The organism is Paenibacillus sp. FSL R10-2796 (assembly GCF_037965315.1).
Taxonomy (GTDB): Bacteria; Bacillota; Bacilli; order Paenibacillales; family Paenibacillaceae; genus Paenibacillus_AQ; species Paenibacillus_AQ odorifer.
Genome location: NZ_CP150178.1, coordinates 1,553,462 through 1,668,804, shown reverse-complemented (window position 1 = coordinate 1,668,804; position 115,343 = coordinate 1,553,462). Strand labels below are relative to the sequence as shown.

At 45.1% G+C, this 115,343-nt stretch carries 105 protein-coding genes, 1 tRNA gene, 2 pseudogenes and 1 other annotated feature (2 of these 109 running past the window's edge); of the genes and pseudogenes, 36 read left to right on the top strand and 72 right to left on the bottom strand.

The genetic code is table 11. The annotated features are described in order from the left end of the window. Positions 1-848, top strand: the 3' portion of a protein-coding gene (locus NST58_RS07720) for an endospore germination permease (protein WP_076125414.1). It extends 256 nt beyond the left edge of the window; 848 of the gene's 1,104 nt are visible here — the last part of the coding sequence; its start codon lies beyond the left edge, outside the window; the stop codon is at positions 846-848. A 292-nt stretch (positions 849-1,140) separates the two neighbouring features. On the opposite strand, the gene NST58_RS07715 is transcribed toward NST58_RS07720, so the two are convergent. Then, positions 1,141-1,554, bottom strand: a complete 414-nt coding sequence (locus NST58_RS07715; protein ID WP_076125416.1) for a zinc ribbon domain-containing protein — start codon at positions 1,552-1,554, stop codon at positions 1,141-1,143. Positions 1,555-1,840: 286 nt separating this feature from the next. On the opposite strand from NST58_RS07715, the gene NST58_RS07710 reads away from it, so the two are divergent. Next, positions 1,841-2,059 carry a PspC domain-containing protein gene (locus tag NST58_RS07710; RefSeq protein ID WP_038569266.1) on the top strand — a complete coding sequence of 73 codons (219 nt, stop codon included), beginning with the start codon at positions 1,841-1,843 and terminating at the stop codon, positions 2,057-2,059. Between the two features lie 59 nt (positions 2,060-2,118). Continuing rightward, positions 2,119-2,811, top strand: a complete 693-nt coding sequence (locus tag NST58_RS07705; protein ID WP_339247145.1) for a PspA/IM30 family protein — start codon at positions 2,119-2,121, stop codon at positions 2,809-2,811. Between the two features lie 27 nt (positions 2,812-2,838). Here NST58_RS07705 and NST58_RS07700 read toward each other — a convergent pair whose 3' ends face one another. From NST58_RS07700 to NST58_RS07685, 4 genes and pseudogenes are all read right to left on the bottom strand, one after another. Beyond that, the gene (locus tag NST58_RS07700) at positions 2,839-3,549 is read right to left on the bottom strand and encodes a DNA alkylation repair protein (protein ID WP_076185389.1); all 711 of its coding nucleotides are present in this window, start codon (positions 3,547-3,549) and stop codon (positions 2,839-2,841) included. A gap of 22 nt (positions 3,550-3,571) precedes the next feature. Then, the gene (locus tag NST58_RS07695; RefSeq protein WP_076302163.1) at positions 3,572-4,189 is read right to left on the bottom strand and encodes a DNA-3-methyladenine glycosylase; all 618 of its coding nucleotides are present in this window, start codon (positions 4,187-4,189) and stop codon (positions 3,572-3,574) included. 183 nt (positions 4,190-4,372) lie between these two features. Next, entirely contained in the window at positions 4,373-5,044 is a 672-nt protein-coding gene (locus NST58_RS07690) for a VWA domain-containing protein (RefSeq protein ID WP_256716638.1), read from the bottom strand. Between the two features lie 111 nt (positions 5,045-5,155). Then, positions 5,156-5,671 (bottom strand): annotated as a pseudogene (locus tag NST58_RS07685) (TerD family protein); the annotation flags it as partial. Positions 5,672-5,782: 111 nt separating this feature from the next. On the opposite strand from NST58_RS07685, the gene NST58_RS07680 reads away from it, so the two are divergent. Further along, complete coding sequence (locus NST58_RS07680; RefSeq protein WP_036680002.1) at positions 5,783-6,439, top strand: 3'-5' exonuclease; 657 nt, start codon at positions 5,783-5,785, stop codon at positions 6,437-6,439. 70 nt (positions 6,440-6,509) lie between these two features. Here the strand turns inward: NST58_RS07680 and NST58_RS07675 are convergent, their stop codons facing one another. Together NST58_RS07675 and NST58_RS07670 are read right to left on the bottom strand one after the other, a co-directional pair. After that, positions 6,510-7,466, bottom strand: coding sequence for an HD domain-containing protein (locus NST58_RS07675; RefSeq protein WP_036680004.1), 957 nt, complete (start codon positions 7,464-7,466; stop codon positions 6,510-6,512). A 197-nt stretch (positions 7,467-7,663) separates the two neighbouring features. Next, positions 7,664-9,961 carry an FMN-binding protein gene (locus NST58_RS07670; protein WP_339247142.1) on the bottom strand — a complete coding sequence of 766 codons (2,298 nt, stop codon included), beginning with the start codon at positions 9,959-9,961 and terminating at the stop codon, positions 7,664-7,666. 450 nt (positions 9,962-10,411) lie between these two features. On the opposite strand from NST58_RS07670, the gene hemH reads away from it, so the two are divergent. Beyond that, positions 10,412-11,425 carry a ferrochelatase gene (gene hemH, locus NST58_RS07665; RefSeq protein ID WP_339247139.1) on the top strand — a complete coding sequence of 338 codons (1,014 nt, stop codon included), beginning with the start codon at positions 10,412-10,414 and terminating at the stop codon, positions 11,423-11,425. Between the two features lie 93 nt (positions 11,426-11,518). On the opposite strand, the gene NST58_RS07660 is transcribed toward hemH, so the two are convergent. The 22 genes from NST58_RS07660 to NST58_RS07555 all read right to left on the bottom strand — a co-directional run bounded on the left by NST58_RS07660 (position 11,519) and on the right by NST58_RS07555 (position 38,370). After that, the gene (locus NST58_RS07660; RefSeq protein ID WP_076125508.1) at positions 11,519-11,971 is read right to left on the bottom strand and encodes an IDEAL domain-containing protein; all 453 of its coding nucleotides are present in this window, start codon (positions 11,969-11,971) and stop codon (positions 11,519-11,521) included. A 358-nt stretch (positions 11,972-12,329) separates the two neighbouring features. Continuing rightward, positions 12,330-14,147, bottom strand: a complete 1,818-nt coding sequence (locus tag NST58_RS07655) for an adenine deaminase C-terminal domain-containing protein (RefSeq protein ID WP_339248753.1) — start codon at positions 14,145-14,147, stop codon at positions 12,330-12,332. A gap of 234 nt (positions 14,148-14,381) precedes the next feature. Beyond that, the gene (locus tag NST58_RS07650; RefSeq protein ID WP_339247138.1) at positions 14,382-15,614 is read right to left on the bottom strand and encodes an alanine--glyoxylate aminotransferase family protein; all 1,233 of its coding nucleotides are present in this window, start codon (positions 15,612-15,614) and stop codon (positions 14,382-14,384) included. Positions 15,615-15,648: 34 nt separating this feature from the next. Further along, a complete protein-coding gene (locus NST58_RS07645) occupies positions 15,649-16,905 on the bottom strand; it encodes a Zn-dependent hydrolase (protein ID WP_339247135.1) in 1,257 nt (418 codons plus the stop codon). Further along, positions 16,902-18,296: an allantoinase gene (locus NST58_RS07640; RefSeq protein ID WP_076125434.1), complete on the bottom strand. Its 1,395-nt coding sequence runs from the start codon at positions 18,294-18,296 to the stop codon at positions 16,902-16,904. Before NST58_RS07640 ends, NST58_RS07645 begins: the two co-directional genes overlap by 4 nt. A gap of 33 nt (positions 18,297-18,329) precedes the next feature. Further along, the gene (gene uraH / locus NST58_RS07635; protein WP_076125436.1) at positions 18,330-18,704 is read right to left on the bottom strand and encodes a hydroxyisourate hydrolase; all 375 of its coding nucleotides are present in this window, start codon (positions 18,702-18,704) and stop codon (positions 18,330-18,332) included. Continuing rightward, positions 18,704-19,654 (bottom strand): factor-independent urate hydroxylase, encoded by a 951-nt coding sequence (gene pucL / locus NST58_RS07630; RefSeq protein WP_339172160.1) that lies wholly within the window; start codon positions 19,652-19,654, stop codon positions 18,704-18,706. The genes uraH and pucL overlap by 1 nt, the downstream gene beginning before the upstream one ends. Positions 19,655-19,693: 39 nt before the next feature. Further along, positions 19,694-20,206 carry a 2-oxo-4-hydroxy-4-carboxy-5-ureidoimidazoline decarboxylase gene (gene uraD, locus NST58_RS07625; RefSeq protein ID WP_076286310.1) on the bottom strand — a complete coding sequence of 171 codons (513 nt, stop codon included), beginning with the start codon at positions 20,204-20,206 and terminating at the stop codon, positions 19,694-19,696. Positions 20,207-20,210: 4 nt separating this feature from the next. Next, positions 20,211-20,747 carry a (2Fe-2S)-binding protein gene (locus NST58_RS07620; protein WP_339247131.1) on the bottom strand — a complete coding sequence of 179 codons (537 nt, stop codon included), beginning with the start codon at positions 20,745-20,747 and terminating at the stop codon, positions 20,211-20,213. Then, entirely contained in the window at positions 20,734-23,028 is a 2,295-nt protein-coding gene (gene pucD, locus NST58_RS07615) for a xanthine dehydrogenase subunit D (RefSeq protein ID WP_339247128.1), read from the bottom strand. Before pucD ends, NST58_RS07620 begins: the two co-directional genes overlap by 14 nt. A 34-nt stretch (positions 23,029-23,062) precedes the next feature. After that, positions 23,063-23,962: an FAD binding domain-containing protein gene (locus NST58_RS07610; RefSeq protein ID WP_339247125.1), complete on the bottom strand. Its 900-nt coding sequence runs from the start codon at positions 23,960-23,962 to the stop codon at positions 23,063-23,065. A gap of 58 nt (positions 23,963-24,020) precedes the next feature. Beyond that, positions 24,021-24,950 (bottom strand): ABC transporter permease, encoded by a 930-nt coding sequence (locus NST58_RS07605; RefSeq protein ID WP_339247122.1) that lies wholly within the window; start codon positions 24,948-24,950, stop codon positions 24,021-24,023. Positions 24,951-24,953: 3 nt separating this feature from the next. Beyond that, the gene (locus tag NST58_RS07600) at positions 24,954-26,096 is read right to left on the bottom strand and encodes an ABC transporter permease (RefSeq protein ID WP_339247119.1); all 1,143 of its coding nucleotides are present in this window, start codon (positions 26,094-26,096) and stop codon (positions 24,954-24,956) included. Further along, the gene (locus NST58_RS07595; protein ID WP_339247116.1) at positions 26,093-27,625 is read right to left on the bottom strand and encodes an ABC transporter ATP-binding protein; all 1,533 of its coding nucleotides are present in this window, start codon (positions 27,623-27,625) and stop codon (positions 26,093-26,095) included. The genes NST58_RS07600 and NST58_RS07595 overlap by 4 nt, the downstream gene beginning before the upstream one ends. A gap of 109 nt (positions 27,626-27,734) precedes the next feature. Then, the gene (locus NST58_RS07590) at positions 27,735-28,895 is read right to left on the bottom strand and encodes a BMP family ABC transporter substrate-binding protein (RefSeq protein WP_339247114.1); all 1,161 of its coding nucleotides are present in this window, start codon (positions 28,893-28,895) and stop codon (positions 27,735-27,737) included. Between the two features lie 242 nt (positions 28,896-29,137). Beyond that, positions 29,138-29,710, bottom strand: coding sequence for an NTP transferase domain-containing protein (locus NST58_RS07585; RefSeq protein WP_175617362.1), 573 nt, complete (start codon positions 29,708-29,710; stop codon positions 29,138-29,140). Further along, positions 29,652-30,776 (bottom strand): XdhC family protein, encoded by a 1,125-nt coding sequence (locus tag NST58_RS07580; RefSeq protein ID WP_339247111.1) that lies wholly within the window; start codon positions 30,774-30,776, stop codon positions 29,652-29,654. Before NST58_RS07580 ends, NST58_RS07585 begins: the two co-directional genes overlap by 59 nt. A 116-nt stretch (positions 30,777-30,892) precedes the next feature. Further along, the gene (locus NST58_RS07575; RefSeq protein WP_339247108.1) at positions 30,893-32,467 is read right to left on the bottom strand and encodes a PucR family transcriptional regulator; all 1,575 of its coding nucleotides are present in this window, start codon (positions 32,465-32,467) and stop codon (positions 30,893-30,895) included. A gap of 753 nt (positions 32,468-33,220) precedes the next feature. After that, on the bottom strand, positions 33,221-33,487 hold the full coding sequence (locus tag NST58_RS07570) for a hypothetical protein (RefSeq protein ID WP_339247106.1): 267 nt from the start codon (positions 33,485-33,487) through the stop codon (positions 33,221-33,223). A gap of 566 nt (positions 33,488-34,053) precedes the next feature. Further along, the gene (locus NST58_RS07565; RefSeq protein WP_339247103.1) at positions 34,054-35,490 is read right to left on the bottom strand and encodes an amidase family protein; all 1,437 of its coding nucleotides are present in this window, start codon (positions 35,488-35,490) and stop codon (positions 34,054-34,056) included. Between the two features lie 286 nt (positions 35,491-35,776). Next, a complete protein-coding gene (gene ggt / locus NST58_RS07560) occupies positions 35,777-37,354 on the bottom strand; it encodes a gamma-glutamyltransferase (protein WP_339247100.1) in 1,578 nt (525 codons plus the stop codon). 638 nt (positions 37,355-37,992) lie between these two features. Beyond that, entirely contained in the window at positions 37,993-38,370 is a 378-nt protein-coding gene (locus NST58_RS07555) for a PH domain-containing protein (protein ID WP_036680049.1), read from the bottom strand. A 178-nt stretch (positions 38,371-38,548) separates the two neighbouring features. Between NST58_RS07555 and NST58_RS07550 the strand changes: the two genes are divergently transcribed. The 3 genes from NST58_RS07550 (at position 38,549) to NST58_RS07540 (ending at position 41,290) form a co-directional block, all read left to right on the top strand. Beyond that, a complete protein-coding gene (locus tag NST58_RS07550) occupies positions 38,549-38,716 on the top strand; it encodes a hypothetical protein (RefSeq protein WP_162636617.1) in 168 nt (55 codons plus the stop codon). Positions 38,717-38,836: 120 nt separating this feature from the next. Beyond that, a complete protein-coding gene (locus NST58_RS07545) occupies positions 38,837-40,798 on the top strand; it encodes an ABC-F family ATP-binding cassette domain-containing protein (RefSeq protein WP_339247098.1) in 1,962 nt (653 codons plus the stop codon). A 24-nt stretch (positions 40,799-40,822) separates the two neighbouring features. Then, entirely contained in the window at positions 40,823-41,290 is a 468-nt protein-coding gene (locus tag NST58_RS07540; RefSeq protein WP_076125460.1) for an ASCH domain-containing protein, read from the top strand. Between the two features lie 101 nt (positions 41,291-41,391). Here NST58_RS07540 and NST58_RS07535 read toward each other — a convergent pair whose 3' ends face one another. The 4 genes from NST58_RS07535 to NST58_RS07520 form a co-directional block, all read right to left on the bottom strand. Then, positions 41,392-41,544: a hypothetical protein gene (locus NST58_RS07535; RefSeq protein WP_155288093.1), complete on the bottom strand. Its 153-nt coding sequence runs from the start codon at positions 41,542-41,544 to the stop codon at positions 41,392-41,394. Between the two features lie 202 nt (positions 41,545-41,746). Then, positions 41,747-42,364 carry an NUDIX hydrolase gene (locus NST58_RS07530; protein WP_076125462.1) on the bottom strand — a complete coding sequence of 206 codons (618 nt, stop codon included), beginning with the start codon at positions 42,362-42,364 and terminating at the stop codon, positions 41,747-41,749. A gap of 33 nt (positions 42,365-42,397) precedes the next feature. Continuing rightward, positions 42,398-43,351 carry an RNA methyltransferase gene (locus NST58_RS07525; protein WP_076125464.1) on the bottom strand — a complete coding sequence of 318 codons (954 nt, stop codon included), beginning with the start codon at positions 43,349-43,351 and terminating at the stop codon, positions 42,398-42,400. Between the two features lie 42 nt (positions 43,352-43,393). Further along, the gene (locus NST58_RS07520; protein WP_244886429.1) at positions 43,394-43,789 is read right to left on the bottom strand and encodes a helix-turn-helix domain-containing protein; all 396 of its coding nucleotides are present in this window, start codon (positions 43,787-43,789) and stop codon (positions 43,394-43,396) included. Between the two features lie 115 nt (positions 43,790-43,904). Here NST58_RS07520 and NST58_RS07515 point away from each other — a divergent pair, with 115 nt between their 5' ends. Beyond that, positions 43,905-44,588 (top strand): SDR family NAD(P)-dependent oxidoreductase, encoded by a 684-nt coding sequence (locus NST58_RS07515; protein ID WP_076125466.1) that lies wholly within the window; start codon positions 43,905-43,907, stop codon positions 44,586-44,588. 158 nt (positions 44,589-44,746) lie between these two features. Next, positions 44,747-46,102 carry a dipeptidase gene (locus tag NST58_RS07510; RefSeq protein ID WP_339247094.1) on the top strand — a complete coding sequence of 452 codons (1,356 nt, stop codon included), beginning with the start codon at positions 44,747-44,749 and terminating at the stop codon, positions 46,100-46,102. A 316-nt stretch (positions 46,103-46,418) separates the two neighbouring features. Here NST58_RS07510 and NST58_RS07505 read toward each other — a convergent pair. The 4 genes and pseudogenes from NST58_RS07505 to NST58_RS07490 form a co-directional block, all read right to left on the bottom strand. After that, a pseudogene (locus NST58_RS07505) lies at positions 46,419-46,682 on the bottom strand (cation diffusion facilitator family transporter); the annotation flags it as partial. A 147-nt stretch (positions 46,683-46,829) separates the two neighbouring features. Beyond that, positions 46,830-46,903: transfer RNA gene (locus tag NST58_RS07500), tRNA-Gly, on the bottom strand. A 64-nt stretch (positions 46,904-46,967) separates the two neighbouring features. Continuing rightward, positions 46,968-49,094, bottom strand: a complete 2,127-nt coding sequence (locus NST58_RS07495) for an EAL domain-containing protein (RefSeq protein ID WP_076192986.1) — start codon at positions 49,092-49,094, stop codon at positions 46,968-46,970. Positions 49,095-49,338: 244 nt separating this feature from the next. Next, positions 49,339-50,298, bottom strand: coding sequence for an aldolase catalytic domain-containing protein (locus tag NST58_RS07490; RefSeq protein WP_170914180.1), 960 nt, complete (start codon positions 50,296-50,298; stop codon positions 49,339-49,341). Between the two features lie 238 nt (positions 50,299-50,536). Here NST58_RS07490 and NST58_RS07485 point away from each other — a divergent pair, with 238 nt between their 5' ends. From NST58_RS07485 to NST58_RS07470, 4 genes are all read left to right on the top strand, one after another. Then, positions 50,537-50,779 carry a FeoA family protein gene (locus NST58_RS07485; RefSeq protein ID WP_036680093.1) on the top strand — a complete coding sequence of 81 codons (243 nt, stop codon included), beginning with the start codon at positions 50,537-50,539 and terminating at the stop codon, positions 50,777-50,779. Continuing rightward, a complete protein-coding gene (gene feoB / locus NST58_RS07480) occupies positions 50,776-52,788 on the top strand; it encodes a ferrous iron transport protein B (protein ID WP_076302178.1) in 2,013 nt (670 codons plus the stop codon). The genes NST58_RS07485 and feoB overlap by 4 nt, the downstream gene beginning before the upstream one ends. A 44-nt stretch (positions 52,789-52,832) precedes the next feature. Then, positions 52,833-53,012 carry a FeoB-associated Cys-rich membrane protein gene (locus NST58_RS07475; RefSeq protein WP_038569228.1) on the top strand — a complete coding sequence of 60 codons (180 nt, stop codon included), beginning with the start codon at positions 52,833-52,835 and terminating at the stop codon, positions 53,010-53,012. 103 nt (positions 53,013-53,115) lie between these two features. After that, positions 53,116-53,262, top strand: a complete 147-nt coding sequence (locus tag NST58_RS07470; protein WP_172628785.1) for a hypothetical protein — start codon at positions 53,116-53,118, stop codon at positions 53,260-53,262. A 98-nt stretch (positions 53,263-53,360) separates the two neighbouring features. Here the strand turns inward: NST58_RS07470 and NST58_RS07465 are convergent, their stop codons facing one another. The 5 genes from NST58_RS07465 to leuB all read right to left on the bottom strand — a co-directional run bounded on the left by NST58_RS07465 (position 53,361) and on the right by leuB (position 58,905). Next, a complete protein-coding gene (locus tag NST58_RS07465) occupies positions 53,361-54,866 on the bottom strand; it encodes a leucyl aminopeptidase (protein WP_339247089.1) in 1,506 nt (501 codons plus the stop codon). Between the two features lie 107 nt (positions 54,867-54,973). Continuing rightward, positions 54,974-56,077, bottom strand: a complete 1,104-nt coding sequence (locus NST58_RS07460; RefSeq protein WP_036680098.1) for an ATP-binding protein — start codon at positions 56,075-56,077, stop codon at positions 54,974-54,976. Positions 56,078-56,468: 391 nt separating this feature from the next. Continuing rightward, positions 56,469-56,876 (bottom strand): hypothetical protein, encoded by a 408-nt coding sequence (locus NST58_RS07455; RefSeq protein WP_036680100.1) that lies wholly within the window; start codon positions 56,874-56,876, stop codon positions 56,469-56,471. A gap of 225 nt (positions 56,877-57,101) precedes the next feature. After that, positions 57,102-57,641, bottom strand: a complete 540-nt coding sequence (locus tag NST58_RS07450; RefSeq protein WP_036680102.1) for a peroxiredoxin — start codon at positions 57,639-57,641, stop codon at positions 57,102-57,104. A gap of 181 nt (positions 57,642-57,822) precedes the next feature. Further along, positions 57,823-58,905 (bottom strand): 3-isopropylmalate dehydrogenase, encoded by a 1,083-nt coding sequence (gene leuB / locus NST58_RS07445; protein WP_036680106.1) that lies wholly within the window; start codon positions 58,903-58,905, stop codon positions 57,823-57,825. Between the two features lie 226 nt (positions 58,906-59,131). On the opposite strand from leuB, the gene NST58_RS07440 reads away from it, so the two are divergent. Continuing rightward, a complete protein-coding gene (locus NST58_RS07440) occupies positions 59,132-60,112 on the top strand; it encodes an aldo/keto reductase (protein WP_339247086.1) in 981 nt (326 codons plus the stop codon). Positions 60,113-60,188: 76 nt separating this feature from the next. Here the strand turns inward: NST58_RS07440 and NST58_RS07435 are convergent, their stop codons facing one another. From NST58_RS07435 to NST58_RS07420, 4 genes are all read right to left on the bottom strand, one after another. Continuing rightward, the gene (locus NST58_RS07435) at positions 60,189-61,280 is read right to left on the bottom strand and encodes a DUF5668 domain-containing protein (protein ID WP_248547821.1); all 1,092 of its coding nucleotides are present in this window, start codon (positions 61,278-61,280) and stop codon (positions 60,189-60,191) included. 17 nt (positions 61,281-61,297) lie between these two features. Further along, positions 61,298-61,795: a hypothetical protein gene (locus NST58_RS07430; protein ID WP_076125480.1), complete on the bottom strand. Its 498-nt coding sequence runs from the start codon at positions 61,793-61,795 to the stop codon at positions 61,298-61,300. Positions 61,796-61,870: 75 nt separating this feature from the next. After that, positions 61,871-62,323 (bottom strand): zf-HC2 domain-containing protein, encoded by a 453-nt coding sequence (locus NST58_RS07425; RefSeq protein WP_038569222.1) that lies wholly within the window; start codon positions 62,321-62,323, stop codon positions 61,871-61,873. After that, positions 62,320-62,901 (bottom strand): RNA polymerase sigma factor, encoded by a 582-nt coding sequence (locus tag NST58_RS07420; RefSeq protein ID WP_076125482.1) that lies wholly within the window; start codon positions 62,899-62,901, stop codon positions 62,320-62,322. Before NST58_RS07420 ends, NST58_RS07425 begins: the two co-directional genes overlap by 4 nt. Before the next feature lie 103 nt (positions 62,902-63,004). On the opposite strand from NST58_RS07420, the gene NST58_RS07415 reads away from it, so the two are divergent. Next, positions 63,005-66,103 carry an ATP-binding protein gene (locus tag NST58_RS07415; protein WP_339247082.1) on the top strand — a complete coding sequence of 1,033 codons (3,099 nt, stop codon included), beginning with the start codon at positions 63,005-63,007 and terminating at the stop codon, positions 66,101-66,103. An 83-nt stretch (positions 66,104-66,186) separates the two neighbouring features. After that, positions 66,187-67,332 carry a response regulator gene (locus NST58_RS07410; RefSeq protein WP_076302180.1) on the top strand — a complete coding sequence of 382 codons (1,146 nt, stop codon included), beginning with the start codon at positions 66,187-66,189 and terminating at the stop codon, positions 67,330-67,332. A 67-nt stretch (positions 67,333-67,399) separates the two neighbouring features. Here the strand turns inward: NST58_RS07410 and NST58_RS07405 are convergent, their stop codons facing one another. The 5 genes from NST58_RS07405 to ilvB form a co-directional block, all read right to left on the bottom strand. Then, positions 67,400-71,206, bottom strand: coding sequence for a collagen binding domain-containing protein (locus NST58_RS07405; RefSeq protein WP_339247078.1), 3,807 nt, complete (start codon positions 71,204-71,206; stop codon positions 67,400-67,402). Between the two features lie 287 nt (positions 71,207-71,493). After that, positions 71,494-73,035 carry a 2-isopropylmalate synthase gene (locus tag NST58_RS07400; protein ID WP_038569217.1) on the bottom strand — a complete coding sequence of 514 codons (1,542 nt, stop codon included), beginning with the start codon at positions 73,033-73,035 and terminating at the stop codon, positions 71,494-71,496. A 102-nt stretch (positions 73,036-73,137) separates the two neighbouring features. Continuing rightward, entirely contained in the window at positions 73,138-74,130 is a 993-nt protein-coding gene (ilvC, locus tag NST58_RS07395) for a ketol-acid reductoisomerase (RefSeq protein ID WP_036679485.1), read from the bottom strand. A gap of 177 nt (positions 74,131-74,307) precedes the next feature. After that, positions 74,308-74,796, bottom strand: coding sequence for an acetolactate synthase small subunit (ilvN, locus tag NST58_RS07390; RefSeq protein ID WP_170914191.1), 489 nt, complete (start codon positions 74,794-74,796; stop codon positions 74,308-74,310). Then, positions 74,793-76,535, bottom strand: a complete 1,743-nt coding sequence (gene ilvB / locus NST58_RS07385) for a biosynthetic-type acetolactate synthase large subunit (RefSeq protein ID WP_036679490.1) — start codon at positions 76,533-76,535, stop codon at positions 74,793-74,795. Before ilvB ends, ilvN begins: the two co-directional genes overlap by 4 nt. Positions 76,536-77,126: 591 nt before the next feature. On the opposite strand from ilvB, the gene NST58_RS07380 reads away from it, so the two are divergent. Next, the gene (locus tag NST58_RS07380) at positions 77,127-77,573 is read left to right on the top strand and encodes a GNAT family N-acetyltransferase (RefSeq protein ID WP_036679492.1); all 447 of its coding nucleotides are present in this window, start codon (positions 77,127-77,129) and stop codon (positions 77,571-77,573) included. A gap of 22 nt (positions 77,574-77,595) precedes the next feature. On the opposite strand, the gene NST58_RS07375 is transcribed toward NST58_RS07380, so the two are convergent. The 5 genes from NST58_RS07375 to NST58_RS07355 form a co-directional block, all read right to left on the bottom strand. Beyond that, on the bottom strand, positions 77,596-77,925 hold the full coding sequence (locus tag NST58_RS07375; RefSeq protein WP_076128060.1) for a hypothetical protein: 330 nt from the start codon (positions 77,923-77,925) through the stop codon (positions 77,596-77,598). 184 nt (positions 77,926-78,109) lie between these two features. Then, positions 78,110-79,066: an ABC transporter permease gene (locus NST58_RS07370; protein ID WP_036679496.1), complete on the bottom strand. Its 957-nt coding sequence runs from the start codon at positions 79,064-79,066 to the stop codon at positions 78,110-78,112. After that, complete coding sequence (locus tag NST58_RS07365) at positions 79,067-80,140, bottom strand: ABC transporter permease (protein ID WP_076107269.1); 1,074 nt, start codon at positions 80,138-80,140, stop codon at positions 79,067-79,069. Further along, a complete protein-coding gene (locus tag NST58_RS07360) occupies positions 80,133-81,671 on the bottom strand; it encodes an ABC transporter ATP-binding protein (protein ID WP_036679500.1) in 1,539 nt (512 codons plus the stop codon). The genes NST58_RS07365 and NST58_RS07360 overlap by 8 nt, the downstream gene beginning before the upstream one ends. A gap of 179 nt (positions 81,672-81,850) precedes the next feature. Then, a complete protein-coding gene (locus tag NST58_RS07355; RefSeq protein WP_076107271.1) occupies positions 81,851-82,900 on the bottom strand; it encodes a BMP family ABC transporter substrate-binding protein in 1,050 nt (349 codons plus the stop codon). A 309-nt stretch (positions 82,901-83,209) separates the two neighbouring features. On the opposite strand from NST58_RS07355, the gene NST58_RS07350 reads away from it, so the two are divergent. Next, the gene (locus NST58_RS07350) at positions 83,210-83,752 is read left to right on the top strand and encodes an acyl-CoA thioesterase (RefSeq protein ID WP_051491073.1); all 543 of its coding nucleotides are present in this window, start codon (positions 83,210-83,212) and stop codon (positions 83,750-83,752) included. Between the two features lie 129 nt (positions 83,753-83,881). Here the strand turns inward: NST58_RS07350 and rplT are convergent, their stop codons facing one another. From rplT to NST58_RS07330, 4 genes are all read right to left on the bottom strand, one after another. Beyond that, the gene (gene rplT / locus NST58_RS07345) at positions 83,882-84,241 is read right to left on the bottom strand and encodes a 50S ribosomal protein L20 (protein WP_036679505.1); all 360 of its coding nucleotides are present in this window, start codon (positions 84,239-84,241) and stop codon (positions 83,882-83,884) included. Positions 84,242-84,272: 31 nt separating this feature from the next. Continuing rightward, a complete protein-coding gene (gene rpmI / locus NST58_RS07340) occupies positions 84,273-84,473 on the bottom strand; it encodes a 50S ribosomal protein L35 (protein ID WP_036679507.1) in 201 nt (66 codons plus the stop codon). 60 nt (positions 84,474-84,533) lie between these two features. Continuing rightward, entirely contained in the window at positions 84,534-85,031 is a 498-nt protein-coding gene (gene infC / locus NST58_RS07335; protein WP_036679510.1) for a translation initiation factor IF-3, read from the bottom strand. Between the two features lie 57 nt (positions 85,032-85,088). Next, positions 85,089-85,233 (bottom strand) — a sequence feature (ribosomal protein L20 leader region). Positions 85,234-85,311: 78 nt separating this feature from the next. After that, positions 85,312-86,550, bottom strand: coding sequence for a glycosyltransferase family 2 protein (locus NST58_RS07330; RefSeq protein WP_036679513.1), 1,239 nt, complete (start codon positions 86,548-86,550; stop codon positions 85,312-85,314). 404 nt (positions 86,551-86,954) lie between these two features. Here NST58_RS07330 and NST58_RS07325 point away from each other — a divergent pair, with 404 nt between their 5' ends. Both NST58_RS07325 and NST58_RS07320 read left to right on the top strand, forming a co-directional pair. After that, the gene (locus NST58_RS07325; protein ID WP_076128062.1) at positions 86,955-87,482 is read left to right on the top strand and encodes a phosphatase PAP2 family protein; all 528 of its coding nucleotides are present in this window, start codon (positions 86,955-86,957) and stop codon (positions 87,480-87,482) included. Between the two features lie 51 nt (positions 87,483-87,533). Beyond that, a complete protein-coding gene (locus tag NST58_RS07320; RefSeq protein WP_076128064.1) occupies positions 87,534-88,649 on the top strand; it encodes a glycosyltransferase in 1,116 nt (371 codons plus the stop codon). A gap of 91 nt (positions 88,650-88,740) precedes the next feature. Here the strand turns inward: NST58_RS07320 and trmB are convergent, their stop codons facing one another. Together trmB and NST58_RS07310 are read right to left on the bottom strand one after the other, a co-directional pair. Beyond that, positions 88,741-89,457 (bottom strand): tRNA (guanosine(46)-N7)-methyltransferase TrmB, encoded by a 717-nt coding sequence (gene trmB / locus NST58_RS07315; protein WP_036679523.1) that lies wholly within the window; start codon positions 89,455-89,457, stop codon positions 88,741-88,743. 196 nt (positions 89,458-89,653) lie between these two features. Beyond that, the gene (locus NST58_RS07310) at positions 89,654-89,833 is read right to left on the bottom strand and encodes a hypothetical protein (RefSeq protein ID WP_036679526.1); all 180 of its coding nucleotides are present in this window, start codon (positions 89,831-89,833) and stop codon (positions 89,654-89,656) included. A 324-nt stretch (positions 89,834-90,157) separates the two neighbouring features. Here NST58_RS07310 and NST58_RS07305 point away from each other — a divergent pair, with 324 nt between their 5' ends. From NST58_RS07305 to NST58_RS07290, 4 genes are read left to right on the top strand one after another with little or no spacing between them, the layout of a single operon-like run. Then, complete coding sequence (locus tag NST58_RS07305; RefSeq protein ID WP_076107276.1) at positions 90,158-91,114, top strand: TIGR01212 family radical SAM protein; 957 nt, start codon at positions 90,158-90,160, stop codon at positions 91,112-91,114. Further along, a complete protein-coding gene (locus NST58_RS07300) occupies positions 91,114-91,716 on the top strand; it encodes a class I SAM-dependent methyltransferase (protein ID WP_076185418.1) in 603 nt (200 codons plus the stop codon). Before NST58_RS07305 ends, NST58_RS07300 begins: the two co-directional genes overlap by 1 nt. A gap of 48 nt (positions 91,717-91,764) precedes the next feature. Beyond that, positions 91,765-92,733, top strand: a complete 969-nt coding sequence (locus tag NST58_RS07295; protein ID WP_076128070.1) for a type I phosphomannose isomerase catalytic subunit — start codon at positions 91,765-91,767, stop codon at positions 92,731-92,733. Between the two features lie 27 nt (positions 92,734-92,760). Beyond that, the gene (locus tag NST58_RS07290; RefSeq protein ID WP_339247072.1) at positions 92,761-93,711 is read left to right on the top strand and encodes an alpha/beta hydrolase; all 951 of its coding nucleotides are present in this window, start codon (positions 92,761-92,763) and stop codon (positions 93,709-93,711) included. A 1,144-nt stretch (positions 93,712-94,855) separates the two neighbouring features. Here NST58_RS07290 and NST58_RS07285 read toward each other — a convergent pair. The 3 genes from NST58_RS07285 to recQ are packed head-to-tail and all read right to left on the bottom strand — an operon-like array spanning position 94,856 to position 98,776. Next, the gene (locus NST58_RS07285; RefSeq protein WP_256716048.1) at positions 94,856-94,987 is read right to left on the bottom strand and encodes a hypothetical protein; all 132 of its coding nucleotides are present in this window, start codon (positions 94,985-94,987) and stop codon (positions 94,856-94,858) included. Between the two features lie 30 nt (positions 94,988-95,017). Beyond that, positions 95,018-96,925 carry a B12-binding domain-containing radical SAM protein gene (locus NST58_RS07280; RefSeq protein ID WP_339247069.1) on the bottom strand — a complete coding sequence of 636 codons (1,908 nt, stop codon included), beginning with the start codon at positions 96,923-96,925 and terminating at the stop codon, positions 95,018-95,020. Positions 96,926-96,940: 15 nt separating this feature from the next. Continuing rightward, positions 96,941-98,776, bottom strand: coding sequence for a DNA helicase RecQ (recQ, locus tag NST58_RS07275; RefSeq protein WP_076128076.1), 1,836 nt, complete (start codon positions 98,774-98,776; stop codon positions 96,941-96,943). Positions 98,777-98,946: 170 nt separating this feature from the next. Here recQ and NST58_RS07270 point away from each other — a divergent pair, with 170 nt between their 5' ends. The 9 genes from NST58_RS07270 (at position 98,947) to NST58_RS07230 (ending at position 107,613) form a co-directional block, all read left to right on the top strand. Further along, complete coding sequence (locus tag NST58_RS07270) at positions 98,947-100,560, top strand: spore germination protein (protein WP_139329939.1); 1,614 nt, start codon at positions 98,947-98,949, stop codon at positions 100,558-100,560. Further along, positions 100,553-101,656 (top strand): endospore germination permease, encoded by a 1,104-nt coding sequence (locus NST58_RS07265; RefSeq protein WP_076185704.1) that lies wholly within the window; start codon positions 100,553-100,555, stop codon positions 101,654-101,656. Before NST58_RS07270 ends, NST58_RS07265 begins: the two co-directional genes overlap by 8 nt. Then, positions 101,649-102,872 carry a Ger(x)C family spore germination protein gene (locus tag NST58_RS07260; RefSeq protein WP_076193012.1) on the top strand — a complete coding sequence of 408 codons (1,224 nt, stop codon included), beginning with the start codon at positions 101,649-101,651 and terminating at the stop codon, positions 102,870-102,872. The genes NST58_RS07265 and NST58_RS07260 overlap by 8 nt, the downstream gene beginning before the upstream one ends. A 24-nt stretch (positions 102,873-102,896) precedes the next feature. Next, positions 102,897-103,085 (top strand): CLC_0170 family protein, encoded by a 189-nt coding sequence (locus tag NST58_RS07255; protein ID WP_076219379.1) that lies wholly within the window; start codon positions 102,897-102,899, stop codon positions 103,083-103,085. Positions 103,086-103,186: 101 nt separating this feature from the next. Beyond that, positions 103,187-104,167, top strand: a complete 981-nt coding sequence (locus tag NST58_RS07250; RefSeq protein ID WP_076128083.1) for an RluA family pseudouridine synthase — start codon at positions 103,187-103,189, stop codon at positions 104,165-104,167. 153 nt (positions 104,168-104,320) lie between these two features. Continuing rightward, entirely contained in the window at positions 104,321-104,842 is a 522-nt protein-coding gene (locus NST58_RS07245) for a hypothetical protein (RefSeq protein ID WP_076185708.1), read from the top strand. Positions 104,843-104,889: 47 nt separating this feature from the next. After that, positions 104,890-105,285, top strand: coding sequence for a hypothetical protein (locus NST58_RS07240; RefSeq protein WP_076185711.1), 396 nt, complete (start codon positions 104,890-104,892; stop codon positions 105,283-105,285). A 20-nt stretch (positions 105,286-105,305) separates the two neighbouring features. After that, positions 105,306-105,875, top strand: a complete 570-nt coding sequence (locus NST58_RS07235; RefSeq protein ID WP_036681438.1) for a TetR/AcrR family transcriptional regulator — start codon at positions 105,306-105,308, stop codon at positions 105,873-105,875. A gap of 157 nt (positions 105,876-106,032) precedes the next feature. Beyond that, a complete protein-coding gene (locus tag NST58_RS07230; protein WP_076128088.1) occupies positions 106,033-107,613 on the top strand; it encodes an oleate hydratase in 1,581 nt (526 codons plus the stop codon). 139 nt (positions 107,614-107,752) lie between these two features. Here NST58_RS07230 and NST58_RS07225 read toward each other — a convergent pair whose 3' ends face one another. Beyond that, positions 107,753-108,475, bottom strand: a complete 723-nt coding sequence (locus NST58_RS07225; protein WP_076142179.1) for a DsbA family oxidoreductase — start codon at positions 108,473-108,475, stop codon at positions 107,753-107,755. 236 nt (positions 108,476-108,711) lie between these two features. Here NST58_RS07225 and NST58_RS07220 point away from each other — a divergent pair, with 236 nt between their 5' ends. Together NST58_RS07220 and NST58_RS07215 are read left to right on the top strand one after the other, a co-directional pair. Then, positions 108,712-109,644 carry a glycosyltransferase family 2 protein gene (locus NST58_RS07220; protein WP_036681860.1) on the top strand — a complete coding sequence of 311 codons (933 nt, stop codon included), beginning with the start codon at positions 108,712-108,714 and terminating at the stop codon, positions 109,642-109,644. Positions 109,645-109,817: 173 nt separating this feature from the next. Further along, the gene (locus tag NST58_RS07215) at positions 109,818-110,924 is read left to right on the top strand and encodes an FAD:protein FMN transferase (protein WP_076128094.1); all 1,107 of its coding nucleotides are present in this window, start codon (positions 109,818-109,820) and stop codon (positions 110,922-110,924) included. A gap of 147 nt (positions 110,925-111,071) precedes the next feature. Here NST58_RS07215 and NST58_RS07210 read toward each other — a convergent pair whose 3' ends face one another. From NST58_RS07210 to NST58_RS07185, 6 genes are all read right to left on the bottom strand, one after another. Then, the gene (locus NST58_RS07210) at positions 111,072-111,794 is read right to left on the bottom strand and encodes an HAD family hydrolase (RefSeq protein ID WP_036681855.1); all 723 of its coding nucleotides are present in this window, start codon (positions 111,792-111,794) and stop codon (positions 111,072-111,074) included. Positions 111,795-111,827: 33 nt separating this feature from the next. Then, entirely contained in the window at positions 111,828-112,289 is a 462-nt protein-coding gene (locus NST58_RS07205; RefSeq protein WP_036681853.1) for a GNAT family N-acetyltransferase, read from the bottom strand. 102 nt (positions 112,290-112,391) lie between these two features. Then, a complete protein-coding gene (locus tag NST58_RS07200) occupies positions 112,392-112,898 on the bottom strand; it encodes a metallophosphoesterase (RefSeq protein ID WP_036681852.1) in 507 nt (168 codons plus the stop codon). 202 nt (positions 112,899-113,100) lie between these two features. Then, entirely contained in the window at positions 113,101-114,294 is a 1,194-nt protein-coding gene (locus NST58_RS07195; protein ID WP_339247060.1) for an anti-sigma factor, read from the bottom strand. After that, entirely contained in the window at positions 114,287-114,790 is a 504-nt protein-coding gene (locus tag NST58_RS07190; protein WP_036681849.1) for a sigma-70 family RNA polymerase sigma factor, read from the bottom strand. Before NST58_RS07190 ends, NST58_RS07195 begins: the two co-directional genes overlap by 8 nt. Before the next feature lie 167 nt (positions 114,791-114,957). Next, positions 114,958-115,343, bottom strand: the 3' end of a protein-coding gene (locus tag NST58_RS07185) for a siderophore ABC transporter substrate-binding protein (protein ID WP_282579687.1). 619 nt of this gene lie beyond the right edge of the window; the window shows 386 of its 1,005 coding nt (coding positions 620-1,005); its start codon lies beyond the right edge, outside the window; the stop codon is at positions 114,958-114,960.

Genomic DNA, 115,343 nt, shown 5'->3' with positions numbered 1-115,343 from the left:
CTGTAGCCTTGTTCTATTTAGTGTTCTTCCTGATTGCCGCCGCCACTTACATAAGAGAAATTGAAGATTTCATGTGTACACAGATTTACGAGAAAACACCCGGTGGGGTTATTCGTTTCATGGCCATTTTCCTGCTGGTATATGGGGTACGACTTGGCCTAGAAACCTTGGGCCGGGCAGCTCAGCTTTTTTTCCCTTTATTTGCAGTTTTTTTAATCGGTCTGCTGCTCCTGCTGACCCCCGATGTCAAAATGGAACGTTTATACCCCATCTTGAACACACCAGTACCGGACATGCTTCATACTTTGATGTATGGTGTTTTTTATCCTTTTGGCGAATTGTGCGTGTTTCTAATGATATATCCTTATGCTCAGAAAAATGGCAAAACAAGCCGGGATATTTTCATAGCCTTGATCATCGGAGCTCTGGGCCTTAACCTCATCTTATTGTTTTCCCTTACCGTTCTAGGTGTTTACGCTTCTGAACATCAATTTTATGCCGCTTATATTCTTGCTCAAAAAATTAATATTGCTAATTCTCTGCAACGTATTGAAGCGCTTATGGCTACAGCATGGATTATCAGCACATACTTCAAAACTGCAGTTTATTACTATGCTTTAACCTTAGGTACAGCCCAATTATTTAAACTCAAAAGCCACCGTCCTCTGATCATCCCCACTGGATTTTTGTTATTCGGCATGTCACAGCTGATTGCCAAAGACATCATTTTCTATGTGAAGGAGATCCCCGCCTACTGGGTAGATTGGGATTTCACCTGTGCATTTGTTCTGCCGCTTATATTGCTAGTTGTGTATAAATTTAAGAAACGCCACGCTTCTAAGGTTTAAACGACACTAGATTGTGAATAAGTGAAATTAAGATTGTAGATACGAATCCCGCTTAATGATCTAATTACGCTCCACTAAAATAATTGGGGAATTTCTCCCTGAAATTCACAAAGTGAATATTCCGCCGCCCAACCTAATGGCATAGAATACTTTGTGTGCGTAGCCCATAGTCTATTGGCTAAAGCAAGAATCCGCTTATAGACTATTTACTAAAAAAGAAGCTGCCTCATAAGTAGTATTCACTACTTTTGAGACAGCCTCTTTGTTCATAAGTTTCTTGTATGAAGTAACTCTATTCCTTCTTATCCAAAGAAAACGACGATGGAGTTACATCACTGACAGGTTCTTTTGCCACTTCAAAAGTGGATCCGCAGGCCGGACAAAAGCGTGCCTCGATCGCCACATTCCCACCGCATGCTTTGCAATGCTTTACATCGGACAACTCAGCTATTTGCTGAAGGTTCGTCTCAATCTCCGCCTTCAATTCGAGAATACGATTGATATTAGTCTCGATTTGCTCACTTGGCAGTGGTCCTGCACCTTGAGTTACGGCTTCAAATAACAGTTTGCCCATGACCTGATACTGCTGGTCAATATCATTTTGCTTACCGTTATTTTGCAGCTTCAACCGGTTAATCTCCACCACTGTTTTTGCTTTATTCCCAGCCTCGCTTACCCCTGCTTTTACTTTGTTAAAAAAACTCATATTCAGCCCCCAATTCCGTAGTAGTCATATATAAGCATATTTCGACACCGCCAGAAGTATTCCTTTCTTTATTGTACCTAACTTCGTCCATGGTTTGTAGCCTATAACCGATTTACTAACCCTTTCCCCGCCTTCCTGCGGGAACGAACCTCGACTCAGGTCTGGTATACAAAACCGCCTTCAGGCCGTTTTTTCGCATGCAAAAAGACATTAGAATGAGTACATAAGCAAACGGGTTGCAGGATTCAATAACAATCACACCCATACGAGAGGAAGAAAACAATAAATGAAAAAATTATATCGTTCCCAAAGTGATCAGAAGATAAGTGGTTTGTGCGGAGGTCTTGCTCGTTGGTCTGGTATTGATGCTACAGTAATCCGTCTTGTTGCTGTTGCCGCAGCATTGTTCAGCTTCGGAACAGTACTTATCTTCTACGTCATCGCTAGTATCATCGTTCCTAAAGAACCTTTTAACAGCTTTTCAGATGGACATGATTTCTATTAATTAATCGTCGTTTAATACAAGCCAGCCCTAATATAGCCATAAAAAAGGAGAGATAGAACATGAGTCTATTAAAAAGAATTTCCACAATTACTAAAGCAGCCCTACACGAAGGTCTAAATAAATTAGAAAACCCGGTATTGCTGACAGGTCAGTATTTACGTGATCTTGAAAATGATATTGCTAAGGCGGAACGCAATGAGCGTGATTTACAAGTAACAGCCAGTGTGTTGGAACGCCGCAAGCAAGAATATACTCAGTTAGTAGAGCAAAGTGAAGCCGAAGCCGTTCAAGCAGTTGAGCAAGGAAATGAAGAAAGAGCTGGCCTGGCACTCATAGCCAAGTTACGGTACGTGGAACAGCTGGAAGAGTCCATAAATAGCCAAGTACAAACTAAGCAATCCCTGGCAGAGCTTGAGATCAATATCGCTAGAGCTAAAGAAGAGCGTGAACATCTCAAAGCGAAAAGAACTGAGCTTATCGCTCGCGCTCAACAAGCCACAGAAACACTCCACTCAGCTCCACGTAGTTCTACGAAAGGTCTAAATGTAGGATCAGCTTCACAAGGCTTCGAACGTATGGAAGAGAAGATTTTCGAGTGGGAAGCATTGGCGGAAAACTCCAAAAATAAATTCAATACAGGCACAGGAATAAGTCCTTCCATCGATCCTAACCTGCGTAGCGCTGTTGACATCGAAATTGAGCGAATCCGCAACCGTAAAACTAACACTGAAGTAAACACTGAGAAAAAATAAATAGACAACAAACCCCTTATTACTCAGCTATTGTGCTGAATAAGGGGTTTGTTTTTTACTTCTTTTCATCCCACGAATCCATTTTTTCGTTTCCGGATCCACGCGATAAGACTCCGTGATTTTCTGCAAAGCCTTGTTGTAAGTGAAATCATCTAAGCTGTTGTTTCTCAAATAACTCATCGTAGGCTCTGGCAATTTCACATAACAAATCGAAAGCGCCCAAGAAACCGCCATTTTTACATAATAGCCTTCATGACTGACCTTATCGAGCAATGGTAAAATCCGGCTGATATACGTTTCTTCAATAAAGAAATTAAGCAGCATTACCACAGCAAATCGGATCTCATATTCTTTATCTGATGATAAGTACGGCATTATAAACTCCCATACCCGTTCTTTATTCTTTACGGTAAACTTCAGGCCTGTGCAAAAGCTATCGCATACCGACCAGTTATCGATTCTGGGAATAAAGTCAGCGATATAACGTAGGATTTCTTCAAGATCTGTCTTCACGTAGCCAAGCACCATACCTTGCAGCATCACTTCTTCAAAATAATCTGTCTCGGCATGCTCCAAATAGGCTCTCCAATCACCCTTTGCAATGATTTTGGCAAGCTTGCGCAGTTCCGGTAGCCTGACGCCTATAACATTATCTATCGTCGGAATTAAGGCCGCAGAAAACTTTTGGTAGTCCACATCTGCCAAATTCAATAGCTGTTCTCTTATTGTTTTTTCCATAGTAGTACTCCTTACCCGTCCATTATTCAAATGAAATTTCCCATAAATATATAGAAGCCACAGAACCCAAAGGAGAATAGTTTAGCCGGTATTGTTCAAATTGATCTTTGGTAAGCTTATCAAGTCCATATAGCTTCATCATCCCCCGACGAATCGCAATATCTCCCCAGCTGACCACATCCCGTCGTTCCATAGAATGGATTAACATCATTTCTGCCGTCCACTTGCCAATGCCCTTTAACGTCATAAGTTTTTGTATAACCTCTTGATCTGATAACCCAGGCAATTCCTCCAGCTTAAAATCACCCTGAGCGACCAAATTGGAAATCTCATGGATACATAGTGCCTTTTTCATCGTCATCCCACAGCTTTGAATCTCATCCGCCGTATGTAAGGCTAACTGCTGCGGAGTGATGTCTCCGAACTGAGCCAACATTCTGTTCCAAATGGTCCGAACCGCTTTTACTGAAATAAGCTGTCCTACTATAGCATAGATAAGCGCAGCAAAAAGATCCGGTATAATTACACGTTCCACTCTGCCCATCCGTGCCATAGCTGCGCCAAGTACTGGATCCACACTTCGGAGATAATCTATGTCTTCTTGCCCATAATCAAAAAACTTAGTAACTACGCTGCTCAAAGTGTTTCCTCCCGTATCTGATAGTGATGACCCTAATCCTAATATACAATACCTATTTGGCAGTGTAAGGATTGTTGAATAGAATAGCAAGATAGCGAAACTAAAAAAGCCATAATACCTCCTAAGATAGGTGGTTATGGCCTATAGTAACGCACAGGCTTATTCATTTTCAGTAATGTATTTTTATGTTCGCAGGATTCTTTTTTCTTTCGCTGCGCTTAGCCACAAGGGGAATTCATTCAGCAGCTGATCATACAGATCTTCATCAGTCACCTTTTCAATGTGGTCCAGATGAATAAAATTGGCGTTATCCACCAAACGGCCCTTCATCGTATCAAGTTGCTTCAATACTTCAAAATCCGAGTTACCGATTCCGACAAACTGCCAGAAAATCGGTTGGACCGAAGCAGCCATAATCACATTTTTAGTGGATTTCACTACACCACCATCGTTAATAAATATGATAAATACCGGTGTAGAATCGGGTTCTTCCTCCGTATATTTTTTAATGATATCCTCCATTACTGGCGGTTCATTATTGCGGCCAAACTTATGAATGGTACGATTATTTAAAATATGTGTAAACACATATCTTCCTAATTCCTGCTCTGTCACAGGTGGCAGCCGGCTAAACTCCGTATCGTACACCCAAACATCTAACGATTGGTTATCATCAAATTTGCAGGCAACGGCTAATATACGCTCAACTACTTCTTGAACGGTTCCATTATTATAAAGATTTCTCATAGATCCTGTAATATCCAGGACAACGCCTACCCTTGCAATGACTCCTGTCAGATTCTTTTTTTCTAAGGTAATCTGAACAATTTTTTTACGTAAATCAATAGAGGACAGTACATTCTTCTCTTCATAACGGATCGTCTCTAAAGGTAGGGTTAACTCAGCTGTGGCCGCTACCTCAGGGTTCCCTTCCTCTTCTTCAATAACGAGCCCATAGTTTGTACATAACGCAGCCAATCCTCCCTCAAAGCCACTACCAATAGCACTGAATTTCCACTCTGGGCCATAGCGATATAGCTCTCCAACCACAATAGCTGTCTCCGTCGACAGGTCAGAGCCATACTCGAAAACGAATAATTCCTCACCGCTAGCAGCATCCACTAAGCGTAGATAAGGAGAGGTTACTTGCTTCATAGAGTGTCCTAATTTTTCTCCTTCATAGATCGTTAAAGTTAAAGCTATTCTAGTAATATCCTTAGGAAGTTGAGAAAATGTAATGGCGATAGCTTCTTTATCCCCTTGTTGTAAGACAGAATGAGTTACAGCTTCGTCTATAGACAACGGATTACCATAAAAGATAAAGTTCTCATCGCGTTCGCAACGGTTCTGTTCTGACAGTAAAAAAGCAGCAGAGTCTATGCCAATTCTAGTATCAGCAGTCATCCACCCAAATTTCAGCAAAAGCTTGTTCACGTTTCTCCCTTTCGTAATATCCACCTTTTGCCCCTTTATAAGCCGCACTCTATCATCTCCTTATTTTTACTGAACAGCTCATTGTGATTCACTAGATTGTATTTATCATTTTACTACTTTAATATGAAACGTATATATGATAGATAAGGAGCTTTACGAATGGACTTTATAGCAATTGACTTTGAGACCGCGAACTCCAGTCGATCCAGCGCATGTGCCTTGGGACTTGTGGAAGTTAAAGCTGGAAATATAACCGCAGAGCATTCTTGGCTAATTGACCCGCAGCAGCGGTTTGATGGCATGAACATTTCGATACACGGCATCACGCCATCAATGGTAATCGGGCAACCTACTTTTCAAGAACTGTGGCCCACCGTTGAACCGTTACTACACGGACAAATCGTCGTGGCGCATAATGCTGCTTTTGATATGAGTGTCCTGCGTTATTGTCTCGATGGAATGTCCCTGAGCTACCCAAGCTTTCAATACTTATGTACCTATTTATTAGGCAAAAAAATGCTGCCCGACCTGCCCTCCCATAAACTTAATGTAGTCTCCGATTTTTTCGGCATTACGCTAAAGCACCATGATGCCTTGGATGACGCACGCGCAGCCGCTGCAATTCTAGTAAAACTTATGGAGCAGGAGGAGCACTATGATCCTCTATTGCTCTCTGCCAGTCAAGGATATACTAGCGGAACGATGTTTGCCGGCGGGTATACCCCATTTTCCACTCGCGCGAAAAAGCCTGCTAAGAAACAAGGCACTAAACATAAACCCTCCATTTATAGCAGCCGCGCCACTTTGTCCAAATAACCAAAGAACATCAAAAACCCCCAACCAGCTCTTATCTGCTGATTGGGGGTTTGGTTTTACAGGGTATCTCTTAAATCTTCAAACGATACACAGCCTTATTCTCTAGACCTCTGATGAACGGTGTCCATTCCTCGGTCTCCGGTGTGGTATCCAAAGCATCCTCCACCATTTGCAGCTTCGCATCCATCGCATCGATATGATGCAGAGCGACTGCCTCAGCTGTCTGTGGCTGAACAGGACTACCCCATTCGCCCAAATTATGATGTGACAATACGAGATGCTGTAACGCCATAACCTTTTCCGAATTCAAATCAATATCTAAACGGATAGCCGCTTCCGTGATCCAGTTAGACGCCATCGAGATATGGCCAATCAACTTGCCCTGAACGCTGTATTCCGAGACAATCCCAAGCTGGGAGACCATCTCCTCCGGCTTCGCGATATCATGCAGAATGATTCCTGCCTTCATTAGATCTGGATTCAAGAACGGACGCTGCTTGCACAGAAAATCACCAATCTCCAGCATACGCACCATATGATAAGCAAGTCCGGCAAAATAAGCATGATGATGTGTTTTGGCTGCCGGATAATGCATCAATTTCTCTTCCACTTTACCCACACAAAAAGAGACAATCGAAGCAATTTCCGGATCTGAAATACTTGCCATAACCCCTTTAATCGTATGAATAAGGTCTACTGGACGAATTGGGGCAGAACGGATGAAATCCGTAAGTGCAACACCATCCTCATCGTTAACCAACCTGATTTTAGTAATTTTTATTTGTAATTTCTCACGATAAGTATGAGCAATCCCGCGTACCTTCACAAGCGCCATAGGAAAAAAAGTTTCTTTATCGGTTGTGCTGGCATCCCAATATTTCGCAGATAATTGTCCAGTGGAATCCCCCAGAACGATGTCAAAATAATCTTTTGGAGGAGTGCCGTTCGTTTGTTTAATTGCCAGCTCTCTTAAAAGATAAAAGCCAACAAATTCATCTTGTGGAGCGAGCTGTTTAATTTGTGTCATGTTGGAGCCTCCTATTAATAACAGGCTTTTGGCCTGCTCTCTATATTAAACTTTAGACACTCACCTCCAAAATCCCTTTAAATCACTATACGATCTATTTTCATATTTATGTACAAGCCAAGAATATTTGAAAAAGGAGGCTACTCCCCGGCCATATTCTGGCACTGGAATATCCTCCTTTTATTATAAAACGATAATTATTTACCAGCCGATTCAAGCGCTGATTTAATAGCTTCTACCGCTTTAGCGGATATTTCTTTCTCTGCATCATTTTTTCCGAAGGCTGCTGGACGGTAACCATATTTGTGCAGGCTGTATCCGGTCGATGTCGACTCGATTTCACCTTTCACTGCCAGCTCCGCGTCCGTTAACTGATTGATTGTTCTTACACTTCCGTTTTTATCCAAATAATAAACAAGCATTTTGACAGGAACACCGTACTCTACATTCACCATAACATTTACAAGCTTATCGGCACTTACACCAATGAAGATTCCATCGAAATAAGCCGCTTTATTAGCTTCTACAACCTCAGCTTTTCCGTATGCTCTATCCACCGCAGTCTTCAAAGCCACGCTGCTGCTGGTTGCACCAGACACAGCATCTACTTCCTGCACACCTTCTCTAGTCCCTGCTGCGAGGAAGCTAGCCGTCAACTGAGGAATTGCTTTTACCACCTCAGGATAAGCAGCGTTCCCTCTATCTACAAGGTTCATTCCTACACGGTACAAGGCTACATTTACGATTTTGCCGTTACGCAGGGTAACGTCCGCTCTGTTCGTTCCTTTATCATAAGCATCACCAAATGCAGTAAAGGTTCCGTCTTTATAGGTTCCTTGGACTTTGGATGCATTGTTCAAAGCATCTGTCAGTGCTGCTTTAGCTGCTGCCGACAATGCTTCTTGGCCTGTAATATCGGCCATTTGCACACCTTTTTCTAACAGCCCGGATGTGAGTGTAGCTACCCATCCTTTTTGTTCTGCACTCAGTTTATCGTCAGCAATCAGCTTGCCGTCAGCTCCAAACAGACTTACTTTAATGCCTGTTACCGCATCTGCATCAACATCAACTAGCAGCAGTACTTTAGATTGGTTATCTACTCCGGCAAATTTGCCGTCAAAATATTGACCTTCAGCAGGAACCTTCAGCGCTTTCTCAAATGCTCTTTCTACAGCTTGGTTCCAGCTGTGACTGCTTTCCGTAGCTCCGGAAATTCCGTCAACCTTTTCATCATAGTTAGCGATATATGAACCATTCGCTAGCAGCTTAGCTGTCATAGGAGCATTTGCTTTTACTACTTCCGCATAAGCTGTTGCCCCTCTGTCAATCAGGTTGTTGCCAAGTCTAAACAGCTTCACATCAACCAACTTACCGTTGCGAATCACGATGTCGGCTCTTTCAACGCCAACACTTCTTGCCGTACCATAAGAGGAATAGAATCCGTCTATATAAGCAGATGTATTGTTGATTATTGCATTCTGCTCAGCATCCCAGAAAGCGTTAATCGCTGCTATAAAGTCGGCTTCAAGACCTGCAACAGGCTGTGCCTCTGTTCCTTTGGCCAGCAAGGCTGGAGCTATAGCTGCAACCGCTGCCGCTTGCTCAGCTGTGTAAGCTTTCTCCTCAATGAAATCACCAGCGCTGTTCATAGGATACACTTTAACATCTGTAAGCTTGTTGGATTCGTAGGTCGCGAATACAGAATATTTACCTGTAGGATCTACGCCCATATGAACTCCATCAAAGTAAACGGCATTTGTATCTTTCACTGTCAGAGCTCTTTCAAACGCTCTATCTACAGACAATTTCCAGCCATTACTGGAGCGGGTAGCTCCCGAAACAGCATCAACTACCGCTGCTCCATCTCTTGTTTTGCCAAGCAATCTATCCTTCATCAATCCATAAGCTTGCCATAAAGCACTATAATTGTTACGAGCATCTCTATCAATCAGCTTAGGACTGGTTCTCAAAAGCTCAATGCTAGTAATTTTACCATCTTTAATTTCGATCTTGGCACCTTCCGTGCCTTTGGAGTATGCATCGCCATAAGCTACGTAAACTCCATCTTGGTATACGTTTTCATTAACTGTAACAGGCTTTGCTGTAGCCACAGGCTTAACAGTTTCCGCCGGTACTACTGTCGCTGCTGGTGCAGCGGTTGCTTTTGGGGTTGCTACTGGTGCTGCTGTAGCTTTTGGGGTTGCTGCTGGTTTGGCTGTTGCCTTTGGTGTTGCTGTTGGTTTTGCCGTTGGCTTTGGCGTTGCTGTTGGTTTTGCCGTTGGCTTTGGTGTTGCTACTGGTTTTGCCGTTGCTTTTGGTGTTGCTGCTGGTTTTGCCGTGGGTTTTGCTGTTGGTTTTGCTGCCGGTGCATCCGCTTCTTCGGAGGCTGCCGATACTGCATCCACCTTCAAGTTTACAGCAGGCACATTAAGTGTGTAAGCAAACGGCGCTAACAATATAGCCGCGCTAACCGTTAAAGAAATTAGTTTTTTCAATGAAAATTCTCCTTTACCAAACCCCAGTGATATGTAGCTTTTTGTTAACCAAACCTTTTTCCTACGATGCCCCTTCTCTTCTTATGAAGCATAACTTCTCTCTTCATAAGAACTCATCCCCCCTCTCATGCCTTTACACGCTCGATTTTCAATAAAAAATAGCTTGAATCTATTTCATTTCTTCCTTTTAACACAAAGCTGTATAAAAGGTGAAATAATTCACATAAGTTACTATAAAAACACTTACACCCGTTTTCCATCAATTTCTGGTTTGATACTACCAGACCTTTCTGCGGTTCTTCTGTATCGAAAATCACACACCCTATAAGAAACATCACTATTTGCGATTAAATTTAATTTATACGCGCAAAGTGATCTCAATAACTGTGCATTCAAGGCTAGCTATGCTATTTTAGAACGATCTCTTATATGGGAAAGGAGTTCTGTGCTTTGAGCAAACAGCCACCTATTGGAGTTATACTCGCCCAAATCGGCACCCCTACTGCACCAACTGCAAAAGCTGTACGGCCTTATCTGAAACGTTTTTTATCAGATCGCCGAATCATAGATTATTCTCCTCTGCTGTGGCAGCCTTTGCTGCGAGGTGTCATTCTGCGTTCACGTCCACGCCGGTCCGCTGAGCTGTACAGTCAAATATGGACAACCGAAGGATCACCATTGCTCTTTCACTCTTTAGCTCAGCAATCTGGATTACAAGAACTGCTGGGTCCACGGTATCAGGTAGAGCTTGGATTGGCTTATAGCGAACCCAGCATGGAGCAAGCGATGGCGAAATTCGACACCGCCGGAGTTACCCGAATTATCATTGTGCCGCTGTTTCCGCAATATTCGTCCACGACTACCGCGTCCGTATTCGATCAGGCCAGCTTTGCAGCCTTAGGTCGCCAAAGCTCCACTGGACCTGTAACTAAACGTCTGATTCCGGCTCTAAGATTTATTGATGCCTACTATAATGAGCCCGGTTATATTTCAGCCTTGAAGTCACACCTACTGCGTCAAATGGAGATTCTGAGCAAAGAACCTGATTATTTTGTACTGACCTTCCATGGGATTCCCAAACGGTATGCGGATACCGGCGATCCCTACCCGCAGCAATGTATGGAAACCGCGCATCTTGTTGCTTCTGCTATGAATTGGGAGCCCGAACGCTGGCAGCTTAGTTTTCAATCACGTTTCGGACGAGAAGAATGGGTAGGACCCTCTACTGCGGATGTTCTGGGAGAGCTTGCCGGACGAGGAATACGTAAGCCTCTGATTTTTTCACCGGGTCTTGTGACCGATTGTCTGGAAACGCTGCATGAGCTAGCCATAGAAGGACGAGAACAATTCGAGGCTGGTGGAGGACAAGCAGAGGAATTTATGGCAATCCCCTGTTTGAATGACCATGAGGATTGGCTTGATTTTTTGGCTGAACATGTAGAAAAAAACGCCCAAGGATGGTAAATCAAAAAAAACCGTCTTGTCCACAGATCATTTCTGCTGAAAACAAGACGGTTATCTATATCAATTGTTAAGCATGAAGAATCGAAAGGATACTTATGCTGTAAGCTGCTTATATTTCGTAGTCAGTTCATGGAACCACTGCTTGTCCTGCAAGGTCAACGCAAAATCAATCAGCTCGGCAATCTCACTCGGCTGTAAATCTGCTGAGTCATTAAAGGATACTTCAGCCGTAGCTGTAGCTGCGCCATTCCCATCCTCTGCGTAATCATAAGAAAAACATAACTTAATGTCACTTTCCAGAAATTCATTACGAAGGAAATATAATACCTCACACATTAACACAGGTCTAACATGATCATCAAAGACACATTCCATAACCTTTGCCCAATATTGCTGGTTGTTGAGGTGTAACTTATCATTAGTTAAGAGATATTTCTCACCCTGAAAATCGGTGACAAATCTCAGTTCAAGCGGCTTCATCTTAAAAATAGTAGCAATTTGCTTCATGCTAATATTCAAAATATCTTGCGTTTCTAGTCTGATCATCTCTCCATGCACCTCGTCCCTCTTAGTTGGGTTATTCGAAACCTGCCATTATCTATAATTCTTTATATGCCATTAATGTAAAATTAACTCCATTAATTCACTTTAATTTTATCTAATTTAACATTATTATCGTCACCTGACTATGCTTTATTTATATTTTTTTAGAATTTCGCTCAGAAAAATGTTTCATTCTCTAAAAATCTGTTTAATATTATTGTTCATTACAAAAGGATGTATAAAGATTACGCATCATGTGAAGCTTTTGCTTTCTTATATTTAAACAAAAAAAACTGTTCTGAAGGGTCATTATGACCTCAGAACAGTTTTTTGCATTAGGATTATACTTCAGTTAATTTACTTAAACAAACAATGGCACTAACTGTATTCCCTCGGGTGAAATCCGCACGAGTCCTTTATCTGTGATACGTAACGTTGGGATAACCGCCAAAGCAAGCAGCGATAAAGTCATAAACGCGTAATTCAAAGTACAGCCGGCATCATACAACGCTTTGCTGATCGCAGCTGATTTCTCAGCAGCAATTTCAAATGGCTCTGTAGACATTAGGCCTGCAATGGCCAACGGGAATAACGTTTCTCCACTAGATGTAATTACGGCGACCCCACCCTGAGCGTCCGCCACCGCGTTCGCAGCTTTGGCCATTAGCTCATTATCATTGCCGATGACGAGTACATTATGACTATCATGAGCAACAGTCATTGCGATAGCAGCCGGTTCTTTAAAACCGATGCCTTCCACAACAGCCACTGATTTATTTCCTGTTCCTTTATGCCGTTCGAGTACAGCGATTTTACACAGACCCTCTACAGCATTTACATCCAGCTGCCCTGCTACTACAGGTACCGAAACCATACGTTCAATGGTCTCCACATGATTTTCTCTTACTTTAATAACTCTTGTAGTAAGTTCACCTGTTTCAATTGGAGCCGCGATAATAAAATCTTCGGCGGTAGGACGCTGTGGCAAATGAACCGAAGCCAAAACTTCCTCTGGATATGAGAATTTAGCAAGCTCTGCCGTCATCACACCGTTTTCGGCAACGACTACACCAGCAGCAATCGTAAGTACCACGTGAACATCGGCCAAATTCCCGTCCAGCAGAATAATATCCGCAAAAGAACCTGGAGTAATAGATCCGATATCCTGAGACAACCCAAAACGCTCTGCCGTATTAATAGTTGCCATTTGGAAGGCTGTTACTGGCTTCACGCCTTGAGCAATCGCATGGCGAACAACGAAATCCATATGACCTTCGTCCCGTAACGATTCCGAGCTGCGGTCGTCAGTTACCAGCATCATGCGACGCGGGTCAAGTCCACGCTCTGTATGAGCGGTGATGGTCTTGGCAACATCATGCCAAGCCGAGCCCCGGCGCATTTTGGCATACATCCCCAGTCGAACGCGCTCAATCACATCGTCTGCTGTAACACACTCATGATCACCAGTCACCCCTGCCGCAGCATACACTGGCAGTCTCCAGTCGCTGGAAGGCCATGTGAAATGACCGTCAACAAATCTGCCTGCCCGCAGCGTAGCTTGAATCTCTCCAAGCATTTTCTCATCGCCGTAAACAACGCCAGGGAAATTCATCACTTCGCCCAGAGCAATCACATCTTTGCCCCACGTAAAAGCTTCGGCAACTTCTTCAGGACCAATTGAGGCACCCGTTGTCTCGAATTCCGCACCTGCCGCAGGCACACAAGAAGCCACCTGCATGTAAGCAGCTAACGGCGTCCCCCGCATCTCATCCAGCATCAATTGAATACCCTTCAGCCCGAATACATTAGCAATCTCATGTGCATCAAAGAAACCACCTGTTGTGCCAAGCGGCAGAACAGCGCGGGAAAATTCAGTAACGGTTAGCTGGGTGCTCTCAATATGGCAGTGGCCATCGAGCAATCCCGGAGCTATATACTTGCCGTTCGCATCAATAACTTGCGTTCCTTCGCCAATCATATGTGTCACATCTTTACCAACATAAGCAATTCGTCCACCTTGAACACCAACAGACATTCCTTCTAGAATTTCACCAGAGCATACGTTGACCAGCTTTCCACCTGTAATTACCAGTGTTGCCGGTTTATCGCCTCTTGCCGTAGCCACAAGCTCAGGTACACAATCCGCTAAAGGCTTTCTTGTAAAAGTTGTCATCTTCATCTCTCCCCCGTTAGTATCCAAGTGTTGTCTTGATGTAGTGAATAGATCCGTAATCATAGAGGATTGCCTAACTATTAAGCCTAGGATAATATAGTTGCGCAGGTCTGTACTTGTAAGAAAAAACGGCTCAATCATCCCTGTAGATGATAGCCGTTTACTTATTCCCAAAGATTGTCCGAACCATCCGGACATGCCCCTGTTTTTACTCTCCCGCCATCCGCTCTATTCCAACGATTATCTTACTTTTGCCTCATATACGTCAAGTGCTGCCTGAACCCCAAACCCGCAAGGCCCCTTAAATCCATGACGCTGTAATGCGGCTTCCAGCGCTCCAAGCAGCCGCAACACGTTATTCTCACGACAGCTAAAACCCATCGTACCGATGCGCCAGATCCTTCCCTTTAACGGTCCAAAAGAACTGGCAATTTCAATTCCGAACCGCCCCAGCAGCAGCGAACGGACAGCTTCCCCATCTATCCCCTCAGGGATCAGCACACAGGTAACAACAGTAAGCTTGCAGGAAGGATCCCCGTATAGTTCTAAACCCATAGCTGCTAATCCAGCTACAAGTGCTTTTTCATGGAGGATATGTCTGGCGAATCGGGCATCCAGCCCTTCTTCAAGGGTAAGCCGCAAGCCCTCCCGCAGTGCATAAAGCATTGAGGTCATCTCTGTATGATGATTGAGACGTTGTGGACTCCAGTAATCCTGAAGCATGCTGAGATCAAAATAATTGCTGCGGACAAAAGATAAGTCACCTGGCTGGACATCACTTGTTCTAATCCCGCGTTCTACTCGTTTTCGGGTCATGAGCTTAGCTTCAGCACGATCATTATACGTTATCGGTGCCATTCCGGAAGGGACGGACAGGCATTTCTGTGTACCGCCAACGACGGCATCCAACATCCAAGCATCTGTCTCGACAGGAATGCCCCCAATGGTTGCAACTGCATCGACTATGAATAAAGTATCCATCCGGCGGCAAGCTCTACCAATTTCCGCGAGTGGCTGCACACGTCCTGTAGAGGTCTCCCCGTGAACCATTGCCACCACATGTGGCTTAAAAGTCTCCATAGCTGCTATCACTTCATCCGGCTCAAACACACTCCCCCATGGCTTTTCCAACACGAACACCTCAGCGCCACATCTTTCAGCAATCTCATGCAATAGATGTCCGAAGCGGCCAAAGATCGGAATCAGCACACGCTCACCCGGCAGGATCAAACTAACCATCACGGCTTCAATTCCAGCACGGGAGGTACCATCAATTGGGTAAGCCCATGAATTAGAAGTAGCAAACAGCTCCCGCAGCATTTCCATCGTTTCATTCATAATAGAGGTGAACTCTGGATCAAACTGACCCAGCACCGGAAAAGACATCGCCCGCAGTACACGCGGATCTACCTCGACCGGACCCGGAGTCATAATACAGCGTTGGGACGGCGACAAATCTTCGTAACGCTTCATGATGATCCTCCCTTAAAAGTTCGGCGAACTCTTTTTAATAAGCTAACTCATATAACATCGCAGTCAGAACCTCAAGCCCAGCAACGAGCTGCTCAGGGGAAGTATACTCTTCCGGAGAATGGCTGATGCCAGCTCGGCTTGGCACAAATATCATCGCAGTAGGGCAACGCGGCGCAAACAGCTGGGCGTCATGTCCCGCTCCACTTACCATCATGCGGTACGTCTTCCCCTCTTGGCGGCAGATATTTTCCAGCATTGCAGATAGCTTCGTATCCATAGGTGCAGGGACTGTGTGGAGCACGGATGTAACCTCAAGAATCACCCCACGTTTAACAGCAATTTCATTACATTCCGCAAGAAGCTTCTCACAGAAACGTTCCAGTTCGTCCTCTTCACTATGGCGGATATCTAGTGTAAAAAGAACCTCACCCGGGATCACATTTGGCGTATTCGGATACACCTCAAGCTTACCCGAGGTTGCTACAAGAGGTTCACCAGCCGTTTTAGCAGAGCTTTCAAGCACGTACAGCATTTCAACCGCACTAGCCAGTGCATCCTGCCGCATAAACATCGGTGTCGTGCCCGCATGATTAGCAATACCACTGACCTTGACCACATATCGTCTCTGGCCAACAATCCCCTGAACTACGCCTATCTGAGTGTCCGTCTTCTCCAGAATAATCCCCTGCTCGATGTGCAGTTCTACAAAAGCACCAATATCATTTCTGACTCCAGTCCGCTTAGAAGCTTTCTCCTCCGTTATGTCCTGTAAGAAGCTGGATTGTGCCATTGCTGCTTTTAACGTCACTCCCTCTGCATCCATACAGGTCTCGGCCTCGCTTCCGTCATACCTTTCCGTGACATGGCCCGAACCCCAATAAGCAAGCGGAAATCGGCTCCCCTCTTCTTCACAAAAAGATACGACCTCAAGCGTCCGCTGCGGCTGGCCAAAGTTCCTCTGCAAATCTTGAAGCGCAATCATAGCCGCAACGATCCCATACGCACCATCATATTTCCCGCCATTGACTACAGTATCAATATGCGATCCGGTTAAAATAATCTTTTGCTGCGGATTGCATCCACTCAATCGTCCATATACATTGCCAACCTTGTCTACGGAAACTTCTAAGCCGAGCCCAGCCATTTTTTCCTGCAAAAAAATCTGCGCCCGGCTCCATTCCTCCGTATATAGCAGTCTAGTAACTCCTGGCCCAGGTGTGCTGAATGCCGCCAGCTCCTCCAGCAGCTCCAGCAGTTTCTGAGTCGACGCTTGAACTCTGGAATCATTCATAGGCTGTACTGCTCCTTCCTAATTCGCAGCCACTGTCCACCTCCCTCACTGATCACTCCTTCTTCAGAGGTATAGATCACATTCCCGCGACAGATCGTAGCAACTACTTTGCAGGACAAAGTTCTTCCGATGTAGGGGCTGTGCTTGTGGCGATACAATAAATCCTCCGCAGTCAGCGTATAGGTTGTATTTGGATTCAGCAGAACTAGATCGGCATCTAGACCTAGGGCTATAGCGCCTTTACGATGCTCTATTCCAAAACGTTTTGCGGGTTGCCCTGCGAGCAGACTGGAAATTAATGTAACATCCAAACCCCGCACATTCACGCCTTCATGGAACATAAGCTCCAGACTGCTCTGCGCACCCGAGATCCCACCCCAAGCTGCAAAAAAAGATAAGTCCGGCTTCACCTTCAATTCCGTTGGACAGGGGGAATGATCCGAAGCAATCAGATCGATTTTGCCTTGGGCCAGCATCTCCCATAACTTCTCCTGCTCCACCGCACTTCGCAGCGGAGGCGCACACTTCGCCACAGGGCCTAAAGCCTTCATATCATTTTCAGTGAGGACCAGATAATGGGGACAGGTTTCGGCCGAAACGTCCAGACCTCGAAGCTTAGCTTCATAGATTTTCTCAATGGCGGCGGCCGTGCTGATATGAACAAAATGCAACCGGCAGCCCGTACGTTCACCGTACAGCAGCGCCCTGGACACTGCCTCCAGCTCTGCTTCAGCAGGGCGGCAAGCCGCAAAATCACTTGCGCTGGTTCTGCCATTTCGCACTGCATCTGCGGTCAACACCGCCGTGATAGCCTCACTTTCTGCATGCAGCGCCAGAATCCCGCCCAGAGAAGCGATTCGCTGCATCCCTTGATAGAGTGTATCCTCATCCACTTCACGGAATCTGCCTTCGCCCTCCCCTCCAGGATTGGAGAGAAAGGCTTTAAACCCAGTGACGCCAGCGGCTGCCAAAACTTCTAGATCATCCAGATTGCCGGGAACGAGCCCACCCCACAGCACATAATCAACGGCAGAGTTTCCAGCCGCAGCATCTACCTTTTGACGAAGCCCAGCCTCGTTCACAGTAGGTGGATTGCCGTTAAGCGGCATATCTGCATAGGTTGTGCAGCCGCCAGCTGCCAACGCCGCAGAACCGCTGCGAAAGCCTTCCCAATGTCCAAACGTTGGTTCATTAAAGTGGACATGCATATCAATCATACCGGGGAGCACATAGAACCCCTCTGCGTCGATGACTTTGGTTAGCGGCGCAAGCGAAAGTTCCTCTCCAAGTGCGACAATCTTACCCTCTGATACTGCAATATCCAGCTTGAGTACCTGATCGGGCAGCACTACATTCCCGTTCTTAATCACAAGTTCATAGGATTCCTTCATGAGCTGCCACCTCCTCCGGTCGTCAACTTTCTCTTAACTTCCCCGATACGTACTATATCCACCAGGTGCTACTAGCAAAGGTACATGGTAGTGTTGCATGGAGCTCTCTATATGAAAGCGAATAGGTATCTGTTCTAGAAAAAAAGGCATCTCACGTTGAGTGTCTGCTGACGCTTTGGCATCCGCTCTACGGTAGTAATCGCCAACCATAAACAGCAGCTCGTAACATCCAGACTCCATTTCGTTTCCCTCCAGCAGCGGAGCATCCAGCCTCCCGTCACTGTTCGTGACTTCTTCACACAGAAGCTTGCTCATCCCATCCGTAAGCTTCCAGAGCTGAAGCGTCAGACCTGTAGCAGGAATCCCCCGCGACAGATCCAACACATGGGTGGTAAGACGCCCGCTCATTACGCTGTCTCTCCGGCCAGATCTGCACGGCTGACAGAAAAGCCCTGAAAACCATAGGGTGGACGAGGTTCGGTGAAGACTCCACCTTTAGTTTCTTCAGGCTCAACAATGGTTTCCCAAGTCCGGTTATTGGACTCAAATGAAACGGTAGCCAGCTGTGGAAAACGGGACAATACGCGCAGCCCAATTTGATAAATCAACGATTGGATTGATGGACTGTTCAGCTCATGAAAAGCGTTATAGGCGATATCGCGAACCTGCTCCGATGCCACATATTGGCCTAGATCTCCATCCAGAGCATGCTGAACATCACTGTAGGTCCAGTTAATATTCAGAAAAATATAAAGCGGACGGTCAAAGCTCTCCGGCAATGTTGTGTACTCATCACGGACGAATCCATAAAACGAGCTTCCACTCACTTTTATCAGCTGTAAATCCTTCAATCGGCATTCATGAGCGATAACCTCAGTCCCATTCTCTCCACGTTTTATAGTTAACGAAGCCGAATAAGATTCATTATTGGAGTGACGCAGTACTAAATGACTCTGTTTAAGCCCCTCAACCCCGGGCACCATCACCTGTTCAAAAGGTAACCGGTCTGCGGAAACTGAAACTGCGGTGACATGATCGTATTTATCGAGAAAACGGCTGCTTAGAAGCTGCAGTAGCCCCTCCGTTGTGCTTCCAGTGTAGTCCGCGGTATTGCGCAGGATGAAATTTTTCATAGAATCGGTAGCAACAACCATGGAATTATCCCCCTCTGAGAAAGAAGGAAGAAACGCCTCACCCGTGACCGCGAATGTAATATTATGTGCGAATATAATGTTGTCGCAGCCCGTGAAGGAAGATTCGGGAACGGGGGTAACGGCCAGCGGTTTAGCATAGGTACGATAAGTTAGCACATCACTTTTTCCATAAAATATTGTACGTCCGTTAATTGGTTCCAGCATGGCTGACACCCTCCCCGTTTATGATGAATGAATGAATAATTAAATAATTAAATCACTTAGGCGAAATCTCGTAATTGTACCGACTTCAGAAAAGGCTTGAACCCATTCCTCCTGAGGGGAACGCTCAACTCGCACGCCAATGGCGCTGATAATGTCATCTTTGTTTTTGCCACGAACAGCTAGAATAAAAGGGAAATGAAATTTGTCCGTATACTTTCGATTCAGATCATTTAATAGATTGAACTCTTCCGTTGTTAACCGATCCAGTCCAGCTCCCTGCTGCTCAGAAGCAGATAAAGCCGTAACTTGAAGCCTAGTCGCCAAATCCGGGTGAGCTTTTAATAGTCCCTCCATTCGGCTCCGGTCAGCACTCAGTACGGTCTGCATCATTGTGCTATGCAAATGTTCTAAAGAATGGAACGGAATCTGCTTATAAGCCTCCTCTGCTACCCACGGTGAATGTTCAAAAATGCCGCCTAGATGCTTCACAAAATCCGTTATACTCATGGCATTTATCTCTTCCAACGCAAACCTGCCTTCAGAAACGACCATCCACTCAACCTCCAATAGCTTTGTTAACAGCTCGTAAAATGCCACCGTACCCCGTACAGCGACAAATGTTACCCGATAAAGCTTCTTCCACTTCAGCCTGAGTAGGATGCGGATTCTCTTCCAGCAGAGCAACCACCGAGATAACCATCCCTGGTGTACAATAACCGCATTGGAACCCCCCCTCTTCTAAAAAAGCCCGCTGAACGGGATGCAGGCCTACTTCACTAATTCCCTCAATCGTTGTAATTTCCGCACCTGAGCATTGATAGGCCATGACTAGACATGAATTCACTGGACGTCCATCCACCAGCACCATACATGCCCCGCAGCGGCCAATCTCACAAGAACGTTTTGTGCCGGTCAGCTCCAAATCTTCACGTATGACCTTTAAAAGCCGGCGGGAGGGTGGAATCTCCGTGGATATCGCTTTGCCATTAAGATTACAATTAAAGGTGAACCTCTCTTCTGCAAAGGCTTCCTCAGACGATAAGGGGTCAAGGTTATCTTCATCTAGATTCGCATCTGAATTATGGCTCGGCATGGATGTTCACCACCTTTTGTGGAATAAACGGTGTAGACTGCAGCCATTCGGGATCAATGGGCAGCTTGGTTACCCGTTTCCCTACAGCCTGAAATATGGCTGACGCGACTGCCGGAGCTAAATTGACGGAACCCACCTCTCCAATGCCGCGAGGACCGTACGTGTCATGATCCGGCAAATCCTCTATCGGCTGCACCTGAATGCTGCCATTCATATCGGCAATGGTCGGCACCAAATAGGTGTCTAAATTTTTGGTGACATAGCTGCCGCCAGACATCACAGCATCCTCTGACAAGGTGAAACCGACCGCCATACTGCTGCCACCTTCGATCTGTCCAAGATAACCTTGCGGATTAGCCACCGGTCCCGCCGCTACCGCATGATATTGATCCAGTACACGAACACGTCCTGTAAGCAGATTAACTTCCACACGGACCGCGATTGCGGAATAGGTGTATAGGAAATGTGCCCCCACTCTTTTAAAGGGTGTGGTTGGATAAGTAAACTTTGTATTACAGACAATGGGTTCTGAAATACGCTGTGCCAAGTCCTTGTAAGTCAGAAGCAGACCGCCGTCTTTTAGCCAAATACCGCCAGGGCCGAGCTTCATTTCATAGTTATCCAGCTCTGGCTTTATCATCGCAGCTGCCTGCAGCACTCGAGCGGTGAAGTCTGGACGCAGCCGTTTTAAGGCCATCCACATCATGCTGGTTGATCGGGAAGCCGTACTAGATCCGCTATCGGGCACAACATCCGTATCGCCAATGACGATGCTTAGATCCTCTGCCGCCAAGCCAAACTGTTCAATCAGCATTTGTTCCATTGTTGCGATTAACCCCTGACCAAACTCCTCGTAACCAAACACCGCCTCAATCTTGCCCTCTAGCGTCAAAGAGAGCCTGCCACCCGCCGGATCGGGAATACCATAGCCAAGTCCTGCACCATGCATAGCTATAGCAGCACCCGTTCCAGTTACGATCCAAGGTTCCACAACACCTGAATCACTGTCTGTAGATGCGGCCTCAGTCATAAGAGGCGAACCCGCCAGCGCTTCCCACACCTGAAAGGCACCATCGGTCTGAGCAATTTCCTGACCCAGCGGCCCCAGATCTCCATATTTACGCAAATTGCGGCGGCGCATTTCCCACGGATCGATCTGCAATCGCTCAGCCAACCGATCGATTTGTCCCTCCAAAGCGAAAATCGCCTGATTGCCGCCAAAACCGCGAAATTCACCAGATACACCGTTATTGGTATATACAGCAAAACCCTTCACATCCACATGATCGATGATATAGGGGCCCATCACATGTTCTGTCGCAAAGTTGAGCACCTCCGCCCCCAGTGTTGCGTAAGCTCCCGTATCCGAAATAATTCTGACCTGATGTGCCCTGATGATTCCTTCGGGGTCGCAGCCAGTTTTCATGGTGATTTTCATGGGATGGCGTTTTAGTCCTGCACGTACCGATTCAGCTCTCGAATTATGCAGTCTTACCGGACGGAGTGTCCGCAAGGCGAGCAGCGCTCCATACGGTTGTACATTCAGCTCGTCTTTTCCTCCAAAGGACCCGCCGATAGGACTCGAGATGACGCGAATATCTTCTTGAGGAATAGCCAGAATTCTGGATAGCTGCAGGCGATCCATCAACCCATGTTGTGTAGCTGAATATACGGTAAGCCGTCCGTTATCCTCTGGGATAAACAGTCCACCTTCAGTCTCCATATAAGTGTGCATTTGGCGTGGTGTATAATAAGTCTCCTCTACCACATGACAGCAATCCGTAAATACCGCTTCCGGCTCCCCTTTCCGATATTCCGTATGATGAAGCACGTTTCCCTCGGCATGCAGCAGAATTGCGTCCTTTTTCATCGCCTCTTCCGGGTTCTCGAGTAAGGGTAGAAGCTCATAATCCACTTCGATAAGAGATAAGGCGTATTCCGCAATTTCGTCCGTCTCTGCCGCGACTGCCGCAATCGCATCGCCAGTGTAACGCACACGGTCACTGCAAAATACCGGTTGATGCGGCAAAGCTATGCCAAAGCCGTTAAGTCCGGGCACATCCTCATAAGTAATTACAGCGTGTACACCAGGGACTTCAACGGCCTTCTCAATGCGTATGGACAAAATACGAGCATGTGCCTGCTCACTGCGGAGCACGCGGCCGATCAACATTCCTTCTGCCCTCATGTCGGTCAAATACTGCAGCTTACCGGATACCTTGCCCTCTCCATCGGGTCGTGTACGCCAGCGGCTACCGCTGGATTCCTTATTCAGCAGCATTTTCCCTCTCTCCTTTCGTCGGGTTATTCACCTCTTAACTCCGTATATTCATAGCCTTCCACAGCTCAGATACAACCAAATTCCCAGCAGTCTTTTTCTTGTAAAGTTCTGTTGCAAAGGGATCACTATACGTCTCAAAGCTGTTCTCAACCTCTTCATATAAAGAAGCCAACAACTCCTCTGTATACCTCACACCTTCAAGCATAACTTCAGCTCTACTTAGTCGCTGCGGCCGCCCAGAGCCCCCACCTGCGGCGATACGCACCTCACGGAAACGGAGTTCCTCATCGATTGATGCTGAGATTGCTACCGTTACAAGTGAAGGGGTGAACACTTCCCTGCGGCCAACCTTACGAAAAATTTCTAGCCTATCCGTTAACGGACGCTCTAAGCGAGTAGGTGAGATGCGAATCTCAGCCACAAGATCTGCCGCAGGTTTTATCCCGCTCCAGTGATTGTTTAGCCACTCTATCAAAGGTAGTGCCGTCATAAATTTGCCGTCAAAGGAGATTAACTCCGCGTCATAGACCAGTAACGCAGGTAGAATATCTCCGAAGCCAGAAGCGATATTGCCCCCGAGCGTGGCAAGATTACGCACCGACGGAGCCGCTATGCAACGTGCAGCCTCTTGCAGCGCAGGAGCCACGGCCTGCAAATGCTCATTACTGCGGCACTGGGAGAGTGGAACAAGAGCGCCCAGAGATAAGTGAAATTCCGTTAAGGTAATGTCGCCGAGATTTGTGATTTGCCGAAGATCAATCAGCTGTTTGGGCATATGATCCGTTCCATTTTCCCACCCTGTTCTCAGCAATGTTCCTCCTGCGACATATCGGGAACTGTCTCCAAACGCCGTTTTTCTCTCCCAAGCTTCGTGCAGGCTGCGGGGTTGAATTACTTCAGGTAGCCTTCCATCCTCTTCCCTTATAACTCCCATACACTCCGCCCCCCTTTTTGAGTACCAGATTGCCGCTTCCCTTCTCGTATAGCCTGCCTTAAAACCTTTGTTCCCGAATATAAGGAACTCCCAGCCCCTCCGGTGTACCGGATGGTTTGTTGCGATTGCGGTACCCCAGGTACATCAGGACCAGAATGGTCACAAGGTACGGAATCATTTTGAGAAAATAGGGCGGAACTGCACTGCCCAGCAATTGAATGCGGAAGCCAAGTGAATCCAATGCCCCAAAAAAGTAAGCGCAGAACAAGGCGCGCAGCGGATTCCATCTGGCAAAAATCACTAGCCCTACCGCAATCCAGCCTCGACCGGCTGTCAGCCCTTCATTCCAGGTTGGCGCATAGGCCAATACCATATCCGCTCCGGCCAGACCGATGAGAGCAGCACCGGTGATCACATAGCTGTAGCGGATAAGCTGCACACGGATCCCCATCACATCTGCGGTAGCCGGACTGTCTCCGACTGCCCGCAAATGCAGGCCCCATGAAGTGCGGTGAATTAGCAGATGCAGAGCAAGCACTAGCAGCAGGCTGAACCAGGTTAGGTAGTCCATGTTGCCGAATATTTTTCCGATGAACGGTACATTTTCCAGCCAAGCCAGATGCAGCTTAGGGGAGGTTCCCGGCAAAGGAATGCCGCTGATCCGTTTACCAAGATAAGCGCTCAACCCACTGCCGAACAAGGTCATCGCAAGACCGGACATCGTTTGATTCGCCCGCAAGGTCACACAGAGAAAAGAATGCAGCAAACCAAGCACAGCCGTTACAGCTACGGTAGCCAGCAGAGCCAGCAACAGGTTTCCGGAGCGAATATACACGATACAAGTGGTGACCGCCCCCATCAGCATCAGACCTTCAGCCCCAAGCTGTATAATGCCGGCTCGTTCATTTAGAATGCCTCCCAGCGTAGCCAGCAGCAGCGGGGTCCCTGCGGAAATAGCGGCAATAAGTAGCTGTGTTGTAAAATCCATCGTCTATCTCCCCCCTTTCAGCTGAACCCGGCTACGACGAATGCGGAAACGATAGATCATATCGCCAGCAATCAAGAAAAACAGGATGGAGCCCTGCAGCATTTCTGATATCGATGAGGGCAGCCCGATGGTTTGAACACTATATCCGCCAACAATTAAGCCACCGAATAAAATAGAAGTAACGATTAGACCGAGTGGATTCAATTTGGCCAACCAAGCCACAATAATGGCGGTGTATCCATAACCCGGTGAAATGCCTTGCATCAGCTTGTGTGTAACACCGGAGACCTCCGCCATGCCAGCGATCCCGGCGAGCCCCCCACTGATCAGCATGACGATAATAATATGGCGCTTGATAGGAATCCCCGCGTATCTGGCTGCAACAGGATTGGCCCCAATCAGCCGGAGCTCGTAACCCCACTTGGTAAAACGAATCATTAAGTAATAAATCACAACGGCGATAAGTCCAAATAACAATCCAATATGCAATCTTGTACTTCCGAGAACAGGCAGCGACTGAGCCGCAGTAAACATAGGTGATCCCGGGAAATTAAAACCTTTAGGATCTTTCCAAGGTCCGAATACCACGTAATCGAGCGCCAATAGGGCAACATAATTCAGCATTAATGAAGTGATTAGCTCATTCACTCCAAAATGCGTCCGCGGAATAGCAGTCAATAGTCCCCAAAGCGCACCCGCGGCAATCCCGAACAGCAGCATTAAGCTCAGGGACCAGAATGAAGGTAAGTCAGGAAAATAAATCGTGACCGCTGTGGCCGCCATAGCCCCAACGGTTAACTGGCCTTCTGCTCCAATATTCCATACCGAAATGCGGTAAGCCACAGCAATCCCAAGCCCACATAGAAGTAGCGGGATCGCTTTAACCATCGTTTCCGTGAGCCCATACGCAGTGCCAAATGCGCCACGGAACATTTTTTCATAGACCAGCACCGGATTCATACCATTCGCCGCAATAAATAGGGCACACAACAATAGCGCTAAAACTATAGATACAATAGGTGTCCACCAAGGAGAACGGATGCGGCTGGCATCGTATTCGAAACGTAGAGAGAATCGTTTTCCGGAGTGGGAGGAGAGGGGTTCCAGTACTGCTGCTGCGGTATTTCTTCCATTCTCCGGGCTCATACGGCGCTCTCCTCTCTATTATGAATACCAGCCATTAGTAGTCCGATGCTCTCTCGATTCGCTTCCTCTTGTGTACTCTCACCAATAATTGAGCCGTTATAGATCACTAGAATCCGGTCGGACAACTGAAGCAATTCATCTAAATCCTCCGAAATTAACAACACGCCACTACCTGAACCACGCAGCTCCATAAGAAGGTCGTGAACACCAGCCGTGGCACCTACATCCAGCCCTTGTGTCGGATGAACGGCGACCATCAGCTTAGGCCGATGACTGATTTCACGTGCAAATAGCAGCTTCTGCTGATTACCACCTGACAACTGTTGTACTGGCGTCTCCAGCTCAGGTGTCTTGACGTTAAAGCGCTGGACCAGCTCCTGTGACCACAAACGGTTCTTCGCGGACTTCAAGAAACCAAATTTGGAGTGCTCCTCTGAGCGGTAAGACTTAAACAAAAGATTATCCACCGATCCGAGGCGTCCAGCTAAACCGCTCTTCATCCGGTTCTCCGGCACGTGGGAGATTCCTGAATCAATTGCCCCTCTAACCGAAGCCGATTTCACCGTTTTTCCATCAAACGTGATTTCACCACTTTTCCAGCCTCTAAGACCTGTTAACACTTCAGCCAGTTCCTTTTGCCCGTTACCAGCTACCCCAGCTACGCCTACAATCTCCCCTTTACATACGTTCAGTGAGAAGTGATCCAGTGCTTTTCGCCCGTGATCGGCATATACGTCCACATCTTTCACTACTAATAAAGAATCCCCTTCAGTGGCTTCCCGTTCTTGACGAGTGATGGTTACTTCCTTGCCCACCATCAGACGAGCCAGCTCCAGTTCATCTGTATCTGCCGTGGTCAGTGTGGCGATCATTTTCCCTTTGCGCATGACGGAAATCCGATCGGAGGACGCCATAACCTCTTTCATTTTATGAGTAGTCATAATGACCGTTTTTCCTGCCTGCTTCATGACCCTCAGCGTTTCAAATAGCTGTTCCACCTCTCCCGGGGTCAATACAGAGGTTGGTTCATCCAGAATAATAATGTCAGCCCCGCGATACAGCGTCTTAACGATTTCAACACGCTGCTGCTCACCCACGGACAACTGCCAGATCGGGCGATCCACCGGGAAATTCAGTCCAAACCGTTCCGCTAATGCCTCTATCTCCTCGCGTTTGTTCTTCATCCACTTACGGCCGCGCCAGAAAGACGACTTTTCGCCAAGCACGATATTTTCTGCTGCTGTGAGGCTTTGCACCAGCCTAAAGTTCTGAAACACCATACCTACACCCAGCTGCGCAGCATCTTTAGGAGAACGGATCTGAGCACCTTTCCCATGAATGAAGATTTCTCCTTCATCTGCTCTGTACACCCCTGACAGCATGCTCATCACCGTGCTCTTCCCGGCCCCATTCTCCCCAAGCAACGCATGAATCTCACCCGCATTTGCCGAAAAGTCGACTTGATCACTGGCGGTTACCGAGCCGAATTTTTTCACAATCCCCCGCATTTCAACTGAAGTTCCCCGCATGGCCTGAACCCCTCCTTCCTTCAAGTTGTAGTACGGGTGGGGAAGTTTCCGCTTAACGGAACCCGCCCCACCCATAGATTGTGCACATCTTATTCCCTATTTTTAAACATTATTGCGGGATAGTTCCTTCCACACCTTTTACGAGCCAGTTCATGCCCAGCACTTCCTCCAAGGTCAGCTTCTGACCCTCCTGAACCTTCACATTCCCTTGATTATCTGAGATCGGACCTGTGAAAACCTCAAGCTCACCACTGATAATTTTGGCTTTGGCGTCTTCGACAAGCTTTTTCACATCATCTGGGATCTTGTTCCCGAAAGGAGCCAGCTCCACCATACCGTCAGCCATATCACCCGAATATTGCTCGCTCTTCCAGGTTCCATCCATAACTGCCTGCACAGCTTTTACGTAATACGGCCCCCAATTCCATACCGGATTCGTCAAATAATTGTCCGGAGCGTATTTACTCATATCCGAGTCATTTCCCCCGGCAAAAGCCCCTCGTTCAGCAGCAGCCTGCAGGGTTGCAGGTGAATCCTGATAGGCCAAAAGCACATCCGCCCCCTTATCCAGCAAGCTGATTGCCGCTTGACGTTCAGTCGTCGGGTCATACCATGTATTCGTCCATACCACATTCACCTGTACATCAGGATTGACACTTTGTGCTCCAAGGGTAAAAGCATTCAAGTTATAGATCACTTCGCTGATCGGAAAAGCACCCACATAACCCAGCTGATTGTTTTTGGTCATTTTTCCTGCCGCTATGCCGCTCAGATAGCTGGCCTGATAGTTCTTCCCGAAGTAGGTCCCCATGTTCTCTGCGGTTTTGTAACCCGAAGCATGCAGGAACTTCACGTTGGGAAATTTGCCCGCTACATTTAATGTAAAATCCATATATCCGAAGCTCGTTGTAAACACGATGTCGTGTGATTGCGCAAGCTCTGTGATGATTCGTTCGGCGTCAGCACTTTCAGGGACATTTTCTACAAAGTCAGCTTTAATCCCAAGCTCCTTCTCCATATACAACCGTCCTTGATCATGTTGGTACGTGTAGCCGCCATCCCCTGGAGGTCCGATATAAACAAAAGCAACCGTCGGTTTCTTTGCAGCCGGTTCTGTTGTTGCAGTTGCCTCTGTTGCCGCTGTAGTTGTCGCTGGTGCCTCCGTTGCATTTGTAGAAGTATTATTATTGCTGCCACACCCCACCAAAGCCACCGTCATTAGAACCATTAATGCAAGACAAGATGTTATGAACTGACCCCTTTTTTTCATAATTCTCCTCCTCCAAATCATCTCTCATCATGGCTGCAACCATTAATGTACTTCTACTATACTTAGAGGTGGCCTTGGCGTAAATTTATATAACATACGTTTGTATAGGAATATAAGAATCAGAACTTTTTTTGTGTGTAATGCACTAATTGGTTTTCGTAAGGTGAGTTGTGTGTCATATTATATGACCAAAGGTGGAAAAGGAACACTGTTTCAGATTACTTTCCAGACTATTCTTTACTTCACTTTCCATTTCTCAGAATCCATTGCTCCTGAATCTCACCAAAATCTTCTTTTGTATCTGCGTCCATGAAATAATGGGCAGACTCAGATTCCAGAACAATCCCCTTATAATCAGGTGAACGCAATATCCCCGCCGCTCCTCGATCTCCATCTAATCCCTGTAGTGCTGGAAACAACGTCTTCGAGAACAAAGCCGGGGGCATAGCCGACCCATTGCTGACGCTAGCGACATAGTCCATCTCCGGAGATTGTTCAAACGTTTGTATTAGACGATTCACTAATGCTGTAGTAATAAATGGCTGATCCGCAAGCGCCACAACTACTGCATCGGGCTGTAAAGGTAATACCGCATTAAGACCGCAGCGCAGTGAAAAAGACAATCCCAGATGTGCGGTTAAGCAAGTTTCGGTACGTCTGGAGCCTTGCGGCTCAATCGCGGGTGGCAGCCATTCCAAGTTGTCATCCGCACGCACTACCACGATTAGCGGTTCTAGATTGCAACGATCCAATTCACTAAGCGCGACGCTCCCGAGTGAGACCTCCTGCGACAATTTCAGTGAAACCTTGGACACGCCCATCCGCCTGCTCTGCCCCGCTGCCAAATATATTCCTGCTACCTTCAATACTATCCGCTCCTTTGGGCAGCTCTCGTGAGCCCACCCTTCTAATTTGAATAATTTCTGCTATAATACTGACCGCAATCTCCTCCGGACCTTCTCCTCCAATCGGCAACCCTACAGGTGCATGCAAAGATGCAGGAGCCTCAAACCCTTCCAGTAAAAGAGATATTCGCGCCTTCGAACCGATAATCCCTATATATAGAGGAGCAAGCGGAATCACACTCTCCAGGAACTGTCTATCCCGCCCAAGTTGATGACTGCAAATCAATACATAATCCTCCCGAGCTACGCCCAATCGCTGAACAACCTCCATAGGGGAACAAATTACTTGTTCAGCCCGAGGAAACTTATTGTGCAAGCTTCCTTCGCGCCAATCCGCAACCGCAACCCGAAAGCCAACTCTGTCAGCAAGTTCCGCAATTGGAACCACATCACGTCCCCCGCCAAAAATCACAAGCCGCGGTCTTGGCACGAAAGACGTATGGAATGCTGTCAATTCTGCTGGAGCGGCCATAAAGCGACCTGTCGCCAGGTTTTCTTTTGCCGAGTGGGATAATTTCGGATGTTTCTTGCTCTGCGGCAGTTCATTGTCTGGATCCAGCTCCAGCTTATAGGCAAAATCGTTCTCCACTGCTTCGCGGAACAGAATTAGCTTTTCTCCCCTAGCCAATCTGTCACTCGCCTGCACTAAAAGCTTGTAGAGCTGACCCTGCACGGGTTCAAGCACTACTTTGATTTTGCCTCCACAGCCGACAACCTCACCCCAGGACAGATCATCCGGAGACAGCATGTTGTATTCCACAATTTCGGGCAGCCCTCGTTCCCAGATTTCAGAAGTCCGCAGCTGCAGATCGTTTTCCAGACAACCTGGACTCAGGCTCCCAATCGTACCTCCTTCAAAAAACAACATCACCGCTCCGGCTTTACGATACGAGTGTCCCTCCACCTCTATCAGCGTTGCCAGCACCGCAGGCTTCTGATGGGTTTGAATATGCATTGCGATCTCATGTGTATTCACGAGGTCCCCCTCCTCCGTGTTTGCATTTCAATCCAGACCATAGAACTTAGAACTTAGAACTTAGAACTTAGAACTTAGAACTTAGAACTTAGAACTCAAACCTTAGAACTCACACCTTAGTCCCGTCCGAGCATCCTCCGAAACATGAATACTAACTTCAACCTCATGAGATCATTTATTTTTTTAAAATCGACGTCCAGCAGCTCACTAAGCTTCTCAATCCGGTAGGTAGCCGTGTTTCGATGAATAAACAGTTTCTTAGCCGTTTCATTAACATGACCATCGTTCTCTAGATAAACTTCCAGCGTCCGCAGCATTTCCCTGACATACTCCGGTTCTCGGCTAAGCAACCCTCTAAGACTTCCATTACAATATTTCTCCATAACCTCTGCCGGAATTTGCCCGAGCAGCAGGTTAAGCTCAAGCTGCCGGTAATGCACAACACTCCCTTTTACTCCCCCGCCCTGAAGCATTCCCATACAATCCTTTACCTCGGCAAAAGCCTCCTTCAGCCCCTCCGGCTTCGCTTTACAACTGCTTATCGCAGCTCGCGGATAATATCCCTTATCAAACTTCATGTTGTCAAAACAAACCTGGATTAGATCCCGAAATTGTTCAGGACGCTGACGATCTCCCGGATATATAGACAAAAGTCCTTGATCTATGATCACATGAATTCCCTTTACTTCCCGCAGCCCGGGATGTTCAAGATATTCTTCTTTTAGCCTGAGCAGCTCCCCTTGGCGTTCTTCCCCAGTCGCAGCTGTATCGGTCAATAAGAGACAAAATGGTGATTGAAGCAGCTCAATCTCCAAGTCGAGAGCAGCCTGCGCCAAATCTGTGTAAGATAAATTACCACTCAAACAACGTCTCAGCAATCCGCTAAACTCCCTGTGTTCTGCCTGTTCAAAATAATCTTCGTATCCTGAATGAATATGATATGAAATAAGTTCAGCTCCCTGAACGAACAAACTTTCTTCCATTGGGAGCAATAAAGGGTCGATGGCACAAAACAATAGATATCCGGAACACTTCTCTCCTTGCAAAAGTTGCGTACGGTAGCTCACATGATCTCCCACACGAAAGCGCTGATTCCGTTTCTGCCATGGCCACCCCTCCAGCAGCTCTGAAGGATGGTATTCAGAGTTGTTGTAGATCACATCCCCCCGTGCGCTAACCACCACAAGTGAATGGCCAATCACTTCAGACACCGAGTCAAACAACGGACGGCTGCGGACAGATCTTAAGGCGAATTGCATCAGCTTTTTCTGCTTCTCCATAATGCTCTGTAGAACGTGAGTGCTGCGGCTAAGCTCGGCGCGAAACAGACCATTCATCTGATCCGAAAAAGTAAACTCGAACGGCAGTTGGATTAGAGGGAAGTTAAGACTCTCCGCTTCTGCGACCAGTTGCTCTGGTACTTCATCCCAAAACCGCCCCAGCTTAATGCCCAAGGCCGAAGATCCCCGGCGATTTAAAGTCTGCAGCAAGGCAGAGGCTTCCTCCATATTGTCCTTTATCAAATAGGCTGTCGTTAGCAGCATCTCGCCTTCTTTGATCCAATCCGAGATATCGGGGGCATCCATCACATTAATTGACTTCACAATTCGATGTTTCCCTTTAGACCCAGCGATAAGCTTCGCCTCGGACAAAGGATAAATGGACAACGCTTCTTCAACCGTAAGATGCATGCCACCCCTCCTTATTAGGATCAATAGAACCATTTCTGATTTATAATGTTATTTTATGTAACATTATAATTAAAATGAACCGTGTTGAATAGAGGAAAGTTAAAATTTCATGATTGTATGTAAATAAACTTAACACAAAATGAACATGGATGATGAATTATGAATTATGAATTATTGAACTTTAGCTCATATCGTTCATGTGAACTGTATAAGGGGATTGGAAAATAGTAGGTGGAGTTGAGGGAGGGCTTTCGAGTAAAAACAAGTTTTTACGGGTTCAACATGGGAGTTGATGGGAGGGTATTCTCGGGCCATTCGCATTGGCCATCGGATCGAAGTCGCAGGCACACCAGCTCTGCAAGACGGGGAATTGAGCGGTGTAGGAGATCCGTACGAGTAGAGATAATACCACCCCACTGTAGCTGTGGCGGAGGTACAAGCGCTTATAGATCTACTGCTGCTGGTAGAAGTGGAGGGCTTTTTTGCCCTTCTTTTTGGCTATTCGACCGGAATTGCCGAGGTGTGAGGCATTTTTGCCCTTCTTTTTGGCTGTTTGGCCGAAACTGCCGAGATGAAGGGCACTTCTGCCCTTCTTTCCAGCTATCCAGCCGAAATTGCTGAGGTGAAGGGCACTTTTGCCCTTTTTTTCAGCTATTCGGCCGGAATTGCCGAGGTGGAGGGCACTTTTGCCCTTTTTTTCAGCTTTCCAGCCGGAATTGCCGAGGTGAAGGGCACTTTTGCCCTTCTTTTTGCCTATTCAGCCGGAATTGCCGAGGTGGAGGGCACTTTTGCCCTTTTTTTGGCTACATAGGCGTCTTTGCCACATTCTACGGGATTTATACCGTTCTTTTCATTTACTCGAGCCAATTCCCCGACTTCTACGGGATTTATACCGTTCTTTTCATTTACTTGAGCCAATTCCCCGACTTCTGCGGGATTTATACCGTTCTTTTCAGTTACTTGAGCCAATTCCCCGACTTCTGCGGGATTTATACCGTTCTTTTTAGCTTCTTTAGCCATTTCTCCGATTTCTGCGGGATTTATACCGTTCTTTTCTCTCCAGCGACGTATTCACTTAATTCCACTGGTCTTACACCACACAATCGAGCGCTGAATTTATCTTTTTCACACTACTGCCCCACTATTGAGCTAACTCCAACTACCTTAGTATTAAAAGCAACTCCACTAGGCTCCCCGGTGTCAATAAAACTAAAAGCAGGAGGGAATAACATGTGCATTTCGTTAATTTGTGAATGAATAAGTGAGTGTGGCGTTAGAGTGTATTGCTAGAATGTAATCCAAGAGTGTATTCCTAGAGTGTATTCCAAAAGTGTATTCCAAGAGTGTACTCCAAGAGTGTATTCCTAGAGTGTATTCCAAGAGTGTACTCCAAGAGTGTACTCCAAGAGTATATTCTTAGAGTGTATTCCAAGAGTGTACTCCTAGAGTGTATTTCTAGAGTGTATTCCTAGAGGGTAATGGAGGAGTACCGGTTAACAGTAACTAGAAAAGTATCATCAAGATATGTTGTTCAGTACCTTCAGTCTGTTTAGTATCGCTTTTTCAAGGCCGCTATACCCAGCTTCTCAGGACTGCTGCCACACTTCATTTACCCAAGAGAGTAACCGGAGATCCTGACCATGTCCGGCAATAACGGATAATCCCAGTGGCAATCCACTTGTGGAGAGCATAGGTATTGTTACCTGAGGCAAACCCGCCAACCCTGCTATGCAACTCAACATCATCGCACCGCTACGATTCTCCTCCAATTGGCGCAAATCCCCTCCACGCAGCGGCGCTGGTCCCGGAACTGTCGGAATCACAAGACAATTGTCCTCACCTAGCAGCAAGCGCATCTGATTAGAAATCTCTTTTTGCTTACATTTCGCAACACTATGATCCTCTTCCGCCAAACTAGCAGCCCACGAGAATCGCGCTGCAATATCAGGTCCAAAGACTGGTTTCTCGTTCTCAATCCAAGCGCCATGAGTTTCCCAAATTTCATTCCCCTGCAATTCTCTAAAAACATCCATCCAGACCTTTAAACCCTCCAAAGCAATCTCTATCTCCATGAGATGATCTGCCCCTGATCGCAAACACCTTAATCCCTCCGATAAAATAGCTGCATTCTCCAGATTAACCAAAGCCCAGCAGTCAGTAGCAACAAATAAAGTACCCATTTTGTTTTTGTCTTCTATTATCTTTTTTACCTTGTTCTCCGGGCCAATCTCTAAAATTTTCTCCGTACTCTTCTCAGCACTCTTCTCAATACGTTTCTCCAAAATCGTTTCTAAACTTTCCTTCTGGCTCTTTTCTAAATTATTTTTATCAGTCTTCACCATGTCTCCCTCTAAGTTGTTCTCTAAATTTTCCAATACATTCTTCTCTATGCTCTTCCCTACAGTTTCCTCTATACTACTTTCTATTTTCTTCGCCGTCTTCACAGATGTACTCCCAGCCACAAGCAACACTTCCCCTACCTGCTGGAGCACATCCAAACGATCTGACATCCAGCCAATGGTATCAAAAGCCGGAGATAATGGAATAACACCTTGGAAATCCACAGCTCCATGCGTTGGTCGAAAGCCATATACTCCGCAATAGGAGGAAGGTACTCGAATTGAGCCACCGGTGTCCGTACCGAGCGCAAAATCAACACTACCAGAAGCTACCGCTACTGCCGAACCACTTGAAGATCCGCCCGGGATACGACCTACAGCACGCGGATTAATCGGCGTTCCAAAATGATGGTTCTCGCCGCCCAGACTATACATCAGCTCATCCGTATGGGCAGCACCACGAAGTGTAGCACCCGACAACAGTAAACGATGTACAGCCACCGCATGCTCCGTGGACGGATGGTGGCTATGCAGCCAATCAGGATTACCTGCAGAAGAGCTGTGTCCAGCTACAGCGAATACATCTTTTACTGCAAAGGTCAGTCCATCCAATATCCCGCTACCTAAACTCTCAACCGTAAGCTCAGGATCTATAAACGCACCATACCGATTATCCAAAACCATAATTACTCCTCCTCCCTTCACCATTACTATCACAATCCCTCTAGTAGCCTTTCAGATCCCACACAATCCCGCCTACGATTCCTCCAGCAGTCTTTCGAATTCTTTACCTTTTTTCCTACGATTGCTCCAGCAGTCCCTTCGCTCCCTGATCTTTCCACCTAGGCCCCCCTCCACTCCTTTTTACCCCTCATCTTTCTTCTACGACTCCTTCATAGCCCGTTAGCCTCTTAATCCTCCCTCTTACGATTCCTTCAGAGTCCTTCCGGTCGCTCCATCATTCCTATACTTACCACCCAATCGCCGCACCATCGCAGCGCGGGTCCGTTCCCCCACTGCGGTATCCATTGTCATCTATCGAAATCACATGAGCGTGACCCATAACCCCATCATAGTCATCTACTTTCCGGACAGTATGACCGGCTGCGGCCAATTCTGCCAGCACCTCATCAGCTACCCTACTCTCCACCTTCAGTTCTTGCGTAGGCTCTCCCCACGTTCTCCCCCACACAAAACGTGGCTCATTCACAGCTTTTTGTGGATTCATGCCATAATGCAGCATCCTTGTGAGCAGCAGAGTTTGAGTCTGTGGTTGACCTTCGCCACCTTGCGTCCCATACAAAATCACAGGTTTGCCCTCGCGGCAGGCCATCGCTGGCATCAGTGTGTGGAAGCTGCGCTTATGCGGCTCAAGCGTATTGATATGCCCGGGATCCAGCGAAAAAAACGAACCTCGATTCTGCAGCAAAATCCCCGTATCCCCAGCGATCACGCCCGAACCAAATTCAAAATACAGACTCTGAATAAAAGAGACCGCATTCCCGTCTTCATCCACAACTGCAGCATAAGCTGTATCACTGCCGATAGGCTGACTTGTCAGTTGTGTAGCTTTTTGCATCGAAATCGCAGATGCTAATTGTCCTGCATAACGTTTTTCCAGCAGCTGCTCCAAAGGTATAGCACTAAAATCCGGATCCGTAAGCACCCTATCCCGATCGTGGAAGCTTAACTTCAACGCTTCAACAAGCAGGTGATAATATTCATACGATCCATGCTCGATTGCTTCAAAATTGAAATACTCCAACATATTAAGACTCATTAGTCCTGTGAAACCTTGAGAGTTAGGCGGCACTTGGTACACCGTATGCCCGTGATAATCCGTATGAAGCGGCTCGCCCCACTCGCCCTGATGATCCGCAAAGTCATCCCGAGTCAGATACCCGCCAGATGCCAGCATAAAGTCACAGATGTCCTCCGCAATCTTCCCCTTATAAAAAGCATCCCGCCCACCCGCCGCCAATGTCCGCAGGGTGGCCGCCAGCTGTTTTTGCTGGAATCGCGATCCAGCACAAGGAATCACGCCGCCTGGCGTGTAAATCGCTGCCGCCTCCGGCGACAGCGCAGAGCCCGCAACAGCCGTGTTATTCCGCTGATCCGGCGACAGCGGAAACCCCTCCAAAGCGTAACCAACGGCAGGCTCCAGTACTTCCGCCAGCGTAAAGCGGCCATACTTACTCAGTATGGCATCCCAACTGTCCGCCATCCCCGGCACCGTAATGGCGCTGCGAATCCCCCGCCGCGGGATGAAAGCTTCCCCGGCATAGCTGCTTCTGCCGACTCTGTACCCGGAGCGCCCGCTTCCGTTATAGGCCCGAACACGCGCCTCTTGCGTGTTATAGGTCAACCAAAAGGAATCTCCGCCTAGCCCCGTCATATGCGGATATACTACAGCTAATGTCGCACTGATCGCCACCGCTGCATCAAAGGCATTCCCCCCTTTTTCCAGCATACGTGCACCAGCAGCCGAAGCTAAATAATGGGGACTAACTACCATAGTTTTTGTGCCTATTACGGGTTTTTCCGCCATATCCCATCCCCCTATGTTTTACGGGTTTCACCGCCATGCCTATCCCTCTACGTTTTACGGGTTTCTCCCCTCCACCATGCCCATCCCCCTATGTTTTACGGGTTTTTCCGCCATGTCCCAACTCCTTATTTTTTGCGGCGGGATTCTTCAACATATTCAATCTCCTATATTCTGCGGCAGGTTCCTCTGCGAGCCCCCTATAACTTCTGGTTTAATTAGTGTCATTTAACATTACACGAAAATCCTTTGTCAATCGGTTACGCTGAAACGCAAAATAAACCTCTTCTTTTTGTGAGCTATGCACAAATAAGAGGTCATCTTTGTTTAACCTTGTAGATTCACGCCTACGAATATTATAAGATCATTTTAATTACAGGGAGCCGCATACTACCATGGCGTACTACCGTGACCTTTTGCCACCAAATCGCTACCTATCTCGAATATATATAGTCACCTTTTGCCACCAAATCGCTACCTATCTCGAATATATATAGTCACCTTTTGCCGCTATATAGCTACCTATCTCGGTTATGTCTTGTGGCTGCCTATCTCAGATATATCTAGCTGCATCTAACCTTAGTAATCTTAGCCACTTTTACTTAGGGGGGGCTTGTGCTTTGGAACACCGAATAAACAATTTATTTTAAAATATATTGCGATAACACGGCCTGCACCTCGTAAATATTTACGGATTTATTGAAGGTCTTCTTCACCGGAAGCGTGCTGCTGGAAATGTAGATACATAGCTCCGCATCCAGATCAAAATGCCCTGCCGTCTCCACGGAATAATGCGAGATGCTTTTGTAAGGGATCGAATGATATTCTGTTTTTTTGCCCGTCAGACCTTGTTTATCCACCAAAATAAGCCGCTTGTCCGTAAAAATGAACATATCTCTAATCAGCTTATAGGCGCGTTCAATTTTCTCCTGAGGGGCAAGAATTTGTGCGTATTCCCGCTGGACCTCCGTAAGATTCACTTGCGATGCATTGCCCATTAATCCGTCAAAAAGTGCCATATCTCTTCCTCTTTTCATCCGTTAAATTTAGCCACTTGCCCCCCACTACAGAACCATATTATTCTATTTTTCATATTCTATGCTGTGTAAAAATACTCTCTGACATCTTTTTACTTGCTTATTTTTTGATTTTTGATTACACTGTCATTAAATTTACTAAGAGAGGGGTGTGGAAGGAATGGATCACAATTGGACCAACAGTGTTATGAGTCGGCTACCTAAAGCGATAGCTGGCATTGCTCATGTAAATGGCGATAACGGGAGAAGTCTGTCCATTTGTATGAATTTAATAACACTACACAATTGTGAAATGCCTTTCCTGCCATCACCCGGACGGATCAGTTAACCGGAGAATGATAAGGCCGTGGGGAAATTTCCCTACGGTCTTTTTTTATGGTTTTTCACAGGATTTCGGAGCCATTTAGGGTACTGGCGGTGCGAAGGGCATTCTTAAAGGAGAATATATATGATCATCCAATGCCAAAATGTTCAAAAATACCACGGGGCACAACTCGTGTTGAATAGCATTACCTTCGATATCCGCCAAGGGGAAAAAATTGGCCTGATCGGCCGCAACGGTTGTGGCAAAACGACACTATTCCACCTGCTGAACGGGGAAGAACGTCCCGATGAAGGGCAAATCTCAATACGCAAAGGTAGCGTAGTAGGCCTGCTGGCTCAAATACAAGAAGTTAGCGAAAAAGAAACCGTATATGATGTTCTACAGCGCAGCTTTGCTGAACCTTTGCAATGGCAGCACCGCCTGCGGGAGCTTGAGCTGGAAATGTCCAGCTTTAACAGCGGAACGGATGAATCCCTCTGGAATCGGCTGTTAAAAGAATATGGCAGCTTGCAGGATAAGTTCGAGGCCGCCGGAGGTTACGAGATCGAATCCTCTATTCAGCGCGTAGCCTCGGGTCTCGGGATCGGAACCGGACAATACAGCCGACTGTTCGCCTCTCTTTCAGGAGGAGAAAAAACAAAAGTCGGACTTGCGGAGCTGCTGCTGCGCCGTCCAGACATCCTTCTACTGGATGAACCAACCAATCATCTCGATATGAATGCCATCGAATGGTTGGAGCAATTTTTACAGAGTTATGATGGAACAGTGCTGGCGATCTCCCATGACCGCTACTTTCTGGACGCTGTAGTCAAGAAAGTCATTGAGATTGAAGATGGCGAGGCTTTTACCTTCCACACCAACTACAGCGGCTATCAAGTGGAGAAGGAAACACGACTTCTTCAACAATTTGCTGATTATCAAGAGCAGCAGAAAAAAATAAAACAAATGCAGGAAAGCATCAAACGTCTCATTGAATTTGGCAATCGCGGGACTCCTCCTAACCCTTCCTTTTACCGGAGAGCAGCATCCATGCAAAAAGCACTGGATCGTATGGTGAAGGTTAAACGTCCTATTCTGGAGCGCAAATCGATGGATTTGCAGCTACAGCAAAATGACCGTTCCGGTAATCAGGTTGTCATTTTGGAGGATATCGGAAAAGCATATGGTCAGCGAAGCCTTTTCACAGAGGCAAACGAAGTGCTTCGCTACGGAGAGACTACGGCACTCATCGGCGGTAACGGGGCAGGTAAAAGTACACTTTTAAGAATTATTTTAGGGCAGGAAACCCCGGACAGCGGAAGCTGTACACTCGGTTCAAGAACTGTGGTCGGCTACCTCGCACAAGAGGCTGTTCCGGAAAATAACAAACAGTCTGTACTCCGCTACTTCCGCGAAGAAGCTGGACTTGAAGAAGGTGAAGCTCGCGGGCAGCTTGCACGTTTCCTATTCTATGGTCCCGATGTATTCAAAGACATTACGAATCTGTCCGGTGGTGAATGGACCCGCCTGCGTTTCGCTGTACTAATGCATCGCAAGCCAAACCTGCTGATTCTCGATGAGCCGACCAATCATCTGGACATAGATTCTCGTGAAGCACTCGAAGAAGCATTAGAGGAGTTTCCAGGCACAGTTCTGGCGGTATCTCATGACCGTTATTTCATCAATCGTCTATTTCACAAACTATGGTCCATTGAAGACGGGCGGTTTGGAGTGTTCAACGGAAACTATGAATATTACAAGGAAAAACAAGCTGAAAAAGCATTATTAGCTCCCTCTTTTGCGGATCAAGCTAAACCTTTCTCTGCAGAACGAACAAGTTCAGGCTCTGATAAGCCTCAATCTAACAATTCAGGGAAAGAAACCAACGCTAAATCCTCCAGTTCCCGTAGGAAAAACACCACCTTCGACTGGGAAACGGCCATTGCAGAGGTAGAGAAACGCCTTGGCGTGATCGATGCCAAGATGTTAGAGCCCCTGATCAGCAGCGATGCAGTTGAACTTGCTGAACTGCAACAAGAACGTGATGCGATACAGGAACAGTTGGATGAGCTCTATACAGGATGGATGGAGACAACTGATCTATAAATTGATCTATAAGGAGATGAGCATATGAGCAACAAAGAGAAAATTAAGTTGTTATGGAAAGAATATACCCAGCTTCATCCACAAAAAGCGGATAAATATGACGCCTGGGCCTTTGGTGACAGTCCCCAGATGGCCGATAAACTGCTCGATCTGGTGATTCGTGGGATCAAGACAGGAACTGCTTCAAATTATGATATATTTGAAACTTGTGACGAGACGTTTCCGCAAGTTGGCGGGCACAGTATCGTGCTGGATGGTTCTGGTGATCCGCAGGCAATAATTATTACTACAGAGGTACAAATTATACCTTTTGATGAGGTTAGCGCTGAGTTTGCCTATACTGAAGGAGAGGGTGACCGGACGCTTAAGTCATGGCGTCATGATCATGAGCAGTTCTTCACCCGAGAATCCTTAAAATTCTTAAACAAACCCTTTGATCCAAAGATGAAAGTTGTTTGTGAGAATTTTAAAGTGGTATATACAAAAGGCTAAGATCTTCAGAAAACGCAAAAGGCTGTCTCTTCCACAAGGAAGGGACAGCCTTTTGTGTATACTATAAATTCAACAGAATTAGATCCTCATTAATTTATGGTTTAGTGCCAAAATCCCAAAATCCAGCCAATAACAGAGATCCATAACGGAATGCTGATTAAGATACCCCAAACCAGCCCAGTGGCAATATTGCCTTCTGCAGGACGCACCACATTTTCCTGTTTCAATGGAATGCTCAATTCTTCTTGTTCCATGCGATCCCCTCCTAAAATATCTTATCGTCACAGTAGAGGAAAAAATGTAGACCGCTCGACCCAAAAAATTAAAATTTTGAATTTTGGTAGATATAAAGGCTCAGCGGCCAAACCGTTGTAAGTGCTTACATATTAGATATTAACCAAATTTTGAATAATTAAAAACTTAAATTTGCGGAAGTCATACAGTATATGCAGATTCTTAGTCCAATATTACTACTTTTTCCGGATTTCGTAAATATTCAAACATCGTCCGAATCTGTGCCTCTGTATTCCGCTCTGCTGAGAGCTCAGGCAGCTTATCTTCTGCAAAAAAAGAAACTTCGCTTGTCTCTACCCCTTCCATTGCCTCTCCGCCCACAATGCGGCATAAAATAAAGAACTTATACACGTGATAAGGCTCCGGTGGATGGTTATGAAATTTCTTATCTAATACAGCCAGTAAGCGAACTGCTTCTGCCTCAAAACCCGATTCCTCTTTGATTTCTTTCACAACAACCTCACTCGGGGACAGTCCAATGTCTCCCCAACCACCAGGAAGCGCCCAATTCCCGTCCAACTTCTCGCGAACAAGTAGAATTTCATCCTCCCGGAATACAACACCACGGACATCAACTTTTGGAGTAGCATAACCCCCTTCACCCGCAAAGGAGAGTCTAATTCTCTCCTTGCTTTCGAAGGTATAATTAGCGAGGATATCTACACTGAGCTCCCGCAAAGCTTGATACCGTTCTATATCATAAACATCCTTAGCATAAGTTAATCCAGTCTGTGCGATGGCCTGAATTTCTTTGGCCCACGTTAACCATTTCTGCTCCATTGCTGCACCCCTTTTTCGGTACCTTGATTAGGATTACTGGCAAAGCATTAAATGACGCGAGAAGGCTCCTTTTTTAGCTTCACAACGGTCTATGATTGTAAATCCAGCTTCAGTGATCATCTCGTCCATCGGTTCAATCGCAACGATAACCACCCGATCTGCAATCCGACGCGCATTCACTAGAATCGCGAACTGCTCCTCAGGTGTAATACTAGAATATAGATTATATGGCATATCTACAATGGCTACATCGTAATGATCAGTGATATCCGCAATATCCCCAAGCGTTACCTCACTGGTGAATCCAAAATGGGCAATATTTGTTCTCGCACCGGTAGCAATCATAGGGTTAATATCACGTCCAACCATGTCGATTCCCATTGACAAGGCTTCTACCATTACAGTTCCAATACCACAGCAAGGATCTATAGCACGTATACCTTCAGGATTCGGAATAGCCATATTAACCGCGGCACGGGCAACACGTGTACTAAGCGCGATAGAATAGCTGCGTGGCTTCTTCATTTGGCGGAACCAAGTTGCCTTGTTTTTATGATAAGATCCGAAGTACCAGCGTCCACCCAGCGTAACAATGCCGTATACCAGCTCCGGATGGTTAACATCCGCTTCTCCTTCAATCCGCAACCCAATTTCCCGCTCGATCACTCTGCGCTCATCATACTCTATTTTGTCTGCAGGGCCCAGATCGTTGGTCTTCACAAAAATAACCTTAAACGTCTTGCCGCCAAGCTCCACCTGCTCCGTTTGATCATAAATCTCAGGCAGACTATCCCCTTCATACATTACATCTATCCGCTCTTTAATGAAGGGACTGCGGCTGACATCCACTTCAACCTCACTCTTAAAAAGAGCAGTCGGCACCTGCTCGCCAAAAAGACATCGCAGCTCCATCTGACACAGCGATAACTCGTCCTCTGAACAGGTGTAAGTATAAATAAATGTGTTTGTTCCACTTTCCGTATGCAATATAATCCATCCTCTATCCCAGTGAATTGTTCTGCTGTCTTGTTACTCCTGTGTGTCGTGCTGGTGGTCATAATCTATACGCGCTTTGGCGATCTTCCCATTGTTTTTGTTGACCCAGTCCACAAGCGAGGTTAAAGGTCCCAACAATGATTCTCCTATGCTCGTCAGACCGTATTCCACAGTCAGTGGGACTGTAGGCGTCGCCTTACGCCAAACTAATCCATCCCGTTCCAAATGGCGCAGGGTCTGGGTCAGCATCCGTTGTGATATCCCTCCAGAGCGCCTTTGCAACTCTTTGAACCGCAAAGCTTCAGCACCTAAATTGACTATGATCAGTACACTCCATTTGTCTCCGACCCTGTCCAGAATCTGGCGGGTAATGGAGCAATCCTCCAGCATCGGCATGAACCGGGTGGGTTCTTCCTTTGAATGTTCCAACTGTGGTTACCTCCATGTAACTTAAGCATGTAATAGTGCCTTCTTGTCCCTCAAGCCTATTCAGCTTATCATGGTTACTGTTAGTAATCAACAACCGGAAAGGAACTAATAAATCATGAAAAAGACCATTGCCATCATGGGTGCTGGACCCGGCCTAGGACTCTCAATCGCCAAAAAATTCGGAGCCAACGGATTTCAAGTGGCATTAATCTCTCGAAATGAAGAGAAGCTGAACACCCTTGTTCAGGAACTGCAAGCACTAAATATCGAGGCTGCTGCTTTTCCTGCCGACGTATACAATAAAGAACAAGTAGCCACAGCCTTCGATAATATCAAGAAAAAATACGGCTTTATCGATGTGCTCGAATTCAGCCCGACAAGTGGAAATTACCCTCCTACTCCTGCTTCACAAGTAACCGAAGAAAATGCACAGGATGCCTTTCAGGCACTGGTTGTAGCCGCTATCCGCAGCGTAGCACAGGTATTGCCTGAGATGCTGGAGAAACGCAGCGGCGCACTGCTGTTCACAACCGGATTGTCCTCCGTCTATCCCATGCAGATGATGGGTAATGTTGGCATTGCGCTTAGCGGATTAAGAAACTACGCACTTAACCTGCATGCAGATTTGGCTCCACAAGGAATCTATGTAGGTCATTTAGCACTTGGTGTATTCATTAAACCCGGCACTGCTACAGATCCAGGACTCATCGCTGATGTTTGGTATGAGATGTATATGGACAAAAGCAAAGCTGAGGATACTTTTCCCCAAGGTGTGACACCGGCTACAATCATCTGGTGAGAGGTTTGCCCCATCGCTTTTGATCCATAGTGAGTTCTCCAGTATAATGGTTCCTATAGAATGCTAAACAAGACGGTCACGCATGGCCAATAAGCTTATGCCCAGGCGCTTACAAAGCCGGTTTTGCGCAGCAAAACTTAAGGAGGTACATACTCACTATGTCATACGAAACTTATTTTTCAACCCACCGGGATGAACATCTCGAAGAACTAAAACAATGGCTCAGAATTCCAAGTATTTCTGCCTTATCTGAACATAAGGACGATGTACTGAAGGCAGCCCATTGGTTGACAGACACCCTGAAAAAAGCCGGACTTGAGAACATTGAGTTGCATCCGACAGCGGGACATCCCGTTATATATGCCGATTATCTTCATGCTCCAGGCAAACCAACCATTCTCGTGTATGGTCACTACGATGTACAACCAGTAGACCCATTAAACCTATGGACCAAACCTCCATTTGAACCAGAGATTCGTGATGGCAAGCTTTATGCACGCGGAGCAACAGATGACAAAGGACAAGTATTCGTTCACCTCAAAGCCATTGAGGCGATCCTGAAACAAGAAGGTACTCTTCCTGTGAATCTCAAGCTTTGCATCGAAGGGGAAGAAGAAATCGGCAGTGTGAATCTGCCTCCGTTCCTTGAAGCCAATAAAGAAAAGCTCGCTGCGGATGCGGTGTTAGTCTCCGATACATCCCTATTGGAACGCGGTCGTCCTGCCATCTGCACTGGGTTACGTGGACTAGCTTCCCTTGAAGTTGATGTAACTACCGCTTTGACAGACCTGCACTCCGGTTCTTACGGCGGCGGTGTTCCGAATGCACTGCATGCCCTAGTATCTTTACTAAGCTCGCTTCATGACGACAAAGGACGTGTATCTGTAGACGGATTCTATGATGGTGTTCCTGAACTATCCCCAATGCTGCGGGAAGAATTCGTGAAGCAAGGTGTGAATGAAGATAAAATCCGCGAAGGTCTTGGATTGGAATCGTTATACGGGGAAGAAGGTTATTCCTTTGTAGAACGGATTGGCGCTCGTCCTACGCTTGAGCTTAACGGCGTATACGGCGGTTTCCAAGGGGAAGGCAGTAAGACGGTTATCCCTAAAGAAGCCCATGCGAAGATTACCTGCCGCCTAGTAGGCGATCAGGATCCACAGCATATCCTCGATGCCGTTGAAGCACATCTGAAGGCTAATATTCAGACCGGAGCGAAAGTGCATGTTAAGCAAATGGAGAAGGCACGTGCCTTTAACATCGATCCGTCGAATCCTATTCTGCAAACTGCAGCAGACGCATATGGCAAAGTATATGGAACCCGTGCCCTCTTCACCAAAGACGGCGGCTCCATTCCGATCATGGAGAGCTTCTCCCGTGTGCTGGAAGCACCTGTCGTTCTGATGGGCTTTGGTCTCGATGATGAGAACCTGCATGCACCGGATGAGCATTTCAACCTGGAGAACTTCGACAAGGGATTACTCACCATTGTTGAGTTCCTAAAGACTGTATAAGCTCCCTACAAACAATTAAAGCCAGGTTCCCTAAATTGGGAGCCTGGCTTTTTAGTATGCGGCCAAACAAAAGAGCATCATTGCTTAGTCCATTTATAAAACCACCATACCATTGCTATCACCATTATTATTAAAAGAAAAATCAGGCTTTTAACTGAGCTACTTATTATTAAAGGTCTTAAATAAGCGATCATTATCCGTCCCCCATATAGAATGAATATAAAAGAGATATAATCACCATATCACTTAATACAAAATATTGAAATAGCAGAGAAACTCTGTGCTTAATCACCATTATTATCCTTCATGTAATATCTCCAGCAACAAAAATAAGCAACGTTTCAATCGTCCCTGAGATATTCTCCACTTTGCCATGACCATAAGGATGAGCTTTATTCGCAGAGCGACTCGACCATCGGACCGAGAAAAAAGCAATCAACGAAGCAACTAAATCTAAGGAGGAGTGGATCGCTTCCGAGATAATTGCTACTGAACCTGTAAGTACTCCGACCATAAGCTTTAAAGAAACGATAAATGTATTACTAAGTACAGATAGGAACGCAATCTTTGCACCATTCAAAAGTTTCACAACCTTTTCTTAAAAGTACGCTATATTAAAGTTTTTCCATTAGGCAAATAGCATAAACAAAAAAATCCCACCAACCATTAATAGGCTGATGGGATATAAAAAAACCCTTGCATCGCAAGGATTTGGAAGTTTGAATTATGGAGCGGGTGATGGGAATCGAACCCACGCTATCAGCTTGGAAGGCTGAAGTTCTACCATTGAACTACACCCGCACTAGAAAGTGAATACAAGAGTTATTGTATCATCTCTACAAGTAAAAATCAACATTTTTTTAGTTTACAGGGAAGCGCCGAGGGGTGCCTTTTTTAAAAATATCGCCTCAAACTCTGCTGGTTGAATAGGTTTGCTGAACAGAAATCCTTGAGCTTCATGACAATGCTGCTCACGCAAAAACTGCAGCTGCTCCTTGTTCTCAACACCCTCAGCTGTAACCTTCAGCTTCAAATGATGCGCCATAGAAGTGATTGTAGAGACTATAGCAGCATTGTTGCTGTCCTCCATAACCTCTGATACGAACGACCTGTCGATTTTCAATCTGTCGATCGGCATGTTCTTTAGATAATGCAGGGAGCTGTAGCCTGTACCAAAATCATCAATACTGATGAAGACACCAAGCTCTTTCAGACGCTTCAGCTGATCAAAGGCTGTTTCTTTATCCAAGGTCATACTCTCAGTAATCTCAAGGTCGACATAACATGGATCTAATCCAATGTCGGTTAAGATGGTATGAATCCTCCCTGCTAGATTAGGCTGAAGGAATTGCCGCATAGATAGGTTGATGGAGACGCAAATCGGCACATAGCCGGCCAGCTGCCATTTTTTATTCTGCAGACAAGCTGTTTTGAGTACCCATTCCCCAATCGGAACAATAAGTCCACTCTCCTCAGCTAACGGGATAAATTCCGCCGGAGAGACCAGACCACGTTTCGGATGATTCCAGCGGAGCAGAGCTTCCATTCCTACGATCTCTTCCGTCTCCAGCAAAACCTTTGGCTGATACACCAGAAAGAATTCATTGCGTTCAAGCGCTCTGCGGAGGTCATTTTCCAGCTTTAGACGTTCCTTTGCTTTCATCTGCATAGCTGGGATATACCGGCGAATCTCCACTCCCTGTTCCTTGGCATTATGTACAGCCGTATCAGCATTCTGAATTAGATGTTCCGCAGTTTCACCGTCACCGGGATAAATACTTAACCCCATACTAAGCGAAATATGGTACTCCCCCGACTCTAAGGCAATTGGTACCTCAAACAATCGATGCAGCTCCGTAGCTCGTACCAAACATTCTCCAAGACTTGCTCTCTCCATCATAAGAAAAGCGAACTCATCCGCCCCCATACTATAAAGCTCTTCAGTAGATTTGGCCTCATTCACAAGCCGCTCAGACACCAGCTTCAATAAATGGTCTCCGGCAAAATGGCCCAGGGAGTCATTTATATTCTTGAAATGATTAATATTCATAATAGCTAACGCTGAGAATTTATCGCTCGTTTTCTTCTCTCCAGCAATAATCATCTCTTCTACACGCTGCGTCAGACGACGTCTATTGGGAAGTCCCGTTAAATCATCATGATAGGCTAAATAATTGATCCGCTCCTCAGCCAACTGCTTTTCGTAAAAAGGTTCTTCAATCGTCAGACGATATACTCCGGTAAGCAGCAAGTAGTAAGCAACTCCGCTACACACCATTCCAAAAAGATCATCTATATTGCCACTACTGAATGGACTCATAAAAAAGGCTTGGCCCAAAGAGAAAAAGATAAGTGCTCGAATAATAATAAGCAGTGAGGCTGACTTTTCACTTTTTTCAGGAAATACAATAACCGCAACACCTGCCAAGTAAACAAAAAGAACTGCTAAATCAGCAATCTGCTTCAATGGATTCATCCAAGGCTTAGTTAATAACTGAGGCAATGCCGAGTGGCTGAAAATAAACAAAACAATGGAAAGCACAATCAACATGAAGGCTATTCTAAACAATTTTCTTTTTTCAGAGACAGACACGGGCTTATCTTCCCTGCTAAAAATAAACAACATTCCTAAACCGCTGATTAGTCGTGAGAGGGTTCGCAGCCACAACGATTCTTCAAAAGTTATGAATGATGAAATCAACGGGACGCCGACAAAACCCAGTGTATGCAAGAAATCAATAATACATATTCCACCAAAAAGAGCAGCGGCATATAATCTTCCTTTAGATAATCTGCTAGAGAAGAATAACCAGCCCTGTGCAAATATTGCAAATCCAAAAGCAACATTACAGCAGCCGACAATGAGATAGAGAGAAGAAATAATATCCCAATCGTCCAATCGGTTAAGCGATGTATGGAAAATTTGAATTAAAAGGAACAGCAAGGCGCCTACAGCAGCTGCTTGAATTGTCTTTTTCTCTTCTTGTCTCATAAGTCCCTCGCGTCTGAAAATAATATCTATTAATTAACATTCAAGTATAGTTATGTCCTATGTATAAATATCGGCGGGATAGGACTTTTAAGTTACATTTCTTTTATGGGCATTCAAATGGAAGGCGCGTTTATAAGTTATATATTCATAAATCTTGCATAAATATAAACCATTTTCTGCTAGCAGGCAACCAAAAAAGCACTTCCCCCTACGAAAGGGTTCAGTGCTTCTAAGAAACTCAAGTTTATTTGTCACCAAAGGTTACTTCTGGTGTTGTAAGCTTATCAAAAAAATCAACGGATTTATCCTTGTCTGCAGATGCACGAAGTGCCATTGCTGAACGTGGATGCTCATCAAGTGTACCTGTGATCATATAAGGAATGATATAGCCCCACTCCTCTTTCTCACGCAAAGGAATCATCAGGCGTTCAATAATATCAAGCACAGGGCGCAAGGAGTAACGTGTATTCTTCAAATGAGTTACTAACAGCTCTGTAGGGCAATTTCCTGCAGCTCGTCCCATTCCATAACAAGAAGCATCCAGTAACTCTACACCATTCTCAGCAGCAATCAACGTGTTGGAGAACGCCAACTGAAGATTATTGTGAGTATGTACGCCTAGACGTTTGTTTGGCAGATGTGTCTTGAACTTCTCAACCAGATAATTCATGTCATTGTGATCCAAGCTGCCGTATGAATCTACAATATATACCACATCAACAACGCTCTCACGGATCATTTCAAAAGCTTCCAACAATTCATTCTCCATAACATTAGACAAAGCCATAATGTTGATCGTTGTCTCATAGCCTAGATCATGGAAAGTTTGTACCAATTGCAAGGCTTTCTCTACATCTTTGCTGTAGCATGCCACACGAATCAAATCCAGCATACTTTCGCTGCGAGGCAAAATATCATTCTCATCCACGCGGCCGATATCAACCAAAGCAGATAGCTTGGTGTGACCTTTTTGCGGAATCACTTTACGCAGGAAATCATCGTCCAGAAAACGCCATGGTCCGGCACCCTCTGCTCCTTTGAGCAATTTTGGTGAATTTTTATAACCGATTTCCATATAATCAACACCAGCTTCATTCAAGCCGGCATATAAGTTTTGTACAAATTCCACACTGAAATCCCAGTTGTTCACTAGGCCCCCATCTCGGATGGTGCAGTCAACAATCTTACATTGATTAGTCTTCATAATTATCTCCCTTCAACTATTGCAATCATTATAACCGCGAATATAGCTTTACTATGCAATTTATATCGTATAATCATACTTTAATGAAGAATAAAATGTAAAGGAATTTCATCTTCTTCTCTTTAATGCTATTACCACATCGTGTCAGCGACAATGATCACAGTAAATAAGCCCTAAAAATGCTACATTACAAGAAAATCATTGAGATTGATTATCAGTCTCTTTTGGAGGGATAAAAATGGCTTCTACCTCTTGCTCATTACTGCGACTACAACCGGGTTCGACCGGATATATTCATAAAATAGAAGGAATCAACCCCATCCTGCGTCGTCGTCTGGCTGATCTTGGAGTGTCCGAGGGTGTGAGCATTCGCCTGAAAGGAAAAGGACCTTTTTTAGGACCTATTACCTTGGAATGCAATGGACAACTGTTCGCCATCCGCCGGAAGGAAGCTTCATTGATTGAGGTGAACGTGTCTTGAGTTCAATAGCACTTGTAGGTAACCCCAATACAGGTAAAACCTCTCTCTTCAATACATTGACCTCCTCATACGAATATGTTGGTAACTGGTCAGGGGTAACGGTAGAAAAGAAGATCGGCAGCCTGAAGAACGGCGCTGGCAAGCTCATTGATTTGCCGGGCATCTATTCCTTGCACCCACTCTCACGTGATGAGGGAGTTGCTGCCCAGTATTTAATAGAAGAATCTCCTGAAGCCTTAATTAATATCGTGGATGCTTCACAGCTGGAACGAAATCTGCTGCTCACGCTTCAATTACTTGAGTATGGCAAACCTACCTTACTCGGACTGAATATGATTGACGTCGCCAATGCACGTGGAATTCGCATCAATCATGAAGTCTTACAATCACGACTGGGTATAACTGTCCTCCCGCTTGTTGCAAGAACGGGAAAAGGCTGCGCACAAGTCCTCAGTATTTTAGAGAAATCCTCTGCGATTCCCGCTGTAAAGTTCAAGTTGAACTATGGTGAGATTGTAGAGCATGCGATATCTTCTATAGAAAAGGAATTACTTCCTATCAAGGACTTACCCAATCACCGCTGGATTTCTCTACAGCTTATGGAGCAGAATCCGGTTATTCTTCATTTTCTAAAGACACGTATGGACACCTCTCGCCTGCTAAACATCTGTGAATCCTGTCAGAGTGAGCTACAGATCAAAAAGCTGGCCCTGACGCTCCCCCAATGGATTCGCTCACAGCGGATGGAATATATTCACTCCATTTGTGAGGTTGTACTTGATACAACAACGCAGAAGCCTCATAACTTAACAGAAAGATTAGATTCCATATTGACGCATCGTTTTCTAGGACTGCCCTTATTTATCTTCTTTATGTATGCTCTCTTTAAGACCACATTTGACTGGGTTGGCGGACCTCTATCAGATCTCCTCGATGGCCTGATCTCCGGACCGATTAGTGATGGAGCCAATTCCCTGCTACAGACGCTTGGAGCATCCAGCTTCACGCATGCCCTGATCGTCGATGGATTAATTAGCGGTGTAGGGGGCGTCCTCGTCTTTGTCCCGCAAATCTTCATTCTCTTCCTGATCATTTCCTTCTTGGAGGATTCAGGATACATGGCTCGGGTTTGCTTATTAATGGACAGCACGATGGAACGTATGGGACTAAACGGAAAAGCATTTATTCCATTCATCATTGGCTTCGGCTGCAATGTACCTGCCATAATGGCGGCGCGCAGCATCGAACAGCCCAAAGACCGAATGCTGACCACCTTGCTAATGCCACTGATGTCCTGTTCTGCGAGACTGCCTGTTTACGCTTTATTCGCAGCAGTATTTTTCCCGGCGCAAGAGGCCGTAGCAGTTCTGTCCATGTATGTGATGGGTATTGTGTTTGCGCTGATTCTTTGTAAGGTATTCTCTAAATATTTATTCAAAAATGAATCCTCAGTTTTCATGATCGAGCTTCCACCTTATCGTATGCCGCAGATCAAGACCTTATCGCGCAGCACTTGGGAAAAGGGCAAGGGGTTCCTGCGAAAAGCTGGAACTATTATTCTTGCAGGCTCAGCAATTATTTGGTTTATGTCTTATGCGGGTCCTGGCGGGTTTGATGTGGACATGGATCACAGCTTCCTGGCTAAGTTTGGAGGTATGATCGCACCGCTACTGGCACCGCTTGGTTTCGGAACATGGCAGGCTGGCTCTACATTGGTTCCGGGCTTTTTGGCAAAAGAGGTCGTAGTCTCTACCATGAATATCATCTATCATGCACCAGATGCTGCTGGTTTAGAAAATCAAATTTCTCAAGTCTTCACACCATTGAGTTCGATCAGCTTTATGGCCTTTATCCTGCTTTATATTCCTTGTTTGGCTACTGTAGGGGTGATCAAAAAAGAAACAGCATCTTGGAAATGGACCTTCTTCTCCATGGGGTATTCTCTCGTTCTGGCGTATATCGTATCTTTAATTATTTTTCAAGGCGGACGGTTATTAGGATGGTCGTAGACTTGTAAATTATAAGATTCTCATGATGAAAGTGGGGTACCATTATGATAAATGTTGTGATTGTCGCCTTAATTTTCGGTTATTCTGGCTGGACCATCTATCGACATGTGCAAAAGGGGAAGCAGGGCGCTTGTGCAGGCTGTGATAAAGGAAAAAGCTGCTCGGCAGCATCGATGGATTCCCCTCTTTCTTGTTGTTCAACACCGGTTAACAACAAGAAGTAAGCTTGTAAAATGAGCAATAAATAGAGATTTATCGTTTAGCCTCCTTAACTAACGGGTATGTTTGTTATAAGCAACTACAGACAATACCAAGGAGGTAATTCCTATGAATACCAAAAAGACATTATTTACAACAGTCGCATTGGGAGCAGTATATTTACTGAAGAATAAGGGAACTCGCGATAAAATTATGAACGGCATTCAATCCTACACTTCCCAATCGAAGGCAAAAAAATCCAGTGGTACTGTTTAAGCTTCTGCTCTTGGATTTCAATAAAGGGGTGTTCCCTAAACCAGACTCTGGTTTAGGGAACACCCCTTGTTGTTTAGAACGGACAGCTCCCCGGATGTTTAGATCTCGCTTTCGCTCAGCAGCCACTGAATGATAGAACGAACCATGACACCTGTTGCTCCCTTAGGATTAACTCCACGTTCTTTAGATACATATGCAGTGCCAGCAATGTCTAGATGAATCCATGGCAAGCCCTCAGCAAACTCACCTACAAATAATCCGCCTGTAGTAGCTCCACCATATCTTCCAGCAGTGTTACGGATATCGGCAACCTCGCTCTTTAGCATCTCACGAAATTCCGGGTATGCCGGAAGCGGCCAGACCTTTTCCCCTGAATAGCTTGAAGCGGCCAGAAATCGCTCCAGAAACGCTTCATCATTAGTCACAGCACCTGTTGCTATATCTCCCAAAGTGGACAACACAGCGCCTGTCAGCGTAGCTACATCGATAATACGTTTCGCTCCCCATTCCCGAGCATAAGTCAGCGCATCTCCCAGGACAATTCTGCCTTCAGCGTCGGTATTCAACACCTCTATCGTTCGTCCGCTCATGGAGGTAATAACATCTCCAGGCTTAAAAGCATTGGCCGATGGCATATTCTCAGCAGATGGAATAACCATAACGACATTCATTCGTGGACGTAAGCGGCCAAGCGCATCCATTACTCCGAGTACAGCCGCTGCCCCTCCCATATCACTAATCAGCTCTTCCATGCCTGGTGCTCTTTTTAAGGAGATCCCGCCGGTGTCAAAGGTAACTCCCTTCCCTACAAGTCCCACTACGTTATCCCAATTCCCTGTCCCCTGATAACGGATGACGATCATTCGTGGAGGGTTTACACTTCCTTTTCCAACTGCGAGCAATCCGCCCATTCCTTTTTGCTCAATTTCCCGTTCATCCAGCACCTCAGAAGGAAAGCCATATCGCTCAGCAACCTCTATAGCGGCCACAGCAAGGTCTGAGGGGGTCAATAGATTACCAGGCATGTTGGTCAAGCTCCGCGCCAAATTCGTGGCCTCACCGAAAGCTAGCCCCTTCTGAATGCCTTGAGTCCAATCCCGCCCGGCAGTACCCTCTAATTTCTCTTTTATAGTGAAAACAACTGCTGTTGGGCCTGTATAAAAAGACTGCACCTGCTTATAGGTAGCCCGACGATAGGAACCAAGCATTAGCCCCTCCGTCAGCGCATAAGCAATAGAAGTCACATCCTTCTCTACGGTAAGCTCCTGTAATTTTTCCGGCACTTCAAATACCAGCTTGAGCGCCTTCAAACGAAGTGCTGCACGGGCTGTCTGAGCCCCCATTTGCCTTAGATCCTCAGTCGTGAGAAGTTGGTCCCCCCTGCCAACCAAAATAACAACAGGACAACCAGATGAATTCTCAGCAGGTAGTACATAAGTCTGATTAAGCTTGCCTTTAAATAAACCTGCCTTTCCCAATAGGCGAATTCTGTCATCCCAGCCCTCGGAAAAGCCTCCATTTTCGACCTCAGACTCAGAAATAATAAAGATAAGGGCATCACCCTGCACATTGTTGGCAACACCACTGTTGTATTCTATATTCATTGTGATTCCCTCCATTTGTTTCCCCAAACCAACACCCATTGTAACATAAGCAAAGGCTGATCTCCGCATCTGTATTATCCGCAGGGATCAGCCTCTTATTACTTATTCTAATGGATTAATGGCAAAGAGATCACAAAATGAGTACCCTCGTTAACTCTGCTGCTAACAGAAATGCATCCGCCATGATTTTTGATGATGCGGTCACTTACGGAAAGACCCAATCCTGTACCATTCTCTTTGGTAGTAAAGAAAGGATTAAATAACCTGTCCAGTGTACGAATATCCATTCCTTTACCGTTGTCAGATATGAACATACGGACCTCAGAGCCTTCTCTGCGGGCACCAACCTCGATTTTCCCCATCGAATCATCTTCTCGATCCGCTACAGCCTCCATTGCATTTCTAATCATATTAAGCACAACTTGCTTCATCTGTTTGACATCGCCAGAAATCACCATGTCCTCTTGAAGAGGATGAAGATTGATCTGGCAGCCCTTCATTAAAGCTTCGCTCTCTGTAAGGAGAACAACCTCCTTGAGCAATGCGGACACGGGTATCATCCCCACCTGCGGAACTGACGGCTTAGAGGAGGACAGAAATTCATGGATAATATCGTTCGCACGATCGATCTCGGCCAATATAATCTTGGCATATTCCTCTTTCCCCAGTTGATGCAAGTATGGATGAAGCAGTTGAATAAATCCCCGGATCGCGGTCAACGGATTCCGGATTTCATGGGCAATAGATGCGGATAATTTGCCTAGCATAGCCAAGCTATCGTTCTGGTAAGCCGTTTGTTCGATTAACTTATAATCCGAGATTTCCTTGACAGTGAACAAATAACAGCCTTTCATTTGCTCTCCGCAGCATAAAGTAACCTTCCAGTAACGGCCATACTCGTCTAGAAACTCATAATTTGATTTTCCTTTGTATACCATCTCTCTGTAGCTCTGCAGTACTTGTTTTTTCTTGGAACGGCTCAGTCGAACATTAGACAGCAGATGGGAAAATGTGCAGCCCACAAGAGAGTGACGGGTAAGCTCAAGCATCCCGTACATTTGCTTATTTACAAAACTTATAACTCCCTCTTCATCAAAAAGCATGATTCCGCTGTCAATATTCTCTAGAACATCCTCGTATGTAGTATCCACAGGTCCAGTTTGATAGGTTCTTCCCGGTAATAGAAGACTTTCTTGATATTGGCTAATCACGATACGAAGTTCCCCCTTTTACTGCATTTGACGAAGACGCTTAAGCGACATCAAATTACTATGTATTTGAGTGTATGACGAAGCCGCCAGAACATTCGGTAATCGTTGCACTTTTTCCAACCGGTTCAATTATATTCCAATCATATCCAAGAGAACTAGACAACGCAATCGGAGAAACTGTCGAATGGTAAAAAAATTCATAAAATGATTCCAAAGACATATGAAACATCACATCAAATTATATTTATCGCTATTTATTCGCCTAAATGATTTAAAAAAATCTAAAAAGGATCACGAAAAACTAAAAAGGATTATAAAAAGCTAAAAAGCCCCCGCGATTGCGGAGGCTTACATGGAAAAATGGGGCATGCCCAAAAAATTAGTAATAAACTTATGCCTTTTGTTGCAGGCGTAGACGGCGCTGACTCATCACAGCTAACCTTTTTTTCAATTCCCGTTCCCACTTGGTATCCTCAATCTGTTTGGCTACAGCTAGCAGGTCAAGCGCCATATCGATCTGATTGCGTACAACGGCTAGAGGATCTTCACTCTCGACGTTAATGACGTTCTCGAATATTGCAGTTTCGTCTTCCATGACATAGTCCTGAAAGTCCACGTCGGTAACACCATCTCCATGTGCATATTCCGCTAAGATCTCATATTCATTCTCGACCTTGTAGTGAACCTCCACACGATGACATACCGGACAAAAAAGCAGGGGAACATTATGGACTTGCGTGCGATAATGTTTTAGGGTCCCCTTTGTTCCTACCATACTCGCTCCACAGCAAAAGCTCATATTTGTTCGCCCTCCTTAGAAATAACCCTTTGATTGTTTATTATTGTATTACATTACCCCAATGGAGATTCCTCCACTCGAGGACATAATATAACTTTTCGCGCCTATTTTCAAATCTATTTAGATATACAAGATCTTTTGGAGCAAAAAACCCCCTTACAGAAAATTTTCTGCAAGGAGGTAGAAATCAGAATATCAAGGATCACTATGATAACGGTCTAAAATTTACAGATTCTTATCTCCCGGCTTCCAGTTCATTGGGCATAAACCACCAGATTGCAAGGCTTGCAGAACACGAAGTGTTTCTTCCACGCTGCGGCCTACATCATTGTGGTTAACGACTTGATATTTCAATTCGCCTTCAGGATCGATTATGAACAAACCACGCAATGCGATACCTTCTTCTTCAATCAGAATGCCATAGTCTTTAGAGACTTGTTTCGTAATATCAGCTGCAAGCGGGAAATTCAAACGACCCAGGCCATTAGAATCCTTAGGGGTATTGATCCAAGCTTTGTGGCTGTGGATCGAATCGATGCTTGCGCCAAGAATCGCTGTATCAAGTGCTTCAAACTGTGCTGCTGCGTCACTGAGAGCTGTGATTTCAGTTGGACATACAAATGTGAAATCAAGCGGATAGAAGAAGAATACAAGCCATTTGCCACGATAATCAGACAAGCTTACTTTACCAAAATCCTTACCATCACCTGATACGGTTTCCATAGTAAAATCGGGAGCCGGTCTACCTACTAAACGTTCCGCCATTGCTAGAATCCTCCCTCTGATTATGTAAGAAAAAGTACCATTTGTATCTCTCAATATACTGAAATATATTGAAATTTGCAGAAATCGATAATATCTTGTCTACTAAACAAATGGTATCATCGCACAAAATCAAAGTCAAGATTAGATCAATTATTTATTTATAATTATTATAAATAGAAGATTAGGCTTTGCGGATTGCTGCAACAATCAGGTCGCCCATTTCAGTTGTACTGATCGCTTTGCTCTTATCCACGGCGATATCACTTGTACGGTGCCCTGCATCCAATACTGCAGCAACTGCAGCTTCGATTGCAGCAGCAGCATCCTCATAACCAAAGGTTAAGCGGAACATAAGGGCCAGCGACAAGATTGTTGCGATCGGGTTCGCAAGCCCTTGTCCGGCAATATCAGGAGCAGAGCCGTGAACGGGCTCGTAGAGACCATAGTTGCCGTCACCCATCGAAGCCGAAGCAAGCATACCGATAGAACCTGTCAGCATAGCAGCCTCGTCGCTCAGGATATCACCAAACATGTTCTCAGTAACGATAACGTCAAAGCTAGATGGACGGCGCAGCAGCTGCATTGCGCAGTTATCAACCAGTACATGCTCTACCTCTACCTCCGGATATTCTGGAGCGATCTTATTCACAACCTCACGCCACAAACGTGAAGTTTCAAGTACATTCGCTTTATCAACACTCGCCAGTTTATTGCGGCGCTTGCCGGCAATTTCAAAAGCTTGGCGGACAATTCGTTCTACTTCCATTACGTTATATACACAGGTATCCACAGCTTCTTCACCATGTTCTCCTTGACGGCGCAATTTATCTCCGAAATAAATCCCGCCAGTCAGTTCGCGAACTACCATAAGATCTGTGCCTTCCAGGACTTCAGGCTTCAAAGTCGAAGCATCCTTAAGACAGTCAAATACGACAGCTGGACGCAGGTTGGAGAACAACCCCAGTGCTTTGCGAATTCCGAGCAGTCCGGTTTCAGGACGAAGCTCCTTTGGATTATTATCCCATTTCGGTCCACCAACAGCACCCAATAACACAGCATCTGCGCTACGACAGATTTCAAGTGTATCTTCCGGCAGCGGAGTGCCCTTCTCGTCTATAGCGATACCGCCAAATAATGCATGCTCTGTTTCAAAGGCATAACCGAATACTTCTTCTGTTACTTTCAATACTTTTTCCGCTTCTGCTACAACTTCTGGTCCAATACCGTCCCCTGCGATAACGGCGATTTTTTTAACTTCACTCATCTCAGTCACTCCTCAAGTTTTCTGCTCTAACAGACATAGTTCTTCTTTATATTGTTGTATCATACCCAGTCGTAAAGGACAAAGATATAGATTCTATTGAACTGATAGGTATAGCCTATAAACAGTGAGAATCAGAACACCACCGTAAATGTTGAGCATATTTGCTCTTAGTTCTGAAGATGTTTACAATTACTATGAAGTCATCTATCAAAGGAGTGAATGCGAAGTGCATTATACAAAGCTTGGCAAATCCGGCATGAAGGTCAGTCGCCTATGTCTAGGAACGATGAATTTTGGCCCACAGACGGATGAAAAAGAAGCCTTCCGCATCATGGACGCTGCACTGGATGCAGGTGTTAATTTTTTTGATACCGCTAACATTTACGGCTGGGGCGAAAATTCTGGCCTGACTGAAACCATTATCGGACGCTGGTTTAAACAAGGCGGCGGGCGGCGGGAAAAGGTTGTACTAGCCACCAAAGTTTATGGAGCCATGAATGATAAGCTTGATGGTCCTAATGATGAAGAAGGATTATCCTCATATATCATTCGCCGCCATCTTGAAGGGTCCCTGCAGCGTCTTCAGACCGATCATATTGAATTGTACCAGATGCATCATATAGACCGCAGTACGTCCTGGGAAGAGCTCTGGGGGGCTTTCGAGCTGGCTGTGAGTCAAGGCAAGATTGGTTATGCCGGTTCCAGTAACTTTGCAGGCTGGGATATCGCCATAGCACAACAAGAAGCAAAGGCTCGTGGTTTTCTTGGACTAGTCTCAGAGCAGCATAAATACAGTCTGACCTGTCGGCTTCCTGAACTTGAAGTTTTGCCAGCCGCTCGCCATCTGGGGCTAGGTATTATTCCTTGGAGTCCACTCGATGGAGGTCTTCTCGGAAGAAATGCACTCAAAAAAATAGAGGGCAGCCGAAGTGGCGGAAATGCAGATCGTGTAGAGCAGCACAAGAGCCAGCTTGAGGCTTTTTCCAGCTTATGTATGGAGCTGGGAGAACCACAGGATAATGTCGCTCTTGCTTGGCTACTGGCTAATCCTGCTGTAACAGCTCCTATTATCGGCCCCCGCACACTGGAGCAATTTGAGAGTGCGCTGCGCAGTCTTGAGATTGTACTAGATGAAGCTGTGCTTAAACGACTAGATGAAATATTCCCTGGACCCGGCGGTGAAGCCCCTAAAGCCTATGCTTGGTAGGTAAGTTCTATCACAAAAGGAGCTGAGGCCTCAGCAGAATCCATTCGCTGAAGCCTCAGCTCCCTTTTACTCATACTTATTCAGCTGTGTCCACGGTCACACTTCCATTACTCGTGCTTAAATCCACAGTATACGTGGCTTTACCAAGCACAGCGGTACCATAGCTATCGCCGTCCCGATCCCAGGGTACATTCCCCTTCAGCGAGCCATTGCTTGTATCTGCAATAATCTTCGCATCCGACACGGCCGGCAAGCCCACTATAATCTTTCCGTTACTGGATGTACATTTCCAGTTTCCCGTCACTGCTGAGTTTATAGTAATTTTGCCGTTGCTGCTCTTGGCTGACAACGCCCCATCAATGTTATCCAATACTATGGCTCCATTAGAGCTCACAAGTTCAACTTCACCTTGGATATTCTGTACGGATAGTGACCCATTGCTGGTATGCGCATCCACTTCGCCGACAATATCATGAATATTTAATGCACCATTACTTGTCTCAACCTCTATACCTGACTTAAGATTCCAGGCTTCTATAGAGCCATCACTTGTCTCAACCTCAACAGCAAGGTTATTGGGTGCACTTATATTTAAATAAGGACTTTTGGTATTGAATCCAAACTGAATGTTAGAGAACCAATTATGATCGGTATCGAGCTCCATAATCAGTGTATCTCCTTCAGTACTAACCTTCCATTTCTTTTCTAATGCACTTTCAGCATCACTTTGCGATTTTCCAGGCAGCAGTAAACTTCCCTCATAATCCAAAGAGCCTCCAGCTACACCCTCAACCTTTACTTTTCCACTTGGAAGTACGATTTTGAGCGTCGTAATATTCTCTTTCACTTCCACATTCCCACTAAGCGGAGTTAGATGTGTATTACCGATCAGATTGCTGAGTGAACCTCCGGCCATTACTGTCTGAGCACCACTTGCTCCGATCAGCACAATAATTAACAGGATGGCCCAGCCGCTTACACGGCTTTTGACATCGGATTTGATAAAAAGTCTAATCAACATCTCAAGTCCGAATAAGACCAACAACGCCGGCCATAAAAAACCAAGCACCTCATAGCTGATCATATCATACTGAGCCATCACGATAATGACACCAAGGGCAATGCAGCCCAAGGCTGCTGTGAAACTTCCTATTTTCCATCTCCCCATAGTTAAATCCCCGTTTCTTATGCTCTCGTATTGTTCCTTAACATCTTCAGTCCGTACGCAATCAGACCCACTGATAATAAGATCGTGCCGATGTTGATCTCAGTCAGCATATCCCAAAGGGTAGGGAAAGCTGTGATTACCAACATAAGGAACCCAGCAACAACACAGCCGATTCCCACCCAAGCTGGATTGATCTCTTCATGTGGATATCCAGGCATAGAGGACATACCCATGGTCCAAGGGGCTCCGAAGCTGTCTGGATGAAACATCATTCGTTCGTGTTCAGCAGCAGTTATTTTCATCCAAGCCGCCTTCTGCAGGGCATCAAACAACTGATAAAACCACAGCGCCGCCAGGGCAAACGGGAAGATCAAGGGCTCGGACGGAATAAACATTATACATAAGGAGGCCCCGATCATAAACTGTAAACCCTGCTTTTTAAAGCCTAAGTACAAATGACCTACTCCAGGTATCATAGCCAGCATAAAAGTGAGCCAACGTCTCTTCTTAATCATAATACATCCTCCTAAAATTTGGGTAGCAAAACTTTAGCCAATTTAAACATCTATTGATGATCAATTATTTTATTACTATCTCCCAAAGCCACCAAACCACTGGGTTACTGAATTCGACATATGGCCGTTTATTTCGGTAATGCCATAGGCCAAATTCTCAAATACCCCAAACTGCAACAATAACAAACTGAGGCAAGCAGCCACTCCATAATGAATCCATGAGGTTTTTGGGGCAGAACGACGTCTTACATTGGTTGCCTTAGTCGCTCGTGATCTGCGCCCTGTTTCGAGCTGCTCAATATGTGTCATAACATCTGCTGCGAGATCCGGGAAGTCCATCTGCGCCTGCAACTGTTCTCTGTCAGCATCCATTTCCGACCACAGCTCCGACATTGCTTTGGCTTCCTCCAGCCACTCTGCGCAATCAGGACATGACTCTATGTGCAATCGGATACTCAGCTCCATCTCTGGAGACAGTAGGCCGTCTATATAATGTGGCATCCATTCCTTCACTATTGCACAATTCATCGCCATTCCTCCCTTTGTTTACGCATCATCTGTCTGGCTCGATAAAGCTGCGATTCGATTGTTTTCACGGAAACTCCCTTTTGCTCTGCAATCTCTTGATAGGAATTGCGCTGAAAATAGTACAGCTGGACGACCGACCGGTACGGTTCCGCCAGACTGTTCACATTCTCTCCTAATTCAGCTGATGTTTCCTGCTCAAGTACCTCATGCTCCGGAGTTTGAGACGTTACCCAATCATTTTCTGTGTAATCAGCTGCACTTCGGTACTTCCACTCCCTATCGTTGGCCCGTTTCCAGTCCAGACAGGTTCGGTAGGCAATCCGATACAGCCATGTCGAGAAGGAGGATTGTCCTCTGAAAGAGGGGAGCGCTTTATATGCTTTTATAAAAACCTCCTGGGCCATATCTTTGGCCGATTCGGCTTCTCCTGTGATTTTGACACATACTCTGTATACCATGCCTTGGTAACGTGTCACCAAATGCCCAAAGGCTTGATGTTGACCGTTCAGCACAGCAGCAATCCATTCTGCCTCTTCCAGCTTTCTCCCCTCCTTCACCTTCATAACGTTAGACGCCAACCAATCGTTCTCCCCTGCAACCTATACATAAATTTTTTTGGTTTTTTTGAAATAGGCTGAAGAGAGGAATATATAGTTTGTTGTCGAATAATGTTTAACTACTATGACTAAAAGAAAACTCTTCTTAATTATCGCATTGTTTCTTATTATACTCACTGGATTCCGTATCCTATGGGTAAAGATTTCTCCGCACACCACACAACCACCACTGATCAATGGTGTGTTGGATTTACGGGATAAACAATGGAATCAGGACAAACTCCTTATTTTAAATGGGCAGTGGGAGTTCTATCCGGGTATGCTGCTTCCTTCATTCAACGAACAATCTGTAACTGCTGCTCCTGCAAAATATATACAAGTCCCGGGGAACTGGAAAGATGCCCTTAGCGATAGCGATAAATCTGCTTATGGCTACGGCTCCTATCGGCTACGTGTCCTAACAGATAATCATAAGAAGCAATCCTATAGTCTTCTAATTTCCGGAGCTCGGTCCTCTTCAGAAGTGTATATCAACGGTGAACGGCTGGACAGCTCTGGCACTCCTGCTGAGAGTAAAGAACACTATATTCCGTACATACTGCCTTATTCAGTATCCTTTACAACCGATAAAAGTGAACTTGAAATTGTGATCCATGTAGCCAACTATTCCTTTTCCCAAACGGGAGGAATTTCTAAAACGATTGTATTTGGCAGCGAAAAAGCTTTAACACAGGAAAGACTGCTCTCTATTAGCCTACAGTTGCTATTATGTGTTGTTCTAATACTGCACGCTGTATATGCTGTTATTTTATATATAATTGGGCTGCGGCAAAAGATGTTGATCTATTTTTTTCTACTGGTAATATCCGCTATAACTACCGTACTCATAGATGATGACAGGCTTCTATTGCACGTATTTCCCTTGAACTATCAATGGAATTTCAAACTATTTTACATCTCTTATATTGCTGTATTTATTTTTATCCTGCAGACAAGCAAACATCTTTTGTTCACGGATTTAAAAATAAAAAGTATTCGTATCCTAACCATCCTGTCCGTAGTAGACATCCTGTTCATATTATTTGGACCCGTTGTTCACTATTATGAATTTCACACACTGATTTTCGGCATAAATTTATTAGTTTTAGCATTAGGTGTCGTAATTCTTTTTCTGAGATCTATTGTTAAAAATTACGAAGGCTCTATTTTCCTGTTGTTATCTATGTTTGCCATCGTTAACAGCACACTTTGGGGAATGTTCAAGAATTATAACTGGGTTAACGTTACCTATTATCCTTTTGATCTAATTATCGCCTTTTTGTGCTTTGCGACTTTTGGATTTAAGCGATATCACTGGAATACTAAGGAGACAGAAAAACTGGCGCACAGCCTGCAGAGAAGTGTTACACAAAAGGATGCTTTTTTGGCTAACACCTCACATGAATTAAAAAATCCGCTGTACAGTATCATTAACATTGCCGAAACTGTCCTGGGCAGCGAGCGTGACACTGTAACGCATCAAAATGCTGAGAATTTAAAACTGCTCATTACCGTTGGAAGACGTATGTCTCTTCTGGTAGACGATCTGCTGGATCAATCCCAGCTCCGTGAAAGCAATATACAATTGCAGCTCAGAGAACTTAAGATCCAATCCTTCGCAGTGGGTGTGCTTGATATGTTCAAATTCTTAACGGAAGGGAAATCTTTATCCTTAGTCTCAGAAATACCAGATTCATTCCCTTCTATTGTGGCTGATGAAAAAAGACTCATTCAGATCTTGTTCAATCTGCTTCAAAATGCTGTTAAATATACGACTGTAGGCACGATAAGAATCCATGCAGATATTCATAAAAAATCGGCGCAGATTCATATTACGGATACGGGTCTTGGCATGAACGAGGAGACGTTGCTCAGAGCTTTCCAGCCCTATGAACAGGGCGATTCCAGCATGAACGAAGTTAGCGGTGGCATCGGGCTTGGATTAAGCACCAGCAAGCAGTTAGTTGAACTTCACGGCGGGAAAATAAGTGTAGTCTCCACACTTGGAGAAGGTACTACCTTTACATTCACAATGCCATTATACGATTCAACCAGCCGGGTATTGAGTTCAGAACTGCCCTCTATGACTGAATTCTCAGACACGCCATCTATGATCACTTTATCCAAATTAACCGCACCGGGTATCGTTTCATCAGCCCATGGAAGGAGACCAAAGCTTCTGGCTGTAGATGATGATCCGGTTAATCTAAAAATACTTACCAACGTACTTTCCATCAAGGACTATGAAATCGTTACGGTGACCAGCGGAAACGATGCTTTACTATTGCTGGATACCGTTCAGTGGGATTTAATTATTACAGATGTAATGATGCCACAAATGTCCGGGTATGAGCTGGCGCATAGAATTCGTGAACGTTACACCATTGCTGAGCTTCCCATTCTGCTTCTGACGGCACGAGGCCAAGCGGAAGATATTTATACCGGTTTTATTTCAGGTGCAAATGACTATGTAATGAAGCCTATGAATGCAATAGAGCTGAAGGCCCGTGTACGCTCCTTAACAGATCTAAAACAGTCCGTAAACGAACGGCTTCGTGTGGAAGCTGCCTATCTTCAAGCGCAAATACAACCACATTTCTTGTTCAACACATTAAATTCAATATCCGCGCTGGCTTCTTTTGATATTAATAGAATGAGTCACCTTGTGGATGCCTTCAGCTCTTATTTGCGTTTAAGCTTCAATTTCCTGAATGCTGAGCCTATGATACCGATTGAACGAGAGCTTGAGCTTGTTCATGCCTACCTCTACATAGAAAAGGAGCGCTTTGAAGATAGGATGACCATTCTTTGGGATTATGAGGAAAGCTTGCATTTTCAGCTGCCGCCCCTGACTATACAGCCACTGGTTGAAAATGCTGTCCGGCACGGTATTTTGAGTCGCTCCCAAGGAGGAACGGTGTCCATAACCATCAAGGAACAAGCTGGCGATATTGAAATCACGATATCAGACAATGGCCAAGGCATGAAAAACGAACAACTCCAGCAGTTGCTCAGCAATCCGTCTAATGATGCAAGAGGAATCGGATTTTTAAATACACATAAACGGCTGTTGCGGGTCTACGGAAAAGGGCTGCAGATTAAAAGCTCCGAAGGGAAAGGAACTTCTGTGAGTTTTATTATTCCTTCTGACAAAAAAAATCCGCTTCGAAAACTTTCTGATTAACAGACAAACTATTGTGAACCGAAATATCAAGTAAGGATTCGACGTATTTTGGCTAAAATACTATATCTGAGTGGTGATTAATAATGATTCAGGCAATATTAGTTGACGATGAACGGCTTGCCCTTGTGAAATTAGAGTTTATGTTAAAAAAAATACCATCTTTACATATAGCCGCTTCCTATACGGACCCCTCACAGGCCATTCAAGAGGCTCCGTCTTATCATCCTGACGTTATTTTTATTGATATTGAAATGCCTGAAATTAATGGTCTTCAAGCTGCGGAGATGCTCCAAGAGGCCTGTCCAAATGCAAATATTATCTTCGTTACCGCGTATAACCATTATGCTGTGGAGGCTTTTGAGATCAATGCGCTCGATTATATTTTGAAGCCTGTGCGAAATGACCGACTATTGAAAGCTGTCCAGCGGTTAGAAGAAAGATTGTCACTTGCACCAAAACTCATAATTGCAAAAGAAGAGGTAACCATTCGTTGTCTTCAATCGCTTCGTTTTGAACGAGGCGGACAATCTCTGAATAATCTGCGTTGGAGAACCTCTAAGGCCCAAGAGTTATTTGCCTTTTTGCTCCATAATCGCAACCGCTTCGTAAGTAAAGACATGCTGATTGAACTGCTGTGGCCAGACTTCAATCTGAAAAAGGCCTCTACCCATCTCTATACAACAATTTATCAAGTCCGGCAATGCTTAAAGCAGAATGAAGTCGACCTGCATATCAGCAACCTTAGCGGGGGGGAAGGCTATACCCTTGAAACCGGATCAATGTTGATTGATGTAGATAAGTGGGAACAGGGTATCCTGGCTCTGGAAACCATCAGTGAAGTTAATTGTGCGGAGCATCAAGTTTTATTCGAGCTTTATTCTGGAGATTACTATGACGATTATGATTATTTATGGGCTGAAAGTGAGCGGCAACGTCTTCGTACCATTTGGTTGCACCATGCAATGGGCATAGCCCAATTTTATATAGAAAGCAACAGAATTGCCGAGGCCGTTACTGTCTATCAACGAGTAGTGCAGTTACAGCCTTATTTTGAACAAGGGCATTTAGGATTAATGAAGGTCTACGACAGCATTGGAGAACGTTCCGCTGTGGAAGAGCAATACAAGCTGCTAAAGGGTTTATTCCATCAGGAGCTTAACATTAATCTTCCAGCCAGCGTTGAGCACTGGTACGAGCAATGGGAACAGCTTAACCATAGAGTGCGATGAGCTAAATACCCTATCAAGACATAATAAAGACACCCGGATAAAACCGGGTGTCTTTATTATTACCTTCCTAGTTATTACGTTTGAATCGTCTTGTTAATACAAACCCTAAAAGCACCAGACTTCCACCAGCCAAGTAGATCGGAAACGCGCTGTCTTCTCCTGTTTTCGGAAGCTGAGTCGGTTTATTGCTGTTATTTCCCGGCTCAGTAACTGTACCCTTTGGTACTTCCTCCACATCAATCTCTATGAGGATTTCTTCTTCATTTCCATTCTCATCTGTAACAATAATGGTGAACTTATCTTTACCAATATAGCCCGGATCAGGTGTGTAGACCCATTTGCCATCCTTAGTAATAGTCACTTTACCATGTCCCGGCTCATCTCCCAAGCTTGGCACTCCCCCAAGTGGAATTTCACCTTCAATAGGAACATCTTCATTGGTAATCTCTTTCTGCACAGGTGGGGTTACCTGCGGAACAACAGGCGTACTAGTTGCCACAGGCTGGCTTGGAGTAGCTGTTGGCGTAACCGTTGGCGTTGCCGTCGACACTGGCGTTACCATCGGTGTTGGCGAAGGTGTTGCCACCACAACTGGTGTTGCTGTTGGTGTAGAAGTAACGACTACTTCCGGTGTCGGTGATGGTGTCCAGATAGGACCTGTCGGTTCCTCTGGCGTCGACGTTGGTGTTGCTGTTGGCGTCGACGTTGGTGTTGCTGTCGGCGTCGACGTTGGTGTTGCTGTCGGCGTCGACGTTGGTGTTGCTGTCGGCGTCGACGTTGGTGTTGCTGTCGGTGTCGACGTTGGTGTTGCTGTTGGCGCTGGCGTTGGTGTTACCGTTGGTGCGGGCGTTACAGTCGGTATAGGCGTTGCTGTTGGTGTCGGAACTTTGTTTTTTACCTCAAGGCTTATCCCTGTCGTCGAAGAAATAGTCACTTCATGTGGTGTTTGATCAAGAACATAACCAGCAGGCGCTGTTTTCTCAATTAATATATATTTCCCACCTGTTAGTTTGGTAAATTCAAGTATCCCGTTTGTATCCGTAGTGCCTTCCTTAATCCAGATCTTATCGGCATCAACTACCCGATACAGATCAAAAACGGCCCCACTTAACACCTTACTCGTATTCCCGTCTTCTACTTTGGTAATCGTCAACGGTCCTCTTACGCCGCTTCCTGTGCCGGAGCCGCTAGAGAGCTTAACGATAATTTCCTCGGTGCTTACACCTGGAACTACCTTGATGTTTTTACCATCGAAACTAACCTTATTGGTTACCTTATCATTGTTTTGTGCTGTGATCAGGGAGTCATATTTCAAAATATAAGCTTCGGAAATATCCTTCAGGAAACTAAGCTTAAAGCTTTCTTTTCCGTCATTATCCGTAGTGATTTCCAGCTTATAATCTGTACCACTCACCAATTCTTGGTTGGTCGATGTTACATCCCCATTGCTTGCAACTTTCGTTTTGTAGACATGGAATGTATTGGACAGCAGGATTTGATTGTCGCTTGGAATATCCGTAATTACCGCTTCTTTTACAAAAGATTGGTTACGGTTGATGTAAACCGTCCAATGTATTTTATTTCCATCCTGCGCACCTTCTTTGTTAACGTATTCCCCGCCCTGAGGGATATTAACAGAAGCTTGCAGTTTAGCGGACTCTACTTTCGCACCGTCATATAACGTAGCTGTATTTTTAATTTCATTTGAATCAATCGCTTGATCCGCGAACGTTGTTTTGAAAGTGACGTAGAACGCATAATTAATCGTTTTATTAAATGTCACCTTCAGCTCACTGCCATCCAGCTCCACTTTATAGTCCGCGGAATTCACACTAGCTTGAGGAGAAGGATTTCCATCCTTTCCATACTCCCATTTATTCACTTTCACAGAATCCATATTTACAACTTGGCCAGCTGAAATGGTATCAACCAGTTGAGCTTGGTTTAACGTTTTCTGATTATAATTAGCCCCAATGTTCCAAGTGATTTCCTTAGTTACAGCATTGTAGGAACCACTCTTCTTCCCATTGTTTTTAACCTCATCTCTTGGATTAAAGGTTACGGTCGCTTCTTTATGCTTAGACTCCTGCACCCCATTAACCGTTTCTTTCCAATCGAGTGCACCTGTATTAGTGAATTGAGTTTTGCCCGGAGCCAGCCAATCATAGTTAAAGCTTGTTGTATAAGTAATTGTGTAAGGCTCATTTATCGGCGCATTAAAAGTAATCACAAATCCATCGTTTACTGCAGCCGGATCATGCGCATTGTAAACAACACTATGGACGGTAGCAGTTCCGCCTTTAGTTGGTTGAACCTTTAATGTACCCGGAACAAGCTTTAATCCGGCATTGCCAAAAGTGTCCGTCACCACTAAATTTTCCATAGTCTTGCTGTCGTCGTTAATTTGGATAGTCCAATCAAGGGTCTTAGTCGCATAATTAACGTTGCTATAATATTTATGGAGAATTTGCTGCTTGATATCACTGTAACCCGTTTCTGTTTTTCCATCATAAGTAACTTTGTTCGTAATCTTGCCATCATCAAATACTCTGCCATTTGCCTTTGTCTGATATTCAATACGGTAGGCAGAATTTATATCATTGTTAAATTTCAGATCAAAACCATTTAATCCCGTTGCAGTTGTTGGAGTTATTGTATATTCGCTTGAAGCGATTTCCGCGCTTTTAACCCCGTTGCCATTACTGTCGATCGTTACAGGATAAACTTTAACCGAGCTGAGAATTAGATCTTGGGTGTTATTGAATGTATCCTTCAAAATAGCATTTGCCGCTAAAATTGTTTTTTCATTGTAATTGAAATTAACAGCCCAGGAAATCACCTGATTCGCTGCATCGTAATTGATGGACTCTTTCGATAGTGGTTTGCCACGTCCTACTGTAACTGTAGTGCTAGCCTTTTTAGAAAATCCGTTATCTCCTGTTAAGACTGCCTCATTCAAAAAGGTTTTCGCATCTACACCAGTACCAGTAATATCCGTAGAGAAGCCAATCCGGTAAGCCTTAGTAAGCGGGTTATCCGCAAATTTCAGCTTTAACTCTCCCAAAGTGGATCCTGTCACATCATACTTGCTGCTGTCCACTAGATTGCCAAGACTCACAGTCCCATCGACCTTCACATCAAGTTCATAAACAGCAATAGATACCGTATTCAGTGATAATCCCGCAGGAAGTGTGTCGGTGACAACTGCATTTTTTACGCTTTCCAGTGCCTTATTCACATCAACCGTCCAAGCGATGCTTGTTGGGTTATAATACTGCGGCTTAGGCGAACCGTCTTTTTCTATAGTAGAGCTAACCTTCGGCTTAAAATTAAGCTCAATAGTCTGAGTACCGCCTTGTATCGGGAAAATCAGGGTTTGCTTCGTGGAGCCTGTAATTTTCTTGGAGCTCAAAAGCGACCTTACGGAGAAAGTCCCTCCCACTTTATCGTGAGTTTCGATATAAGCATTAAATGTAAATACAACGCGGTTAGTATTTTTGTCGACGGTATAAGTCCCTACAGGCTCATCGTCAAAAATAAGATCACCATTCAGATCGTTATAAAGTTCAAACTGTGTTGGAAGATCAAAGGTATAGGTGGACCCATCCTTATATCCATGCCCATCTGGAAGTGACCATGTATAGTTCAATTCCGAATAGGAATCAAGTTCATATACGCTTTCTGTAACCGTATTTGTGTATTTATCATCAGTGTATACAGCAAGCGTAACACTAGTAATGAGGTCATCTCCAATTACAGTACCGTTGCCACTCGCATATGCCTGCGAATTGACTCCAAAGCCAAAGCTGTAAGCCCATTGCGTCACAAGCAAGAATACTACGAGCAATGCGCTAATTTTCTTTTTTGATAACATTATTAAAAATGCCTCCTTTATCACTCCGTTTATCGTGCTTTTCCTAAGCTTTATCCTTTGAATCCCGTACTCTACTCCCCCGCATTAACCTCCTTGACTCTTTCTCATGATATAAATTTGCAACCTAACAACTATTGTAAATAGTCCATCTATACATAATCTGAACAGCGTCCTATTGCAGTCTTGGAGATCTTTTTATTGCAAAAAAAAACAGGGATATGCGCAATAACTCGCATATCCCTGTCGTATTTACTACTTAGTGGAAAATAAAAATAACATTGTACATCTTATAGACTAGCGTGATCACGTTTGGTGTAAGTCTTACGCTTCTCCAGAAGCTTGTTCAGCGCATCAATATAAGCGCGGGCACTTGCTTCTAGAATATCGGTGCTAAGTCCACGGCCTTGTGCAGCTACTTCTCCCTGCGAAAGCACCACATGAACCTCACCCTGCGCATCTTTACCACGGGAGACCGATTTAATCGAATAATCTCCAAGGGTAACTTCCTCATTCGTAGCTTTATCAATAGCATTGTAGATGGCATCTACTGAACCATTACCTTCGGCCTCAGCTACAATCGGCTGGTCTTCCGGACCCGCAATGATAACCTTGGCGGTTGGAACAGCTTCATTACCATAAGTAACGAACATCGTTTGCAGCTTAAAGACTTCTGGCGTATCAATTAATTTCTCTTCAATCAAAGCCAAAATGTCTTCATCTGATACTTCTTTTTTCTTATCTGCCAAATCCTTAAATCTAGAAAAAGCGGTGTTCAGCTCTTCTTCGGACAAATCATACCCAAGATCACTCAACTTATCGCGGAAAGCGTGCCGTCCAGAGTGTTTGCCGAGTACCAGCTTGCTCTCTTTAAGTCCAATAGTCTCCGGTGTCATGATCTCGTAGGTAGTTTTCTCTTTTAGCATCCCGTCCTGGTGAATACCCGATTCATGAGCAAATGCGTTAGCTCCTACAATCGCTTTATTCCCTGGAACCACCATACCTGTCAGCTTGCTGACCAGACGGCTTGTGCGAGAGATCTCAGATAACGTAAGCGATGTTTTTGCACCAAAAAATTCAGCCCGTGTCTCAAGCGCTAGCGCAACTTCTTCAATCGCTGTGTTCCCGGCACGTTCACCGATACCGTTGATCGTTCCTTCGATCTGATCTGCACCATTCTGAATCGCAGCCAACGTATTTGCTGTAGCCATACCAAGATCGTTATGACAATGGGCACTAAGCTGTACGCGTTCAATATCAGGCACATTCTCTTTTAGATATTTAAAGATAGCTCCGTACTCCGAAGGATTCAAATAACCTACAGTATCCGGGATATTAACAACATTAGCGCCTTCCCGGATAGCCATGCCGACCATTTCAGCCATGAAATCATACTCCGTACGGCCCGCGTCTTCTAATGAAAACTCGAGCTTAGGGAAATATTTTTTAGCGTATCGGATAGCAGACTGTGCAGTTTCCAGCACCTGAGCCTTATCCATCCGTAGCTTATGCTGGCGGTGAATAGGAGATGTAGCCAGAAAAATATGAATACAAGGGTCCTGCGCTCCCTGTAGTGCTTCTTTTACAGCATCAATATCTGTCTCTCTAGAACGAGAAAGGCCGATTACCGTGACGTTCTTCACAGCTCTTGCCACCGCATTAACAGAAGCTAGATCACCTGGAGAAGCTGCAGGAAAACCCGCTTCCATGCGATCAATTCCCAGCTTCTCTAACTGGTAAGCGATCTCCACTTTCTCACGCGTGTTGAGGTTCACACCTGGTGACTGCTCTCCATCTCGCAGTGTCGTATCGAACACATAAATTTTCCGCATGCTAAGCACCTCCCAAAAATTGTGCTGAAACTCTCAAATGCGGCTCGCAAAGTCACGGCCGCATTTGAAGGTAATACTATTTAATCATAAGTATGATTATGATTATTTCTTAATCCAGTGCATCATTTCACGCAATTGGCTACCTACAACTTCTACTGGGTGAGCAGCTTCGTTGCGGCGAGTAGCGGTAAGGAAAGCACGTCCGGATTGGTTCTCAAGGATAAAGTCACGAGCGAATTTACCTTCTTGAATATCTGTCAGAACAGCTTTCATAGCTTTTTTAGTATCTTCAGTTACAATACGTGGTCCAGTTACATAGTCACCGTACTCAGCAGTGTTACTGATAGAATCGCGCATGCTGGACAATCCGCCTTCGTATACCATGTCAACGATCAGCTTCAATTCGTGCAGACATTCGAAGTAAGCCATCTCAGGAGCATATCCTGCTTCTGTCAATGTTTCGAAGCCAGCTTTGATCAGTGCGGATACACCACCGCAAAGTACAGCTTGTTCACCGAACAAGTCAGTTTCGGTTTCTTCACGGAAGGAAGTTTCGATAACCCCTGCGCGTGTACAGCCGATACCTTTTGCATAAGCAAGACCGATTTCTTTAGCTTTTCCAGTTGCATCTTGTTCGATAGCAATCAAGCCAGGAACGCCAAAGCCTTCAACATAAGTACGACGAACCATGTGACCTGGAGATTTTGGTGCTACAAGCAGCACGTCTGCATCTTTAGGAGCAACGATTTGTCCAAAGTGTACGTTAAAGCCGTGGGAGAACATCAAAGCTGCGCCTTTTTTAAGGTTTGGTTCTACTTCATTTTTATATACCGAAGCCTGTGTTTCATCTGGCATTAGGATTTGCACAACATCTGCACGGGATACTGCTTCAGCTACTGGCAATACTTCAAAACCGTCATTTTTCGCAGTTTCAAAAGATTTACCTTCACGAAGACCGATGACAACTTGAAGACCACTGTCACGCAGGTTTTGTGCTTGGGCATGTCCTTGGCTACCGTACCCGATTACCGCAATTGTCTTTCCTTTTAATACACTAAGTTCTGCATCCTGTTCATAGTACGTTGTAACTGCCATTGTCAATATCCTCCTTTAATTTGAGACCCATCATAAAGAGCGGGTGCTTCAAGAGAACTGGAATCATAGAAGATCTAGCTGCTCCTCAAGCTCCCGCTCTTTAGCGGGAAGTTCATTCATATCATATCAGATTAATGCAATCAAGCAGTAATCCGTTAAAGTCGCAAAATAAAATATTTAAGAGTTACCGCGTACCATAGCCGTAATACCCGTGCGAGACAGTTCTCTGATTCCATAAGGTTTCAAAAGCTCGATCATCGCATCAATCTTCACTGTATCTCCAACTACCTGTACTAACAATGTAGTGCTGCCAATATCAACAACTGAAGCCCGGAAGGTTTCTACAACGCCCATAATTTCCGGACGCTCACTTGGATCAGCATTCACTTTAATCAGAGCCAGCTCACGAGCAACCATGGGCTTAGATCCAAGATCAACGACTTTAATTACATCAATTAACTTGTAGAGCTGCTTCTCGATTTGTTCAAGCGTATGCTGGTCTCCAAGAGTAACGATAACCATCCGGGACAATCCAACCTCTTCAGACTGGCCAACCGTTATACTCTCAATATTAAATCCGCGGCGACCGAACAAACCCGACACCCGTTGAAGCACACCCGGCTGGTCATTTACGAGTACAGAAATCGTATGTCTTGTCACTGTTATTCATCCCCCATCAGCATATGATCGATGGTTGAACCTTGAGTTACCATCGGGTAGACATTCTCGTCTTTTGGAACAACGAATTCTACCAATACTGGACCCGGTGTTTCCAGTGCTTTCTGCCATGCATCACGTGCTTCTTCCTTATTCGTCGCCCGTAGACCTTTTACACCATAGGCCTCAGCCAGCTTAACGAAGTCCGGACTGCCTGCGAGGTCTGTAAAGCTGTAACGTTTATCATAGATAAGATTCTGCCATTGGCGAACCATGCCAAGCACCTGATTGTTAATTACTACAATTTTGACTGGTATATTGTTAATCGCACATATCGCTAGCTCTTGGGAACACATTTGCATGCCGCCATCACCATTAATCGATACTACCAACCGTTCAGGATGTGCCATCTGTGCACCGATAGCTGACGGGAATCCGAAGCCCATCGTTCCAAGACCGCCTGAAGTAATCCATGAACGCGGATGATTGAACTTATAGTATTGTGCAGCCCACATTTGATGCTGACCAACATCCGTTGTAACAATCGCTTCACCTTTAGTGGTGTCATTGATCATTTCAATCACCCATTGTGGTTTAAGCTCTGTTTCTGAATCCTTATACCGAAGCGGCTGATCTAGCTTCCACTGAGCAATCTGTGTTCTCCAAGCATCAGCATTAGATGCGCGGCCAACCTCAGGATTCAGCATTTCCAATACCGTTTTCACATCGCCTACAATCGGAATATCAGGCGATACATTTTTCCCGATTTCTGCAGGATCGATATCGATATGCACGATTTTGGCTTTTGGCGCGAAGCCGTCCAGTCTGCCAGTAACACGGTCATCAAAACGTGCACCGATATTAATGAGCAAATCGCACTGTTGGATCGCATTATTCGCGGTATACGTACCATGCATACCCGGCATTCCCATCCAAAGTTCTTCTGCACTAGGGAAAGCTCCGAGACCCAGCAAGGTTGTAGTAATTGGAATCTCTGTCCGTTTCACGAATTCGAACATAGCTTCATGTGCTCCGGAGTAAATAACTCCACCACCTGCAATGATGATCGGACGTTCAGCAACCGCAATCGCACGAACCAATTTATCAAGCTGCAGTTTGTTTGGAACTGTACAAGGATTGTAGCCCCGAAGATTCACTGTTTTCACTGGTGTGAACAACGTCTTCGCTGCTGACACGTCTTTCGGAATATCGATCAACACTGGACCTTTACGACCGGTATTCGCCACATGAAAAGCTTCATGTATAACACGCGGGAGATCCTCAACATCTCTTACAAAGTAGCTATGCTTAGTGATTGGCATCGTTATCCCGGTAATGTCTGCTTCCTGGAAAGCATCTGTACCGATCAGGCTGGAGAATACGTTACCTGTGATTACAACCAATGGAGTGGAGTCCATATATGCTGTAGCAATACCTGTTACAAGATTCGTTGCTCCGGGACCTGAGGTAGCTATACATACCCCTGGTTTGCCACTTGCTCTAGCGTAACCGTCAGCTGCATGAATAGCACCTTGCTCATGACGTGTTAACACGTGATTGAAATCCGTAAAACCGTACAATGCATCATAGATGTACAGTACAGCTCCACCCGGATATCCGAATACAGTGTCTACACCTTCTAATACAAGGCTGCGGAGTAATATCTCGGAACCGGAAATGACCTCCGGCTCCATCCATTTTTCTTTTAACTGCTCAGTAGACCGTAATTCCGGTATTTGCGCGCTCATCAGTATTCCTCCTCCGATATTTAACATTCATTATGCAAATGACGGACCGTCCTTTATACATCAGCAAATGGTTCCTTATAAAACAAAAAAACCTTTCGCCTCCCACGCACAGTATTAGCGCGTGAGGGACGAAAGGTTGATCTTCCGTGGTACCACCCATGTTTGCATTACATCTCGCGATGCAACGCCTTATCAGGTATACAAAAATCCATCGATGTAGGCAAGGGCCCTAATCTCTGTAACCTGAAGTCCCTAACGCGGACTAAACGATTTCCCCTAATAATTCCACCACTCTAGCCAGTGGACCTTTCAGGAAAACAGCTCCGAGGTGAGCTCGTATATAAGGGATTTCGGTGGAGGTTGCAGCAGATCCTCACACTCTCTGAGCAAAAGAGCCCTTAAAACTTCGTCCTCATCATTGCCGATACATGTATGTTCGATAAAATGTTTAGACACATTATATGATTCCTAACATGGATAAGTCAATACCCTTATTTTTAATATTGTCACAACTCCTACTTCTACGTGCTGGGAACCCCCACCATGCTCCCGACATATGATGTACGACAATGCGTAGAAAGGGGGCGCTCTATGATCCGTTATCGTCGACCCAAGCAGGATGACGTCATTATCCTTGATTTAATCGAGCGACAGCTTGTACCATTATCTCATTTGCCAAAGACTGAAATTGCCAAAATCAAAAAAGATATCCCCCGTCGTCTGGGACACGGTATCACCTTAGTCGCCTGTCCCGACTATGAGAGTGATCCAATGGGGTTTGTCCATTTCCTGCTGCATGGTGATTTACTTTATATCGATATGTTAGCCATAGCACCCGCAGCACGGCGCAAACACTTGGGGAATATGCTCATGGATCGAGCAGAACGATTTGCACTATCACGCGGATGTCATCGGGCTAAGGTATCCGTCGATTTAGGAAACACAGCAGCTCTTGCCTTTTATCAAAAATTGGGCTACAGCGTAGCCCGTTATCAATCCCTAAGCTTCTGTTACGAATTGGAGAAAAGGTTCATCTAGTTAAATCAAATTTCAACTGAACTTAAAAGAATCCGAAAGGTGGATAGGGTGTGCCTCCGTACCCGTAACCTCCATAAGGATTGCCATAGCCAGGACCTCCGCCATAAGGCGCTCCACCGCCATAGCCACCACCAAAAGCATAAGGTGCTGTACCAATGGCTAGCAAATCAAACAACACTAAAGGAATGATTGCTTTGGTTTGTACTTTTTTACCACTTACGCGTTGTAATATCAGACGATTTCCGGATACACGAAGCAGTTTCCCTGTCACCTGAGTACCGTCCTTTTTTACTGCAATGATCTGCTTACCTACGAGTCTCATAACTTGCTTCTTCGTAACTGGCTTAGTCATATGATCCCCTCCTAAATGTTTTGTACGCCTCTCATTCGCATCATCTACAAAACAGTCTATTCGTTGGAAAGGACCTTCGCCTGTACACTTGCCCTCCTGCCTCAATGTTTATCCTTGCTGATCCTAATAAAAAAGCCGTATTTCCGGGAAAAGACCGGAAATACGGCTTTGAATAGTTACATGTCTATCGCTTACCAGGATCGTATGGCTGACCTAATGCCTTAGGAGCAGAGGAACGGCCTACAGCCCCTACCAGTACGATGATAGTCAGTACATAAGGGATCATAAAGATAAACTCTTGAGGAATATTTTGTGACCACTCATACAATTGAACATAGTTGCGAATCGCTTGGGAGAATCCGAAGAATACCGCTGCACCAAAGGCGCCAAGTGGATTCCATTTCCCAAAGATCATCGCTGCAATGGCGATAAAACCTTGACCAGAGATTGTATTATGTCCAAAGGTTCCGGTTGTTGTTAAAGTGATTGTAGCCCCACCAATACCCGCCATCAATCCACTCAACATTACACCGATATATCTCATCCGATTAACTTTTACACCCAGTGTATCTGCAGCACTTGGATGCTCACCTACTGCACGCAAACGCAATCCAAATGGCGTCTTAAACAGAACCAAATAAATAACGATGACCAGTATTATGGCCAGATAAGTTGTAGGATAGGAATTAAAAATCCCTTCACCAATCACTGGGATTTTGGAGAGCCCAGGAATTGCAACCTTGCTAAACCCATCAATGATCGGAGTTTCAGCAGATCCATCAAACAGGAGCTTTACCATATAGAGCGTGCTTCCTGCAGCTAAAAAGTTAATAACCGTACCACTAATCGTCTGATCAGATTTAAAGGTTATAGATGCAACCGCATGAATTAGTGAGCCTAGCACACCAACAGCTATAGCACAGAGTACACCAACCCAAGGAGCCCATTCGCCCATTCCAGCGTCCTGAGCATAATAACCGCCTACTGCTGCCGCAAAGGCACCAAACATCATCAAACCTTCAAGTCCAATGTTTACGACACCGGAACGTTCAGAGAAGATGCCGCCAAGTGAGGCAAAAATGAGCGCTGTGGAAAAAACAAGCGTTGTATTAAGCAGTTGACCTAACGTCTGCAGATCCATCTATAACACCTTCTCTTTCTTGCGCTTGAAGTAAAAGGGCTTAAGCACCCAGCGCACAATCCCTTGTGCCGCAATAAAGAATATGATTGAACCAATAACGATACGAATAAGCTCTGGTGGAACATCTGCAGCAAAACTCATACCCGCAGAACCATAAGTCAGCGTACCGTAGAGAATCGCAGCCAGAATAACACCAAGTGGATGTGTTAAACCAAGAAGAGCAACAGCGATACCATCAAATCCATATCCTGGCGATGCCGCGAAAATAGCTTGATAATGGAATACACCAAGCACCTCTCCTGCTCCGGCCAGACCGGCGAATACACCACTTATGAACATTGCTTTCATAACGTTACGTCCAACATTCATCCCTGCATATTCGGCAGCATGTGGATTGTAACCAACTGCACGCATTTCGTAGCCCTGCTTGGTCTTCCATAAGTACACATAGAAGAATACCGCTGCAGCAAGAGCAATAGCTGTACCCCAGTGTAGACGTGCATTATCAAATATCGAATTCAAAAAGGTCATGGAAAGCGAGGCCGGAATATCCTCGGAACGATTTTGTCCTGGAAGCAACAAAAAGTTTCTAACGATATAATTCGACAGGTAAAGAGCAATCCAGTTTAACATGATTGTGGTAATAACTTCGTTAATTCCACGTTTTGCTTTCAAATAGCCAGCGATCCCTGCCCATAAACCACCGCAGACACCCGCAATAATTACAGCAAGCGGGACAAGCAGGAAGGATGGCAGACCTGCCATCTTAATACCCACCACTGTTGCCGCTGTCATACCAATCATTACTTGGCCATCTGCCCCGATATTAAACATCCCTGAACGGAATGCGAAAGCTACGGCTAGCCCGGTGAGCATTAATGGTGTCATTTCGCGCACAGCTTCACCAAAGTTATACAAATTACCAAACACCCGTTTGAACAGTGCGGAGTAAGCAGTTATCGGATCATAACCGCCCAGAAGCATAACTATTGCTCCCACAAGAAAACCAAGCACGATGGCAACCAGAGGAACGATGTAGCTGTCAGTTGTGAAGATTTTTTTGAACTTATTCAACTGCCTTACCTCCCCGCTGCAAGCTGCCTGCCATCATAAGACCCAGTTCCTGATCATTCGTATCTTGCGGGAACACTTCACCGACAATTTTCCCTTCATAGATAACAGCGATTCTGTCAGAGACGTTCATAATCTCGTCCAATTCAAAGGAAATAAGTAGAACAGCCTTTCCTTGATCACGCTGAGCTATGAGTTGCTTCTGAACAAATTCGATAGCCCCAACATCTAAACCGCGCGTAGGTTGTGCGGCAATTAACAATGTCGGATTTTTATCTATTTCCCGCGCAATAATCGCTTTCTGTTGATTTCCGCCGGATAAAGAACGGGCTTTGGTCTCTATTGAAGGTGTACGTACATCAAATTGCTCTATAAGCTTCGCTGCGTACTTATCAATGACATCATTTTGCAAAAAGCCATTTTTGTTGTAAGGACTCTTATAATAGGTTTCCAAAACCATATTCTCACTCATGGTGAAATCAAGCACTAATCCATGCTTGTGGCGGTCCTCAGGAATATGAGAGACATTCATCTCTGAAACCTTCCGCGGTGATAAATTAGCAATTTCATTGCCAGAAACGGTTATCGAACCCGAATCAATTTTGCGCAGACCTGTAATGGCCTGGATCAACTCACTTTGTCCATTGCCATCTACGCCAGCAATCCCGAGAATTTCCCCTGCTTTAACTTCAAAGCTAAGACCATCCAGTACGGAGACCCCGTCTTTACTCTTACTGCTGACATCCTTCAGTTTGAGTACAGATTGGCCAACTTCAGGAGCTTTCTTGTCCACTTTAAAAGTTACGCCACGCCCAACCATTTTTTCAGCTAGCTCATTAGGATTGGTCTCTGCGGTATTCACAGTATCAATTACTTTCCCACGTCTAATAATGGTGACCCGATCAGATATTTGCATGATTTCTTTAAGCTTATGCGTGATCAAAATAATGGATTTTCCCTCTGCAACAAGCCGCTTCATAATCGCCATGAGTTCCGTAATTTCTTGAGGCGTAAGTACTGCGGTCGGCTCATCAAATATGAGAATATCCGCTCCACGGTACAGGGTCTTCATAATTTCTACCCTTTGCTGCATACCTACCGAAATGTCATGAATAACGGCATTTGGATTCACTTGCAGGCCATATTGCTCCGATAGCTTCCGAACCTGTTCCGCAGCGGATTTATAGTCAATTTTAAGACCTTTTTTCGGCTCCATCCCAAGAACAATATTCTCGGTCACCGTAAAAGGCTCCACAAGCTTGAAATGCTGATGAACCATACCAATACCAAGCTCAATAGCTTTATTGGGGTTATCAATAATAACCGGTTTCCCGTCGATTTCAATACTGCCTTCATCCGGTTGATACAATCCAAATACAATGTTCATTAAAGTGGACTTGCCTGCACCATTCTCACCAAGCAATGCAAGGATTTCACCCTTTTTAAGCGTCAAGCTAATGGAATCGTTAGCAACAATACCGGGAAAGCGTTTTGTGATTTGCTTCAACTCTACGACAGGAGCCGCAGCACTCATGGAATCACCCTCATCACAGAATATATAACTACCTTATAGACACGGATGTACCGCCCTTTGTAAGGCGGTATATCTATGTTCCTCTTATCATAACCAGTGCTTTAACAAGGAATAAGGCCAGCACAACACCGGCCTTATTCTTTGATCCTTATTGTATTGCAATAAATGGAGACTAACTATTACTCGGAAGGAACAGTGATTGTTCCATCAATGATTTGTTTTTTGTATTCTTCAACTTTAGCCAGGATCTCTTCAGAAACGTTGTCCTTAGTATCAGAAATACCTACACCATTATCTTTCAGACCAAGAACGGTTGTAGTACCACCCTTGAACGTACCGTCAATTACTTCTTTAGAAACTTTAAGAACAGCTTCGTCTACACGTTTGATCATGGAAGTCAAAGTAACGTCAGTACCAAACTCGATGGATTGGTCTTTATCTACACCAATAACCCATACTTTAGTACCGCCTGCTTTGTTACGAGCTTTAGCTTCGTTGAATACGCCATTTCCTGTTTGTCCAGCAGCAGGGAAGATAATGTCGTTTCCGTCGTTATACAATGTAGCCGCAAGAGATTTACCAACGTCTGGTTTGTCATAACCACCAGCATAAGTAGGTGTTACTTTAGCTGAAGGGTTAACTGCTGCTACACCAGCTTTAAAGCCAGCTTCAAAACGTTTGATTACAGGGCTTTCCAGACCACCGATGAATGCAACTTTGTTAGTTTTTGTAGTCAGACCAGCAACCACACCAACCAAGAAGGAACCTTCATTTTCGGAGAAAGTAACGGAAGCTACGTTAGGAGCTTCAACTACGCTATCAATGATAGCCAAGTTAGCATTTGGGTTCTCAGTAGCTACTTTTTTAATTGCGTCGCCAAGATCAAAACCAATACCCCAAGTCAAATTGTATCCATCTTTAACGAAGGAGTTAAGGTTTGGCTCATAGTCAGCATTTGATTTACTTTGCAAGTACTTAACGCCACTACCTGTTTCTTTTTCAAGAGCTTGCAATGCTTCCCATGCGGATTGGTTAAACGATTTATCGTTTACGCCACCAATGTCAGTAACCATACCAAATTTGAAATCGGATTTAGGTGCGTTTGTTCCTGCATTGGTTCCTGCATTAGTTTCACCTTTAGCGGCGTTGTTATTGTTGTTTCCACAGCCTGTCAAAACGACTGTAAGAGACAGCAACATTGCAAGAGATAGCTTTAAACCTTTTTTCATTGAATGTAATCCCCCTTAAAATATTGGATGTCTTCTGTGTTCTGCTTGGACATTCCATTAGTTCAAATTATAACTGCAATAAAATCTAAAATCCAGTGCATAAATGACCTCAGGTCAATAATAATTTGCACTTTTTAGCAAGTAACCGCTTTCCATGACATAGCATGTTACAGTTATGTCTGGTTAATGTCAGAAACCCTGATTTTACTCTGTATAGTATTCCAACACATTACAAATATTATTGCACACTTAAGTGTTTTCTATTATTATGATTCCTTAGTAATTGCACTGAAAGGAAGTTATCAGATCATGACCGAAGAAATAAATCCACAAACAACACCGGCCTTCAAATATTGCCGTGAATCCCGTGTCTTCAAAACCGGACGCGTTTTCCCTAATGATGTCAATAATCACAAAACATTATTCGGTGGCAAGCTTATGAGCGGCATTGATGAAGTAGCCTCCATTTCAGCTATGCGCCATTGTCGAACTAACGTCGTCACAGCCTCTACAGACTCTGTAGACTTCTTGAGACCCATTCGCCCTACTGACTCCGTATGCTTTGAATCCTTCGTCTCCTGGACCGGACGGACAAGCATAGAGGTGTTTGTGAAGATCATTTCAGAAAATCTATATACTGGAGAGCGCGCTGTCGCTGCTACTTCATTCCTAACCTTTGTCGCAGTCGAAGAGGATGGCACGCCTACTCCGGTCCCAGCTATCATCCCAGAGACAGACGAAGAGAAGCTGATCAACGAATCTGCTAATGAACGTTCCGAGCTACGAAAAGTTCGCCGCAATATCAGCAAAAAACTCGCCGCTCAATTAAACACCATAAAGTACTGGGAATAGCTCTGCAGATGCAGAGCTTTTTCTTTTATGTAGGGAATGTCAACGCTGCTTCATCCCTATCTTACCGCACAAAAAAGCACCGCTGCATGGGCAACCCGCAGGCGGTGCTTTTCGGTTATATTACAACACTTACGCGTTGATTTTCTCTTTAGCAATACCAGCCAAGGAGTTGAATGCGTTAAGATCATTCACAGCCAGATCAGCCAGCATTTTACGGTTAACTTCTACACCAGCCAATTTCAGGCCGTATACAAGCTTGCTGTAAGAAAGACCGTTCAAACGAGCTGCTGCATTAATACGAACGATCCACAGTCTGCGGAAGTTACGTTTAGTTTGACGACGGTCGCGGTAAGCGTAAACCATCGATTTCATTACTTGTTCTTTAGCTGTTTTAAAAATACGGTGTTTAGAACCGAAATAACCTTTTGCCAATTTCAACACTTTTTTATGTTTACGACGAACTACAAATCCGCCCTTAACTCTTGCCATATTAATAAACCTCCCAAAAATGTGTAATAAACTATTTCAAGTTAGCCAATCCTTGTTTCAAACGTCTTACATCCCCAGGGGCCATTACTGGATTTCCGTTCAGAACGCGCTTAGCGCGTTTAGATTTGTGGGACAGCAAGTGGTTTTTGTGAGCTTTGTAACGTGTTACTTTACCAGTTCCGGTAATTTTGAAGCGGCCTTTCAGGCTGCTGTGTGTTTTCATCTTAGGCATGGTGTTTCCTCCTTGAATATTATGCGGCGCCAAATTGCAGATAAGCAAGTGACTCCAGATTTATTGAGCTTTAGGAGCCAAAATCATAATCATGCTGCGGCCTTCCAGCTTTGGCTGGCGCTCAACAACAGATATATCAGCCACTTCGTTCTTCACTCGTTCGAGGATTTTTTGGCCGATATTCGCGTGTGTAATCTCACGTCCGCGGAAACGTACGGAGCACTTCACTTTATCGCCCTCACCCAAGAACTTGATCACATTGCGGAACTTAGTTTGATAATCATGTTCCTCAATGTTAGCACGGAACCAGACTTCCTTGATATCAACGACCTTCTGGTTTTTACGCGCTTCCTTCTCTTTCTTCTGCGTTTCATAACGGAACTTGCCGTAATCCATGATGCGGCATACCGGCGGCTTAGCCTGTGGTGCTACATTGACTAGATCCAGATTAAGATCGATCGCCATTTGCAGCGCTTCGCGGATCGGTTTAATTCCGATTTGCTCACCTTCCGCACCAACCAACCGTACCTCTTTGGCCCGAATTTCATCATTGATCATATGTTCCTTACTGATAACTCTCCACCTCCGGATCTTTTTAACAACTATTCTCACGTAACTCCATAAAAAAGGGGTGCCGGTAACACCCGACACCCCGTGTTTGATCAACGTTCATGAACATTAACATTCATAAAGCATTGAGATCAAAACCAGCCGGCGAATATGCCAGTCAGGTGAGAAGCAGGTGCTTCTTCTTGCAATCCCTATGATTTGCGTACTTGAATACTATACACCACACTATTCGGGGTGTCAATCCTTTTATGCAGAAATTTCGTGAATTTTATACCTGCTTACTTTGTACTTCTTCAAGTCGTACTACGCGAGTATGCTTGGTATGGCTCCATTGCTTATTGTTCTGCGTGAAGAACGCATAGAACGTAATCGGATACCACGAGATCAAGTAGATCGGGAAGAATACAAGATAAGCATATACTTTCTTGAACGTAACCTTCTCCAATGCCATCGCAATACCAAAAGTCACCAGATTGGCGCCAATAGCCAGGAAGCTGAGCCAGATCGGCAAGCTGCCGTAAATGTTAGCGATATTCGGTCCGTTAAAGAACGCCATATCCACCCACATTACCGCCGTCATTAAAAAAGTGAGCAATACAATATATACATTCGCTCCATAAAGCGCGAGGTCAAACTTCGTTAAGCTGCGTTCTTTAATACTTTGCCAAAGCAATGGGAAAAAATAACGGCGAGCAACAGTGAAGTGCCCCTGCATCCAACGCAGACGCTGTCTTGAGGAGGCCTTGAAGGTTAACGGCTTCTCATCAAATACCTTTGCATCATAATTGAACTTAGGATATACACCATGTGCTGCACTACGCATCGTAAACTCCAAGTCCTCGACCAAACTTGTAGCTCCCCAGCCCATTTCTTTAAGAAGTGTGGTCTCAAAACACATTCCGGTTCCGCCAAGGAAGTTAGCCATATTTAAATTATGGCGTGAAAGTTGCCACAAACGGTTAATATACCAGTACGAAATACCATAAGCAGCTGTAATCCAGGAATCCTCTGGATTCTTGGTGTCGATATAACCTTGGATTACCCGTGCACCTGAACAAAGATCATTATTCATCTCCATCAGGAACTCAGTATGCGCCAAGTTATCGGCATCGAACATGACAACAGCATCATATTGCCGGGGCATAGCCCACAGCTCTTTAAGCATCCATTCTATTGCGTAGCCTTTACCTCTCAGATTTGCATTGGTGCGGACACAAGCGTTCATGCCGTGTTCTCTAACGATGCGAGCTGTACCGTCTGTACAATTGTCACAAATTACAAATACATCGTACAGTTCTGATGGATAATTAAGCTGCTTCAGATTCTCCATTAATGCGCCGACAACTTCTTCCTCGTTATGTGCGGCAACAAGTACGGCAAAAGATTTTTCCGGCTTATACTGCGTTTTTTTCTTTTTCCTGTGCAGTCCGAATAATGAAAACGTAAACTGATAGACTGCGATTGCTGCCAAGATCACTTGGAGCGTAACAAACAGTGCGTCTGTCATGACCTTTTGATGCCCCCTTTTTTCACTCTTGGTGTTCTTTTTTTCTCTCTAGCTTGCTTGACGTTCTTTCTGACCCTTTTGTTGCATCCCTTAACAATAGACCAAGAGTATTCTTATTCTCGGCAGACTTTACAATTTTTATATATGCTGTTTAAAAGAATTCTATGGATTCCTTTTTTTGAATCCTTATTTATCTCTTACCCTTTTAAACAGGTTTAGTCTGCTTGAATCATTGTAAAGCGTAATAGTGCTCTAAGTCAAAACTGGCAAATTTCGTGTAAACCTGAGCTTTTCCTTGAAATGAACTACCTTTAAAAAGTATGATTAAGACAGATCTAAGCTATAGAACGGATTACTGCATTAACATCTGTTAACGGTAGCCGGACTAGCGGAGGGAATTAGATATGAGACATTTATTCATGAAACTACATCTCTGGGAGCGGCATCTTTTTAAGTGGATCAACGGACGAATGCATAATCGTTTTTTGAACTTTTGGCTCTTTTACCTTACTCATTTGGGTGGAGCTACAAGCACGATTGTTATCAATATACTGGTATGGGTATTAGCTCCTGAGCCTTGGAGAACTACAGGTTTACAAGCCTTGACAGCACTAGCTGTCAGCCATATACCCGTAGCTATCGCCAAAAAACTGTACCCGCGTATGCGTCCTTATCTGGCGTTACCGGAAACCAATACTTTTCGTAATCCATTAAAGGATCATTCTTTTCCATCTGGTCATACTACAGCTATCTTTGCTTCTACGGTCCCTTATATGCTGGCGTTTCCTGCTTTGACCGTTATTCTGCTGCCGCTAGCTTGTATTGTCGGATTTTCTCGTATTTATCTTGGATTGCATTATCCATCAGATGTTATAGCTGGCGCAGTGATCGGTTCCTGCGTAGCAGCTGGTACTATAGCCTTATGGATGTAAAGCATTTATTGTTAATAACCGGGAAAACCCTTGAGAATAGGTGAATCAACATTGCGTAAAAAAAGAATCTTAATACTCTCGGAAGGTTTTGGCGCCGGACATACACAAGCAGCTTATGCGTTGTCGAGCAGTCTGCGCCAATTATCGCCTAATTTACAAACGAAGGTGCTAGAACTTGGAAATTTTTTAAACCCCAAGATGGCACCTATTATTCTGTCTGCTTACCGAAAGACGGTAACGACACAGCCTAAATTGATGGGTTATGTCTACCGTCACCAGAAATCATTCAATCGTCTTACCACGCTTGCCTTGCATCGTATATTTTATACGCATGCCAAAAATATTGTGAGACAACTGAAACCCGACGTAATTGTCTGCACACATTTTATTCCAGGTGCTGTAGTGTCCCGCCTAAAGAGATTGGATCCTACCCTAAATGTGCCGCTCGTCACCGTCATAACCGATTATGATGCGCATGCAACCTGGATTAGCCCAGAGGTAGACCTTTACCTGGTTTCAACACCTGAGGTTAAATCCAAATTGCGCAGCCGAAATATTCCTGCCACGAAAATTCAGGTAACAGGTATACCGATACACCCTAATTTTTGGAAGCATCCCGGAAAGCAGGAGATTCGAGAGCAATTCAATCTGCGGGAGATGCCAACCGTTCTTGTCATGGGCGGAGGCTGGGGAATCATGAACGACCAAGTCGTAAATGCTTGTCTGGCGGAATGGCGTGACAAGATTCAGATTGTTTTCTGTCTCGGCAATAACGAACAGCTGCTAAAGGAAATGAAAGAAGACCCGCATTATAATCATCCTAATATCTCCTTACTCGGCTTTACGCGTGAAATCCACAAGCTGATGGAGGTGTCCGATCTGCTGGTTACAAAACCGGGAGGAATGACCTGCAGTGAAGGGCTTGCAAAAGGTATTCCGATGCTCTTCCATCACCCTCTTCCCGGGCAGGAGGAGGAGAATTGCCGCTACTTTACTGCAGCCGGCTTCGGAGAACCCATCGAATCTTTAGAGGTTGTCGAAATGTGGATGGAGCGCCTCTTAAACAACTATGAGGATGTGCAAAACAAGCGCAAACTTCATCTTGAAGAAATTGCGCGATACCATCCTTTACAATGTGCTCAGAGTATCATCGAATTATTGGAATAGTTAATTAAAAAAGCGGCAGCCTCCAAACTACTTTACTTGGAGAGTTGCCGCTTTATTATTGAAGCATGCCATTTGAAGCAGTGCTTTGTAACTACAGCCGATATTTATCCAATCGGGTAGCCTGATACTGTTTGAGTGCTTCTGCACCTACAATTGCCTCGCAACGATGGATATTCACGCCACGTCCGACAAATTTCGTCTCATATTCTGTCATGATATGATCCTCGTTGATGATGCCATCTGCATGTAGGTCCAAAGAAATATTTTTCATCTGCAAGCCAAAGTCCGCAAAGGCATTTAATGAGAACTCAAAAAGACTGCGGGAATCTGTTTTTAGATGAATTTCACCTAGATCGCTAAGCAAACCGCGATATTTGTCAAGAAAACGCGGATGTGTCAAACGACGCCGGGCATGCTTGCTTTTAGGCCACGGATCGCTGAAATTAAGATAAATCCGCTCAAGCTCTCCCGGAGCAAATACTTCCTCAGCATAATCGATATTTGCAAGTGCCAATTTCAGGTTAGGCGGTGTTTCATGTCCTGCCGGCTCCCATACTGCTCTAGCCTTATCTCCAGCACGGCGGATCAGCTCATCATACATATCCACTCCGATAAAGTTAATATCAGGATATTTAAAGCTCATTTGGCTGATAAACTGTCCTTTGCCCATTCCGAACTCCACATGGATCGGATGATCGTTACCGAACAGCTTGGACCACTCACCTTTATAACTCCGAGGATCTAGAATGACTAAATCCGTCTGTTCTTCCAAACTTTCACGTATTCCTTTTCTTCCGCGTAAACGCATAGGTATTCCTCCGATTATCTCTTATACGATAACTGTCACTTGCAATATTGTGCCGAAATTGTCCCAAAAAGTAAAGGGATTGCGGTAAAAAAAGAAAAAGGAATTCTCTGGTTCAGCTCTTAAATGAGCTGTTCAGAGGAATTCCTTCGTTGTTGTATATTGGAATAGATTTCGTTCTTGTCTGGCAAATCAGGATTTACTTTGTGTTTGTGGCAAATGTCTTTTTTTCGAATGCGCTACGAATTTTGCGCTGCGCATCTGTCTTGATCTTAGGGTTGCCGTTAAATTCCACGCCCGTTAGTGCAAGGGCTTCATCTGGTGTTAAGTGGACTTCAATCGAATCTTTACCCTCAGCATATACCGTTTGAGAATTCATTGCTATCACCTCACGGTTATTATTATGGATCGGACGACACGAAATTATGAACTCTTGGATGAATTTCTTTATGCCACAGCAGCTTTTCACACTCTGAATATAACATACTATGTAAGCATTTTCAAGCTGAAAGCGCCTTATTTCCTGCCTATTTTTCATACCGTTATGAGGAGTCAATGTTACGCCGAGCTCGGTTTTTTGATACAATGTATTGGATTATAAGAAACGGCTGTGCGTTCTCTGGGATAAGGACGCCATCTGTCTCAGAAAAAGATAAGGATAAGGAATCTTATCCATAATTATATTTTCAGAAAGGGGCTTCTCGTGTCTAATCTTCAATACACTTCTCCTCCGCAACTTTGGGGAGATAAACGTTTTCATACTTGGAATTACGAAATGCGTGAACACATGAACACCAAGGTATTCAAAGTTATGCTTGATGCAGGCTTTACCTGTCCCAATCGTGACGGCTCCATTGCTAAGGGAGGCTGCACATTTTGCAGTGCCAGAGGTTCTGGTGATTTTGCCGGAAGCCGCCGAGATGACCTAGTCACACAATTCAATAACGTCCGTGACAGACAGCATCTGAAATGGCCAAATGCTAAATATATCGGTTACTTCCAAGCCTATACTAATACGTACGCTCCGGTCGAAGAGCTGAGAGAATATTTCGAAGTTATTTTGCAGCAGCCTGGTGTCGTTGGATTGTCTATTGCTACTCGCCCTGACTGTCTGCCGGATGATGTGGTCGAATATTTAGCAGAGCTGAACAAGCGTACGTATCTTTGGGTAGAGATGGGTCTTCAGACTATACATGACTCCACTTCTGAGCTTATTAACCGGGCGCATGATACGCAGTGTTATGTGGAGGCTGTGGAGAAGCTGCGCCGTCACAATATTCGGATCTGTACCCATATCATTCACGGTCTCCCACAGGAGACGCACGAAATGATGCTTGAAACGGTATCTGCTGTAGCTCGCATGGATGTGCAGGGAATTAAGATTCACCTTCTGCATCTCATGCGCAAAACACCAATGGTGAAGCAGTATGAAGCAGGATTGCTCCGATTCATGGAACAGGACGAGTATGTGAAGCTGATTGCTGATTCACTTGAAATTCTGCCCCCTGAGATGATTGTTCATCGCTTGACTGGAGATGCCCCACGGGATCTCTTAGTTGGACCGATGTGGAGTCTCAAGAAATGGGAAGTGCTAAATGCCATTGACGATGAGCTTGTTGCTCGTGATACTTGGCAGGGTAAGTATTGGAGGAAGGGCTAATGGGCTTTATGTCCGTTCTAAGCTTTGCTCATAAATTAATCTCTGAGCGGCTAACTTTAGGTGACCGTGCGATTGATGCAACTGTAGGTACTGGTGCTGACACGCTTTTTCTAGCCAAAACAACCGGAGCTCGTGGCGAAGTCTACGGCTTTGACATTCAAGCTGCGGCGCTGAAGCTGGCAGAAGAACGTCTCCGGCTTGCGCGGGAGGACACTTCTTCACTCTCTGCCGTTACCTTACTGGAACGCAGCCATGCCGAAATGGCAGAAGCCGTCCCGGCTAACTGGCCAGGCACCGTTGGTGCTATAATGTTCAATCTTGGCTATCTGCCTTCAGGCGATGCCGACAAGAATATCATTACTGAGCCGGATAGCTCTATTGCAGCCCTGGAAGCTTCACTCCAACTGCTGCGTCCGGGGGGAATTATTACGGCTGTACTGTATCCTGGCCATGCAGGCGGAGATCTCGAAGCCGCCGCTGTTGAAGCTTGGGCTGCGACTGTTTCCCCTAAGGTAGCGCAGAGCATTGTATACCGCCAGCTGCAGCGCACGGACGCACCTTATGTAATTGCCCTCGAGAAGAAAAAAGGTTCCCCATCTTAAGCTTTGTAAACAATCAAACTATCTTGTAATTGGGAAGGAAGATTACGAATGACACAACCATATCCTTTAAAATTTCAACCGGAGTTTAAAGAACGTGTCTGGGGTGGCCGCGCGCTGGAGAAATTCGGCCTGAATCTACCAGAAGGTCATATTGGTGAAGGCTGGATGATTGCCGATCATGCGAATGGAACATCTTCAGTGGTTAATGGAGAATTAGCTGGACAAGGTCTGGATCAAATTCGTGAGCAATTTGGTCATGAGTGGTTCGGAAGCAAGGGAATATCAGAAGCTGGCGGAAGATTTCCACTCTTGATCAAATTGTTGGATTGCAACGACAACCTTTCCGTTCAAGTCCACCCTACGGATGATTATGTAGGATTGCCTAAAGGTGAACTGGGTAAAACAGAGATGTGGTACGTATTAGACGCTAAGCCAGATGCAAAAATCATCTACGGCCTTAAAGAAGGCGTAGACCGTGAAACATTACGCGAAGCACTGGAAAAAGGCACGGTTATGGATAGCCTTCAAGAGGTATCTGTCTCCGCTGGCGATTCCTTCTACATCCCTGCCGGAACGGTACATGCTCTATGTGCTGGTGTCGTTGTAGCGGAAATTCAACAGAATTCCGACACTACATACCGTATTTATGACTACGACCGTCCAGGTCTAGATGGAAAACCACGCGAGCTTCATATCGAGGATTCTCTGAATGTTACAGCTTATGAAGGCGCCGGCGCTACTTCGATGAAGACCGATCATGCAGTGCCTGGAGAGTGGCTGCAGCTTGCCGCTTCACCTTATTTTATTGTCGAAAAAGGGATCGTAAATGGTTCATGGGATCTCACCACTTCAGAAGACAGCTTCACTATTCTGGTTATCTGCGAAGGCAGCGGACATCTGACTTGGGAAGGCGGCTCCCAGCCTTATGCCGCAGGGGAATGTTATCTGATTCCTTCCAACCTAGGCCGTTATACTATCGAGGGTCATTCTACTGTGCTTCGCTCTTATTTACCATAAGTCGAGAACCTTTAGGAGGAATGGACCATGAAGGAAAACAGCTTTACTCTAACGGATCCCATAGGTGTAACCATCCATGTCTATGAATGGTTACCTGAGTCCGATGTGCCAGTTAGAGGAATCGTGCAAATTTCACACGGGATGTGTGAAACTGCTGCCCGCTACGCTCGTTTTGCGGAAGCTTTAACCGGGGTTGGTTATGCAGTATATGCCAATGATCACCGGGGACATGGTAAAACCGCTGGTCAAGTCAATCTGCTTGGTGATGTTGGGGAGGACGGATTTTATTGGATGCGGCGTAATCTTCTGCAGGTAGGTGCCGCAGCACTCTCCAAGCATGAAGGAAAGCCCATCATTTTATTCGCACACAGTATGGGTTCCTTTCTGGGTCAAAAACTCATGTGCGAAGAAGGCAACGAAATCTATTCAGGGTTTATCCTCAGCGGGACAAACGGTCCACGCAGTATGCTACGTATTGGAGAATCTCTGGCTAGCGCGCAGCTTAAGCTAAAGGGTGAGCATCATCGCAGTGTACTGCTGAACAGTCTGGTATTCGGCAGCTATAACCGCGCCTTTTCCCCGGTCAGAACAACATTTGACTGGCTGAGCAGCGATACTGCGGAAGTAGATAAGTACATTTCCGATCCATTCTGCGGAGCTATTTGTACAACACGCTTTTTCCGTGGTTTCTTCCACCTCCTAAGAGAGATCCATACTGAGGAATCACTTAGCACATTATGTACAGGTAAGCCCATTTATATATTCGGTGGGGATAAAGACCCTGTCGGGATGAACGGTCAAGGCATTCCCCGTCTTGCGGAGTTGTATAAGAAACGAGGAGTGTCAGACGTTGAGTTCCGACTCTATCCAGAAGGTAGACACGAAATGCTAAATGAAGTGAATCGAGATCAAGTCACAGCCGATGTGCTCAACTGGTTAGAGCGCCACCTTCCTTCAGAGGTTTCAACGATAAGTTAAGAGAAAACGCGGTTGTTAGTAAATTTATGAGACGAGAAATGAGACAACATAGAAGCGATGCTCCCGGTATTTGGGAGATCGCTTCTTTGCGGTTTGCGTAGCTTGTCTCAGCAGACTTCTCAATCTAACAATCTCCAGTGCCTCCGCGCATCTGAACTTTAGTAAATAAACTTCCCCCACCGCTAATGGACTCAGTTGACGCTGTCTTCAGCTCATCGTTCTCCCCCTCCACTTTCGGACTCAGTTGACATTAACTACACATCATTACTCTTCCCGCTAATTTCGGACTCGGTTAACACTAACTACACATCGTCACTCTCCCCTCCACTTTCGGACTCAGTTGACACTTACTACACATCATTACTCTCCCCGCTACTTTCGGACTCAGATGACGCTATTTGCTGATTTATAGCCTTTCGAGCTAGGTTTCGGACTACAGTGCACCTATTCCTTCCAAAGAGGTGTATATTAGGTGTTTTTCGTGCCACTAGCGACTATGCGGTCCGTTAGCATCCAAAAAACAGGATATTTCCACGTATAAGGTCCGCTGGGTCCGCCTGCGTCGGGTTACTCACCGCTTCCGGACTCAGTTGACACTAACTACACATCATTACTCTCCCCGCTACTTCCGGACTCAGATGACGCTATTTGCTAATTTATAGCCTTTCGAGCTAGATATCGGACTCCAGTGCAGCTATTCATGTGAAACAGGTTCATATTGGGTGTGTTTCGTGTCAATAGCGACTATGCGGTCCGTTAGCACCTAAAAAACAGGATAATTCCACGTATAAGGTCCGCTGGGTCCGCCTGCGTCGGGTTACTCCCCGCTTTCGGACTCAGTTGTCACTAGCTACACATCATCATCATCTTCCTCCTCCGCTTCGGACTCAATTGACACTAACCACACATCATTACTCTCCCCGCTACTTCCGGACTCAGTTGACGCTATTTGCTGATTTATAGCCTTTCGAGCTAGGTTTCGGACTCCAGTGCAGCTATTCATGCGAAACAGGTTCATATTGGGTGTTTTTCGTGCCAATAGCGACTATGCGGTCCGTTAGCATCAAAAAAACAAGATAATTCCACGTATAAGGTCCGCTGGGTCCGCCTGCGTCGGGTTACTCACCGCTTTCGGACCCAGTTGTCAATATCCCCACCATCTCTCTCCTCCACCACATGCGGACTCAATCGCCACTAGCTCCACCTCATCCCCTTCCCAGCCACTTGTGAATCCAGATGACTCTATCGCCCAAGGCAAAAAAATAGACCGTCCCATAAAGGAACGGTCTATCCTTCCACCCGCCTATTACAAAGGCAGTGTGTAGTACTGAGCGCGTTGGCTCTCGTTCTGCTGATACATTACGATTAGTAGCGTGCGCCCTTCCCTAATGGAAGCGGGCTCCGCTACAGCTACAGCCGAGCTTGCTGCTTGCGCAGTCTCTTCTAAACTACTATTCGCTGCTCCCTGTAATGACGAGTCTGCTGAAGCCAAAGCCTCCGGATTAGCCATATCAGCTTCACCATCCTCAAGGCCCTCATCGGCACGCATGCCGCTGATGGAATCCAGCACCGCTTCCAGCGAGAATGGCAATACTTCCAGCACAGTATACTTTTGCAGTTCTCTTTCGTTAAGTCCTGCTTCTGCTAACTGGGCAGAAATTTGACCCGGATTAGCCGCGATATCTTTTAAATAGCTCGACCAATCCGACTTATCCAGCACGAAATCCCACCAGATTTTGCGCGGCTTGTACTTGTGTCCAAGAAAATAATCCAGCTTCATCAAGCCAGTTATAACATCCATAGACGGCGTCCCGCGATCTATCAGGAAGGACTGCAAGCGGGTGAAGAGATCTTCCAGCTGATGGCCAATCTTTTGCCAGCCTCTCTCCTCCCAATAGTCACCGAACTCCTGAAAGAAATCGAATGGCGAATCAAATACATGACGGATCAAGTACTTGGCCGTATGGTCCATCCGGTGGCTGTTCCAGTATTTCTCCAGCACATCCTCAAGCCGCTTCAAACGGATAATGTCTGAGAAAGGCATCATATGACTGCTAAGGATTTCATAAGGTGCGTGTTCCATATACGTGTACTCATATTTAGACGCCTGCGCCCGCAGCCCCGTTCCCCGCAGCATTTTGAGGAATCCTAGCTGTAGCTCTTCCGGCTCCATAACGAATACATCATTAAACGTTTTACGGAAGGTGCTGTAATCCTCCATAGGTAATCCGGCAATCAAATCCAGATGCTGATCGATATTGCCGCTTGCCTTAATCTTCATTACGGTACGGGACAGCTTTTTGAAATTCTGGCGGCGTTTAACAAGCTCATTCGTCTCATCGTTGGTAGATTGCACCCCAATCTCAAATCTAAAAATACCCGGAGGCGCATTCTTAGATAGGAAATCCAGAACTTCCGGCCGCATGATATCTGCGGTAATTTCGAACTGAAACACGCAGCCTTGATGATTATCGATCAGGAATTGAAACATTTCCATCGCATAATTGCGGTTGATATTAAAGGTACGATCCAGAAATTTAATGATTTTGGCGCCATTCTGTATTAAATAGAGCAGATCAGATTTCACTCGTTCAATATCATAATAACGTACGCCTACCTCAATACTAGATAAACAGAACTGGCAGTTAAATGGGCACCCGCGGCTTGTCTCAAAATAAACAATACGTTTACTCAAATCTGGAATATCCTCAGGAAAACGATGCGGCGTAGGCAGCGTATTCAGATCGCTTTTGGGACGTGGTGGATTGACAATGATCTCTTCTCCCTTGCGATAAGCGGCTCCATACACAAAGTGAAACTTACGATCATCCCTTAGCTCCTGCAGCAAATGGTGGAACGTCTCTTCCCCATCTCCATTAACTATAAAATCAATGCCAGCTTCTCTTTTCATCAAATGAAGCGGCTCATACGAAACTTCCGGTCCTCCGAGAACAATCGTAACTTCAGGCATCACTTGCTTAAGAATACCAATCAGCTTCAGCGTCTCTTCGATGTTCCAGATATAACAGGAGAAACCAATCACATCTGGCCGTTTCTGAAACAAGTCGGACACAATATTCATCACGGGATCTTTGATGGTGTACTCTGCCAAATGAATATCCTTAAATTCATGCTCACTGTACGCTTTTAGCAAGCGGATTGCGAGTGAGGTATGAATATATTTGGCGTTTAACGTGGTCAGGACGATTTTCATGCTACACGACCTTTTCTACATTTCATTTTGAAAAAACTCTAAGAATGCCTTACCGTACTTCCGGTATTTCACTTCCCCAACACCCTTTACCCTCAGCATTTCCGCTTCGGTCTGCGGGCAAACCACACTCATCTCACGCAGCGTAGCATCATTAAAAATAATGTACGACGGCACATGCTCGCGTCCTGCCAATTCACGCCGGATAAGACGCAGCTGCTCAAAGACAGTCTCATTGACGGCTGATGGCGACAGGTCATGCCCCCGACTACGAACTCTCGTACCAGATGTTGTACCTGTCCGCGAAGGCCGTGCCACACGCTGCATCACCTCACGCTGTCCGCGCAGGACCTCGGCAGCCACAGGCTGAAGCCGTACTACAGGGTACTGGCCTTCCGACAAGGCAAGATACCCTTCTGAGATGAGCACATTGATACTCTCTGAGATTTCCTTCTCCGTCCGGCTCGACATCGCCCCATGTGTGGGCAGCTTATCGAAGCCGTACTGCATCACCTTTTGATTGCGCGAGCCTTTCAGCACAGATGCCACCAACGCTACACCATAACGCTCCCGCATGCGGTGGATGCAGGAGAAGATCTTTTGCGCATCGACGGTCATATCCACTAGCTCTCGTTCATCCGTACATGAGCTGCAGATACCACATGGCTTGTCCCCATGCTCTTCCCCGAAATAATCCAGCTGGGCACTGCGCAAGCAGCGGGTAGTATAGCAATAATCAATCATTTGCTGAAGCTTGCGATATTCGTTAGCTTTACGGTCAGTATCCTGTGGATTCTGCTCGATCAGGAACTTTTGCGTCATAATGTCCTGCGCACTAAACAGCAATATACATTCACTCGGCTCCCCGTCACGTCCAGCACGACCTGCTTCCTGAACATAAGCTTCCATATTTTTGGGCATATTGTAGTGAATTACGTACCGGACATTGGATTTATCAATCCCCATCCCAAAGGCATTCGTAGCCACCATGACCCGGATATCGTCATAGAGGAACCCTTCCTGGCTATCTGCCCGCTCCTGGTCGTTCATACCCGCATGATAGCGACCTGCCGCTATGCCCGAAGCTTGCAGCCTCTGATACAGATCATCTACTTCTTTGCGGGTTGCCGCATATACAATCCCCGGCTGGTGAGAATGCGTAGCCGCATAATCCATAACGAACTCCCGCTTGTTCTCTCCCCGCAGCACGGACATTGCCAGATTATCTCTTCCTAGCCCCGTCATGAAAATACCCGGCTCGCGCAAGCGCAGTAGCCGGACCATATCCTCCATAACCTCCGGCGTCGCCGTGGCGGTAAATGCTGCCAGGATCGGACGTTTAGGCAGCTCATCTACAAATGGAGATACCGACAGATAACTTGTCCGAAAATCATGTCCCCACTGGGATACACAGTGCGCTTCATCAACAGCCACGCAGGAAATAGACAGCTCAGCCATTTCCAGACGGAACCAGTCCAGCTCAAGTCTTTCGGGCGCAACATAGAGCAGCTTCAAATCGCCCCGCCGGGCAGCCCGAATCCGCTCATTCACTTCTTTTCCGCTTAACGTGCTATTAATAAAGGCTGCCGGAATACCCGCAGTAGTTAACGCATCCACCTGGTCTTTCATCAGCGAGATCAGTGGTGATATCACCAGTGTCAGCCCTGGCAGGAGCAGTGCAGGAACCTGATAACAGATCGATTTCCCGCCACCCGTAGGGAGGATTCCCAGTGTGTCGCGTCCTTCCAGCAAGTTCTGAACAATCTTTTTCTGGCCATCCCGAAAGTCTGGATAACCGTAATATTTTTGCAGCTCAGCCTGCGCCTGTTCAATAGTAGGTGCTTGCATCTTCATATCTCTCATAACTCCTTAGGCGTTTCTATCTTTAGTTTAGCGGTCAATGGTGTAATGAGCAACACTTCTTAACTATCAACACCCTGTTCTTCTTTTGAAATATTTACATAAAAGGTCTTCTTTTAAGCCAAGCTTTAATAAGCGTGATTTCATAGAAAGGTGGAGCGACCGTGCAAAATTGGAAACAAAAATATACCTCCTTTAAACAAAAGCCTGCACGTAAAGAGTCCTCTGCCCAGGACAATCGTCCGGTAAAGCCATTGGATTCCAGCCTGAAGAGCAATATAAGCTTCATTCGACAAGTCTTTGGAGAAGACAGCGACCTTATTGTCCGTAACTTCAAGGTATACGGTAGATATGATGCGGCTATTATCTTTTTTTCTTCTGTGGTGGACCAGAATCAAATTCAGAACTATGTTTTAAAGCCATTAATGAATGTTTCCTCCGACCACTCAGAAATTCCAAAAGATCTAAAGGATTTACCTGATTACATCTGGAGTATGACGGTACAAGTCACACAAGGTAACCGCACTAAGGACCTAAATACTCTAGTCTCCGTCTTGTTGGATGGAAATGTAGTTCTAATCATAGATGGAATGGATCAGGCACTTTACTTCAATCTGCGTAAAATTGAGCATCGTAGCATTGAGCAACCTCAAACTGAACAAGTTATACGCGGTTCGCGTGATGGGTTTATAGAGAATTTAGAATCCAACATCTCTTTGCTTCGCTATCGACTACAAACGCCGGATTTTCGTGTAGTAACTGCCCCTCTTGGCGTACGGACGCGCTCAAAAGTAGCTGTTTGTTATATCGAAGGAATAGCCGATCCAGGGCTAGTTCAAAAGGTGATGAAGAGATTATCAGCAATAAATGTAGACGGCATCCTTGATGCGGGGTATATCGAGCAATTTATAGAGGATCATCCCCTTTCCCCGTTTCCACAGGTTCAGCCAACCGAACGTCCGGATAAATCTATAGCCTCTTTATTAGAAGGACGAGTCATCATCCTTGTAGATGGCTCACCTTTCTGCCTCATCGTCCCGGCACTTTTCAACCAATTCTTTCAGACGATGGATGACTATACGGAACGTTTTATCGTAGGAAGCCTCCTAAGAATGATCCGCCTGATCGCATTATTATTTTCCCTTTTCTTCCCTGCCTTATATGTATCCATTATCTCTTTCAATCCTGAGCTACTGCCGACAGAGTTCGCCGTAGCAATAACAGGTGCAAGAGCTGGCGTACCCTTTCCAGCCGTATTGGAAGTTCTGATTATGGAAGTCTTCATGGAGGTGCTGCGCGAAGCAACCATTCGCCTACCGCAAATGATTGGCGGGGCTCTTTCTATTGTAGGTGTGCTTGTCATTGGTCAGGCAGCCGTAGCAGCAGGTCTGGCGAGTCCAACTACCGTAGTTGTTGTCGCTATAACGACCATAGGGTCTTTTGCCACACCCGCTTACAATGCCGCAATCTCTTCAAGAATGCTTAGATTTCCATTGATCATATTGGCAGGCTGCTTTGGCCTGTACGGAGTAATGCTGGGCACTATTGTTATTATCAACCATTTGTTATTCCTGGAATCTTTTGGCGTTCCCTACATGACACCCTTTGTCCCTACGATATGGAAGGACCTTAAGGATAGTATCGTTCGGGTACCTTTATGGTGGATGCGAAGCCGCCCAAGCTTTCTTAATACACCTGATCCTGATCTTCTTGCCAAGGATATTCCGAAAATGCATACCGATCTGATTTTTAAGGAGAAAAGTGAAGCTGATGAATAGTAACCGCCCCATAACAACGATCCAAGTCATGGCTGTAATCGTCAGTACGATTATAGGAATAGGAATCTTAAGTATTCCTCGTTATATGGCTGAAGCCGGAGACAGTGGTGCACCGCTCGTGACTGCTTCTGGTGTACCTGTTGCTTTTTTGGGTTGCTGGTTTACAGCAGCTGTCTGCCGAAAATTCCCGAACGAAACGTTGTTCGTATTCAGCCGCCGCCTTCTCGGAACTGGGCTCGCGGATATTTTCTCCATTTTTATTTCTTTGTTTTTTGCTTTTTCTGCCGGGATCACCATGCGCCAATTCGGAGAAGTATGTGTTGCGGTTGTCTTTAAAAAGACACCCATCGAAGCAGTAATTCTCTTAATGCTCCTACTGGTTGCCTTATCAATCCGAAGAAATATTGTGAAATTCACTTATGTTCATGTTTTCTATTTACCTTTTATTCTATTATCTGTTATAGCAATTGCCTTGGTAGCTATGAAAAATGTTGACGTTCTAAACTTGCTACCCCTCACCGGAAATCACACCACCTTTTCAAGCTTTTCCAAAGGAACGATTACGTCTGCTGGCCTTTATCAGGGCACATTTGTCATCATCCTGCTGGTTCCTTTAATGAAAAAACCTCAACAGATCCTTAAAGCAGGCACTGTTGCGCTTTGTATCATTGGATTCATTTATGTAATGATCGTTTGGGTCACTTTAGGCATGTTTGGAGCTCAAGAAACCAAATTACTTTCCTATCCAACCTTAGAAGCAGCTCGCTCCATATCCATCGGCGCAGGACTTTTAGAACGGTTTGATGCTCTTTTTATAATAATTTGGGTGGTTTCTATATTCACTTCCATCTTTACGAACTACTACTTAGCTGCATACTCTCTGCAACAAGTGCTGCGGCACAAGGATCACCGCCTAATATCCAGCTTCTTACTTCCACTTATCATCACTTTTTCACTTTTGCCGAGAAATATATTTCAGGTCTATTCATTTGCTAGCATTACAGCGATAATCGGTTTGATTTTTTTGACCTTCTATCCTCTTTTATTATGGTTAGTCTCTCTAATCCGAAATAAAGGAGCCATTTCTCATGAATAAAAAAATTTACAAGCGTGTAGTTCTTATATTTATTCTCTCACTCATGTCTGGCTTACTCTCAGGGTGCTGGGACCAGCTTGAAATAGAAGACCGTGCATTGGTGCTAGGGTTATCCATTGATTCCGTCCCTCCAGACAGCAAAATAAATGATGATCAAACCACTCATCTTAAAAGCGCAAATATTAACCTTCCCAAAATCCGTGTGACCGCCCAAATTGCGGTTCCGGGAAGAGTTCCACTCGGACCAGGCAGCGGGGGTGAAGGCGGAGGCGTGAATCAAAATCCAGTATGGGTCGTAGAAGTGTACGGGTACACCTTAGATGACGCCATGAACAATTTACAGCAGCAAATTTCTGATCCACGTTATCTAATTCATTTACGAGTGATTATTATTAGTGAGGACATCGCAAAAAAAAGCATGAATGACTTAAATGATTATTTGCGGCGAAATCCAGAAGTTCGTCGCCGGACCTGGCTGCTAGTATCCGAAGGGGAGGCTGCTAAATTTATGAATATTAATCCTCCGCTCCAGCGAGTGCCGACCCTTTACATCCTCTCCACCATGGAAAAAGCAGTAACATCAGGAAAATTCCCCGCTGATTATATAGGTGTATTCTGGTCAGCAGAATCCAAATGGGGCGAAAGTGGTTATCTGCCTTACGTCTCATTACATCAGGAAGACAATATCATGATTAAAGGCCTAGCTTACTTTAGTGGTGGAGTGATGGTCGGATCGACGATTCCGATTGAGATTGGCGCATATATGTCCATGAAGGGCATTAATCCCGGGGGATACTCCGATCTTTTTTATGCTGATGAATTCGGTCCGGTGATGCTCAAGGTCAACGACCGGTTCACGAGGGTGAAGGTTCATTTCAAAGAGGGCAAACCTCACATCACTTATAACCTCACTTTAGAGGCGGCTCTAGATGAGCATTTACGTAGTGATATCCCTATCGATTCCAGCCGTTCTTTAGAAAAGATTGAAGATATTTTTCAAAAGAGAGTGATCGGTATTTTCAACCACCTTATCGAAGAAACTCAACAAGCGCATTCCGATGTCTTTGGCATGGGTGAATATATTCGTGCATATGCTCCCTCCTACTGGAAAGCCAATATTCGTGACAAACATGACTGGGAGCAGCAGTATTCCAATCTCAGTGTTGAAGTTAAGTTGAAAACTCACATCGACAGAGTAGGTCTTAAACAAAATTAAATAACGTTTATGGGAGGCTCTACTATGCTCTATCACCAGCTAACCTACGTAATTGTTGCGCTGCTGATCTCCAGTGTTCTGTTGCTTACTGTGGATACTAAAATATATGCAGTCAATGCCATGCACCGGGAAAAGAAATATGCCCGCATATTAGGCTGGGTATATCTCGGTTTATTCCTGCTTCTTGGATTAGCCCAGCTGTTCTATCTATGAGCATTTACAAACCAAACCAGCAAGCCTGCCCTCTCCATAGTATTTCTTCACAGCCCATGGTATATTGAGGAGTACAATATTAAAGGACGGAGAATGCATCCATGAACTCAAGAAGAAATCCTAAAGAAACAGCCAAAAGAGGTACTCGTTCTCACAGCAAGCCTACTGGCAAGCTTAACCATAAAACTAAAACAACCGCAGCACCCAAGTCTTTTACTGTAAACGAACCTTCTGAACTGTTGCCCTTCTTACTCACCCACGTCACGGGTCGCGGACGAAATGCGATTAAATCCATCCTATCGCGTGGACAAGTGTCGGTGAATGATAAGGTAGTTACACAGCATAATTTCCAACTGCATCCGGGTCAAAACGTTACTATTGATCAAGAAAAGCCTGTACAAACAGCAGAGATGATCGGACTTAAAATCGTTCATGAGGATGAAGATCTGATCATTGTTCAAAAGGATGCTGGACTGCTATCTATCGCCACTGCGGAAGAAAATGAATTGACGGCTTACCGCCAGCTTATGGAGCATGTCCGTGTTAGCAATCCAAAAAATCGGATTTTTGTCGTACACCGTTTGGACAGAGATACTTCAGGCGTAATGATGTTTGCCAAAAGCGAACGGATTCAGCAGGCATTACAAACTACGTGGAAAGATACTGTGAAGGAACGTTCTTACGTAGCGCTCGTGGAAGGCGCGGTTAAAAGACCTGAAGGCAAGATAAGCTCTTGGCTCAAAGAAACCTCAACCCTTAAAATGTATTCCAGTCCTCATGAAGGCGATGGACTACATGCAATTACACATTATAAACTTATTCAGGCTAACCGCCATTTTTCCTTGCTAGAGGTTAAGCTCGAAACCGGACGAAAAAATCAGATTCGGGTGCATATGGCAGATATCGGCCACCCTATCGCAGGTGACAAGAAATATGGGGCAGAGACCAAAACGGTAGGAAGACTTGGCCTACATGCTCGAGTGCTCTCTTTTATTCATCCAACCACTGGAGAACTGATGACCTTTGAGAGCCCGATTCCGAAGACGTTCCTGAAATATACTGCGCCTGCGCCTACAAACTAAGAATTGAACGTATATCCACGACTGACGAGCCTTCCCGCTTATAGGAAGCCGTAACTTCTACACAAGATGCCCGGTCCATTTGGTCCTGGGCGTCTTTTTTTAACTTCCTATCACATCATGTTACAATATAAATAAACAAAGAAGGTGCCCTTATTGTTCCATCCTACTGTTTTCGATAATATTAAGATCGCCTTTGAGAACCAGGTTTATGACTACGATAATTTAGACGGAATACTGGTGGTTACGGATCGCTCCGACCTTCTGAATATGGCGCTGATGTCCAGAGAGTTCAGTCTCTCCTTCCAATTAACTGCAGGCAGGAAAGTAACCGCCGAAATCCTGCTCACTTCGACCACGAAAGATCTCAGCGATGAAATCATGGAGGTTCCTAATACGGATCCCGGCTGTAATCTTTCACTTCGTTTTTATATGGAAGTCGAAGATATTCCTAGCGAATGTCAGGCGATAGACAGTATTCTAAAAGCGATCTGGGGACCTGATTTCCAGCCTGTGCAATCTTTAAGCTTCATATATGGCCAGGAAAGTGAAACTTACAATAACTGCATCGAGCTGCAATTCAAAAGACAACTTACAGAAGAACAAATGGAGGACATTCCAAACCTGCTAAGCCACCTGCTGCAAAGTGCAGAAGAACTGGAATCCTTCACGGTATAATTCCTACTTTTTAACGTTCGAACTATGGGAAAAGAGGTGTGCATGAAATGAAATTCCTGCCTGCTGCCAAAAGTAAACGTTGGTTTCTCTGGATGACCGTTTATGCCATTCTGCTATGGCTTCTTTTCCCTCTGCACCGATTTGTGATGCTGGCCCAAGAAATGGATACCACACTCTTACTGCGCTTTGCTCTTTTTTCCGTAGTAGTGGCAGGCATCGTCAACACTTTAGGCTGGCTCGGAGCACGTCTGCTCTGGGTATTTAGTACGGCGGGAATAATCATAGGCGCGGCATTTATGCTGGGCTACACCTACAAAGAGATGTCCGGTTGGGAGGATCTCGCAGGCTTCCTCGCATTTTCCTTATTTTCATGTGCCGGATTTGCACTGGGTTTATTAGCGGAAGGTATTCGTCTGCTGTATACGCGAGCATCGAAGTCTTGAATGGAAGAGGTGAAACGCTGTTGTCCAATTCTTTTCTAACCAAAAATGCATTGTCCCATTCTTTAAAAGAACTAATGGAGCATACACCGCTCAATAAAATTACTGTTAAACAACTAGTGGACCATTGCGGACTAAACAGACAAACCTTTTATTATCATTTTCAGGATATATTTGATTTGCTAGGTTGGATCTATAAGACTGAGGCTGTCGAAAGCCTCGCCCAGTATCGCAGCTACAGCACTTGGACGGACGGTTTTTATAGAATCTTCTGCTATATTGAGCGGAATAAATCCTTTTGCTGTAACACGCTAAATTCACTAGGCAGAAATCACCTGGATGCATATCTGTACGAGGTGACAAACGATCTCATCATGGGGGTTATAAACGAGCTGTCCTCCGGGATGGAGGTTTGCGAAGAAGACAAGCATTTTATAGCCAATTTCTATACGCTAGCCTTCACAGGCCTAATCATTCAGTGGATGAGAGAAGGCATGAAGGAACAACCGCACCATATGATTGAGAAGCTAAGTGATCTAATTGAAGGAAATTTTCTGAAAGCTTTACACAAATATGAGAACCATCCGTTGTAACCTTTGGTTGCAGCGGTTTTTTTTGTCTAAAAACTAGACAGATCACCCATAATGACAAAAATCCAGACACTCTAAAGAGTTTGATTATACCTTCAAAATAGGAGTTGGTTTACATTAAGAGTGTGATTATTTAAACAACTACTTGGAGGCGACCATTGTGAAAAAAGAGTACGGTAATAGACAGGTTTATTTTGTCGGTGGCGGAATTGCATCCCTAGCGGGCGCTGCTTACCTGGTCAGAGACTGTGATTTTCCGGGACAAAACATTCACATTATTGAAGAGATGAAGATTCTTGGTGGTAGCAATGACGGCGCAGGTGACGCTGAACATGGTTACGTTGTCCGCGGCGGCCGTATGCTCAACGATGAAGCTTATGAAAATCTCTGGGAACTATTAACAACGATTCCTTCTGTCGACCGTCCGGGGTTGTCTGTGCGGGATGAAATTATTGCTTTTGATACCGCTAATCCAACACACTCAAACGCCAGACTAGTAAATAAAGACGGCAAAGTAGAAGATGTATTGTCCATGGGTTTTGATATGGCTGATCGTCTCGCTATGGGCAAGCTGATTATTACACCAGAAGATAAAATGGGGAAAGCGCGTATCAACGACTGGTTCGCCCCTCACTTTTTCACAACTAACTTCTGGTATATGTGGGCTACTACTTTTGCATTTCAACCTTGGCACAGCGCTGTAGAGTTTAAAAGATATATGCTCCGTTTCTTCCATGAATTCCCAAGAATTCAAACACTGGAAGGCGTAACCCGCACTCCTTATAACCAATATGATTCCATCATTCTGCCTTTGCACAAATATCTTGAACCATTCGGTGTCGATTTCACACTGAAATGTACAGTGACTGATCTGCAGTTCAAAAAAGGTGACGGAATTACCGTAACCCAAATGAATGTAGTGCGCGAAGGTGTCAAAGATGTGATTGATGTAAAAGAAGATGATCTCGTGATTATCACAAACGGTTCTATGACCGAAGGCTCCAGCCTTGGTTCTATGACTTCTGCTCCACGCCTTAACGGCAAGGGAAGCTCGTGGAAATTATGGGAAAACATCGCTTCCAAGAAACCAAGTCTTGGCAATCCTTCTTCGTTCGATGATCATGTAGACGGTTCGAAATGGGAGTCCTTTACTGTAACGTTCCATGACTCCAAATTCTTCGATCTGATGGAAAATTTCACACGTAACCGTGCCGGCACAGGCGCTTTGGTCACATTCAAGGATTCGAGCTGGTTTATGTCCGTTGTACTGGCCTACCAACCGCATTTCCGCAATCAACCTGAGCATGTTAAAGTGTTCTGGGGTTACGGACTGTATCCAGACAAAGTTGGGGATTTCGTGAAAAAGAGAATGTGTGATTGTACCGGCGAAGAAATCATGCAAGAATTGATCGGTCATCTTCACTTTGAAGAACATAAGGACGAGATCATGGCTACCGCCAACTGTATTCCTTGCATGATGCCTTATATCACTTCTCAGTTCATGCCTAGACTCAATAGTGACCGACCAAAAGTTGTCCCTGAGGGTTCCACGAACCTGGCCTTTATTGGACAATTCTGTGAAATTCCAGATGACGTTGTATTCACTGAAGAATACTCCGTGAGAGCAGCGAGAATTGCGGTATATACTCTACTTGGTATCGAACGGCCTATCGAGCCAATCAACCAATATCAATACGATGTACGTACACTATTCTCAAGCTTTGTTACATCTTTCAGATAAAACAACAATCAGCAGCGAGCGCTTCCGGATATCGGGAGCGCTTGTTTTTGAGTGTGGGAAGCAACAAAAGAACAGTTTTATCGAAACAAAAAAGAGCTGAGGGCTCCCTCAGCTCTTTTGTTTTACTCGAATCTAAACTTTAAATATTGCAAGATCCATCTGCGCAGCCATCATCGGTGGATACTTCAGAATTCCCCTTACCAACCACTTGTAATGTTGGCCCTGCTTGTTCCTCCGCCCACACAGTATCCAGTACCTCTGTAAATACAGGACCTGGTTGTGCACCAGATAAAGCATATTTATTGTTGAATACAAAGAAAGGTACACCGGTAATATTAAGACGGCTTCCTTCTTCAATATCGCCATTAACCTCATTCGCAAAAGCATCCGTTTCCAGCATTGCCGCAGCTTCTGCTTGATCCAGACCTACTTCAGCAGCGAGTGAAGCCAGTACACTGCGATCTCCAAGATTTAATGAATCCGTAAAGTAGGCGCGCAGCAGACGTTCGGACATTTCTGCACCTTTTCCCTTTGTGCTTGCAAAATGACTCAGTCGGTGACTGTCAAAAGTGTTGGTATGCTTCACTGTATCAAAATTAAATTCCAAGCCCACATCTTTAGCTTGCTCCGCTAGTTGTGCGTTCATTGCTTTTGCCTTTTCGACGGTCATCCCGTATTTGGTAGCCAGCAGCTCATGAATACTCTTGTCTGTACTTACCTCTGCATGTGGATCCAGTTGAAAGCTACGGAATACTACCTCCACTTGATCACGGTTCGGGAATTGGCTTAGCGCATTCTCCAACCGTCTTTTGCCAATATAACAAAAAGGACATGCATAATCGGACCAGATATCTATTCTCACGAAAAAACCTCCTAATATTATTGATAATTTGTAGCTGCTATATAAGAGTAATAACTAAATATACGTCACTTACTATTATATAGTTAAAAACTCAAAATTACAAACTTAACTTTTATTAAAATAACATTTATAGACGTGAATGTTAAAGCAAAAAGTAAACGAAAGTGGTATATACGCTCCCCTTCAGGGCAGATAGAATAAAGTTAACACCAGAAATTCCGAAGGGAGATCCCCATATGCATGATGTATCTATAGTGATACCTACCCGTAACCGTATAAACGACCTTACAGTGTGCATAGAGTCTATTAGCAAGCAGACACAGCTAGAGAATGTCTCCATCGAGCTCTGGATTGTGGATGACGGTGAGATTCCTGAAGAAAGATTAACCTATTATCGTAACATACTGAACAAATTGCCACAGGCTGAGTTTCGATATCATCGTAAGACTAATCCGGGACTCTGGCTTTCCCGTTATGAGTCACTTGGACTAGTAAATGCTGAAATTGTGCTTCATTTAGACGATGATGCAGAATTAGATGATTCCTTATATATTCGACGATTACTTGATACTTATGCAGCGGACGATTCAATTGTCGGTGTAGGCGGTGTGGCAAAAGGCATGCGCAGCAGCAAACCGGGCCGGCTGTTTGGCATGCTGACCGGACAAATGTCCGGATCCCCGGGCAGATTATCCCCAAGCATGTTTGCAGGCTCCCTATTCCTGTGGGGAGAGAAGGAGCAGGTTTTTGAGACAGATTTTTTTCACGGCTGTAATATGTCATTCCGGCGCTCAGCATTACAAGATATGAAACCCTATCCCTGGATGACAAGTTACTCCATTGCCGAAGATATTTACTTGTCCCATTTGGCTAGCCGTTATGGCAAGCTTGTCATTAACCCGGCTATGAAAATCATTCATCATGAGTCGCCGGGTTCTCGGGATAAGGCGGGCGTTGTTGCAAGAGCTACTGCCATCAATCATTATTATCTGCTCAACTTACGTAAAGCACCCCCTATGAATTATGCCGCATTGATCTGGACGTTAACCTGTCTGACAGGCAAAGAAACTCTCAAACGAAATTTCAAAGCCGTTAGCGGTTATGCCAAGGGAATCCTTTTCGTAATGAATCCTCGTAAAAACAAATACCGTGAATACATGCTAGATTAGCTTAATAGTTACCTCTATATCCACAGCGTTGCTCCGAATCAGATTGCGGGGCTTTTTTTTCGTGCAGACAGAGTTGTACCTAAATATGCCATGAAATTAATTTCCATCAACTTCTGATCTAGGGTATGATAGTGATAATGTGTTTTAGAAACTAACTTTATGGATGGTGGAATATGTTCAAGAACAAAAAAACGACGTTGATCCTCGTTGTTATCCTCATCGTCGTCATAGCTGTCGGCGCTTGGCTAATTACTAAAAATAAGGATGACAAAGCGACGGAAACACCGGGTGGCGCAACAGCTTCAGGAAAAGGCGAAGCCAAGTCACTCTCACAGACCTTTTATATCTATGACACGGTCGTGAATATCAAAGTGTTCGGAGAAAATGTAGCCCAAAAAAATATGGATGATATCCAGCAAATGCTGGAGCGAATGGATATGGAGCTTAGCCGTACAAAAGAAGGCGGCGAGGTTTACGCAGTCAATCAAGCAGCAGGAAAAGAAGCGGTTGTCGTTTCGGAAGAGACCTTAGATGTTGTAAAACAATCGGTGCAATATGCAAAAGAAATGGACGGGCTATTCGATCCCACGATTGGTCCGCTGATCGACCTCTGGAACATCGGTAGTGGCGGGGATAAAGTCCCTGATCCAGCAGCTATCGATGCAGCCAAGAGCCTAACCAATTACAGGGACGTTGAAATTGACGAAGCTGCTAAGACCGTGAAGCTACTGAAGGAAAATATGGTACTGGATCTTGGAGGTATCGGCAAAGGGTATGCTGCTGACCGTATCGCTGATTATTTAAAAGAGCAAGGCCTTAACAGTGCAATGATCAACCTCGGCGGCAGCAGTATTATTGCGTTAGGTACGAAACCAAACGGAACGGATTGGAATATTGGTCTGCAAGACCCTGACCAAAGCCGCGGCACACAGCTAGGAACGATTAAAATCGCAGATGAGGTCATCGATGCTTCTGGTGTTTACGAACGTTATTTTATGCAAGACAATGTTCGTTACCATCATATTCTTGATCCACGCACAGGTTACCCTTCTCAGAACGGTCTCAAAAGCTTGACCATTATGAGCCCTAATGCAACAGATGCGGACGCTTTGTCCACTGGGGTATTCTTGATGGGGATCGAAGAAGGCATGAAATATCTGGAGTCGTTACCTGAAGATGTAGAAGCTTTCTTTATTACCGATGACAACAAAATCTACGCCACACCAGGCATTAAAGAAAGAATGAATCTGACTGACCCTACGTACAGCTTCGCTGATTAAATGAAATAGAGCTTGCCCCCATAAAGCCATTATTGGCTTTGGGAGGCAAGCTCTTTTGTTGTGGATAAAGGTTCTTTGGCGTGGCTGAGGGAATACTATCGCCCAGCAGCCTGATAATCAGGGAATTCCTCCCTAATTAATTCCCGATCAAGATTTTTGCAGCACCAAAGGCAACTCGCTAAATTCCTTATAATTCGTGAAAATATAACTAGGCTTATGATCCGTAGCCGGCTGTCTGCCTCTCGGATTATACCAGCAGACCTTCCAGCCAGCCGCAAGCGCTCCTACTACATCGTTAGCCCAGGTATCACCTATATAAAGTGAATGGTCTGGTGAAGTGCCAGACTTCTGATTCACATGCAAAAAGAGTTGCGGATCTGGTTTGGCCAGACCTACAGCGTCAGAAATAAAAATCATCTCCTCGGGGATCATCTGATCCAGACCTAATCCGCGAATCTTTTTCATTTGATGATCTTTGGGTCCATTCGTAATGATGCCTACTTTATGACCAGCAGTAATGAACCTTTCCAATTGCTCCCGGACTCCATCTATCATTTGAATGGTGTACTGACGGCCAATGTAAGCCGCTTGTACCGCCGTGGCTTGATCACGATCGAGCTGTAAACCATACTCTGCAAAAGCAAGCTCCAATCGGCGTACCCTTGTCTCCTCCAGCGGAATTTCTCCACGTAAATACATAGGCCATAATACATCACTATGATGTCTTACTTTATAAAATAATTCCGCAAAGTCCAGACTGCTCTCATCCGGTTTAAGTACTTGACGCACCGCTTCTTTAAATGGAACCAAATGATCATATAAGGTATCATCAAGGTCAAAAAAGATTGCCAGCTTATTACTTGTATCCACTTTAACGCCCCTTACTCGTCTTTCTCTCTAGCTTTAGAAAAAAAGGTTATAGGTATAAAAATCATCATCCCGAATGTAGCCATGCGCTTCATATAAACGCTGTGCCCCCACATTCGCCATCATTGTTGTCAGGGACAAGCCCTTCGTATTCGTAGCGAGCGCATGAGCTCTGGCACTTTCCAGCAGCTTGGAGCCGAGCCCATGACCTCGCAGTTCCGTAGTTACATATAGATCATTCAATATCCAGAGACGCTCCATAGAGACCGATGAAAAAGAGGGATAGAGCTGGGTGAAGCCCCACGCTCGTTTCTCCTCGCCTTCTCCCTCCACCGCAATAAAGATTACCGAATCGTTCAGCTTCAATCGGTCTGATAAAAAAGCACGTGCACCATCCAGATCAGAGACTGCCCCATAAAATACCCGATACTCATCAAACAATGGGATAAGCCGTTCCAAATCATCATAGATCACACGTTCAATACGATAGTTGTTCATCCTCAACGCTCACTTTCCGGCTTGGGCCGTTTTAACGTTATTGTATATTTCAGCCGTACCGTGCACCATGGAGAGAACGCCAGATCATTTGGACAATTATTCTTATTCTTTGGAATCGTAGAACACATGCCGGGCACTGACTTTACCCTCTTCGATATCCAAAATTCCGAAGGAATACAGTTTCTCACGTCGTTTATCTGTTGGCGATCCTGGATTAAAGAGCAGAATCCCATTCTCTTCCCGCAATAAAGGCTGATGCGAATGACCGAATAAAATACAATCCACCTTATCGTTCGCAAAAGCAAGCAACGCATTCCCGTCCGTTCCTTTGCGGGAGTGTGGCGTATGACCATGGACCATTCCGATCCGGACTCCCTCAAGCGTTAGCAGCTTACGCTCCCCGAAACGCTCGATGATCTCTATTCCATCGTTATTCCCAGCAATCCCTTCCACTGGAGCCAATTCAGCCAACAAATCGTAGATTCCCATACTCACCCAATCTCCAAGATGCAGAATCAAGTCTACATTCCGGAATTCAGCAACAAGTGCTTTGGGCAGAGACTTAGCCATTCTTGTCATATGTGTATCTGATACCACGCCTACTTTCATATAACTCAGCTCCTAATCTATCATACTCATCTCATATTCAAATAATTGTACGATTTGCTTAAACGAGAAGCAAGTTCTGTGACTTCTCCCACACAGAAAAGCCGGGTACACCCCACTAACACAGGGCATATCCGGCTGCCATTAAGGAATTACGAAGAAATCATTTACGCTTACTACCTTCTACAGTATTTAGCATCCCGACTCAGTTCTCTCTATCCCGCCAATTCCATAATCTTACTTCTTCAACATGAATATTGCTGACCCATTTTTCTTCCTTTAACTTGAGCAGTTCTTTAACCGGACCGGTTACGACAGCTCCATACAGCCTAACTCCGTTCTTCTCCAGATAACTAATGGAGTCATCCAGATCAATAAACGGAATTACCTTGTTGGCGATCGATTTATGCTCCTGCATTAAGTGCAGTGTCTTAAGGAAGTTCGCATTACGAAGTTCACCATCCCCATATGAGTCAACAGATGGAGAAACACTCGTGCGGCTAGTCACCCCTCCAAACCAACCCCACTTTTTCTTTGACTCTTGTGTCACCTTCATATCATCGGCATGCCAGATGGGCGTACTTGGAAATCCTAAGGGATCATTTATTACTGGCTCTTGTGTCCTTGGACCTGTATCTGCTGCGAACCATAAAAGCTCAAGATTTTTATGCTGAAACTTCTTCAATAGCTCATCTGTCGTAAAAAATTGTTCAAAAGACAAATAGGCTTCTCCTACCGTACCTTCAGGGAGCTTTTCTAGTTTTTCCCACTCACTGCTGTCATCCATCCTATTTTCTGCAGACTGGTTCTCAGTGGGATAGATAAAGTAATTACCTGTCCCACTGCGTTCATATGTCCATGAATAACTATATATTCTGGGCCAGCCTAATAGAAACTTCATCGAATAATCTCCAACATTAATCCGCGCATCACCAATTTGTTTTATTATTTCTCCCTGCAGATTCATACTAAAAAACGGTCCGGAATCGCTACTCAAATGGACGATTGTATTCGGCTGTGAAACAGCAATTGCGGAAGAAACGACATCACGGTAAGTCTCTCCTCTTTCTCCAGTGCCATAAAATACCGCTGTGATGATACTGCTGACGATCAAAAAAATCAAAAATGCAGAAATCACCGTCAAAGTATTTGATATACGTGCTTTCCACTTGCCACGGCGGATGATCTTTTTTTCTTTGCCGGGTCTGTTTCTTTTACCCTTTCCGAATTTTATGCTCTTCTCCTCTTCTGAAGCCGGCTTTTCTTCGCCCATCAGTTCATCCAGATAGGCCTGGTAAGCTTCCATCTTCTCTAGCTCACGTTCAACCTCATCCCTATCCTCATCAGCAAGAGTGCCTTCGCCATACCTTCTTAACTTCTCCTTAAACTCTTCACTCATGTTCATTTCTCCTCCGCTCTGCCTCACGCAGCTTCTGTCTGGCCCGAAAGATCAATATCTTATATTGGGACAAGCCCACATCCATAATGTCCGATGCTTCCCGATAACTCAGCCCATGAAAATCATGCAGCAGCAGTGCATTTCTCTGATTGTCCGGTAGCTCACCTACTGCTATCCTCATCTCTTCCCAACGTTCCTGATGAAGCAGTGTGCTTTCTGTGGTATCTGGATGAGCAAGCTTTTTGAAATAATCCTCACTCTGAACTGTACTGCGGCCTTCCTTTCGCTTGTAATCTACGAAGGCGTTATAAGCGACACGGAACAACCATGGCTTAATCTTCTCTTCTTTACAATCCTCCAAATGTAGATAAGCGCGATAAAAGGTTTCTTGCATCAAATCTTCAGCCGCATAATGATCACCACAAAGGGAGCGCAAATAGCGGTAAATATCCATCACATACATCTGATATATTTCATCCAATGACTTTCGCTTCATGCACTCCCCCCTTAACCTAACCACGTATCCCAGCCTGAAAAGTTACAGATAAATTTAGCAACTAGTATGAATATACCAGTAATTCCATGGAAAAAAGCGAAAAAAAGCCTGCTGGCAAGGAGTATTACTCCTGCCAACAGGCTTTTTAATTCACCAAGTTACTCTGCTTACAGAACAACTTCAACTTCTTTGAGCATTTCGCTAACGGATATTAAACCGCCACCGGACAAATACCAGTAGTTAGGATCCAAGTAAATGATTTTACCGTTTTTAAAGGCATTTGTGTTCTTCACTAGATCGTTTTCAACTGCTTTTTTAGCTGAGCCGGCTTCGCCGCCATCACTCTTCACAGCCGCATCTCTGTCCACTACAAACAGATAATCCGGATTCTTATCCGCTACATATTCGTAGGATACGCTTTGTCCGTGAGTGGATACTTCAATTTTATCATCAGCCTGTGCAAATCCGAACACATCATGGATAATCCCAAAACGGGAACCTGCACCGTAAGCACTGATTTTTCCTTCATTCGCAAGAATAACAAGTGCTTTTT

What these genes read in the sequence shown, in the direction of transcription:
- NST58_RS07375 (WP_076128060.1), bottom strand. Translation starts at nt 77,925, where the DNA reads ATGACTAAGCCAGTTACGAAGAAGCAAGTTATGAGACTCGTAGGTAAG.
- NST58_RS07415 (WP_339247082.1), top strand. Translation starts at nt 63,005, where the DNA reads ATGACTAAAAGAAAACTCTTCTTAATTATCGCATTGTTTCTTATTATA.
- ilvB (WP_036679490.1), bottom strand. Translation starts at nt 76,535, where the DNA reads ATGAGCGCGCAAATACCGGAATTACGGTCTACTGAGCAGTTAAAAGAA.
- NST58_RS07485 (WP_036680093.1), top strand. Translation starts at nt 50,537, where the DNA reads ATGGCTTCTACCTCTTGCTCATTACTGCGACTACAACCGGGTTCGACC.
- NST58_RS07355 (WP_076107271.1), bottom strand. Translation starts at nt 82,900, where the DNA reads ATGAAAAAAGGTTTAAAGCTATCTCTTGCAATGTTGCTGTCTCTTACA.
- NST58_RS07555 (WP_036680049.1), bottom strand. Translation starts at nt 38,370, where the DNA reads ATGGCACTTTTTGACGGATTAATGGGCAATGCATCGCAAGTGAATCTT.
- NST58_RS07455 (WP_036680100.1), bottom strand. Translation starts at nt 56,876, where the DNA reads ATGAGCTTTTGCTGTGGAGCGAGTATGGTAGGAACAAAGGGGACCCTA.
- NST58_RS07350 (WP_051491073.1), top strand. Translation starts at nt 83,210, where the DNA reads ATGACCGAAGAAATAAATCCACAAACAACACCGGCCTTCAAATATTGC.
- NST58_RS07660 (WP_076125508.1), bottom strand. Translation starts at nt 11,971, where the DNA reads ATGATCAGACTAGAAACGCAAGATATTTTGAATATTAGCATGAAGCAA.
- NST58_RS07570 (WP_339247106.1), bottom strand. Translation starts at nt 33,487, where the DNA reads ATGGCTAAAGAAGCTAAAAAGAACGGTATAAATCCCGCAGAAGTCGGG.
- NST58_RS07220 (WP_036681860.1), top strand. Translation starts at nt 108,712, where the DNA reads ATGCATGATGTATCTATAGTGATACCTACCCGTAACCGTATAAACGAC.
- NST58_RS07465 (WP_339247089.1), bottom strand. Translation starts at nt 54,866, where the DNA reads ATGAATATAGAATACAACAGTGGTGTTGCCAACAATGTGCAGGGTGAT.
- NST58_RS07645 (WP_339247135.1), bottom strand. Translation starts at nt 16,905, where the DNA reads ATGAATGATTCCAGAGTTCAAGCGTCGACTCAGAAACTGCTGGAGCTG.
- NST58_RS07680 (WP_036680002.1), top strand. Translation starts at nt 5,783, where the DNA reads ATGGACTTTATAGCAATTGACTTTGAGACCGCGAACTCCAGTCGATCC.
- NST58_RS07425 (WP_038569222.1), bottom strand. Translation starts at nt 62,323, where the DNA reads ATGAATTGTGCAATAGTGAAGGAATGGATGCCACATTATATAGACGGC.
- NST58_RS07380 (WP_036679492.1), top strand. Translation starts at nt 77,127, where the DNA reads ATGATCCGTTATCGTCGACCCAAGCAGGATGACGTCATTATCCTTGAT.
- NST58_RS07605 (WP_339247122.1), bottom strand. Translation starts at nt 24,950, where the DNA reads ATGGATTTTACAACACAGCTACTTATTGCCGCTATTTCCGCAGGGACC.
- NST58_RS07640 (WP_076125434.1), bottom strand. Translation starts at nt 18,296, where the DNA reads ATGAAGGAATCCTATGAACTTGTGATTAAGAACGGGAATGTAGTGCTG.
- NST58_RS07575 (WP_339247108.1), bottom strand. Translation starts at nt 32,467, where the DNA reads ATGCATCTTACGGTTGAAGAAGCGTTGTCCATTTATCCTTTGTCCGAG.
- leuB (WP_036680106.1), bottom strand. Translation starts at nt 58,905, where the DNA reads ATGAGTGAAGTTAAAAAAATCGCCGTTATCGCAGGGGACGGTATTGGA.
- NST58_RS07545 (WP_339247098.1), top strand. Translation starts at nt 38,837, where the DNA reads ATGATCATCCAATGCCAAAATGTTCAAAAATACCACGGGGCACAACTC.
- NST58_RS07310 (WP_036679526.1), bottom strand. Translation starts at nt 89,833, where the DNA reads ATGAATTCTCAAACGGTATATGCTGAGGGTAAAGATTCGATTGAAGTC.
- pucD (WP_339247128.1), bottom strand. Translation starts at nt 23,028, where the DNA reads ATGCTGCTGAATAAGGAATCCAGCGGTAGCCGCTGGCGTACACGACCC.
- NST58_RS07470 (WP_172628785.1), top strand. Translation starts at nt 53,116, where the DNA reads ATGAATACCAAAAAGACATTATTTACAACAGTCGCATTGGGAGCAGTA.
- NST58_RS07600 (WP_339247119.1), bottom strand. Translation starts at nt 26,096, where the DNA reads ATGAGCCCGGAGAATGGAAGAAATACCGCAGCAGCAGTACTGGAACCC.
- NST58_RS07290 (WP_339247072.1), top strand. Translation starts at nt 92,761, where the DNA reads ATGAAGGAAAACAGCTTTACTCTAACGGATCCCATAGGTGTAACCATC.
- NST58_RS07510 (WP_339247094.1), top strand. Translation starts at nt 44,747, where the DNA reads ATGTCATACGAAACTTATTTTTCAACCCACCGGGATGAACATCTCGAA.
- NST58_RS07200 (WP_036681852.1), bottom strand. Translation starts at nt 112,898, where the DNA reads ATGAAAGTAGGCGTGGTATCAGATACACATATGACAAGAATGGCTAAG.
- rplT (WP_036679505.1), bottom strand. Translation starts at nt 84,241, where the DNA reads ATGGCAAGAGTTAAGGGCGGATTTGTAGTTCGTCGTAAACATAAAAAA.
- NST58_RS07540 (WP_076125460.1), top strand. Translation starts at nt 40,823, where the DNA reads ATGAGCAACAAAGAGAAAATTAAGTTGTTATGGAAAGAATATACCCAG.
- NST58_RS07565 (WP_339247103.1), bottom strand. Translation starts at nt 35,490, where the DNA reads ATGGTTTTGGATAATCGGTATGGTGCGTTTATAGATCCTGAGCTTACG.
- NST58_RS07215 (WP_076128094.1), top strand. Translation starts at nt 109,818, where the DNA reads ATGTTCAAGAACAAAAAAACGACGTTGATCCTCGTTGTTATCCTCATC.
- NST58_RS07430 (WP_076125480.1), bottom strand. Translation starts at nt 61,795, where the DNA reads ATGATTAAGAAGAGACGTTGGCTCACTTTTATGCTGGCTATGATACCT.
- NST58_RS07410 (WP_076302180.1), top strand. Translation starts at nt 66,187, where the DNA reads ATGATTCAGGCAATATTAGTTGACGATGAACGGCTTGCCCTTGTGAAA.
- NST58_RS07450 (WP_036680102.1), bottom strand. Translation starts at nt 57,641, where the DNA reads ATGGCGGAACGTTTAGTAGGTAGACCGGCTCCCGATTTTACTATGGAA.
- uraD (WP_076286310.1), bottom strand. Translation starts at nt 20,206, where the DNA reads ATGGTCGTTTCTGAAGGCAGGTTTGCGTTGGAAGAGATAAATGCCATG.
- NST58_RS07700 (WP_076185389.1), bottom strand. Translation starts at nt 3,549, where the DNA reads ATGGAAAAAACAATAAGAGAACAGCTATTGAATTTGGCAGATGTGGAC.
- NST58_RS07710 (WP_038569266.1), top strand. Translation starts at nt 1,841, where the DNA reads ATGAAAAAATTATATCGTTCCCAAAGTGATCAGAAGATAAGTGGTTTG.
- NST58_RS07240 (WP_076185711.1), top strand. Translation starts at nt 104,890, where the DNA reads ATGAAATTCCTGCCTGCTGCCAAAAGTAAACGTTGGTTTCTCTGGATG.
- NST58_RS07280 (WP_339247069.1), bottom strand. Translation starts at nt 96,925, where the DNA reads ATGAAAATCGTCCTGACCACGTTAAACGCCAAATATATTCATACCTCA.
- NST58_RS07370 (WP_036679496.1), bottom strand. Translation starts at nt 79,066, where the DNA reads ATGGATCTGCAGACGTTAGGTCAACTGCTTAATACAACGCTTGTTTTT.
- NST58_RS07435 (WP_248547821.1), bottom strand. Translation starts at nt 61,280, where the DNA reads ATGGGGAGATGGAAAATAGGAAGTTTCACAGCAGCCTTGGGCTGCATT.
- NST58_RS07515 (WP_076125466.1), top strand. Translation starts at nt 43,905, where the DNA reads ATGAAAAAGACCATTGCCATCATGGGTGCTGGACCCGGCCTAGGACTC.
- ggt (WP_339247100.1), bottom strand. Translation starts at nt 37,354, where the DNA reads ATGGCGGAAAAACCCGTAATAGGCACAAAAACTATGGTAGTTAGTCCC.
- NST58_RS07475 (WP_038569228.1), top strand. Translation starts at nt 52,833, where the DNA reads ATGATAAATGTTGTGATTGTCGCCTTAATTTTCGGTTATTCTGGCTGG.
- NST58_RS07250 (WP_076128083.1), top strand. Translation starts at nt 103,187, where the DNA reads ATGAACTCAAGAAGAAATCCTAAAGAAACAGCCAAAAGAGGTACTCGT.
- NST58_RS07490 (WP_170914180.1), bottom strand. Translation starts at nt 50,298, where the DNA reads ATGAAGACTAATCAATGTAAGATTGTTGACTGCACCATCCGAGATGGG.
- pucL (WP_339172160.1), bottom strand. Translation starts at nt 19,654, where the DNA reads ATGCTGGAACCAATTAACGGACGTACAATATTTTATGGAAAAAGTGAT.
- recQ (WP_076128076.1), bottom strand. Translation starts at nt 98,776, where the DNA reads ATGAAGATGCAAGCACCTACTATTGAACAGGCGCAGGCTGAGCTGCAA.
- NST58_RS07590 (WP_339247114.1), bottom strand. Translation starts at nt 28,895, where the DNA reads ATGAAAAAAAGGGGTCAGTTCATAACATCTTGTCTTGCATTAATGGTT.
- trmB (WP_036679523.1), bottom strand. Translation starts at nt 89,457, where the DNA reads ATGCGTTTACGCGGAAGAAAAGGAATACGTGAAAGTTTGGAAGAACAG.
- NST58_RS07330 (WP_036679513.1), bottom strand. Translation starts at nt 86,550, where the DNA reads ATGACAGACGCACTGTTTGTTACGCTCCAAGTGATCTTGGCAGCAATC.
- NST58_RS07295 (WP_076128070.1), top strand. Translation starts at nt 91,765, where the DNA reads ATGACACAACCATATCCTTTAAAATTTCAACCGGAGTTTAAAGAACGT.
- NST58_RS07535 (WP_155288093.1), bottom strand. Translation starts at nt 41,544, where the DNA reads ATGGAACAAGAAGAATTGAGCATTCCATTGAAACAGGAAAATGTGGTG.
- NST58_RS07360 (WP_036679500.1), bottom strand. Translation starts at nt 81,671, where the DNA reads ATGAGTGCTGCGGCTCCTGTCGTAGAGTTGAAGCAAATCACAAAACGC.
- NST58_RS07325 (WP_076128062.1), top strand. Translation starts at nt 86,955, where the DNA reads ATGAGACATTTATTCATGAAACTACATCTCTGGGAGCGGCATCTTTTT.
- NST58_RS07205 (WP_036681853.1), bottom strand. Translation starts at nt 112,289, where the DNA reads ATGAACAACTATCGTATTGAACGTGTGATCTATGATGATTTGGAACGG.
- NST58_RS07715 (WP_076125416.1), bottom strand. Translation starts at nt 1,554, where the DNA reads ATGAGTTTTTTTAACAAAGTAAAAGCAGGGGTAAGCGAGGCTGGGAAT.
- NST58_RS07400 (WP_038569217.1), bottom strand. Translation starts at nt 73,035, where the DNA reads ATGCGGAAAATTTATGTGTTCGATACGACACTGCGAGATGGAGAGCAG.
- ilvC (WP_036679485.1), bottom strand. Translation starts at nt 74,130, where the DNA reads ATGGCAGTTACAACGTACTATGAACAGGATGCAGAACTTAGTGTATTA.
- NST58_RS07530 (WP_076125462.1), bottom strand. Translation starts at nt 42,364, where the DNA reads ATGGAGCAGAAATGGTTAACGTGGGCCAAAGAAATTCAGGCCATCGCA.
- NST58_RS07655 (WP_339248753.1), bottom strand. Translation starts at nt 14,147, where the DNA reads ATGAAGATGACAACTTTTACAAGAAAGCCTTTAGCGGATTGTGTACCT.
- infC (WP_036679510.1), bottom strand. Translation starts at nt 85,031, where the DNA reads ATGATCAATGATGAAATTCGGGCCAAAGAGGTACGGTTGGTTGGTGCG.
- NST58_RS07285 (WP_256716048.1), bottom strand. Translation starts at nt 94,987, where the DNA reads ATGGGACGGTCTATTTTTTTGCCTTGGGCGATAGAGTCATCTGGATTC.
- NST58_RS07675 (WP_036680004.1), bottom strand. Translation starts at nt 7,466, where the DNA reads ATGACACAAATTAAACAGCTCGCTCCACAAGATGAATTTGTTGGCTTT.
- NST58_RS07620 (WP_339247131.1), bottom strand. Translation starts at nt 20,747, where the DNA reads ATGCCGAGCCATAATTCAGATGCGAATCTAGATGAAGATAACCTTGAC.
- NST58_RS07255 (WP_076219379.1), top strand. Translation starts at nt 102,897, where the DNA reads ATGCTCTATCACCAGCTAACCTACGTAATTGTTGCGCTGCTGATCTCC.
- NST58_RS07405 (WP_339247078.1), bottom strand. Translation starts at nt 71,206, where the DNA reads ATGTTATCAAAAAAGAAAATTAGCGCATTGCTCGTAGTATTCTTGCTT.
- NST58_RS07495 (WP_076192986.1), bottom strand. Translation starts at nt 49,094, where the DNA reads ATGAGACAAGAAGAGAAAAAGACAATTCAAGCAGCTGCTGTAGGCGCC.
- NST58_RS07595 (WP_339247116.1), bottom strand. Translation starts at nt 27,625, where the DNA reads ATGCGGGGAACTTCAGTTGAAATGCGGGGGATTGTGAAAAAATTCGGC.
- rpmI (WP_036679507.1), bottom strand. Translation starts at nt 84,473, where the DNA reads ATGCCTAAGATGAAAACACACAGCAGCCTGAAAGGCCGCTTCAAAATT.
- NST58_RS07260 (WP_076193012.1), top strand. Translation starts at nt 101,649, where the DNA reads ATGAATAAAAAAATTTACAAGCGTGTAGTTCTTATATTTATTCTCTCA.
- uraH (WP_076125436.1), bottom strand. Translation starts at nt 18,704, where the DNA reads ATGAGCGGGCGTCTTACCACCCATGTGTTGGATCTGTCGCGGGGGATT.
- NST58_RS07650 (WP_339247138.1), bottom strand. Translation starts at nt 15,614, where the DNA reads ATGAAGCGTTACGAAGATTTGTCGCCGTCCCAACGCTGTATTATGACT.
- NST58_RS07195 (WP_339247060.1), bottom strand. Translation starts at nt 114,294, where the DNA reads ATGAGTGAAGAGTTTAAGGAGAAGTTAAGAAGGTATGGCGAAGGCACT.
- NST58_RS07300 (WP_076185418.1), top strand. Translation starts at nt 91,114, where the DNA reads ATGGGCTTTATGTCCGTTCTAAGCTTTGCTCATAAATTAATCTCTGAG.
- NST58_RS07705 (WP_339247145.1), top strand. Translation starts at nt 2,119, where the DNA reads ATGAGTCTATTAAAAAGAATTTCCACAATTACTAAAGCAGCCCTACAC.
- NST58_RS07265 (WP_076185704.1), top strand. Translation starts at nt 100,553, where the DNA reads ATGAATAGTAACCGCCCCATAACAACGATCCAAGTCATGGCTGTAATC.
- NST58_RS07610 (WP_339247125.1), bottom strand. Translation starts at nt 23,962, where the DNA reads ATGGGAGTTATAAGGGAAGAGGATGGAAGGCTACCTGAAGTAATTCAA.
- NST58_RS07190 (WP_036681849.1), bottom strand. Translation starts at nt 114,790, where the DNA reads ATGAAGCGAAAGTCATTGGATGAAATATATCAGATGTATGTGATGGAT.
- NST58_RS07550 (WP_162636617.1), top strand. Translation starts at nt 38,549, where the DNA reads ATGGATCACAATTGGACCAACAGTGTTATGAGTCGGCTACCTAAAGCG.